This window comes from Serratia sp. PL7 (genome assembly GCF_945957435.1).
The window spans coordinates 57,672-173,014 of record NZ_CAMFLB010000017.1 but is presented as its reverse complement, the minus strand read 5'-3'; the positions used below and the strand labels follow the sequence as shown (position 1 = coordinate 173,014).

The following is a 115,343-nucleotide window of genomic DNA, read 5'->3' as shown; positions in this document are numbered from 1 at the left end:
TTTGGTAAAAAACCCGCGATAAGAAAAGCTTAGCGTCTGTTGTAACGTGATATCACGAACTAGTTTTGTGATATCACAACCACCCAATCAAACCTCTGCTTTTCTATAGCCATGTACAACTAGCAACCATTCAGGAGTGCTAACACATGGCAAGTAATCTTATTCGTTTACCAAAAGTGATGGAGAAAACCGGCTTTAGCGAGCCGTGGATTTATCGCCTCATGTCTCAGGGCCGTTTTCCGCGTCCCACTAAGTTAGGCCTTCGTGCCGTTGCGTGGGTAGAAAGTGAAGTTGATGCGTGGATTGATGCACGCATTGCCGAACGCGACCAAACAACAGCATGATGGGGCCTGAAAACATGAAACTGAAAAACACGGCCATCACTGGCCAGGGGCGAACTCACCCTAAAGAAAGCTACGGCGATATTTCAGAAATAATTCCTTTCACGCTGGGCATTATCGGCGGTAAAGAAATACCGACCATTAACGCCAGAAATCTACACGCATTCCTGGGCAACAAAGAGCTATTTGCTACCTGGATAAAAAAACGTATCGCTCAGTATGGTTTTATTAAGGGTAATGACTACGAGACTTTTTTGGAAAGCACCAAAAAAGGCCGCCCTCGCGAGGAATACCTGATCAGCTCTGATATGGCTAAAGAGCTTTCAATGGTCGAACGTAACGATCAAGGAAAACTTGCACGGCAATACTTCATTGACTGCGAAGAACGTCTATACCGCGTAGCTCCACAAGAGCTAGTGGCCGCACGGGATAACTGGCGCAAGAAGCGCGTTACAGCATGCGAAGAGCACAAGGTAATGGCCGATGCTATGAAAAGCTATATCCAGCGCACTGGTGATACGCAGCGCGGGCACGCCTATAGCAATGAGTGCACCTTCCTCGCACGCTTGGTGCTGGGCATGCACCCGCCTGTATGGGCGAAGAAAAACGGCATTACTGGAAAGGTACGCGACCACATGAGCACCCACCAACTCGCATTACTGGCCTATCTGGAAAGCCGTGATTGCGCCCTGCTGGATATGGACATGAGTACAGCCGAACGCAAAGAGCGCCTTACTACATTGGCCGCACGTTGGTTGGATGAGCACCCGGGGGCTGACCATGCATAACCATGCTTCCGGCCAGAAAAAAGCCCTTCCACTGGCTGGCATCCGTTGCCGTGCAGCTGGAGGATCGGCCCCAATAAAAAAAGGCGAGGATTGCGCCCCCGCCCTTTGGTATCACCTGAACAAAACTCAACTTTCTGGCGTTTCCTGCTTTGCTTTGCGGCGCTGTAGTTCTTCACGCGCCACGCTGACCAGTCGGTTTATTTCCTCGCTGGCAGTAACGCCGATCGCTTCGACTTGTTCCAGCGCATCGAGCGACGAAAGCAGAGGGTTATCTCCACTCCCTTCCGTCTGGCGGCGGGCTATTTCCCCGCGCATGGCTGCGACGATAAAGTTTGCTGTTGATTCAGCCTCAAGTTTTACAGCTTCCATTTCTTCAATAACTTCATGGGGTACTCGGGCCGCAATAGCCTGTGACTTAGCGTTTTTTGCACCTGTTGCCATCATAACTCTCCGAAAAAATTGGTGTACAACAGTATACATGAAAGGTGTAAACATAAAAGCCTTGACGTGTTCACCACCTTTGGTTATTTTTGTTTACACTACATCTTTTGGAAGTGTAAAAACGGCGAAGCCCGCAGGTGCTACCAACACCAACGGGCCTCTAACCACAACGATAGAATCAGTATCGAGGTAGCTATGTCGAATATTACCACAGCGCCGCAGCGCTTCACCTTCCTGTTTTTGGCCGTAGTTCGAGCCAATCCACAGGCCCTTCCTCACCGCGAGCAGGTAACGGCCACCAGCGAGCGCGAAGCCCGTTCTTTTCTGGCTGGTCGCTTTGTCCTTGTGTTCGCCGGAAGATTGCCGGTGCGGGAGGTGCGCCATGCGTGACCATTTTGATAGTTCAGCCGCCGCAGCCATTATGACGTTAATGAATGCACTTATTGAAGTCGGCACGATCGCTAAAGAGGCAGATAAACACGCCACCTGCGAAACGGAATACTCTGGAGCAATTACCCCGCAGGCATTCGCATTTATTGAGTTGCGAGCCATTGAGGCAATCAAGCAGGCCAGCGCCATGCTGGAGGCTGACATTCGGTCAATTGAGGTGGCAGAAATGCTTACCTCAACGCCGATGCTGAACGCTGGCCCTCCCGTCATTCCTAAATTATCCGATATCCCGGTGGAGTCTCTACTGGCCTTGAGTATTTTCCCCACCACTACCGGCAAGTTCAAACTCACTGTTGAGAATGGTGTTATACGGGGGAGCGTCCCTATTCCGGAAGATCACTTGGATTGCTCCCTTGATACGTTTATTGAGTTAGCCAAACGTTGCGGTGACGGATTTCAGAAAATAACGGTTCCTACGAAATTTTCCGGGGAAATTCTTGTGACTGCCGAGAACGGCGAAGTGGTCCACCAGCAAGAATTATCGTCAAACCACGTTGTGACGACGCTTGGCGATATTGCCGAAGTGGCGCAACAAGTCGGTATTATCACGAAAAAACCAGACACCAGGCAGTAAGGGAAAATCATGAATAAAAAATTAACCGGCCACCTGCCGGGGGCCAGACTCAGCCCAAAAATAGAGAGCGCGGATATTCCTTATTCCGGCCAACGCTGGAAAGACAATCGCGGCAATGGGGTAACGGTGACCGGGGCCAGTATTTACCGAGTGAAGTTTATTCGTGATGGGTATGAGTTTCCTTGCGAAATGCCTACATCACGTTTCCTGAACGATTTCACGTTAACGGGGGGATCTCACCATGAAAATTAACTCGTCCAATCTGAGCACATCCACTATTGCCGTTACCGTGGATCTGAATATCAAAGCCGGTTTTACCGGCATGATGATTGTGCAAATGGAAAACGGTGTAGAGAAGGCGCAATTCCCGTTAAGACGTGGTGAGTTTTTCGGCTCACTTGAAGATTTTCTGAATACTGCCCGCATGGTGGGCTATCAGATTATTCCACCAGCGGCACAGGTGAAAGCATGAAATCCGCACCGAACGTTAAGGTACTCCCGAAGGATAAAAACACCGAGGCGATTATTTTCGCCGGGTCCGATGCCTACGCCCACGCCCAGCACTGGAGTGAAAGCGAGGGCCACAGGCATGGTGACGATGTACCGCCGATCTATCTGGGTAAAAGGCAACTGGCGGAGCTGCATAACCTACGCCTTATCGACAAAGGGCGGCAGTCTGCCCGCGTGTATCTGGCCGGTGATATTGAACCCATTCAGATTAATACCATTGCTGAAAAATTGGCGCTGGCGGGTGTACAAGAGGCGAAACTTTACAAGGGTATTCCCGACCGGGAGCCGGAGAACTGGCGGGAGTATCTGGCCCGGCTGCGTGATGATGCCAAGCGCGGGGAAAGCCTGGTTGAAGATATGCGCAAGGCAAGCGGGAAACGTGCGCCGGCGGATGAACTGGCTCCGGGGGTAGAGTCTCGTTCTGGTGGCCTGTATTGGGTCACGCCAAAAATAGATAGACAGTCTGGTGAAGTGATCCGTCCCGGTGAATGGCTCAGCGACCAGATGCAGACTGTCGGGATCGGTAACGATGGTGGGGAAGCCTACCTGATTATTGAAATGGTGCCCGAGGGGGCCGATAAAATCATCCATGAGGCCATGCCACGTAATGAGATTGGGATGCCTGCTGGCTGGTCACGTCTGCGCGGTCGTGGCGTTGCCATCACAACCAGCGCCCACTTGCTCAATAAGCTGGCCGAGTACCTCCAGCGGCAGGGTGAGCGCACTGTATGGGAAGTTACGTCTACCGCTGGGTGGCACTGCGGGGCGTATGTTATGCCTGATGGTGAAGTTATCGGCAATCCAGAACGCCCAGTAGCATTTTGCGGAGGTTCGGCAGCAATCCGAGGTTATGTTGTGCGCGGAACGGCGGAAGAATGGCGGGACAATGTAGCCTCTCTGATGCGCGGCAATCACTCGATGATGCTGGGTGCGCTCGTTGGGCTGGCGGCACCGTTAAATTCCCTGGCTGGTGGTAGCTGCTTTGGCATTCACCTTTTTGCTCAGTCGTCAGCAGGTAAAACCACAACCGTAGAGGCGGCTACCAGCCTCTACGGCGATCCGGAAATGCTCAAACTGTCATGGGATGCAACCCGTCATGGATTGACGGTCGAAGCGGCAGCGCGAAATGATGGTTTTATCCCCATTGATGAGATTGGGCAAGGTGGAAAGGTCAATGATATTGCTCTGTCTGCTTACAGCCTGTTTAACGGGGTGGGACGCATTCAGGGGCGCAAGGAGGGTGGCAACCGTGCGGTAATGCGCTGGAAAATTGCCGCACTGAGCACCGGAGAAGAGGATTTTGAAACCTTCCTGCTCAAAGGGGGCATAACCCCGAAGGCGGGCCAACTGGTGCGCCTGCTAAGTGTGCCATTTATCGATACCATCGATTTCAATGGTTATGACGATGGTAACGAACATGCGCGGGCAATGAAGCGTCTTTCGTCCGGTTACTGCGGCGCTGCCGGGCGGAAATGGATCCGCTGGCTGGCCGAAAACAAAGATACTGCCATTAACACCGTTGCCGAAAAAGAAAGCACCTGGTTAACACACCTGCCGGAAGGCGCTTCCTCTCAGGTGCAGCGTGTGGCGTCTCGTTTTGCCATGCTGGACGCTGCCGGGGCGCTGTCCGGCATAGTCACGGGCTGGACGGCGGAAGAATGCCAGTCTGCCACACAACAGGCGTTTGACGATTGGCTACAGGATTTCGGCCTGGAGAATCGCGAAAAATACCAGGTGGTCAGCCGTGCGCGAGATTTTATTCAGCGTCACGCCCTGAGCCGCTTCCAGCCGTATAGCTTTGGCAAAAGCAATGGCGATATGGATGGGCATTATGCCGCCCGTATCAATAATCTTGCTGGTTATCTGGTAAGTGGTCGCCGTGATGATGGTCAGCCGGAATATCACATCATCCCTACGGTGTTCGATGAAGAAATCCTATGTGGCATTAGTCGTAACTTTGGCTGTAAAGCGCTGGAAGATGCCGGGATGCTGGTTTGTACGGAGTCCGGGCGGTGGATGTCAAAAACGGTCAAGGTCAACGGTACACAGCAGCGCTTTATCGTACTGACTGACCAGCCAGAGGAATAAAAAAAACTTACGCGTAGCAGAGGGTCAAAAACTGCGGGATTTGCGGGATATCGGGATATGTAAAATATATTTGTTAATAATCAATATATTAAATCCCTATTGCATATCCCGGCATATCCCGCCGTATCCCGGTATTGCGGTTAACAATTGGTGGTAAATTGCTCGCCATTGCTGGCGGTGGGAGATATCCCGCGAACGTACCCCGGATTACTTTATTGATTTATATGATAAAAATATACTCACCGGGATACGGCGGGATTTCAGATTTCATTTAATGCATTGAAATTATTGTATATTTTTACAGATATCCCGATATCCCGGTAAAAATCGATTTTTTACGCCTATATAGAGAGTTGAAAAAATGATGAAAACAAAGAAGCAAAGGTGTGTTTTGAAACGGATGGTGATAGCACTTAACCGAATAGCTGACAGAGAGAGGTAACAGAAATGCACATACCTGCAAATGCGGACCACGGTGCACAGCCCGGCTGGTGGCTTGAAACCAAAGGCGATGATGGGGTGAGTACCTATGAGGCTGTTGTTGCCTGGCAGCGTGTTGATAATGGTTCAAATTTGGCCGGGGGTGCCCTATTCCCAGTAACGGCCTGTGGGACGGTGTGCTTTGCGCGATTCATGGACGGAATGGAGATTGTTTGCATCCCTGTGGAAAGAATGGAATGGGTGAGAGGAACCGACTACCGATTGAAGAAGGTCAAAAAATGACAGCACAAATAGCAGCCTACGGGCGATTGGTGGCCGATGTGCAGACCAAAACCACCAGCAACGGTAACACGATGGCATTTGCACGGCTGGTGGTATCGCTGCCGTGCCAGAAAGCGGAGAACGGCGAGGCTCCTTTCTGGCTGGCTGTAGTGGCATTCGGTAAGCAGGCTGACGCGCTTGCCCGTCACGCCAAGGGCGATATGGTGAGCGTATCCGGCAACATGCAGATCACACAGTGGACGACGCAGGAAGGCCGCACCGCAACCGGCTATCAGGTGGTGGCTGATTCTGTGGTCAGCGCCAGAACGGCGCGACCAAGCAGCGGGCCAGCCAGTCAGAAAAACGCCTCAAATCGGGGCGGAAAAACGGAAGTGCAGCAGGCCGGGCAACAGTCAGCACCTTACCAACAGCCGGAAGATTTTGACCAAACCCCGCCATATGATGCGCCATTCTGACCGAGGACAGGCCAGTGAACACGACCCAAGAGCAGTTGCAGCAGGTTAAACAGCAGATGCGCCAGCAAACGGAGCCAGCGCCAGCGGCGACGAAGCCCGCCCAACGCCCGGCCAACACGGCAAAAATTGCACCACGCCCCACAGGCGCAGAGAAACCGGCGAAAAAATCCCAGCCTGGTGCGGGTGGTTGGAAATCCCCGTATATTCAGCGTGCACAGAGTCATTACCCGCAGGTATTCAACCGCCGAAAGACCAGGCCTATGAAGGTCGGGATCCGTGCCGATATGTTGGCCGATGCCGCCGCACGCTGCTTGCCTTTGACACCAAAACAAATAAGTCGGGCTGTGGCCGGGCTGACCAAAACCCCGATTTATCTGCGTGCGATAGTGGCCGGTGGTCCTCGGTATGACCTGAACGGCCAGCCTTGCGGCGAAGTGACGACAGAACAGCAGGAAAACGCACGGAGGCTATTGGTTACTCTGAAAGCAAGCGGCAAGAAAAAGCGTTCTACCGGCCAGTAAGGGATTTTCATCACACCTCGTAATTCCATTTATTGCAATGTTGTTGTTGATCGTTGCTATTTATGAAATACAATAAACCTGTATAAACATACAGAGAGGTGTCAAATGGCCTATAACCCCAACTTCAAACCCGTGTTGCTGACCAAAGAACAAATGCAGGCAGTAAAACGTATCCAGGACAGCGAACGGGCGAAATCCCCGTATCAGATAGCTCCTACCCTTAACGCGATCGCTCGCGGACTCATGGATAAAGCACTTAAGCAGGAAGGGTGCTTTTGAAACCTAATATTCAGGCTGTTGACATCATCTTTCCCTTTTGGGCTGAGATGATGTCAACGCATGGAGTACAGCATGACTGATATTGCATCGATCTCCCTGCGCGTCGATACCGGCGATTTGCAGCGGGGCAACCAAGAGCTGGATAAATTCCAGCAAAAAGCCGCCGGTGCGGCCGGTGCCGCTGATGGTTTCAATGCATCCGGCAAAAATACGGCCAAGGTATCGAAGGAAATCGCGCAAGAGATTGCCGACACCCATCAACGCGTTGCTGAATATGCTGCATCGTTGAATAAGTCGCAGACAGAAGCGAAAAACCATTCGCAGGCGACGGCGCAGCAACGGCAAGAATTGCGCGATTTACTGACGCAAATTAACCCGGTTACAGCGGCGTTCGAACGACTCGATAACATGGAAAGCCAGTTATCGAAATTCAACGCAAAAGGGATAATTGATCCGGAATCCTTTGCCGAGGCTTCTCGTACCATCCAGCAGACCCGCATTCAGTTGGAACGGGCAGCAACAGCCAGAACGGAGGAAGGAAAAGCCGCCGCAACTGCTGCGCAACAGGAACGGGGTGCCACCGCCGCCAAAGAGGCATTTCTTTCAAAACTCCAAGCACAGAACGAGCTTTATAAGGCGTCATCCTCAGATGCTGCTGCATACCGAGCAGCCCAGTTAGGTATAAGCCAGGAGGCAGCACCGCTGATTGCTGCAATGCGCCAGCAGGAGGAGGCGGTAAGGCGCGAAGCCGATCAGAAACGGGCCGCAGCGATCGCTTCCAGGGGATTGAAAGAGGCGCTCAAAGAACAGGAGGCCGCAGAACGATCAGCCGCAGCGGAAACCAAGCGTGCTGAGTCCACGCGCAAATCATTCGTCGATTCGCTACAGGATCAGGTAAACGGTATTGGTAAAACGCGCATTCAACTACTGGAGCTAAAAGCGGCCAGTCTGGGGGTGTCGACCGAGTCCGCACCACTGATTGCCAAGTTACGGGAGCAAGACCAGGAATGGCGGAAAGGAACGATTTCAGCAGGGCAGTACAGACAAGCCATGCGCCAGTTACCCGCTCAATTCACCGATATTTTCACCTCTATTGCGGGCGGAATGCCGCTGTGGCTCATATTTACTCAGCAGGGCGGACAGATTGCCGATTCATTCGGTGGGTGGAGTGCCCTGCTTGATGTGATTAAGCGTGAGGTATTGGGCTTCTCTGATGCGACGGATGATTCGAGTGATTCCCTGTCTGACAATGCCAACGGGTTGGCAGAGAACGCCGATCACTTAAAACAATTCGCTACCCTTTTGACCCCAACCAGGCTGGCGATCGGCGGTGTTACTGCCGTGGTTGGGTTGCTTGGTTACGCATACTACCAAGGGGCAAAAGAGCAGGATGCTTTTAATCAGTCACTGGTTTTAACGGGTAATATCGTTGGTAAGACGTCGGGTCAGTTGGCCGATATGGCACAGTGGCTGGCCGAGAGCGCTGGCTCTACTGTTCAGATGTCGTCTGATGTGCTGAACCAATTAGTCGCTGGTGGCAAAGTGGCCACTGCGTCGCTATCGTCAGCCTCAAAGGCGATTATCAAGCTTAACGATGCAGCCGGTATTTCTACGGCGCAGCTAGTGTCTGATTTTAACGCGATCGCTGAAAACCCAGTCGAAGCCATCAAGAAGTTGACCGATCAGTATCACTTCCTCGATTTGGCGACGTACAACCAGATCAGAGCGCTACAAGAGCAGGGTAATCAGCAGGAGGCGGCCAGGATTGCATCAGATGCATACAGCGCTGCAATCAGTCAAAAAGCCGATGAAATAAAATCAAGGCTAGGCCTGTTGCAGACAGCATGGAATAACTTGGGCGATGCGGCAAAGGGCGCATGGGACAGGATGCTGGATATCGGACGGGAAACGTCGCTTGAGGAAAAGATAGCCCAAAAGCAGGCCGATCTAGGCAAGTGGACAAAGGACACAAACACCAGAAGGCAAATTCAGAGCGAATTAAACGCCCTCATACTGCAAAAGCAGATGCAGGATGATCTGAATGGTGCTCGAGCTATTGGGCAAAAAAACAACGAAAAAGCTATTCATGCGCAGGAGTATGTAAATTCGCTTACTCAGCGAACCTGGTCCAATGCCCAGAAAAGAACAAGAGAACAAGAAAAGCTCACGAAGGCCATCAAGGATGGCGCGAAGATCAGCAAGGAGGAGGAAGAAAGGCTCCGCAAAAATATCAATGATCAGTTAAAAGATCCAAAAACCCCAAAACAAAAAGCCTATCACGATGATCAGTCAATCAGCATGCTTAAGCAGGAGCAACAGCGCCTTGCTGCGTTGTTGGCTGAAAATAGCGCTCTTACCATTCAAGACGGGAAAATTATTGGACTGACGGAAGGGGGTAAGCGTCTGGCCGCACTGGATGAGCGCATTAACATTCTTCGCGGGCAAAGCCGACTCTCTTTACAGGACCAGTCCGTTCTCAGGGATAACGAGGCACTGAGATCGGCGATCCGTAATACCGAGCAGCAGGAGAAATTAAACCAGGAGAAACGCCGAGGCCTCGATCTTCAAATCCAGATGGAACAATACACTAAGTCCATTGAGAGCCGCTCGGCACAGGAACTTGGCAAGTATGGTTTAAGCAGCCGGGAGCAATCCCGCCGTGATGAACGTATTCAACTGGAAAATACCTACACCAAAAAAGGCGGAAAGGTTGATGCAGAGGGTAAGGCTATCGGGGGTGATGCCGCTGCTGCCGCATACAACAAGGCCATTGCCGCTCAAGACAAATTCTATGCCGATGATGACAAGATGCGCGGTAACTGGCAGCTCGGCATTCAAGCGGGGTTGAGTGAATACCTGGATTCGGCGACCAATGTTTACGCCTCTATGTCCAACGTCGCAAACGCTGCGCTTTCCGGCATGTCTGACATGATGACCAGCATGGTGACCACCGGCAAAGCATCATTCCGCGACTTCACGACGTCAATCCTCAAGATGATTATTGATATCATCAACAAGCTCTTGGTGGCATACGCGGTCAAGATCATGTTAGGGGAAGGCGAAGGTGGTAGCTCGATTTCTTCGGCTTTAGGTAAAATTTTTAGCTTTGATACGGGTGGCTATACCGGCGATGGTGGGAAGTACGAACCTGCTGGCGTTGTGCATCGCGGTGAGTTTGTGATGACCAAAGAGGCCACGGATCGCATTGGTGTTGATAATCTGTATGCCATGATGCGCGGTTATGCCACTGGCGGGCTAGTTGGCAATACGGTCACAGGAACGGCTCCTATGCACGGTTTGCGCGGCGGAGGAATAAACGTTGATGTTGGCGGTATAAATATCATCAACCAAAACCAGCAGCAACCAGAAGGAAAATCCTCTGGCGTTGATGTTGATGGGGCGAATAGGCAGCTAAAAGCGGCAATAGTTACTACGGTAATGGAACAGTCACAAAGATCCGGATCACCGCTGTGGGGTCTATTTAACAACCGGAAATAAAAAAGAGATTTGCGGTTGAAGATTTTATCCGCACCAGGGCGCCGGCCATTAAGGCGGTTGCTATGTCCACCACAAGCCAACAGTGATGGCGGCAGTAATCCACCAGCCATCGCTGTGAAGCGTTCGCCCTCCGAACAGGCCATTTTCTGGGGGTGAGCCAAACACCAGGAAAAAACCATGCTGATGAGCAAAGCCGCCTACGCCAAACATCGCGGCGTCAGTCGCCAGACCGTCTACGACTGGATAGCCAGGGGCGACGTTGTGATGTCCGGTACCAAGATTGACGTTGAGGCCACCGAACGGCAACGGCAAGGCGGTTATGATCCAGGGCCGGAAGTCACCACTACTGAACAACGGGAAAGCAGAACGCTCGAAATGACATGGGGGGAATTCTGGATCGCGATACAGACTGGCGACAATAAGACACCGCCACCAGCCACCAATGAAGAAATACAGCAACGCGTGAGGCTTGCCGCCGGGGAGCTTAATTGGTCGGTAGAGTTTCTGGAGGATGATGGTATTTATCTGGATGATGGCGACTCGGAACACTACGTTGTTCGGTATGACTTAAAAACCAACGCAGGAGTTGCCATAGGACTAATCAGGCAGGAATTATGCCACAGTGCCGGCTTATGCCCTGATGATATGGCCGAATGGAGCCAAGAGGGATTGACGGCGTTGTCCAAGTGGGCTGAAGGGTGATCGTCAGCAACCTGGCAGGAAAAGTGTCAAGTGGGCACCAAAAACGAAACGGATAGGTTTACACTTTTGCGACGGTTGCGGAAAAAGTGTAAACCCGATGTACAGAAAAGCTAAGGTTAAATCGCAAGTTTTCCCGGAAAGTGTCAAGTTGCCCCGCGAATTCAGTGTTCGGTATACAGTTTTATATATGCCAGCTACCGGGATCCCCCGTTTTTTTGCGCAAAAGCGTCAAGTTCACGGCCATGCTTGACACTTTTCATGGTCGGACTTTACACATTGCTTCAAACCCGCGCCAGTAATAGGCTTAGCCAGTATTGAAGGGCGTTTTTTTCACGTTAGATGTATAGAAATGTTAAGGTTTTTCATGCCTGGTGCGTAAAAGTGTAAAGCAGCCATGTACCGTAATGTACCGTCTTTCGTGGTTTTTCATGAAAAGTGTCAACCTAACCTCACGGTCTATAACGGTTGGGCGGGAATTACCGATTTTTACGGTGGTAGGGCGATGGGCGCATTGTGGCAACGCTGCCGGGCGATCATTACGTTACCGTGGAGCTGGCAACCACCAGCCCGAAATATGGCGGTGTTCGCTGGTGGTATGTATGCCCGGTATGCAAAACCCGCAAGGCTGCGCTGTATCTTTCCGGACCGTCTTTGCAGTGCCGCCAGTGTGGCGGTATTCATTACGCCAGTCAGGGTAAAAAACCATCGCGCAATCCTTGAGGTAACAACCATGAAACCAAAGCACCTGGCAGAAATAGCTGCGGCGAGTATTCGGGTTAACGGCGGTTCGGTATCGTCGTTTGAGTGCCGGGAGCTGGCGCGGCTGATTATCCGCAGCGCGGAAAACCGTGAGCGGTTTATTCAAAAAATCAGAGCGCCGGCGTATGAGTGGAAAAAGCCTGCACCGCGCAGAAGGGCTGCAAAATGAAAAAATCGAACCAACAATCAAGATCAGGCTGGGGTGGAAAACGTGCAGGTGCGGGAGCCCCATTGGGCAACACGAACGCGGTGAAGCATGGGGAGCGAAGCAGGCGGGCATTCTTTCCACTGCGCGGCGTTGGGCAATTACCGCCGCTGGTATCACTGCGAGCCCGTAACCTGATGGTCGCCGAGCGGGTGGGGGAGCTGTCGCGCCTGATGCCGGATGCTGCCCTTGGCTCAGAAGCCTACCGCGAACGGATGTTGCTTGATGGTATCATGTGGCAACACACCAAACGCATAGCACGCACTGAGCTGGATAACGCCAAGGCGGCGCTTGCTCTGGCAAGCCTAGGGCAGGCTCAGGCAAAGGCAGCGTTACGCCTTGCTAAAGAAGTGTCTGCAGCTTTATCGAAACCTAATAAATCCTAACATTCAGCCACTTTTCAAAGCGCACCAAGTAGCGACAAATATAGACACTTGAGCGGGCCGGATGGTAACAAATGGTAACGTTGCGAGAGGTTCACGGTAGCCCGCTATGATACCCCGCCACCAACGAGACCTTAACAAATCATAACGTTTGGTCATTCCCCAGTGCGGCCGGATGATAAGTTTTGATAAGGTTCGGAGAGTTCCCGCCATTGCGACAAATAGCGACGTTCGAACCACTACCACAGCACAACCCGCCAGCCAAGAAAAGGCTTCTACCCTGGCTGGCATCAATACAGGATCAGCAGCAATGACCAGAGCGGAACGGCGTCACCATTCACAGCGATTGAAGTTAAAGCGGGGCAGTTATCACACCGCTGGCGACGGAGAGCACAGGTACGCAGGGAAGGCGTATCGCACCCCTTGCCTTTGCTCATGCTGGATGTGCGGCCACCAGCGATACCACCACGGCCATAACATGCAGGAGCAACGCGCCCGCAGTCTTTACACCGGTGAGCCGGGGATCTAGTGGTGGCGCATCACGCCAAGCTGAACAGCAGCACAATATAGAATTTTATCCTGTAAAATGCCGATCCTTACAGCGAGCGGATAACGTGAAATTCTACAGGTGGGCAACGATGCGAAAGAATCGACGGAAAAAGACCACGCAGCACACGGCAACGATCAGCGGCACAATCACCAAGGCACCCAGGCGCATACAGACCAGAACCGGCCGAGTTATGGCAGCGGCCACAGTGCTGGTGGAGTCAGATAAGCGTAGCCCGTACCCCGATGCAGGTAATCGGCTTTGACCTGCTGGCATTGGAATTGATGATCCACCAGCGGGGAGAGCGGTTAACGGTGACTGGCGCGGCCGGTTATCACAATGGCTACCAGATAACAGCGCGTGAGGTGGTTTCCGAGTTTGGCAGCCTTATGAAGCGTCACAGCGGCACCGTTGAGGCTTTGAGTAATAGGTGAACTAGATTGCACCAGTGGAGTGGCAATATTCAACGGCAGAGCTGTACGGCTTTACTCTGGATGGCGGGTTATTGCCACCGGTAACACTCCACCGGCACCGATCTCCATATGGCTAAAAATCACACTAAATCGTGGCAAGCAAAAACAAATGTGTATAGGAATGTGTGTAGTTTCATTTTTATAAAGTCAGTAAATGCCTATTTAACTGGCTTTAGGTTCTGGCGTTCTACTCCCTTCACCCGCTCCAATCTCAAGTCTCCCCCGAACTCCAGCAAAATCAACAACTCTCTGATTTAACAGCGTTTTTATCATTTTTCATATCAACTTGGTTTAACCCGCATTTCCCCAATCAACCCAGTATCTTGTACAGAAATGCCTGTAGTTGCACCTATGCAGTTTGAAACGACACAAATTGCGTGATTTCAGAGGTGGAAACTATACTCATGCCATCTTGGAAGAGCACCTCTGCGTAGATCTGACAAGCCGCCTTACAATTAGAGGGGATAAGGCATGGTTCGGTTGGTAATGATTTTACTTGGGGTTGATTATTTGCGTAACCGCTGGCGAGGATTGATGATTGCCGGTTGGTTAGGCGTGTTAGCGGGTTTAATCGTTTTCATCGATGCGTTGGATGACGCGATTTATTTCCCTTTGCATCCCTTCGCTTTCCTGTTGTTGGTAGAGGGACTGGCAACGTTGATGGTCGCACATACCGGCATCGGCGGGCAACGTACCTTGCGTTACGTAAAAGGAGGTGCATTTTCACTGGCCGCAATATTGATATTGAGTGGGCAACACCATGGCCATTTTATTTTATCGATGATTTTTGGCACTTTGTTTTTGGCCGATGGGCTACTGCAAATCGTCTCCGCTGGGGTCGTGCGCTATAAAAACTGGAAGTTGGTGGTGGCTGGCGGTGTATTGGAAGTTATGTTAGCTATTTTCTTCTTTCAACCCTATCCGACCCATTATGTCGGCACCGTACCTTATTGTTTAGGACTGGGGTTGATGTTTGGTGGGTGGAATATGGTTATGCTGGCGATGCGCGTCAAAAAGCTGGAGGTCAACCCCGCAGTTTTGGGTAATAAGGCCGCAGAGGAAGCCAGTAGCGCAATAACCACGCCTTTGGTAACTGAATGGGAAGGTCCTCCGGATGATGATGAACCTGCATTGACCATACATGTCTGGACTCCTGTGGGATCCTCGAAGAGTGCAACGGTACCTCATCCTGTTATTGATCGTTATATTGCTGCGGTGGATAAAGATGGGGTGATTTCTACTGGTCATGCTGCACTAGAATCTCCGGAAGGCATTTATATCAGTCTGTATCCCGCAGTCGATATTGACCGGTCGCCAGATCAATTTACCCGCTTGCTGCGGGCAACCGCAGACAATAATGTTAAAGGGAAATTCCAACCGGATTATGTGACTGAGTCAGGTGCATGGTGTCCTTCAACCCAGCGTGTGCGGATCAGGAACTACGATGCTGAACGTCTGAAACGGTTCTGGGAAGTTTATCGTGAAGACAATACTTATAATCTCACCTATCGTAACTGCTCAAGCAGTGTGGCACGGGGTCTTGAAGCGGCGCTGGAAGGCGTAGTGAGTAAAATATGGGGGCAACGTGGCCACTGGTGGGTGTTGAGTAAAATTCTCACGACGCCGGAATTATGGGTGGCGGTACAAATACGTAAACGTGCAAAAACGATGGCCTGGACACCAGGGCTGGTGCTTGACTATGCACGTGCATTAAGCATGTTGGCGGATCCCCGGCCGGCCGGTTGGATAACTACCATACGACGTGCCCTAGAGAAAATGTTTTCTTTGCGCAAGCAATGGCGCGATGAAAAAGCACAGGGCACGATAGCGTCAGGCGTTCGCAGTGAGCCCTCAAATGACAAAGGCAACTAGCGATTATGGCAATGTTTCCCCCTTTATACGCAGGGCTTTATTATTGGCATCAATAGCATGACGAACACTCTGCTGATTGGTATCAAAAATATCGTCAATAAACCACTGCCCATTCTCAGCCACTAAATCAAACTCGGTGGTTGTCGTGAGGTTGCTATCTCTAAAAGCGCGAAAGGTGACTGTGGCATGCGATTTTTTATTATCGTTAGAGAGAATATTGATATCCGTCACCACCAGGTTCTGATAATCCTGACACTGGCAGATCGGGTCGGCGTCAAGATAGCCCATATCGCCAGGTAAGGTTAGCGCCTGATCCTCTGCCAACACAGCGATGAATTTCTTTGAGGCAATCCGCTTCGGGCCTGTTTCGCCGATGAATGCGGCTGTAACCTCATCATGGCTATAGGTGGCATAAATCCGTGCTAAAAAGGCACTGGGATTTTCAATGGCCGAGGCGGGCTGTGGGAGTGCAGCAAACGAAAGGAGAGAAAAACAAAGCAAAGCCAAAAAACGCATGGTTACCACCCCTTAAAAGTTCTCTATCCTTTAAATCAGCTGGTCCATACTACGGAGCGCTCACGTTGATGGCAACGCCTGATGGCTCTTAATCAGCTCTGTACGCAACTAAAGTATACGCTGGAAAGCTATTCCTAAAGAAAGGGATGCGATCAAAGATCACCACGGTGAACGCGATGATTAATATCATAACCAAAAACAAAATCACCAGAGACATCGCAAACCAGAAGCCACTTATTTCAATCGTTGTAAGCCCTATAGATGCACCATACAAGGCCCCGCATATAAGGATAAGTGACGTAGTGATCCCAACGAAGTTTGCCAGCCTTCTTCGAAGGCTTTTCTTCTGAAACTGAAACGTCGAGGGGTTAACACTGAAGTCATAGAAAACCTCCTCAGAAATCACCAGCTCAGGCCGTTGCAGCGAGGCAATCTGCATCAGTATTGCACGTGTAATGTCCCAGTGATGCTTGAATTTCTTTATTTCATGCACCGGGACTAAATTTTCTTTCGTTTCACCGGATTGGTTTACGGTGTAGATAACCAGGTTTTTAGTGTTGTTTTTATAGCCCGTATTACGAAAGCCAATCGTGGCCTTGGTGCCGTCCTCTAACGAGCCAGTGACTTCTGGCCATAGTAGCTGATAATGACTTACACCGCCTGACAGATCGTTGTATCGCGTATAAAAAACACCTTGAGAGGTGACGTTAAAGTATACCTCTCCATGCTTTAATTTTAAGTTGTCGCTAATTCTTTTAAAGAATAAATAATTCAGGGGGAGAAGGATTAATAAAAATAAAACACCAAGTAGAAAGGTGTCACCCTCGATAAAAAATAGGGTTGGCGTAGCCAGAGATGCAATGAAAACAAGTGTGAAAACGGGAGAAAGCAATAAGTAGAGCGTCTTTGTCGCTATTCTACGCTCGATGGCTGACACATCATCACATCGCTTGGAGGGGCTGGCGAAAAACGCGGTATGTTCGGCAATCATACTTTTATATCCCTATAATCAATCACATAATCCTGAATTAGTGTCTTGCTGTACCCTAGCTAGTTAGCCGGAAGGCTTAAAACCAAGGAACTCAAGCCTGGTAGATTACCAGACTCAGGGACTATTTTCTGCTTATGATACACGGCTCACTGCAAGGGAAATCTCCGCTTCTGGGGGCATGTGCCCGATATTCAGTAGCTTTGGTCAGTTTGCTTTCCTGTTTATGACAATCAAGCTTTGCATCGCAGGTGTAAGCATAGAAAGAATAAATATATATCCATTAATAACCCCGGCGGTTCGCCAGGGTTATTGCCATAATAGGTTATTTAAAGGCTGACTTTCCTGCAAACTGTGCTGACGAACCCAACTCATCCTCAATTCGCATGAGCTGGTTGTATTTTTCGATACGCTCACCCCGGCACGGGGCTCCTGTTTTGAGATGACCTGCACGCATAGCCACTGTCATATCGGCGATAAAGCTGTCGATCGTCTCTCCGCTGCGGTGTGAGATAAAGGCACCCCAGTTGTTGTCATGGCAGAGCTGAACCGCATCAAAGGTTTCACTCAGGGAGCCAATCTGATTGAGTTTAATCAATGCAGCATTCGCAAGATTTTCATCAATCCCGCGCTGTATATACTTCACATTGGTCACAAACAGATCGTCACCAACCAGTTCAATCTGATCTCCCAATCGATCATGCAGAATTTTCCATCCTGCCCAGTCATCTTCCGCGAGGCCATCTTCAATAAGGACAATCGGGAAGGTTTTAACCAGCATCTGGTAGTAGTCCGCCATCTCCTGCGAGGTCAGCTCGGCATTCTCCGTACGCAGATGATATTTTCCGTTTCGATAAAACTCACTGGAGGCTGGGTCCATACAGATAACGATATCTTCATTAGGGCGGAACCCAGCTCTCTCTATGGCAAGGACAATCAGTTCCAGCGGTTCACGATTTGAAGAAACTGCCGGAGCAAAACCTCCTTCATCGCCCACACCGGTTGACAGGCCCATTTCAAGAAGAACCTGACGAAGCGACTGGTATACTTCACTACCCCAACGCATGGCCTCCCTGAACGTTGGTGCGCCGTAAGGCGCAATCATATATTCCTGAAAGTCAGCCCCCTGACCGCGGGCATGAACGCCCCCATTGATGATATTCATGCAAGGCACCGGCAGCAGATTTGCCCCAATCCCACCAAGATAGCGGTACAAAGGCGTATGAGATAGTTGAGCGGCGAGCCGTGATACGGCCAATGAAACGCCCAAAATAGCATTTGCCCCCAGGCGCGCTTTATTATCCGTCCCATCCAGGGCAATCATAATGTTATCGATGCCGCGCTGATCGCGTACATCATGCCCTTTAAGGCTGTTATGAATCTCAGTGTTAACGCTTTTGATCGCATTGAGGACACCTTTCCCGCCGAAGCGCGTTTTATCACCATCGCGGCGCTCTATAGCCTCTCGCGAACCGGTACTTGCTCCGGAGGGGACGGAGGCTCTTGCAACAGTACCGCATTGGGTTGAAACATCGACTTCCAGGGTTGGGTTACCCCGAGAGTCCAGGATTTCACGGGCATGGATTGTTTCAATAATAAAGCTCATATAAACCTCTAATATCAGTTGGTTGCAATATGCTTAATCAACACGTCAACGGTCAGATGGTTGACGAATTCAATTGAATGGGAAGAGAGCATCCCGAAAAGTCTGTTTTTATGTCCCATAATGACCAGATCTACACCCGCATCGGCGACGTAGGCCTCTAGGTCTTTAAAGCGGCTGATCGTCACTATCTCTTTCACATCCACGGGAAAATTGACTGTCTTCACTAACCGACTAAGCATTGCTTTTGCCGCAATAATTTCAGCAGACTGCCGGTCTTTCGTTAAAGAGTCTGAGGTAATGTCTAACTCTTGAAGATTTGAAGTGAGGTGTCCAAGGGTGATCGCCGTCCCTTGTTCATGAAAACTCCTGGCGACACTTTGAAGCAGAAACTGGCCGTCGGTTTCATCGCTGAGCATTAACAGAGCATGTTTATACATTTGCATTGACTACCTCGAGGAGGTTGAGAAAGTATCCGTCAGCCACGGCAGTATCTCTTTTTTCCTGCTTATAATGCCTGGAAGAGACAGACACGTTAGATTGAGCGCATTATTTTCTGAGAAATATATCGTTGTGTTTTTCTTAAAGATGTCCGTGACAGCCAACATCGCAATGTCAAAATCGCCGGACTGACACTCTTTTGTTAATGCGATAAGTAGGTCAGCGAGCATTGCATCTACTGCTGACATGCTGGCGACTTCGATTTGAGAAAGCAGCACCGACTGGGCGTTAATCCGGTAGCGCTTGGCGTCTTTCTTAAGAAGTGAGTCTGGTGTTTGCCCCCCAATATCTGTTTTCGCGATCAGCAACTCTTTCACGAAAGAGTCATAATTGAGTTGGCTTATGGAGAATAATGACTGCACGGCAGCGATGTCATGAGCTGTAGTGGTAGGTGATGTGAGCGCAACAGTATCACTCAGTATCGCTCCTAACATCAGGATGGCTTGAGATGAAGAGATCGGCTGAGGATTTTCAAGGGTAAGGATTTGCCAGATCACCGTGGCACAGCAGCCGTAGGAACGTATCCAAACATCCGGAGGATCCTGTGTCATAACCGTGCCCAGCCGGTGATGGTCTATGATGCCAACAATGTTGCCGTCGGCAAGTGAGGAAGGGCCCTGTTCCAGATCGGTAAAGTCGACCAGCCATACCTGTTTGCCACTGAGGTCTCCGTCGAGCAAGGGGGGAGGGGCTACTCCGGCCTGCTGCAGAATAAACGCCGTTTCAGGTGTAATGTCACCGAGCCTAAAAGGAGTCGCGCGCTTGCCGAGATTTGTCAGCCAGTCTGCTGTAATGAGCGCGCTGCAGATGCTGTCGCTGTCGGGATTCTGATGGCCAAAGACATAGATCATTTCAGCGTCTCCTCTGAGGTATCAGACGCAAGAAAGATCAAAGGTAAAAGATGATTTTTTTTCATAAGTGTACCTGACATACGTGCCTAAGGATAAAAGCAAAAATGTATATCAGGCGTCATCATCCGAACTGGACAGTCCGGCGGTTGGGAAAGGTGGAACACCATCACCTTGAAAAAAAGCATAGGGCAAAATTATAATCTGTGCAACAAAAATGCCGCCTACTTTGATCGTGATCATTTTTTCCTGACATTCAGAAAATCGTTTAAAGCTTCACTACTTTGAATTCTAGGTGAATTTTATTATTCTGAATTACGTTTCACGACTACATTGAAGTACTCTACAACCGGACCCGGCGCCACCGTTATCACAGCGGCATCTGTCAAGAGGCCTTCGAAAAGGCCTCATCGTGAGGACAGAAGCAGTCTGTAGAATTGGGAGTGCTCCAGTGATGGAATAATATCCGATTAATCACTAAAAGCCATATCCTATATCAAACGTCCCTATGTTTGCATTGTAATTGTGCATTTTCATCCGTTGATAAGATAAGCCGATATTCCAATTTTGCTCATCACCAAAATAATATTTCCACCCAACGGCGCCATAAAGGCCAAGTCCGTTTTTACTCTCAATAGTATTATCTTCATGATAAAGGTTAGTGCCTGCTCGAATATAGAGTGAATGATGCCCCAAAGGCAGCGTGGCTTGCAAGGCGAGCGGAATTGTATGATAGGTTATATTTTCAGGATGAGCGTAACCATCTGAAATAATTAGGGCTGTATCGCCAGCTAGGCTAGCATGTCCATAGGCATAGCCAGTATAAATGCCCAGGTTTTTTGTAAAACCATATTGATACCCTATTTGTATATGACCACCTGCATCATTACCTTCTATATAAGTAACTCCAGAATTTAAAGATAACTCTTGCCCTGCAAGTGCAGATAGTGGAGCAATGAGGAAAAGCAAAGCATAGCATGTTTTTTTAATTTTCAAAATACACTCCTTAGATATAACTAAACGTTCTATGGTGGGAAATGTTTTTTGTTGATATCACCATGATGTAATGCCTAATGGTAATATTAACAAACTAAACAATGGTTTCGTCTATTTGTTGATACTCTAAAAGATAATCTACCTAGTCTTTTAATTGCGGTTTTTGTATGGGTGGGATGATGGTTTGACACTCCTCTCATAGAAGCGCTCACCATATTGTTAACTAAAAGAATGGTACCTATTAAAAATAGGGTTTTTAAAAATTTATTCATGATGGCAATGTCCAAAATATGCGTATTTTTATAACTCACTGTTTTAAAAAACATTTTATGATGTTTTTTATTGCTAATTACAGATCGTGAGGAATAGGAGAGGTAATAAATACAGGGTAAAACAAAGGCAAGGATGGATTTAGAGGGTTTATTCTCTACGTGTACCAAGTAATAATAGGTTTTTGTTGATTTTTTCATGACGATACCTGACAAGTTAGCCTATTTGAATAAGCGAAAATATATCAGGCGCCATTATCCACTTTATAGGTTAATTATAAGTGGCGGTTCGGAGAAGGTAGAGCACCATTACCTTTGCGTCAATTATCATTCAACAAAACAGGGAAATCAAGAAAAAAATAAAAATGGAAGCCAAGATGTTCAATATACCTAAGTAATGATAAATGGCGCCCCACTAACATATTGTATTATATTTATTTTATTTTTAGAGGTTACACACTGGTATCATTATCATGCACATCTCACTTACTAATTAGCTACATTACTTACTATAGTTTAACTTAGAATCAATGCGGCAACGCCACAAATGCAGTTTAAAATCCATGATGATTGTTTACTTTAAATTAAAAGTGATTTTAATAATTCTTTCTATGTAAATAATTTTGATGAGGGTTTAGTGATTTTCTAGGCATGGTCTAATGTTGGGTCATGTTTAATGGCATATGATTTTATGCTATGATTGAGGTTGATTAACTATCAGTGAGAGATTGATTCAATGAAGTTAGATGCAATACTTTGGGATTATGATGGAACACTGGTTAATACCGTTCCCAAAAATATTTCCATCACTAAGGAGATTCTATCCATTGTCGCGCCGCATTTGACAAAAGAAAATTTACCCAAATGCTTACAGAGTGAAGAGTTATACCATATTGCTAATCATAGAGCTAAAAATTGGCAAGAGCTATATATTGATTACTATGGGTTGTCACATGAAGAAATGTTAATTGCCGGAAGCCTGTGGGCAGAGTTTCAAGATAAAAATAAAACCAAAGTTGTGCTTTTTGATGGTGTTAAAGATGTTTTAATTAAATCAAAAAATATCCCTCATGGTATTTGCTCACAAAACTCAAAGGGAAATATCCGTAGAGTGTTTGAAATAAATGGGGTGTCTGAATTTTTTAAAGCTATTGTTGGTTATGATGATGTTCCAAATCATTACCAAAAACCACATCCATTTGGTGGTGTTAAATGTTTAAAGTCAATTTTTGGCCGTGCTAAAAATCATTCAATTATGTATATAGGTGACCATGAGTCTGATACGCAATTTGCTCGTAACATACAATCCGAACTCGGAATTAATGTTATCTCAGTCGCTGCGGCATATAGTCTTTCTGAACCTAAACACTGGAAAGTTAAGCCAGATTATATTGCATATACTACAAAGGAGCTTTTATCTATTATTGATATTCACATGTAAATATATTAAACAGGGTTTTAACTCAGGCGTTCTTGCAGGCGAAACGTTGCAATGCCCTGGTCATATCACACATCAACACTACGTTTAGTTTGTCATTCTTTCAGTCCAGAGCTACTTATAGCGCCTTCTTAACTAATATGACATGTACGAGCAGCCTCTTCGGGCTGCGCATTCTCGTCTTCAAGTTACTTCAACCGTTCAACGTCGGGCTGTACTGGCCCACGGATGGCAGACCATACGTTGTAATATTACCAGTAATGATAATGACTTTATTCAGATAATATATCCCATTATCACTTCAATAATGATAATTATTATTGAACTCTATTTTTGTGTTTTGGCCTGATTTCCCATTAAAATTATCTTTCATTTTTTGAATGATGATAATTATTTTGTATAACGGAATTGGTAAGGGGATATATCAAAGTGTAAATCAAAAAAATATATTTATGTAAGGCTATTTTTATTTATGAAACTAAAGATTTCAACAGATTTTTTTACTCACTATAAATGGCAATTAAAACAAGGGATTGTTGTGTTTTATATCCAATCTGTAACATAGATAAAAACGATCGATTGAGGTTTTTTCATTGGTAATAACGTGTTTTACTGTAGGTGTTATTGATTTAGTCTTTTGCGAAAATTCTTAATTAATATTTAAGAGGTTGTAATGAAATGTCATTTTTTTAAAGCAAGAAGCTTGTGCTTTTTACTTGGTGCGGCCATTTCCGTCGTGGCTAATGCTAGTGTAAATAGCAGCTCTATTTCTGGTGAAATTTCAGTTTCCTTGAATGTATTACCCGGCTGCGTTGTTAAATCTGCCCAACAACCCAATGACTTATCGACTGTCGCTGATGGTCAGCAATGGATGACGTTAGCTTTTCCTGATACTGGCGCAACCGCAGGCTCTCAACTAAACGCACAAGATAAAATGAATGTTCAATGTACGGCGGGAGCACAGCCTTCATTGACATTAGACGCAGGGAAACAGGGTGATAAAGACATGTACAATATGTTGAATGAAGATAGTACAACGAAAATGCCCTATACCCTTTCCAGCGATCAGGAAGGTACCAGTATTATCAAGCCGAATGAGCCAGTAAAAATCACCAGTTCTGGCGATGTCGTGCTCTATGCTAAGGCCACGGTTCCACAAAATGCTCAGGCTGGGAAGTATACTGACACCATTAAAGCCACCATAAGCTGGTAATTGAAGGTCATGGGCATCAAATTGTCTTCAACATCCTTGATACTGGTGCTGGGGTTATCCACCATGAATTCCCCTGTACAGGCTAAGGCTGGCCAGCAAGTCAGCGCGAAGTTTGATGTCACGGCCACTATTAATAACGGTTGCAGATTCATAGGGAGCAATAAACTTTCTGTGGATCTGCCTGATCTATTGATTGGTCAGTCCTCAGTTTCCAGCCAAACCTATTTTAACCTGCAGTGTACACCTGGTGCTAACGCAACCATTAGCATTGATGGTGGGCAGCATTCCTTAAGCGGGGGAAACCGGGCGCTAGCATTAGATGGAGGAAATGATCAACTGATCCCCTATCAGATTTTTGCAGTGAAAGAGGGAAAGAAGATTGAATGGGAAACGCCCATTATATTCACCCCCGATGAGTTAAATAACAAAATTGAAATTGACGTGGAAATAAATCACCCTCCATCTCCACTTATACCAGGTCATTATACAGATACAGCAACTATAACTGTCTCTTACTAAATGCAAAATAAATTGTTTGGTGGAATACCGCATGAATAAATTCCTTTTTTCTTTTGCCATGCTGGCATTTTCTACTCATTGCTTTTCCGCAGCAAATATGGAAATCTGGCCGGTCACGATTTCTTTTACTGGTAGTGCTAAGAACAGCGTTTTTTGGTTAAAAAACGTAGGTAGTGAAAGTGTCAGTCTGCAAGTCAGGGTATTGAACTGGCAACAGGCAGACTCTAAGAACTTGTATTCGGAACAAAATGAGGTTTATACGGTACCTGCTTTTACCATTATCCCGCCGCAAAAAAAGATCCCGATAAGGATATATGGTATCAAGAATCAAGGCGAAAAAGAGCATGACTTAAAGGTTATTATCGACGAGTTACCGACGCCTGATGTAAATCAAAAGAGCACACAGAACAATATAAAAATCCGCATGCAATATATTCTCCCCCTGTTTGTCTATGGGCAAGAGTTGCAACCCGCTATTCTTCCTGGTGCAGACGGTGTACCAAAAGAAGAACATCATTTAATCTGGTCTGTTAAAAAAAATACGCTATGGATAGAGAATCATGATAAGACGCACGTAAAAATCACCTCCATTGATTTTAAATGTGGAAAAAAAGCATGCTATCACCAGGATATTCCCGTCAGCTATGTTTTGCCAAATGCCAAAATGGCGTTCGTACTCCCTCATGATCATTTAATTCCAGCTGCTGCAAGCGCTTTGGAAATTCATCCATCCAGATAAGTAGCAGCAATTTTCCCTGCGCCTGGCTGAGAGCGAGAGCGAAATGATAATGAATAAGATTACGTTATCTCTGCTAATCATAATACCGACGGCGATGGTTCATGCAGCAACCTACGTTGACACTATTCCCGCCCAGAACAACGCAAGGCAGGACCATATTTTCATGGTCAATATTAGCGAAAACGGGAAACATTTGCCCTATCCTGAGCGGGTCATCATGAATGGCAGTATGATTGCTCTGTCTACAGAGACTCTGGACAGCCTACACATTCGTTATGCAGGCTATCAGGTAAAAGATCACTATGTGGACATCAGCAAAATCAGCGGTGTCACCGCCATTTATAATGCCAAAACGCTGGAGTTGGCGATTGATATCCCTCCAGATTGGATACCATTACAGCTCGTTAAAATCCCTGATCGCTGGAATTCCCCCTATTACGCTGAGAATGTAACACCAGGCTTTGTTTTTGATTACGATATTTATGATGAGCACCCTCGTAACAGTAGTTATTTCTCTTCCTGGATGAACGGGCGCTACTTTAATCACTTTGGCTACGTGAATCTTTCCGGGCAGTATATCGATCTCCATCAAGGAGGGCACGGCTATTCCCGATTCAAGCGGCTGAATACCAGTTGGGTTTTCAATAATCGCAACAGTGCACAAAAACTGATACTTGGTGATATTCAAACCGATTCTGGCAATGGTTTTGGTGGTGTCTACATGGGGGGAATTCAGCTCCGTCGGGACTACACGCTACGCCCCGATATTGTCACTTATCCCTCTCTGCGTCTGAGAGGCACTGCTTCGACGCCCTCTTCGCTAGACTTTTTTGTGAATGGCTATCGTTCGGCCAGTTCTCATGTCGATCCTGGCGCTTATGTTATCAACAATATCCCTTTTATTAATGGTGATGGAACTATGACGGTAGTGACCACCGATGCGAATGGTCGGCAGGTCTCTAGCCGTATTCCTTACAGTATCCAGACTGACATGCTGCGTCCTGGATTAAGCGACTTCAATTTTTCAGTTGGAGCGCTGCGCTACAATTATGGTTGGCAGGATGATCAATACAAGAATATCGCCCTCAGTGGTACTTATCGCTATGGTATGACCGACCGCCTCACCGCACTTTCCCATATTGAGGGCGCGGACGGGTTGAAGATGATGGGGGGCGGAGTCCAGTTCAATATGAATAGCTGGGGCCGTCTTGATGCCACGGTTACCATGAGTGATGCGCAATACTCGCGGCGAGGTGCCAGAGAATACCTTGGTTACAGCAAACAATTCCAGCGCGCCAATATTAACATCAGTCACATCCGCTCAAGCGGCGGCTACCGGGATTTGGACAGTTTTGATTCTGATTACGGTAGTGCATTAGCCTCGGATCAGATCTTTGCTTCTTATGCACTTGGCGCTTCGGCTGGCGTCCTGGGGGCTGGGCTTATATATCAGCGCGATGATATTGGCATTACGCATAAAATAGCCAATCTGTCTTACAGTACCCTTGTCGCCAACCTTTTCAGTCTGTCGATTTCCTACAGTAAAGCCTTCTCTGAGGACCGGGCGGATAACTTTATGCTAGGGATATCACTTCCTTTCGGCAGTAATACCCGAATCGGTGTACAAAATATGCAGAGCAACAGTAACGCCAGTACGAATGTCGTTTCACTGACGCATAACTCCGGTTCAGAGCTAGGGGTTGATTGGGATCTGAATTATAGCCGCGAGAGAAATGCCGACATGGGCTATCGCGATATGTCTGCCACTTGGAAAACGCCAGCGTTCAGCGCCAGTGGTGGGGCATATGGTTACAGGGATCTGACGCCATGGGCTGGGCTGCAGGGGAGTGTGGTGTTTATGGATAAAAGCGTCTTTTTCACCAAAACGGTGGGAAATGCGTTTGTCAAAGTGGACACCTATGGCGTAGAGGGGGTCCCGTATTACCTGGATGGAGCCTTGAAAGGCAAAACGAATAATCAGGGGATTGGTTTTATCAGTGACGTCGTCCCCTATGAAAAAAATCTGGTCACGATCGATCCTTCCTATTTGCCTGAAGATGTCAATGTCACTGACGTGAGAAAGAGTTTCTTTGTGCCGGAAAACTCGGGTTACAGCGCGAAGTTTTCCCTACAAAACTTGAATGACCAAGTATTGCTGCGCCTTGTTCCGCCACGTGGAGTGACTTTCACATCAGGAAGCGAGATCCAGGATCAACATCACCATACCGTCGCGCTGTTGGGTAATGGTGACTTGGTTTCAATGAAAAGGCCGCGGGTGACCGAGACTTACACGCTGGTTTCGGACGGACAAAAACGGTGTTCCTTCCAGCTTTTCCCCCAAAATAAACACGGCATTGAGGTAGCGACATGCGCACGATAACCCTGCATTTTCTTTTGCTGGTGCTTAGCCTGACTTTTGTGCCTTCGACTTGGGCTGCTACCCTAAACTGGTCTAGGATCTGTGATATTAGCTGGACGGATGAGGTAGTCGATTTCACTGCGGGTGGGGCAGTTTCTCCGTTGGATCTGGCCGATACCCCGCAGGATTACAGCCAAGCGGTTCATGTCTGGTGCTATGAAGCGCCCGATATAACCAGCGGAGATGCTCAGCATATGGGGTTAGTGGTAGAGCAGCAGCATAATAGCGCGACTTCTTTTCTGGCCATGTCGGCAAATCAGGCGAACCAAAGTTTATTGCCCTTTGTCTTTTGCCTTGGTAATCATGGGTCCAATCTGCTTTGCGTCGATACGGTGAATAAAAAATTAACCTACAATTGGGGAACGGATGCATCTGTTCCTTCTCTGATGCCGCAGATTTTTCAGAAAGTCACCGATGGAGAAATGCCTGATGATTGTGCAATAAAGGGAACGTGCGGTAACGGTCGTGTATTCCCTATCCCCAAAGGGCCATATGTTTACGTTGCGCATGTGCATATCACCACCGATCCGAAAAAGATTTCCTTATCGCCTCCTATACCAGGAGCTTACTCTGATAAAATTACTCTTCGTCTCGACGGGCAGGTGGCCTCTGGCCGCTGGTGGAGTCCTGATATTAACATTGGTGGTAATAACAACCCGACGGTTACCTTGGCGGCAACGCTGAAAGACGACTGCCGCATTATCAATACCCCAGATGTGCATTTTGATGGTGCCTTTTCATCGGAGCTGACGCAAACGCAAGATATTACCCTGCGTTGTACTAACACGACCCCCTATACCATTAGCTTTCAGGGGGAGAACGACAGCATTGGTTGGCACCAGATGAAATCACAGACCTCGGATACTTTTTTACGTTACCAGATGTATAAAGATGAATTACATACTCAGGTATGGGATGCAAATCAAGCCGCGGGGGAGGGTAATGGCAAAGAGCAAAAATTGAGAGTCTTCTATGCTACCGATCCATCACAACAGAATGTGCCGGCGGGGAGCTATAAAGATACCGTTACGATGACGTTATCCTATTGATTATTAGTACGTTGAACCTGGAATTCAGGAAAGGTTAATCTGGATGAGCAGAGAGCGTTTACTGGCATCCACCACTTACGGGGACATGTACCCTAGAAGATTATTTCAGGATGAAAGGCAACAGGAATGGCTCAGTAGATTGCTCTAGTAGAGTGATAAGTTCGGGGTCCATATATTGGTAGTCATCAGGTATATCGAGAACATGCAGCGGTTTATGTTCCAACAGGCGGCGATACTCGGCCACCAGCCGGTTTTTGTGTTTTTGCTCCATGACAAAAATCATATCTGCCCAGTGCAATAACTCCGGTGTCACCGTTTTTATGGCATGACGGCTGGTCCCGGCCGACCTTGCGGTCAGGCCGGGAGTCCGCTGCCAGATGCGTTCTGCGGTAGGGCTGCGCCATTGATTACGGCTACAGACAAACAGCACATTCATGGTTATTCGATCTCATCGAGTGCGTTACGCCGGGCTACGGCGCGGGATATCTGCGGATACTCTATGCCTAATTGACTCGCTCGCGTTATTTTATGTGAGCGGGTGTAGAGCATTTTCCACCGCTTCTCTTTGGTGAACTTGGGTTGAAAATCCCCCATCTCACGGTGTTTGTTGCGTTTGTTATTAACCAGGCGCCAGGCCCGGCCACGTATGTCAGTCATGTTAATGCCTCATCGGTGTTATCGGGGTTCAGCAGCCGCGATAATACGAGAGGTAGTGCAGCAGCATCATATGCCGCCCGGTAATGCTAACATTTCGGCTATAAACAATAAATCGTCTTGATCCCCCAGATTGAAGTCGAGCGTACTGATTTTGCTTGGCTCCCTCGGCCATTGTGCTGATAGAGTGAGGAGCTGGAAAAGCGACAAGGAGGTTTCCCAATGAATAGGCCAACCTGGGAAGAGTTCAGTTCGCTCTTTGAGGATCCTAAGCAAACCAAAGTGAGCCAGGTGCAAGCATCGCTTATTGCGCGTCACCCGGACATTCTCAGTGGTTGTGGTCCTGAGGATGATTATCTTGATGTTTTCAGCAGCGTGTTTGACATCGCGCTGGATTGGACGGAGGGTATGGGCGTATTTCTCGAATACTTGGCGGAGTATTTGGGGCCTGACGTTTTGACCGTCGAGATTGACGATGATTATGAAGTTGCAACCGTTTGCTTTGCGGGGCGAGAGCACCTGTTTAACTGTTCCGAAGTGGGCAGTGAAATGTTTGACGCCGATTTGGAAAGATTGCAAAGGCTGATGAGAAGCCGCTATGTGTTCCGGTTATTCTTTCAAGGTGCGATCGACGATACGCTGAGATTCCTGGTGATCCCGGCTAATCTGTGGGAGCGGGCAGAAAAAGATTACGGCATGCAACGAACCTCGGCTTGCCTCATACCTTATGGCAGCTTGGTATCCCTTGAGGGCTATGATGCAACGCGTCGGTGGAAGGTGCCCTACAGCAAACTTAAGCTGTTCCAGTTTGCCATTCCTGTGTTGATGGTGCTCGGTGCCGGGATTGTGAGCTTCTATAATCCCCCCTCTGCGAATACATCAAGTGAGTTACCCACCTGTGAGAGTATGCAGAAAGTATTCGGTAAGCTGTCAAAATCGCAAGCAGAAGCGTTGATCGATGACATGCGGCGAAAAAATACCTGCAAGCCTTAACTTAAGCGATTTCAGCCAATCCAGATGATCAAGCAGAAACAGCGATCCTGGCGGTCTTAATTGTTTCACCCTCACACATTTTGCGACTATTCCGGATCCATCGCTATAGGTATCGGTGGTACAGTGGCGCGATTTTCATTCATTTGATGTTTTTTTGGCTGTTGAACGCCGAGGTGTGAGTATGAGTAAGTTTATTGCAGCGGGCCTGCTGGCCGTTTTACTGTCCGGGTGTGCTACCGAGTCGCCTTGCGTACCGGTCTATGATGACCAAGGCCGTCTGGTTCATACCAATACCTGTATGAAAGGCACCACCCAGGATAACTGGGAAACCGCAGGGGCGATTGCAGGCGGGGCGGCAGCGGTGGCTGGCCTGACATTGGGCATTATCGCGTTAACCAAATAGTGATTTTTTAGTCGGGGCGCAGCGTCGGCGCCCCGATCCTATTACTGCTGTTGAGCCAGTTTTTTGCTGTCACAGCCGGTACTCTTGCATTCCCGCTCTACGCTTTTCAGAAAATCGATACGGCTTTGCATGGTCTTGTTTGAGCAAGCGACATTGATCATGGAGTCGTCGCTACATTGACTGTCCCGATTTTTCAGCCATTCGATCTGCGACTGCTTCAGCGTCTGCTTTTGCGGCTGAGTCAGTAGCCCCATCACCTTTTTGTATTGCACATTGATCTCTTGATCCAACTGCACCATCTCCAATGCCGCGCAGTAGGTCACGTCATAAGGGGTACGCGGGCTGTCACAACCCCCGGCCAACGCTGTGGCAGAGACCAACAGCAGCGAACATCCCAAGATTGTTTCTTTAATCACTTTGCACTTCTCCGTGTTTGGTTTTGAACTGGCTACACAGTAAACCAATGCCCGCGTTTGCAATAGCCCGATCGAATACAAATATTCAACCGGGCTTATGCAGTGCCCTTACTTAAGTCTTAGCTCTCGGTTTGCGGTGTGACCTTTTGCTTATCGGAGTTCATACAGCTGTAGATCACCGGCAGCACCAACAACGTCAGCACGGTAGCGAAGCCCAGGCCGAACATGATCACCACCGCCATGCTCTGGAAGAAAGCATCGCTAAGCAGTGGGGCCAGGCCGAGTACGGTGGTAAAGGCCGTCAGCAGGATAGGGCGCAAACGCGAGGTAGAAGCGTCAATGATGGCCTCCAGGATCGGTTTTTCCTGTCGCTGTAACCCGATCTCCTCTACCAATACAATGCCGTTACGGATCAACATGCCGCTTAAACTCAACAGGCCAATCAGCGCCATAAAGCCAAACGGAATACCGGTTAGCAGGAAGCCTACGGTTACCCCAATCAAGGCCAGTGGAATGGTCAACCAGATGGCGACGGCATTTTTTAGTGAGCTGAACATCAGCACGGTGATGATGAACATGATCACAAAGGCCACCGGCAGGCTGGTGAACAACCCTGCCTGGGCTTCCTTGGTACTTTCATAGTCGCCGCCCCAATTCAGTTCATAGCCGCGCGGTAATGGGATGGCATCAATATCCGGTTTGATGCGTTGCAACAGTTCGGCAGAGGTTTCACCGCTCTGGGAGCTCGGATCGGCCTGAACCGTCAGGGTGCGTTTGCGATCCCGGCGCATGATCAGCGGATCTTCCCACTCGGTTGTAAAGCCGTTAACCACGTTGTCGATAGGAATAAACGCCTGCCGTGCCTGGCTCCAGATCATCACGTCGTTCAACCGTTCGGCATTCAACCGCTCCGAGTCCGGCGTTCTTAACACAATCGGCATTAACCGTGTGCCATCACGATATAGGCCAACGGCGATCCCGCCAAAACTCATGCGCAGTGCACTGTCGATTTCGCGTTTATCCACCCCTAATTCACGGCCAAGATAATCCGAGAACTGCGGACGAATGACCTTGCTGCGCTGTTGCCAGTCGTGCATAACGCCGTCGGCATTGGGGTCCGCGCTGGCGATGGTTTCTGCCTTGGCCGCCAGAGTTCGCAGGACGTTGGGATCCGGGCCGATAAAGCGCGCCTCAATGGAACTGTTATTCGATGGCCCGAACATGATGCGTTTGGCCTGGGCGTTCACCTGGGGGAAATTGTTGCGTACGTAGCCCTCTATTTGGCCGATCATACCCGGGATCTGGTTGAGCTGTTTGGCTCGTACCATTATCTGTGCATAGTTGGAATATTGCCGCTGCGCGTTGTAGGTGAGCATAAAGCGCATTGCCCCCTGGCCGATGGTGACCATGGTATCGCTGACGCCGTCTTGCGCCTGGATATGCTGCTCGATCTGGGCTGCAATCTTTTCGGTGTAGGCGATATCGGTGCCGTAGGGCAGCCAGAGATCGACGAAGAAGATCGGCGTATTGGACGGCGGGAAGAAGCTTTGGCGCACGTTGCCAAAGCCGATCACCGAGACGACCATCAACGCAGCCAGCACCCCCAACGTAATGGTGCGCTGGCGCAGCAGTTTGCCCAACAGATTGCGATAGACACGGAACAGCCAACCATCATAAGGGGATTTGACCGGCTCATCGGGTTTTGGCTCGGCCATTTTCTGTTTTTCAAACGCCCATTTGGTGAATACCGGCGTCAGGGTCAAGGCGGTGAACCAGCTCAGCATCAGGGAAATCAGCAGTACCTGGAACAGTGACTTACAGTATTCCCCGGTGGCATCGTTGGATAAGCCGATCGGTGCAAACGCCAGAATGGCAATCACCGTCGCCCCCAGTAGCGGGAACATGGTGCGTTTGACCACGTTATTAATGGCCTGCAGGGTCTTCTCACCCTGTTGCCGCCCAACCAGCACGCCCTCGACGATCACAATGGCGTTATCCACCAACATACTTAAGGCGATCACCAGCGCCCCGAGCGAAACGCGCTGCAGCTCAATGTTGAACAGCTTCATGATCAGCAGGGTGCCAAGCACGTTCAGCGCCAGCGAAGCGGCGATCACCAGCCCGCTACGCACCCCCATAAAGATCAGCAGGGTGCCGACCACGATCAGCAGCGCCAGCAAGAAGTTCATGATAAAGCCGTTCACCGCGCCTTCTACTTCATGGGACTGATCGTAGAAAACGCTGATATCCATCCCGGCGGGGCGTTCTGCTTGCAGTTGGGCCAACCGGGCCTTGACCGCCTCGCCCACCACAATCACGTTCACATTCGGGGCAAAGGATACGCCGATGGAGAGCGCAGGCCGCCCGTTGGCACGGTAGATATTATTGGGGGAGTGGGTTACGCCCTGGCTGATAGTGGCGATATCGCGCAGGTAAACGCTGCGCGGGCTGCCTGGCTCGCTAATCAGCAGGTTCCCCAATTCTTGCACGCTGGCAAATTCCCCGGTGGGATGCAGCCTGATCGACTCGCTGCCCACCAACAGATCCCCGGCGTTGGATACCACGTTCTGTCGGCTCAACAGATCGTAAAGCCGCTGTGGGATAATATTGGCGGCAGTCATCTGGGCGCGGGAAATCTCAATCTGCACCTCTTCCGGGATCACCCCGACAATCCCTACCTTACCTACGCCCGGCACCACCACTAACTCACGGCGTAGCAGCTCGGCAAAGTTGCGCAGCTCCTGATTGCTAAAGCCATCGCCATAGAGCGAGAAGAAGAAGCCGTACACATCGCCAAAATCATCGTTCACTATCGGAGGGCTGGCACCGGGCGGTAACCGTATCGCGGCATCGCCAATGCGCCGGCGCAACACATCCCAGATTTGCGGCAGTTCAGCGGCACCGTATTCGGCACGGATATTAATGGTGATCTGCGACAGCCCCACGCTGGAGATGGAGGTAATGTTGTCGATATAAGGCAGTTGCTGAATGGCATTTTCCAGTGGCAGGGTGACTTCTTCCTCCACCTGCTGGGCCGAAGCGCCGTCATAGCGGGTGACCACCACCGCAGTCTTGATGGTAAAGGCCGGATCCTCCAGCCTGCCGATGTTGAGAAATGCCAGCACGCCGCCAATACCTAGCAGCAGGATCGCCAGCCAGATTCGGGTGCCGTTGTTGATAAAGTTCTCTGTCAGTTTCATTACAGACCTCGCTCACGGACCCAGGCGCGCACTTCCTGATTTGGGCGCAGTTCGCGAGTACCGGCGGCGACAATCCGTTCACCATCGGCCAGACCGGAGACGATCTGTATTCCGTTCGCGGTCAGTTGTCCGGTTTCAACCTGACGAGATTCCACAAACAGTTTGCCATCACGTTCCTTGATCACCCACACATGGGGCTGATTGCGTGGGCTGTTATCTGGGTTAAATATCGCTTCTACGGGCACAATGACATTGGCCTTCTGCGAAGCCCCGGCCAGATTACCGAGATTGATTTTCACGCTGCCGCTCATTCCCGAGAGTAGTGGCAGATCTTGTGGGCGCGGCATGGTCAGGGTCATTTGATAGGTCAATGAGCCCGCTGTGGTATTGGTGGTGTGTTCTTTATAGCGGGCGGTAAACTCGCGGCCTGGCAAGTTGTTCAACAGAACAATAGGTTGGTACTGTGCATTGTTTTCATCAATCACAATGAACAGATTTTCGGGGATGCTGAAGACTACATCCAGCGAATCCAGCGAGTTCAGGGTCGCTATCGGTTGGCCTGCCGGGATCACTTGATAGTTACGGGCAGTGAGCGTGGCAATCACACCGGTAAAGGGGGCACGGATTTGCATATCGCTCACTTCTTCCCTGGCCAACTTCAAGGCGGCCTGTGCCGAGTCACGCGCTGCGCGATGAACATCCAGTTCGGCACGGGGAATAACATTGCGGGCACTCAGGGTGGCGAAACGATTGAACTGAGCCTGCGCCAGATCGAATGTGGCCTGCCGATCACGTAGCCGCAGGCGTGCGTCATTGCTGTTTAGTTCGGCAATCACTTGCCCCTGGTTGACTCGTTCGCCTTCGCGCACCAGCAATTGCTGCAGTTGCCCTGGGCGCTTGAAGGCCAGGTCGGTACGGTCACCTGCGATAATCCTGGCAGGGAAGATGCGTACTCCTTGCTGGGCACTGTTGCTAACCTCAAAAATGTTCACCGGACGGACGCTTGCGGGTTCTTTCGGCGTCTCTCTGTCACAGGCAGTAAGAAAAAGTGTGCAAAGCACAACGGCAACCAGTTTTATATTCATGATGCAATCTCTTAGGATCGGATTTTAGGGGGAGCGATGAGTTAACTCGTTGACCATATGCATCACGTCTTACCGCTCGTCTAGGCCAGCTCCGGCCTTTGTTCACGCTGCTGCGAGAACTTAATCTTGCTACTGTGACCGTAGGACACAACCACTTCGGATTTCACGCACTCCCGGCGCTATTCCCCTTACCCACTAGCGGACGTGCGCAACCCATATTGTTTCCTTCAGTTTCAACCACTCGTAGACTCTTCAAGCTTAGTATGCCGTTTGCCAATGTGAGTAAATTATCTTCAGTTGATGCCGTCGGCCCGGTTTTTGGCTATGGCTAATCTATCAACGCTAATGATTTCCCGACTAAGATAATGAGTACCCGCGGTGGCAGGATGCCGATGATGGTACGGATTAAGAAGATTCCTGGTTATGATCTGAATCATTTTCCGCATTATTGTGTTGGCTATGATAAAAAGCCCATTGCCGTACACCTCGCGTTATCAACATTGCAAGTTGCTCCGCTTTCTCCTTCCGATTATTACCTCGTAATACCGTTTAGATTTTCTTTAATATCTTTCGTTCTTGATGCGGGGCTGATTTTACGCTCAGGGAATTATCCTTTATTAATTATTGTTATTTTTTACGGTATATCTAGTAGCGTATTTTTTATTGTATTCAATCTTATTGTTTAACGAGAAACATCCTGTATTAGCGGTGTTATGATTTTTTTGTAATGTGGCAATTGCCACAAAAATTATTATTGATCTGCTTTAAACGTCGGGCTATCCTTGGGTCATAACTCTTTTGAAAGAACGAAATAATTCAGTTTGACCTAATTTCTTGCGCTTTAATAAAGGTATGGTTAATCGTGCCTTTATATCAAGCGTAGGATTACTCTATCACTGATGATAGATGTTACTCGGGCTGTTTTTGTTTCACTTTTATAAAAAGGACGATACTGTGAAAAAAGTTAATACCTTAGATGCAGGTGCAATTGTTGGTGGTAAATGTAAAAGAGTCTGTGCTGTTGAGTATGTGGGTGGCGCTGGTGGTGCTTGCTATGTCGTTAGAACTTGCCTGGATAAGAATGGCCGAATTGTGAGTCAGACTAGCTCCTCTGTTGATCCTGCCAACTGCCCGGCTGGTCGACCGTAAGCTCTTCCTGAGTTTCAGGATATAAGTTTGGGCTGGTGCGATAGGATTTTTGCATCGGCCTGTTTGAAAATGGTGCTTATTGATGGACAGGGATGTAATGGCTGTTGGCTTGCCAACGGCGCTACGTGCTAAATAAAAATGGCTATCCCTCCGTTATAAGATCTCATTGGTGTGCCTTTTTTAGGATGTACGGTTTATGTTCAAAAGACCCCTGCTGCTTCTCATTTACACCTTGGCGATTATCGTTATTTCCTCGTTGATCACGACGGCCTATTTCCACTATTTTGTATTGAATCAGGGCATCGAACAGCAAGCTCTGGTTGCCGTCAGCGATGACGAGATCAAAAATAGCCCGATCAACGAGAGTAATACCATCGTCGAGATATTCTCTTACGGCTGCCACTACTGTGCCATAAACGAAGAGAATATTGCCAAGCTGGAAGCGCGTATGCCAGTAGGTACAAAACTGGTCCGCCTGCATCTCAATAATGCACAGAGCAATGGCCTAGCAAGTTTCGCCCCATTATTTGCCACCCTGACGGTGATGGGCATTGAACCGCAGCACCGTGAAAGTGCCTATAACGCCGTCATCAAACAAAAAAGCGATCTGAGTCATCCTCAACACCGTGATAGCTGGTTGGCGGAGAACGGTATCGACCTCGCGGCTTATCACGCAGCCAGTCAAACTCCGCAGGTCGCAGAGTTGCTGCGCTATATGACCACCGTGTCCGATCACTACAAAATCAACGCGACCCCAACCTTTATCGTCAGCAAGAAGTGGCTGGCCCTGCAGGATCGCGATTTCCCTGAGTTTGCCGATCACCTGCTGTCGCTGCTGCAGCATGATAAACCGCTGGAGCAATAATGCGTTTCTTTGCCGTGTGGGTTTACCTGGCATGGAGAGATGCCTTGGCAAAAGTCGCGCGGAGTTTTTTGCCGTTGCGCAGAGCACAGAACAAGACCGTTTGCTGGTTGCTGCGGCATGGTGATTATCGTTGGTTTCTTGGGCTGGCGGCGCTTAGCCGCTGGCTGCGGTTGAGTAACCGGGGGGAACGCAGGCGTGCTTTTGTGGCCGCAGCCAATAAGCAATGCCTGATTAACGATGGCCGCAAGGTGGATTTTGCCAAGATCAGTCAGCGGCGTCGCTTGCTGGATCTGGCCGCTGCCTATGCCGGTAATGCCCAGCTCCTGGCCCAGTTGGAGCACTGTCAGGTGCAGCTCAACGCGGTAGTTGAGCCCTTGCACCGAGCAGGGCAACCGGTGGTGCTTGCACCGCTGCATATGGTCTCTGACGTGCTGGCTGGCATGGTAGGGGCCGGGGTTTTTCCGGGGCAGGCAACGGTAGTGGTTTCTGCCAGTGCAGAGGTCTATCAGGAAAGAACGCGACAGCAAGCGGGAATTAACCTGTCTTACTGCTCTATCCATGACGATAACCGGGCGATTGCTGGTAATTTGACGAGCGCGATTATGGCGGCGGCCGATCATCAATGCAATATCATGATTTTCCCCGATATCTCGCCGGATTACACCGTCAATACCAATGAGGCAAAAACGGCGAAGCTCCGTTGTCGCCTGTTTGATCGCCCGGCCAACCTGCACAGCGGCGTTATTCGAATCGCCAGAGCCTTGTCTGCGCAGGTGGTCTCTTATTACCTGTATTACGACCAGGGAATAAAGATCTACATTGATCCGCCGATAGCGGCCTGCAACCTGAAAGCCAAACTGCCGGAACTGATTGAAACGTCGATAGTCAGGCACCCTGAAGATTGGCTGTTATGGCACTCACATTCGTTATTTTTTATCAATGAATAACCTGGAAATTGAAGAAGTCAGATCATGGAAAAGATAATCCCGGCGCTGGTGTTTCAAGGCGAAACGAATGAATGTGGACTGGCCTGCATCGCCATGATGGCGGAAACGCAGGGCATCAGTGCGCCATTGGAAAGCCTGCGTGAGCGCTATCCTGCCTCGCAGCATGGCACCTCGTTGGCCACACTGTGCGACATCATGGCCGAGCTGGCGATGCCCGCCTATCCCGTTGCCTTCGAGCACGGTGAACTGGCGGAAATACCGCTGCCCGCCATTTTGCATTATGGGGCGAGCCATTATGTGGTGTTGGCCTACCGTAAAGGTAATCACGTTTGCGTGATGAACCCAGGCATTGGCCAGCAACTGTTGCCTATTGATGCGCTAAAAATGGAAATCAGCGGTTATGCGTTGGTACTGGACAGTGAAGCCCAGCCTGACCCTCAGGCGTTGGCCAATGTTAAGCCCAGTAAACGCTTCAGTGCGTCCGATACCATGAGCCTGAAAGAAACCGCGCGTATCCCCGGTATTTACCGGCTGATGATACTGGCGTTTCTGATCTCTTTAACGCTGTTTATCATGCCGACGATGGTCAGCAGCGCCATCAATCAGGTTTTTTCCAGCGTAGGTGAAACCGACTTCCCTTACTTCTACTTCCTGTTGGCATTTGTCGTTTCGACCACGCTGGCCTTCGGCGTGCGTTGGATCACCGAGCGCTTTATCAAACGCTTTGTGGTGATCAACAGCGTGGCTGGATTCTCGCGCTTGCTCAGCAATTCGCTGAACTTCTTTGATAAACGCGCACCGGGCGAAGTCTTCAGCCGTTTTTCCAACTGGCAGATGGCGTCGGGGACTAAAATCGAACTGGATAACGGCCTGCGTACCGATTGGATCATCGGCGCTATCGCACTGGCGGTGATGTGCTACATGAGCCCGCTGCTGGCCATGGTGTCTGGTGTGGGGGTCACCCTGATGGGGTTGGTCAGCGTTTGGGCCATCTATCGTGACCGTTTCTACACCCAGCAGTTGCAGGTAAAAACCGCCGAGCAGAGCGACTTTATCCTGGAGAGTATTCAAGGATTCTCCACCATCAAGTCCGCCGGGTTGGACAGCCAGCGTAAAGGGATGTTCGCCAAGTTTGCTCTGGCGCTGTTTACCTGTCGCCAACAGCAGAAGATGTACGAGCAGGTCAAAAGCAGTCTGTATCAGTTGATCGGTAGCCTGGAGATGGTGTTCTTTATGTTGCTGGCGCTGCCGTTGCTGAAAAACGGCACTATCACGCTGGGTGAGTTCTTTGCCTACAGTTTTGTGCGTGAAATCTTCACCTCTTATATCACCAAGATTTTCTACTCCGTCCTGCAAAAGAACCAACTGCACGTGATCGATACCCGCGCCAGAGACTTGTTCCCGTCGCGGTCTGAACAGGATAGGGCGGAGGATGCGCTACCTGCCCCCATCCCTAAATTCACTTCGCAGTTACGTTATAAAAATATCGCCTTTGCCTATGACGCCCAGCAACCGGTATTGCACGACCTTTCCCTGTCGCTCAAACCGGGGAAAAGCATTGCCATTGTGGGTGAGTCGGGTGCGGGAAAAAGCACCTTGCTGAAGGTGATGACCGGCCTGATGACACCCCAGCAGGGGCAGGTGATTGTTGATGGCCAGCCGCTCGATTATCAGCAGGTGCACGCGTTGTTCTTCCTGCAAAGCCAGGAGGACATCTTGTTCAATGCCTCGGTGCTGCAAAATATCACCCTGTTTGATGAGAGGTTTGATGAGCGCAAACATCGGCAGGTCGAGCGCTCCCTTGCAGGGCTGAATCTGAGCTTGGTGATAGAAAAACTGCCGGGGGGGTTGAATGCCCTGATCCGCGAAAGCCATGCAGGGCTATCTCTTGGGCAACGCCAGCGTCTGCTGCTGGCGCGAGCTATGTACAGCGATCGTCCGGTGTTGGTGCTCGATGAGCCTACGGCCAACCTGGATGAGGAAACGGCGCACCAGGTGATGACCACCTTGCTGGCACATTGCCGCGAGCAGCATAAAACGTTGATCACCGTGACGCACAGCGAAAGCGTATTACCGATGTTCGATCGGGTATACCGCGTGAGTAACGGCCATGTGGTGAGCGTTGCCACGGAGCTTGAAGCGCCAGCGGCGTTAACCACGGCGATGAGTTAATGAAGTTGCAAATATTTGGCATGGATAAACGCAGGCTAGTGCCGATTGCCTTGCTGTGTCAGGTGGTGTTGATCGGCACGATCGCCTGGTTCATCGTTGGGCCTACGCAGAATAATACCGATGACATCGAAGAGATCGCCCGTGGCGATATCGAGAAAACCGTGTTGGCCACCGGTATCCTCAAACCAGCGCTGCAGGTCAGCGTCGGTGCGCAGGTTAACGGACAATTGCAAAAGCTGTATGTGAAGCAGGGCGAGCGCGTCACCCGAGGGCAACTGCTGGCGGAAATCGATCCGACCTTGCAACAGAATGAGTTGCGTAAATCGGAGGCTGCCTTGCAAAGCGCTCAGGCGCAGAAGCAGGTCACCCAGGCAACGCTCAAGCAGTATCAGCAGGAGTTGAAGCGTCAGATGAAGCTGGATCGCGATGGTTCAGGCGTGAAAAGCGATCTGGAGAAGGCGCAGGCGCAGTACCAAACCCAGCTTGCCCAGTTGAAGGTCAACGATGCGCAGATCGTTCAGGCGCAGATGGAGCAGCAAACCGCGAAAGCCAATCTGGGCTTCACCCGCATCGTCGCGCCGATCGACGGTGAAGTGCTGGGGATCGTCACTAAAGAAGGGCAGACCATCGTGTCGTCACAAACCGTCCCGACCATTCTGGTGTTGGCGGATGTGGACACCATGACGGTGCACACCCGTATTTCGGAGACCGATATCCTGAAGGTGCGCGTGGGGCAACCGCTGTGGTTCTACGTTGTTGCCGATCCAAAACAGCGCTACGACAGCGTGATGGGTTCGATCCAGGAAGCCCCGAACGAAGCCTTGCAGGAAGGCAACTCGTCAGGTTCTGCCAATCAGCAAGCCTCGGCGGTGTATTACAGCGGCGTGTTTGCCATTGCCAACAGCAAACGTCTGTTGCGCACCTCGATGACCGCCCAGGTCTTTATTATCACCGAACAGGTGAAAAATGCCCTGCGCGTGCCGGTGGCCGCCTTTGGTGAACAGCAGGGTAAAGATCGTTATCAGGTACAGGTGATGAACGGTAAACAGCTTGAATCACGCTGGATCCGCATCGGTCTGAACGACCGCCAGTTTGCCGAAGTGAAAGAGGGGCTGAAAGAGGGCGATCGCGTAGTGTTGGTGCAGCATTCAGCCGGGAGTGCTAGCAATGGTTAAGTCATCCGCTCCCTTGATCGCACTGCGCGGCATCTCCCGGCATTTTGTCTCCGGGTTGCAGACCGTGGCGGTACTGAAAAATATCACCCTCTCCATTCAGCGTGGCGAAATGGTGGCGATTATCGGCGCGTCTGGCTCGGGGAAATCCACGCTGATGAATATCATCGGCTGCCTGGACAAGCCCACACAGGGCGAGATGCAAATCAAAGGTATCTCCACCCAACTCGCCAGCAGTGAGCAGTTGGCCCAGTTACGCAGCCAGTACATCGGGTTTATTTTCCAGCGTTATCACTTGATGCCTTATCTGAGTGCTGCCGAAAACGTCGCCATTCCCGCCCTGTATACCGCGATGCCTGCGGCAGAACGCCAGACGCGGGCCGAATACCTGCTTACCCGGCTTGGGTTGCAGCACCGGATGGATTACAAACCGGCACAACTCTCCGGTGGGCAACAGCAGCGCGTCAGTATTGCGCGGGCGTTGATGAACGGGGCGGAAATTATTCTGGCCGATGAGCCGACCGGTGCGCTCGACCGTGCCAGTGGCCAGGAACTGATGGGGATCCTGCACTCGCTGCACCGTTCGGGGCATACCATCATTATCGTCACCCACGATCGGGACGTGGCCAATCAGGCGCAGCGCATCATCGAAATCAGCGACGGCGAGATCGTGGCCGACCAGCGTAATGAGGTGCTAGCCCTACAGGAAACCAAACCTGCGCTGCCGGTTGCCGCGGCTACCGGGCGCAACCCGTTTTGGCCGAGCGTGCAAGAGGCGGTCAAGATGGCCTGGCGTGCGTTGCTGGGGCACCGAGCAAGGGCCTTTTTGTCGATGTTGGGCATCATTATCGGTGTCTCTTCAGTGGTGTCGTCAATGGCGGTGGGTGAGGGCGCTCGGCAAAATATACTCAATGAAATTAGCCAATTGGGCACCAGCACGTTAGATGTTCGCCCCGGCCTGGGGTGGGATAAACCGCGTCCGGACCTCGCCCGCTCGCTGACGGTGGCTGATGTTGAGCTGTTGGAGCACCAGTCTTTTGTCGACAGCGTGTCGCCGGTGGTCAGCAATACCGTGGCCGCAGTGCGCGGTGGCAAAGAGGCGATGGCTTCGATTTCCGGTATCAGCAACGCCTATTTTCGTGTGCAGGGCCTGAATTTCCTTTCCGGCAACGGCTTTACCCGGCGCGATCTGGATGAGCGTGAGCCGGTGGTGATCATCGATCCGGAATTACGCGACACACTGTTTGAGCCGGATGAAGTGGCTGAGGGCGGGATCGTTCAGCTTGCGGGTACGCCTTACCGGGTGATCGGCGTTGCCGAACGTAAAGGCGGTAAATACAGCGGCATGATGTTGGGTGCCTGGATGCCTTATACCGCGGTGCTGGAGCGCATGTCCGGCGATATGCCGATCGAGTCGATTATGCTGCGTGTGCACGAAGGGACTTCGCTTATCGAAGCACAGGGGCGCGTCGAACGGCTGTTGGAACAGATGCACGGCCGGCGCGACTTTTTCACCCAGACCAATGACCAGATGACCAAGGCCATCCGTAAAGCCTCGGATTCCATGACGCTGCTGATCACCGCCATTGCCGGGATTTCTCTGCTGGTGGGTGGGGTTGGCGTGATGAACATCATGCTGGTGTCGGTCACCGAACGCACCCATGAGATCGGCATACGCCTTTCGGTCGGTGCGCGGCCCGCAGACATCATGCGTCAGTTCCTGATTGAGGCGATGGTGATCTGCTCGTTGGGCGGGTTGATCGGCATTATTGGCTCCGGGCTGGCCGGGGTGATTTTCTCCCTGGTGACGCAGGAGTTCACCATGATTTTTACCTGGCCGCCGCTGGTGCTGGCCTGTGGGTTCTCGGCGTTGATCGGCCTGGGTTTTGGTTTTTTCCCGGCGCGCAACGCGGCGCGTCTGCATCCCACGGAGGCGTTGGCGCGCGAATGATGAAGAGCAAACTCCCTCTACTACTGTTGCCCCTGCTGCTGAGCGGTTGTGGCTCGTTGACGAAAAGCGACTATCAGCGGCCAATGCTGTCAGTACCTGCCGAGTGGCGGATGCAGCAGACCGGGAGCGATTTTCTGCAACACACCGAGCATTGGTGGGATAACTTCGACGATCCGCAGCTCTCCGTGCTGATTGGGCGGGTGCTGACCAGCAACAACGATCTGGCCATTGCCGGGCTGCAACTCCAGCAGGCGAGGTTGGCGGCTGGGCTGAAGAATACCAACCTGACGCCAACCGCGACGGCAAACGGCGGGGTCAGTAATAGCAAGAATCTACGCCAGAATACGAACTCCACAGAGTCTTACAGCAGTGGGCTGGAGCTAAGCTATGAATTGGATTTGTGGGGCAAACTGGCGCGAACCAGGGAGCAGGCGCAGTGGCAGGCTGAGGCCAAGGAACAGGATCGGCAAAACACCGCGCTGACGCTCATCGGCAATACGGCGCAGTATTATTGGCAGATCGCCAACCTTAATCAGCAAATCAAGCAACAGCAGGCGGGGCTGGAAATTGGCCAGCAGACGCTGGCGATGGTGCAATCCCGTTATGACGCTGGTGCCGCCGGGCAACTCGACCTGCAACAGGCGCAGCAATCGCTGATTAATCGTGAGAACACTCACCGCACGCTGCAACAACAGCGGGAAGAGAACCGTAATGCGCTGGCGATCCTGTTCAACCGTTCGCCCACCGATCGTCAGGCCGAACGCCCTTCCCTGGATATCAATCAGGAAGTGCCGGTAGCGAGCGCTTTGCCGGTAGTCGTCATTGCTCGTCGGCCTGATGTGCAGGCGGCAGAAAAGAACTTGCGTGCTGCGCTGGCAGGGTCGGATGTGGAGCGCTTGAACTTCTATCCTACGCTTTCGCTGAGTGCTTCACTCAATGCGGGCAGCACGATTTTCCAGCAGTGGTTCAGTAACCCGAGCAGAAGCTTGGGGAGCAGTGTTGCTTTACCCTTCCTGAACTGGAATACCGTGCAACTGACCATCGAAATAGCCGATTTGGACGTCAAGCAGGCGGCGATCACTTTCCGCAGCCAGGTCTACAACGCGTTGGCCGACGTGGATAACGCCATGTCGCAACGGCTTAGCTATCAACAGCAAAAAATCAATCAACAACGCAACCTGCGGCTTGGTCAGCAGCGTTTGGCGCTGGCCAGCAGCCAGTATCAGGCCGGTGCGGTCTCTTTCCAGACCTTGCTGGAGGCCGAGGATGCGTTATTGACCATTGAAAGCAATTTGTCAGATCTGCAGTACAACTACCTCAATGCCACCATGAAGCTGTGGCTGGCGTTGGGCGGCGGTGTGGCAAAAGACGGTGATATAACAGGATGAGATCATGAATAAAGATGCTTTGCCACGTCGCGTGGTGGTTACAGGCTATGGTGCGGTCACGCCATTAGGGATGAATACAGAGCAAAGCTGGGCGGCGATGATGGATTACCGCTTGGGTTATCGCTATTACGATAAATCTGCCGTGGGGATCCAGTCGCATTTTTTGGGGGTGATAGACGACGAACCTGACTTGAAAGGGGTGCCTGCCGCGATCCGCCGCCGTTTGCCACGCTTTGCCCGGTTAGCCTTGGGGGCGGCCCGCGAAGCAATGGAGATGGCTTTCCATGGGGAAAGCCCGGCGGCCTATTACGATCTGCTGGAGTGCGGCACCATCATCGGCAGCGGCTGGGCGGGCCAGGATGAAATACAAAACAATCATGAGGATTTTTTGCGTGCAGGACTGGGTTCACCCTTTGGCTGTTTCCTGTCCATGCCGAATGTCGCGACGGCCGCCTGTAGCCTGTTCTGGGGCCTGCGCGGCTATCAGAATAGCCCGATTGCGGCCTGCGCCACCGGAACGATCGCCATTGGCGATGCGTTTGAGGTGATCCGCAGTGGCCGTGCCTCGATGATGCTGGCCGGGGCAGGGGAATCGTTAAGCAGCGACACTGCCGTCTGGAATATCGATGTGCTGCGTGCTTTGACGAGTGAGCAGGACGATATCAGCAAGGCCTGTTGCCCATTCAGCCTCGATCGCAACGGCTTTGTCCTTTCCGAAGGTGCTGCCGTGTTGTGCCTGGAAGAGCGCGAAGCCGCACTGGCACGTGGGGCAACCATCCTGGGGGAAATCAAGGGCTACGGCAATTACTCTGATGCCTTCGACTTTACCGCCCCGGCGGAAGACAAGATTGCCCGGGTGACAACCATCCAGCACGCCTTGCGGCAGGCCGGGGTGACGGCGGAGGAGATTGACTATATCAATGCGCACGGCACCTCTACGCCCCTCAACGATCTGAATGAAACCCAGGCGATCAAGCTGGCCTTCGGCGAGGCGGCTTATAGCACGCCGCTTTCCAGCACCAAGTCTTACTCCGGGCATCTGATTGCGGCGGCCGGCAGCTTTGAATCCATCATCTGCCTGCAAGCGTTGCAGCATCAACTGATGCCCGCCACCTGTCACCTGAAAAATGCCGATCCGGAGTGCGATCTGGACTACGTCAGCGAAGGGCACCGCCCGGCCCGGTTACAGAACATCTTGAATCTGAGCTTCGGCTTCGGCGGCGCTAACGCGGCGTTGGTTATCGGGCGGGCATGAGCATGATCTTCAACTACACCTTGGGCGATGCCGAGGAGTGGGCCGCCTTTTCCGGCGACTACAACCCGATCCACTTTGATCTGCAACACGTACGTAAAATGGGAGCCGATCAACTGAGCGTCCATGGGATGCGTGCGATGCTGGATATGAAACGTCATCTGAGTGCGGTGTTGCTTGCGACTCCGTTGGAGCATGACTTTTATGTTTTCAGCACCCGCATGCGCCGACCGGTGCTGTGCCAGACGCCGTATCACTTGCAGATAGCGGGTAACGGCAAGCAGATCACCGGTGAATTGCGGGATTGCGCCACGCAGGAAAGCTGCTTCAGCAGCAAGCTGGCCCCGGCCAGGTCACTAGACTTGGTGGCTTGCGATCACGAGCATGCGCTGACCGTTAACGAGGTGATGGCACTCTGCCAGCCGTTCCCGGGGCAGGCATCGGAGATCACCCAGGCGTGGAGTTTCTTTGACGCCCTGCTGTTCCAACTGCTGGTGAAATCCCCGGAAACCTTGGCGGCGCTGACGACGGCGCTGCCGGAGCTGCAGGCCACCACGCTGATTGAGGTGTTTGCCCTGAGCCCAGTGGTACAGACACATCATGAGACTCACTTCAGCGCCCGATTATTCAACCCAGAAACGCTTTTTGCACCCGAAGATCGGCTGTACTACTGCATTCAGCCGATGCTGATCATCGGAAACAAAAGCAGTGGATTGGTGTTACGCACGGTGATCGAGGCCAGAACGCAGTGGCATCCGCTGCTCGCGACTTCCATCACCTTGAAAACATGGCCAATGGCCGATCATTAACATAGGGATATAACCATGGAAAACTACCAACAGGTTTACGATACCGTCACGGAAATGATTTGTGATGCCAAAGATCTCGAGAGGGCCGATCTGGCACCAGAGATGCCCCTGCATCAGTTGAAGCTGGACAGCCTGGACTATGTGGAGCTGATGGTATTGGCCAAACGCGAGTTCGGGGCAACGCTCACCGCAGAAATGTTCATCAATCAGCCGACTATGACGCTGGGTGAACTCTGTCAAAACCTGGCCGATGCGCAAAAGTAATCCCATGACTAAACAATGGGTGTTGGTGACCGGTGGGAGCCGGGGGATTGGCCGCGCATTGGTGGAAGAACTGGCCAAGCAATGGAACGTGGTGTTCACCTGCCGTCACGCTCAGTCAGCCAGCACGGCGGTGATTGAAGCCTGCTCGGGTTTGCCGGGTTGGGTGGAAAGCTGCGTCTGTGACGGCAGTGACGAGCAGGCGGTGAACGTTGTGGCTCCGCCGTTGCTGGCACGCCTCGGTGCACCTTTTGCGGTGATCCATAACGCCGGGATCACGCTGGATGATTTGCATATCCAGCAAACCGGTGAGCGCTGGCGGCAGGTGATCGACACCAACCTGAACGCCATCTTCTACTGGAACCACCACCTGCTGCCCGCCATGATGGCGCAGGGGGAGGGGGCGATGGTGCTGATGTCTTCGGTGACGGGCATCAAGGGCAACACCGGGCAAACGGCCTATGGGGCCAGTAAGGCGGCGATGATCGGCATGGGGAAATCTCTGGCGCTGGAAGTGGCCCTTTTTGGTATCCGGGTAAACTGCCTGCTGCCCGGGATTATCGAAAGCGAGATGACGCAGGCCATTCCGCCGGAGGCGCTGAAGGCGCTGCGCAAGCAGATTCCTCTGCGCCGCCTGGGCAAAGCCAGCGAGGTGGCGCGTACCACCGCGTTTCTTATCGGTGATGACAGCCGTTATATGACGGGCCAGAGCCTGATCCTTGACGGAGGTTTTACCGTCTGAACGCGTTAATACCTCCTGTATTATGTTGGGGCACTGTCTATCGGTGCCCTTTTTTATTGCCGTACATTCCCGCGAATATATTCAGGTCCGTTTGATTTTCAACCCACTCATATACGTATTTTCCGATAGATATGCCTCTTTGTATAGCTTTGGCTTATGTTTATCATTTATTTTATGTGTTTTTATTTTGGGATTATTCTCTAATGGAACCGCTGTAGGAAGCCTCTCTACTCAACGTCCCATTTGGCTGTTGGAGATGGGTGTTATTCAATTTTTCATCAGGGTGTTTATATTTTGTATTTATTGCATTCATCCTGTTGTTATTATGTTGCATAATTTAACCTTGATTTTTTATTAACCTACAGCTGAACTGAACTACTGATTTTAATCTCATTGTTGGCTAAGTTGCGTTAGATCATAAGCAATTAGCATTGTTCCATGACCAGGCTGTTTCGTGATTACTTATCGGCTATACTCCACTTAGGATCCAGGATGTTATCCGAAGGTAGGGGGCTAATGCTCCTGAGCGTTGTTGTGGAAATAAAAGGGAGGAAAAATCCACATACTTTTGGTGAAAAGTCAAAGAGGTATTATGACCAGTCGTAAACATTTAACGCCTTCCGAAGTGGAAAAACTGCTAGAGGCAACGCTGAAAGGCAAGAATCCAGAACGTGACTACTGTTTGATTTATATGTGTTTTATCCATGGTTGCCGCGTGAGTGAAATCAATAGCTGGCGGCTATCAGATATCGATCTTGAAGGTGGCAATATTTATATTCATCGATTGAAAAACGGCTTCTCAACGGTTCATCCTTTGTATGTGCGCGAGCGGAAGTGTTTACAGCGTTGGATGGCCAAGAGAAAACATTATCGTGGTGCGGATAGCGAGTGGTTGTTTCTTTCTAACCGGGGATCTCGTTTATCACGTCAACGTATTTATTGGCTAATTCGTAATTACAGTGAGGCGGCCAATCTGGAGGTCAATGCACATCCCCATATGCTGCGTCATGGCTGCGGTTTTGCCTTGGCGGACCGGGGAATTGATACGCGTTTGATTCAGGATTTTCTTGGCCATAGGAATATTCAGAATACGGTGTTATATACGGCAAGTAATGCCAGAAGGTTTAAGGAAGTATGGTGATTGAAGTATGAGGAAATATGTCTAATGAGTCACTTTGAACTAAATTGCAACATACTCTAAGGATACTCAAAAATAATGTCAACACTAACTATTCAATAATCCACCTTGATTGACAAATGCATTAAATAACAACGATTTAAATAATTCCTGCCCTAAAAAAATCCCATCCAGCCTTAAGTGTTTTCTTACTTAAACACCTATAAAAAGCCAAGTGCAAAACCTGCCTGTTTTATATCCAGTTAATAATTCTTTTATTATTCAATTTGTCAGAATATTAAGCTGAGCATTATTTGTTATAAGGCCATCCTTGGCACGTTAAACCAAAGGAGTCACTTTAGTTCAAAATGAATCGTTTGGCTGGAAAGGTATTACTGCCCTATCGCTATTTGCGGAGGCGGCTTTCAGTCGATGAACTAAATAAAAAGGAATGACATAGGGTTATGTCAAAAATAAACAAATGCGCGCATTCGAAGTGCATTATTTAAAAGGAAAAGTAGTATATGAACAAGAATCTGCTCGCCGTGGCTGTACTGGCTGCCTCCGCGTTCTCTACCGCTGCGTTCGCTGCAGACGGCAAAGTAAACTTCTCTGGTGAGATCATCGATCAAGCTTGTACCGTGCATTCTGACTCAGAAAACCAGACCGTTACTTTGGGTAAAGTGTATGTCGGCGCATTCAAAGGTGGCGCTGGCGTAACTGCTGCCTCTAAGGATTTCTCCCTGATCCTGCAAAACTGCCCAGATACGGTTACAGCGGCGACAGTGCGTTTTGATGGTATCCAGGTCGCAGGTAACGATGCCGTTCTGGCGCTGACCGAAGAGCCGGGTGTGGCCACGGGTGTTGGTGTTCAGATTGCTGACAACAACAACAAAGTGATTAACCTGCACACGGATTCAAGCGTTTACCCGTTGAGCAGCACCGATGATAACGTGCTCGGGTTTGTTGCACGTTACTACGCGACTTCAGCCACCGTAACTGCTGGCAAGGCTAATGCAGTGAGCAACTTTACCATTATCTATCAGTAAGTTTTATCCGCTCGGCTGATACGGGCGGTATAAGGCTGGTCAGGGGAGCGAAAGTCACCCCCTGGCCTTTCTCTCAATGGGCGAAGTGGTGAATAAGAAATGAAAGTCTGGCGGAGCACAATAGTCGCAGCGCTGTTACTAACCTTTGGTGCGCAGGTACAGGCGGGCATTATTGTCGGCGGAACGCGCCTGGTTTATGACGGTGGTAAAAAAGAAGCCTCCCTGGGGATCAATAACCCGGATAAGGTGCCCTATCTCATCCAATCCTGGGTTGATACAAACGAAGGGGACACCTCCAAGGCGCCATTTATCATTACCCCCCCTTTATTCCGTTTGGATGGTGAGCAGAATAATATCCTACGCGTAGTGCGTGCCGGGGGGAATTTGCCGACCGATAAAGAATCTCTCTATTGGCTGAACATCAAATCTATTCCTTCAGCCAAGAAGCAGGAAAACAGTTTACAAATTGCGGTCAAGACGCGTATCAAGCTGATTTATCGCCCTCAGGGGTTACCCGGTACGTTAGAGGATGCTGCCAAGACACTGACCTGGCAGCGTAGCGGTAACGCGGTTCAGGTGACCAATGCATCGCCCTACTTTATCACTCTGTTCTCAGTCAAGGTTAATGGTAGTCCGCTGAAAAATGTCAGCATGGTTGCGCCGAAATCCAGTGCACGCTTCGAGTTACCCGACGGTAGCTCTGGTGGGGCATTGAGCTGGGAAGTTATTAACGATTACGGCGGTATTACTAAACCGTTCATCGGGAATATATAAGGCATTCACCAGATTAAATACAGCTAATCCCTGCACAGGTAGTTCAGGGAAGGGACGCGGCTTGCCGGAATTTACTGGCGCGGCTGATAAATGGAGTTAAATGGATGAAAAACCCGAAGCGTATAGGCTCGCGCGGATTTAACCGTACCCCGTTGGCGTGGTTGATCTCATGTCAGGTTGCCATGTTAATGGGAATGTCCGGTAGCGCACAGGCCCGCGATTACTTTAACCCGGCACTGCTGGAGCTTGATAATCCGTCTCAGAGAGGGGCCGATCTGACGGTTTTTGAAGATGGTCGGACTCAGGCCCCAGGTACGTACCGGGTTGATATCTATCTGAATGGGGGGATGATCGATACCCAAGATCTTGATTTCTCCCTGCAGCGGAGCCCGGCAGGTGAGGACAGCCTGCAGCCTTGCTTAAGCAGCGATATGCTGGAGGCAATGGGCGTGAAGATCGCTTCCTTCCCCGCTATTCCGGCCTCTGGGCAGTGCGTTAATCTGGCGCAGATCATTCCTCAGGCATCGGCCTCGTTCCGTTTTAATCAACAGCGGCTGGATATCAGTATTCCCCAGGCGGCATTGAACTCGACCGTGCGTGGCTATGTTTCGCCAGACCAATGGGATCAGGGAATACCGGCGCTGTTGGTTAACTATAACTTTAGCGGTGCCAACAGCTGGGCACGAAGCAGTAACAGCTCGGACAGCAATAGCTATTATCTCAACCTGCGTTCAGGGGTCAACCTCGGCGCCTGGCGTCTGCGTAACTACTCAACCTGGAATCGTGACTCTGATGGCGAAAGCCACTGGGATTCCATCAATACCTATTTACAACGCGACATCGTGGCGCTGAAGAGCCAGTTGATACTGGGTGACAGCTCCTCTCAAAGTGAGGTGTTTGACAGCGTGCCTTTTCGTGGTGGTCAGTTAGCCTCGGATGATGACATGCTGCCAGAGAGTTTGAGGGGTTATGCGCCGACGGTACGCGGTATTGCCCGCAGTAACGCTCAGGTCACCGTTCGCCAGAACGGCTATGTCATTTATCAGAGCTATGTGCCGCCAGGGGCCTTTGAAATCAGCGATCTCTACCCGACGGCGGGCAGCGGCGATCTGCAAGTGAGCATTAAAGAGAGCGATGGCAGCGAGCAAAGGCTAGTGGTGCCGTTTGCTTCCGTCCCGGTGTTACAGCGGCAAGGGCGTTTCAAATATAGCCTGACCAGCGGCCAATATCGTTCATCCAACAGTAACGTGGATGATACGCTGTTTACTCAAGGCACGGCGATCTACGGCTTGCCGAGGGGCGCCACCCTCTACGGCGGCGTGCAGGCCGCCAGCAAATATCAGGCACTGGCTTTCGGCTGGGGGCAAAACATGGGGGTTATCGGCGCGTTTTCTACCGATGTTACCCAGGCTTGGTCTAAACCTGAATTTGCTGCCAAAGAGCGTGGCCAATCGTGGCGTATGCGTTACGGCAAGAACTTTGTCGAAACGGGTACCAGCTTCACCTTGGCCAGCTATCGTTACTCGACGGCGGGGTTCTATACCCTGCAGGAAACGTTAAATACCTATACCGGCGGCAAAACTTCACAAAGTCAGAATCACAAGAAGAGTCGTGCTGAACTGTCGATGAGCCAGGCGCTATGGGAAGGTGCAGGTTCACTGTCGCTCAGTCTGTACAACGAGGATTACTGGAACGATCGGCGCCGTAACCAGTCGGTAAGCGTTGGCTATAACAATAGCTGGAACAGCATCAGCTATGGCCTGAACTATACCTTCAGCAGAGATGGTTATGACAGCAGCGGCGAACGCGTCAACTACGACGACCATATTCTCGCCTTCAATATCAGCATGCCATTGGGCGGAAGGCTGTCTGACAGCTATGCAAGTTACAACCTGAATACCAGCCGCAAAGGTAACACCAGTAACTCAGTCGGCCTTAATGGTACCGCATTACCCAGTAATAACCTGAGCTATAACGTCAGCCAGGGCTACACCAGCCAGGGAGTCGGGGCTTACGGCAATAGCAGCCTTGGCTATCGTGGCGGCTTGGGCAGAGTCAATGTGGGGTATGGCTATAACCGTTCCGATCAACGCCTCAACTACGGGGTACAGGGCGGGATCCTCTTGCACGAAGACGGCTTGACACTCTCGCAACAGATGAATGAGACGGCGGTGCTGGTGAAAGCACCGGGAGCCAAGGGTGTCAATATAGCCAACCAATCAGGGGTGACTACCGACTGGCGTGGCTATGCCGTAGTGCCTTATGCCACGGTATATCGCAAAAACAATATTGCGATAAACACCACTACTCTGCCGGATGATGTCGATATGACGATAACCAGTCAGACGGTGATCCCAACCCGTGGTGCCATAGTGCGTGCCGAGTTCAAACCTAATATCGGTCAACGGGTATTGATGACCCTGTTGAGGCAGGGCGGTGCGCCAGTACCGTTCGGTGCCACCGTAACCGATAGCAATGGGGGAGATAACGGCAGCATCGTCGGTGACGGTGGTCAGGTGTTCCTCTCAGGGATGGCTGGTAGTGGCAAGTTGCTGGTCAAATGGGGCAACGCCGCGTCGCAACAATGCCAAGTGTCTTACAGTGTGCCGGAGCAAAAAGATAGCGCCGGGATCCGTCTGATGAATGGCCAATGTTTATAAAGGCTTTAATGATGAATAAATGGAAATCGTTAGTGCATTATTCAGCAATCGGGGGAGTTATCGCCTTAGGGTTGGGGATCCTGCCGTCGGCGCAGGCAGCCATCGGGCAGTGCGAACCTGCAGGTTCGACTATGGGTTATCACTTTACCTTTAATCAGCTGTTCGACCATCCGGATAAGAACACGGCTGGCAAGACTTTTTATGAGGTGAATAAGGCCGAAAATGTGTGGCAGAACGAGGGGGACGGGTATCTGGTCAACTGCGACTGCGGTAGTGAAACTCGGATGAAAGAGTCGTTTATTATGGCTGTCCCTAGGGGGGCGCCTCTGCCGGATGGGGATGGTAGCAGGCAGTTCTATTCATTGAGCGGTAGCGATGATTTTTCTGCAGCTATGGACGTGTATATTGCCGGTGCCGTCAATAAATATTTCCCTGTGCCTTTCCCCGGCAACGGATGGAGGGGGAACGGTTTTTTTAACCGGCCTCAGGATTGTAAGGGCGTACTCTATGATAGTGGTGCACAAGGCTTGGTTCATCTCTATTTCAGACAGGCGGTCATTGGCACCTCGACAATAACCCATTCTCCCTTGTTGGATGTCTATATTAATTCGGATCCCAATGTAGGCCGGGGGAACAGGCCAACGGCGTCAGTGAGCATGAGCGGTAAGATCACCGTGCCGCAAAAATGCGAACTTAAAAACCCAATGATTACCGTGCCCTTTGGCAGCATTATGTCCACCGATTTTAAAGATAAAGGCCAAAAGCCAAGTACCGTCCAGATACATGAAGAAACCCTGTATCTGGAGTGCACCAACCTATCGACACGCGCAAAAATCAGCTTGCTGTTTGAGGGGGAGGTGAATCCTCATGATCCTACTGCCCTGAAGACCACCACCACTAATGGTTCGGTGACGTCGGATAATGATGATATTGCGATCAGAATTGAAGAAAAACGTGGCGGAAATACCCAGGTTATTTCGCCTGGGGACAAACTGTCTATGGAAATGAATGGCTTGGGTAATATCGATAGTGATAGTCAGACGACATTGAACATCTACCCTATCAGCACGACCGGCAAAGCACCGAAAGTTGGAGACTTTGAGGCAACCGCGACTATTACGGTAAAAATGGAATAATCCCGTTTGCATCGGAAAGCTCGGACTTTCTGCGAAAGTAAGTTTAATTAAAATGGAGAAGGATATTTATTATGGATATGAAAGCAATTTTTAAAACGACTGCATTGTGCCTGGCTCTCGGTGGTATGGGGATCAGTTGCTCGGCTTCGGCGGTCGATGCACGCATAAAGATTACCGGTACGGTTAAAGCTTCGCCGTGTACGGTCGATGCCGTGGGGGGCGATGTCAATGTCGATCTGGGGGAAGTTAAGGCACATACTCTGACCGCGGGGGCGGGGAGCGATTGGGAGAGTTTCAGCCTGGATCTGAGTGATTGCCCCGTTTCAACCACTGACGTTACTGCGACATTCACCGGTACGGCAGCGGATGAAAGCGCGGATTTGTATAAGAACGCCGCGGCCAATCCTGCCGGTGCTGTGCAGATTGAAATGGTTGATGGGAGTACATCAGGAGCTAATCGCCGGTTGGGCAGCGGCAGTGATATGACCGTGCTTGTCGATCACTCCACCAACAAGGCGAGCTTCCCGCTGAAGGCGCGCGCTTTTAGCACTAACGGTGGGGCAACCCCAGGCAGTATTGAGGGGGTTGTGCAGGTGGCTCTTACCTATCAGTAATCACCAGTAATACCCTCTAGCCATAAGAAAACCTGGCCCCATTTTTTTATGGCCGCTTTAGCTTTACCTGTGTCTGTTGAGTTAATTGCCTGGGGCTTATTAATTTTTGATAGCTGGCTATATTTTCAATGTGTTGTTTGATCAATAAAAATAAGAAGAGATAACCCTCATATATATGAGAGGGAATGACATTTTTGCACACCAATTTATCAAGGAAGTAAAAAAGGGTATTTAGCAGAAATGGGAGGTTCAATATGACAATGGTTCATACTTATCAGAGAGGGAGTGCGCATTCCCCCAGCCCTAATGGGTTAAAAGGGGACGGTGTGATTGTAATGGAATCTTGCCCCATCACTGCACTTGGAATGCGTAATATTTTGGCCCAGTCCTGTGGCCTGACGGACGAGGTACAACGGGTCAGTAATCTGGAGCAAATCCCTGGATTGATGCGCCACCGCCCGGCCCGGCTGTTGATTATGGAACTGTGTGGTGAAGAAGAGTCGGTTCTGGATGGTTTAAGGCTGATTGCACAGTGCCTGGAGCATTGGCCAGCCACGGCGATGATTGTGTGTACCGCTCTTGACGATCCTCGGGTGCTGCAATTGCTGACCGCGTCAGGCATCAAAGGGCTGGTGCTCAAACAGGAGCCTGGAGTTGCGCTGGCGCAATGCGTAAAGCAGGTCTTGTCGGGGTGTCGCAGCTATAGCCATAAGGTGCGGCAATTGTTGAGCAGTCAGTCTGCTATTGGCAAAGCCTTGACGTCCCGTGAACTGGATGTGCTGACACACCTGTTTTCAGGCAAAAGCGTGACCACCGCGGCGTTGATGATGCACCGTGATGTCCGCACCGTTAGCACCCACAAGCGTAATGCGATGCACAAGCTGGGCTTTCAGAATGATGGTGAACTTTATTTGCAAGGCAAGTGGATGGCAAAGACCGGCCCGGTGTTTGCCCGCTAACCTTTGATATCGCTATGCACTTATTCTCTGGATGGAATCAACGAGATATTTATACAGGAGTCGTCTATGCAACCGTTGTCACAAAAGCCGCTTGGCTTGGCATTAATGGATCGCAGCCCACTCACACTTACTGGGCTGTCTTGCTTTATTGGCACGCTTAACGTCGCCAATGAGATTATCGTGCAGGAAACCAGCATGGCTGCGGTTGCCGAAAGGTTGCTGTACCAACCTGTCGATATTCTCATCACCGAACTCAATGGCCTGAATGAAACCATCGCGCAGTGCCGTGAAGTTCTACTGAATTTGTGTGCGCAGCAGCCTGAGTTACGGGTCATTGTTTACACCCGCAGCCAGACAGGCGAGGATCTGTGCAAGCTGCTTGATGTGGCCAATATCAGCGTGGTGTCCCGTGGGGATGAATTGCCACTGGTCGGAGAGTTCTTTCACCGGGTATTTAACGGTGAGCGCGTATTGAGTCCATTGATCGGCTCTTACCTGGCGCGTAGCGATCCTGAAGATGTTTCAAGCCTGCATCATCTGACCCGCTGCGAAAATGATGTTCTGTCGTTCTTGTTCAACGGGATGAGCCTGCGGGAAATTGCTGAACTGCAACAACGCAGCATCAAGACCATCAGCGCGCACAAATGTAATGCCATGCGCAAACTACAGGTTAAAAACGACAGCGAACTGTTCTCGTTGAGAAAAAACATTAGCCAGCAGTTTGCCTGTGATTGATGGCTGGAAATCGCTTGATGCCCCGCCGTGCTGTCATCAAGTATGGCGGGGCATACCGCAGAGCTGACGGAACGGTACCTCGATCATCCAGTTACTGAGCCGCTATCCATGGATATTCTGACCGGCGATCTCCAAGCGGCCAAATCACGGCAGTATCAAGATGATCGTGCCGCCAAGCTTGGCTTATGGCAATAAAGGTCAGCCCCTGATATCCCATCGTGATCGACTATGATATATAACGTTAGAATATTGGCTGTTACACAGCTAGCTACACCCGCGAAGTAAAAAATGCGGTGCCAGTGTTAATCGGTGGCCTGCGTTGGGTTAAATATGTATTACCCGAAAGCGTTCAACATTGCTGGCAGTATAAATAACGGTGTTTTGAATGTTGCGATGGCCCAGGTAATCTTGAATGAGTCTGGTGTCTATCCCTCTATCTGCCAGGGCATAGCCGCAGGAATGGCGTAGCATATGGGGATGGACCTGGACGTCGATACCGGCTAATTCACCGTAGGACTTTATTAATCGGTAAAGCTGTTGGCGTGAAATTTGCCCACCGTGGCGAGAAAGAAACAACCAGGGGCTATCAGGTTCCAGGTAGCCCGGGCGCTTTGCCAGCCAGCGGCTCAGCGCGATACGCTCACGGATTTGAATAGGATGCTGGACCGAAAAACCGTTCTTTAGGCGGGATACGTGTAAGCGGTTGGTAGCCAGGTCAATATCCTCCAGCCGCAGTCCCCGTAGTTCGCTGACGCGTAATCCATGAATAAAGCACATCAACAGCATACAACGATCGCGGCAACCGTTGACGCCGTCCGGGACGGCGGAGATCATTCTCTCAATTTCAATATGGCTGAGATATTTGCGTTTTGTCATTCTCTTATCCCTAAGTTAAATAAAGCAAATATGACGGATGGTATATTCATTTAAACATTGAATACCCTTATCAGCAAACAAAATAGCAGTGTTACTGCGGGGTTAATCCTACAGCATTATCTTATTACTAGGGTTGAAGGGGGGTTAACGGTTATTTATTAAGAAAAAATCAACTCACTTGATCATCAGGAAGCCCTGTTGGATAGGTTTGGAAACCGTATATTTAGAAATGATTTATCTAATCTAACCGGTTAGCTGTTTATCTAAAGCGACTTGAACATCTTTGGGTTTATGCCTATTTTTGAGATTTTTATTATTGCGTTAATAATGTTTTTTAGCCCGATAAGCAGCTGCTAGCCCTCTATTTTCTTTAGTCATCGCCCCGCGTTTGGCCTGCACGGCCAGGCCAGGGGCATCATCTGCTCACCCAACAAAATGAGAATTGTTATTGATATCACGCTTTCGCCAACTACAATGCCCGCCAGTGCATGATTTTTGAATAGGGTTTCTGATGGAGTTGTTACGGGTGGTGTTCCAGCAGTATCGCTGGCCGTTTCTGGCGGTAATGGCGTTAACCATGGCCAGTGCGGCGTTGGGGATTGGCATCATTGCATTTATTAACGTGCAACTGATGGGCGCGGCGGGTAACCCGCTAGTGGTGTTGCCGCAGTTTCTCGGCCTGTTGGCCCTATTGATGGCGGTGACGCTCGGCTCTCAGTTGGCGTTGACCTCGTTGGGGCACTATTTTGTTTACCGGCTGCGTGGCCAACTGGTGAAGCGAATATTGGATACCCATATTGAACGGTTGGAGCAGTTGGGTAGTGCCTCACTGCTGGCTAGCCTGTCGAGCGATATTCGCAATATCACCATTGCTTTTGTCCGCCTACCGGAGTTGGTTCAGGGGGTGATCCTGACCTTGGGATCGGCTGCCTATCTGGGCTGGTTGTCGCCTGCCATGCTGGGCGTGACAGCGATATGGGTGACGGTCACCATTTTGGGGAGTTGGTATCTGGTCTCGCGGGTTTATAGCCACCTGAGCAGCGTGCGCGAAGCGGAAGAGCGGCTCTATCTGCATTATCAAGCGGCGATCGATGGGCGTAAAGAGTTGGCGCTGAACCGCGATCGGGCAAAAATGCTATTCCAGCAGGCTTACCAGCCCGATGCCGGTGACTACCGTTACCATATTATCCGCGCAGATACTTTCCACCTTAGCGCCGTGAACTGGTCGAATATCATGATGCTGGGCGCCATCGGCCTGGTGTTCTATATGGCAAACAGCCTGGGCTGGGCGAATACCACGGTGGCGGCGACCTATTCCCTGACCTTATTGTTCCTGCGTACCCCCTTATTACAGGCGGTTGGGGCATTCCCGACGCTGATTGCGGCCGAAGTGGCCTTCAATAAAGTGAAGACGCTCAAACTGGCGGACTATGAGCCGGCATTTCCGGCTCCAAAGGCTCGCGCGTGGCAAACGCTGGAACTGCGCGACGTTGCATTCCACTATGCGGCGGGTGAACAGCAATCAGGGTTTGCGGTTGGGCCGATCAATTTGACGTTACGGCGTGGCGAACTGGTGTTCCTGATTGGCGGCAACGGTAGCGGTAAATCGACGCTGGCCATGCTGCTCACTGGGCTGTATGTGCCCGTTAGTGGGCAGATCCTGCTGGATGGTCAACCGATTACGGTTGCCGATCGTGAAGATTATCGCCGCCTGTTCTCTGCCATCTTTACGGATTTCCACCAGTTTCACCATCTGTTGGGGCCGCAAGGAGAACAACCGGACGCCGAACTGGTGGAAACCTGGTTGCAGCGCCTGAAGATGAAAAGCAAATTGGAGTTCGACGGTACGCGCGTCACTAATCCACAACTGTCGCAAGGGCAGCGCAAGCGCCTGGCCCTGTTGTTAGCGGTGGCTGAAAAGCGGGATATTTTACTGCTGGATGAGTGGGCGGCGGATCAGGATCCTCAGTTCCGCCGTACTTTCTACCGCGAGTTACTGCCGCAACTGCGCGAAATGGGAAAAACCGTGTTTGCTATCAGCCATGACGACCATTACTTTGAACATGCTGATCGCCTGCTGCAAATGCGAGATGGGCATCTGAGCGAACTGATTGGGGATGAGCGCCACCAGGCGAGCCGGGACTCCGTTAGCCAGCTTGATTGAATTGCTGAATTTGTCGGGGCGCTAATATTCGCCCCGACATGACGAGTCGGTTGAGGAATATCTGTCGTCCCATAGGCCTAGGCTTGTGGAGTGATTGTTTATACCGATAATCAAAATCGCCGCCAATGATTTACTCTGTGTCTAGGGGAAAACGGTACATGGCATTGCGCTCGTGGTACCGATTTCAATTGGCAACAGGGTAGCCAGGGGAGCAGGAACGCGCCGATGGACAATCAATCACTCATTCCCACCACAGAGGTTCTACTAGCGGAAACGCTAAGATTTCCGCCATCCTGGCAACTCAATGAGCGGCAACAGCGCTTTATCGAGGATCTTTGGCTGGGAGAAGATCATGCCATGCCTGGTTCAGCCGATAATCTTGCGACGCCCGGCCAAGATGCCGAACAGCATCTGTAGCAGCGTTAACCCTAGCAAAATCGTCAACGGCACCGTCCAGCCTTGGGTCAAATCATGCACCAGGCCAAACAAGGTCGGCCCCAGCGCGGCCAGCAGATAGCCGATGGATTGTGCCATCCCTGACAGCACCGTTGCCTGATGATGGTGCTGGCTGCGCAAGCCAAAGAAGGACAGCGCCAGCACCAGTGAACTCCCCGCCCCCAGCCCGGCAAATATCAGCCAGATAAGCGAGTGGGCAGGCAGCAACAGCAATCCGCCGACGCCAATAAAGATCAACAGCGAACTGACCAGTGCGATCCCCCGCTGGTCGCGTGCGCGTGGCAGTGCGAACACCATCACAAAGTTGGCGGCGATCGCCACGATCTGATAAACAAACAGCTCGAACCCCGCCTGCTGCGGTGAGGTGCCGTGGCTGGCGGCAAAGGCGCTGAACCAACCGATAATGGTGTAGAAGGTGATGGATTGCAGCCCCATGAACAGGGCCACCTGCCAACCCAGGGCGCTGCTCCAGGGGGAGCGAAAGGTTTCTGCGGCCACCGGCGTGCCGGTTCGGGGAACCGGGATGGGTTTGCGCTTCAGTTGGGGTAGCCAGATCGCCAGCGCGATAAACGCCGGCAGGCTCCAGCACAGCAGTGAAAAACGCCAGCCGTTATCGTTGAATGCCGCTAACGGCACCGCCATGCCGGAGGCGATAGCGGCCACCAGTGACATCACGGCCGCATAGGTACTGATCATCACCGCAGCCCGATGAGGAAAATCGCGTTTTACCAGTGTTGGTAGCACCACGTTGGCAAAGGCGATGGCAGCGCCGATCAACACCGTTCCCAACCACAGCATGCCATCCCACGGTTGTGAACGTAGCACGATCCCGGCGACCAGCAGCATTAGCGCCAGCCCGAGTGTGCGTTCAATCCCAATGTGTTTGGCCAGCGACGGCGTTAATGGCGATAACACCGCAAACAGGATCAGCGGCAGGGAATTGAGTAACCCGGCGGCGGTGGCAGAAAGCATCAGTTGGTGCTGGATCTGTTCCAGTAACGGGCCTACGCTGGTTAAAGGGGCGCGCAGGTTAGCTGCCACCAGCATGATGCCGGCCAGCAATAAGAAACGCGTCAAACGGCTGCGTTTAACAACACAATGTGCGGATGGTTCGGGTTGGGGCATGGGATCCTCGCATCAGGCATGCAGCCAATCATTACTGCATGACGAGATGCGTTGATTGACGTTAACGCTTACGTACTGGCAGGGCTGCCAGTATCTACGCGCCAGTTTAGGAAAGATCGCCTCGCCTGACAAGAGGTTAAGGAAACCGCACTTGGCACCCTCCAGGTGGCTTTGATCAACGCGAGGGAAATTATTGCTGGCAGCATTGCCCGCCATAACGGATAGTAACGGCAGTAAACTTATTGTGAGGAATCGCTATGTCTTCTTTCTACAGCCCCCGCCGTATCGTGCTTTACACCATCGCCGTGATCGTGATTTTGGTGATTGTCGGTCTGGTGACTCACCTGGGTGTCGGTTGGCTAAACTGAACCAATTAACAGTTTTGTGAAGTTGATCACCTAAGGAAAGAAAAGCCTTTTCGCTGCTGCCCGCCAAAGCCGCTTTCACTGTGCTATTTTTCACATACTCTTAACCTGCCGCCCTATCGGCCTGCGGCAGATTTCACTTTTCTCGCGCCCGCCGAGAAAATAGTTTCATTTCATTTCGATCCGAAAGCTTTTTACCCCCATTTGCTGCTAAAACTGCCCTGTAACCCCGATCACAATTTCATTGCTTTCGCTTTGTTGTAATACCGCCGCAGTAGAGCGAAAGCCATCATCTCCCGGCCATAACCGGAAACCTGAGGACCTATTGCTCATGCCAGTGAACACCGCTAAACGACGTGAACACATTATCGATCTGCTCTGCGAGCACGGAAGCGTGCGGGTGGAACAGCTCAGCAAACAGTTTGCCGTTTCCACGGTGACGATCCGCAACGATCTGCGCTTTCTGGAACGCAAAGGCTGTGCGCTGCGTGCCTATGGTGGGGCGATGCTCAACCAGCAGTTTGCCTTCGATCGCCCATTACACGACAAGGGGCGCTTGAACCGAGATGTGAAATCACAGATTGCCTGCCGAGCGGCAAGCTACGTGCGGGACGGTGATGCGCTGATCCTGGACTCCGGTTCCACCACGGCCCAGATCGTGCCCTGGTTGAAACCGCGCCGCGATCTGGTGGTGATGACCAATGCGCTGAACATTGCCTATGAGCTTTCAGGCTACGACGGGGTGGAAGTGATGGTGTTGGGGGGAAGCGTCCGGCAGAACTCCTATTCGCTCTATGGCCCGGCTGCCGAGCAGCAATTGCGCCAGTACCGCTTCGACAAACTGTTTCTGGGCGTCGACGGTTTCGATCTGGTTGCGGGGATCACTACGCCTCATCCCGGTGAGGCACACCTCAATCGTGTGATGTGCGAGGTGGCGCGCGAAATTATCGCGGTAGCGGATGCCAGCAAGTTTGGTCGCAAGAGCTTTTGCATGATCCGCGAAGTCGGGCAAATTCATCGGCTGATCACAGATAGCCGTCTTCCACAAGATTATCAGCAGGCGCTCAGCGATTTAGGCGTAGATGTGGTGATAGCCGATCGCGAATAGGGTGCCATCATGGGGGATTCATGCAGCAGTGGTTACAACTGGTAGCGCAGCACAAGGCCGGCCAGCCGGTGGGGATATTTTCCGTTTGTTCCGCGCATCCTTGGGTATTGCAGGCCGCCTTGCGGCAAGCAAAGGCACGTGGCACGCCGGTATTGATCGAGGCGACGTCAAACCAGGTTAACCAGTTTGGCGGCTACACCGGCCAGACCGCCGCACAGTTTCGTGATGCGCTGTGGCAGATGGCGGATGACATCGGGTTGCCAAGGAGCGCTATTTGGCTGGGGGGCGATCATCTTGGCCCTAACGCCTGGCAAGAGCGCCCGGCACAAGAGGCGATGGCGCTATCCGAAACCTTGATTGACGACTATGTGCGCGCCGGATTTCGCAAAATCCATCTCGACTGCTCCATGTCCTGCTCTGACGATCCCACCCCGTTGGGAGATGAAGTGGTGGCGCAGCGTGCGGCTCGCCTGTGCGCAGTGGCGGAACGAGCCTGGCAGCAAGCGGGTGGTGAAGCTCCGGTGTATGTGATCGGAACCGAAGTGCCAGTGCCGGGCGGTGCGCAGGAAACGCTGCAAGGCATCCAGGTGACTACGCCACAGGCAGTCTCCGTCACGTTAGAGGCGCACCGTCATGCCTGGCAGCAGGCAGAACTGAGCAGCGTATGGTCACGAGTGATCGCCTTGGTGGTGCAACCCGGCGTCGAGTTCGACCATCACAGCGTCGAACATTACCAACCGCAGGCGGCGCAGGCGTTGAGCCGCTTTATCGAACGCCAACCGGGGTTGCTGTATGAGGCCCACTCGACCGACTACCAGGCACCGAAGGCTTATTCGCAGCTGGTGCGTGACCATTTCGCCATTCTCAAAGTTGGCCCTGCGCTCACTTTTGCGCTGCGTGAGGCGCTGTTTGCCCTCGATCGTATCGAACGTGAATGGTTAGGGGAGCATCGTTCGGCCCAGCTGTGCGCCACGCTTGAACAGGTGATGCGCGAACAGCCGCAGCAGTGGAGCCGCTATTATCACGGCAGCCCGCATCAACAGTATCTGGATCGGCACTACAGCCTGAGCGATCGTGTGCGCTATTACTGGCCGCAGCCACAGGTCCAGCAGGCCGTGGATGCGCTGATGGACAATCTACGGAGCAATCCAATCCCGCTGGCCTTACTCAGCCAGTATTTACCCGATCAGGCACGGGCCTTGAATGCCGGCGAGCTGAGCCAGGATCCGCAAGATTGGGTGATCCACAAAATTACCCAGGTGCTCGACGACTACCACTCAGCCTGTTACCCGGAGGTGCGCTGATATGCCCAATATTCTGATGACCCGTATCGATAATCGCCTGGTGCATGGCCAGGTAGGGGTGACCTGGACCAACACGCTGGGAGCCAATCTGGTGGTAGTGGCCAACGATGACGCCGCCGCCGATCCGGTACAGCAAAACCTGATGGACATGGTGGTGGCGGAAGGCGTGCAGACTCGGTACTTCACCCTGCAAAAAACCATCGACGTGATCCATAAGGCGGCGGATCGGCAAAAGATTTTTCTGGTGTGCAAAACGCCGCAGGACGCATTGAAACTGGTGCAGGGCGGAGTGCCCATCACTTTTGTCAACGTTGGCAATATGCACTTCGCCGCAGGGAAACGGCAAATCCACAAAACGGTCTCGGTGGATGACGATGATATTGCCGCCTTTCGTGAGCTGGCGGCGTTGGGCGTAGCCTGCGAGGTGCGCCGAGTGCCGGATGAAGCCGGTGAAGCGATAGGCAAACTGCTCGCTTGAGCGCAGGGGGAAGCATGTTAACTGACGCGTTATTGATTGCATTACTCGCGGGGCTGGCCGGGGTCGACCTGTTTGACGGCCTGACCCACTTCCACCGCCCGGTAGTGATGGGGCCGCTGGTTGGCCTGATCCTGGGGGATGTCACTACCGGCTTGCTGGTAGGCGGGACGCTGGAACTAGTGTGGATGGGCATGGTGCCACTGGCCGGTGCGCAGCCGCCTAACGTGGTTATCGGCGGGGTGGTCGGCACGGCGTTTGCCATCCTCACCAAGGCCGATCCCAAGGTGGCCATTGGCGTGGCGGTGCCGTTCGCCATTGCGGTACAGGGCTGCATCACGCTGCTGTTCACCGCATTTTCACCCATGATGCACCGCTGCGATCGCATGGTGCAGGAACTGAACTGGCGTGGCGTTGAGCGAGTGAACTACCTCGGCATCAGTATCCTGTTTGTTTTCTATTTTGTGGTGGCGTTTTTGCCGATTTACTTCGGTGCCGATGCGGCCAGCGCCATGGTGCAGAAAGCGCCGACCTGGCTGCTGGATGGGCTGGCGGTGGCGGGCGGTATGATGCCGGCGATCGGCTTCTCACTGCTGATGAAAGTGATGATGAAGAAAACCTACGTGGCGTATTTCATCCTCGGCTTTATTTCGGTGACTTTCCTTAAGCTGCCGATCTTGGCGGTGGCACTGGGGGCATTGGCGATCGCGCTGATCGATTTCTTTAACAGTCAACGGGCAGATGCGGATGTGACCAGGAAGCCTGTTCAACCGGAGGACGCTGAAGATGGCATTTAATGACTCTGACGATCTGCTGGCGCAAAAAGCAGCAAAACGCCTGGAACAGGCATTGGCCACCAGCCAGGTAGAGCAGGACGACTACGTTGATAGCCGCCCGGCAGAGGCGCTGACGCGCAGTGATATCAACCGCATGGCCTGGCGTTCGCTGTTACTGCAGGCATCATTCAACTATGAACGTATGCAGGCCGGTGGCTGGTTGTACACCTTGATCCCGGGCTTGCGCAAGATCCACCGCAATCCTCAGGATCTGGCGAATTCGATGAAGATGCATATGGAGTTTATCAACGTGCATCCCTTCGACGTTACCTTCCTATCGGGGTTGGTACTGGCGATGGAGCAAAATAAGGAGAAAGTCTCCACCATTCGAGCGGTGAAAGTGGCGCTGATGGGGCCGTTGGGAGGCATTGGTGATGCGCTGTTCTGGCTGACGCTGTTGCCGATTTGTGCGGGCATCGGGGCATCTCTGGCGCTGGAAGGCAGCCTGTTTGGGCCGATAGTGTTCCTGCTGTTGTTCAACGTGTTCCACTTCGGGTTGCGCTTTGGGCTGGCGCACTATGGCTATCAGGCGGGTACCAGTGCGCTGACGCTGTTGAAAACCCATACCAAACGAATATCCCATGCGGCGTCGATCGTGGGCATGACGGTCATCGGTGCGCTGGTGGCCTCTTATGTACATCTTTCTACGCCGCTGATCATGCATGCCGGTAAGGCCACCGTGGCGTTGCAAACGGACGTGCTCGATAAGTTGATGCCCAACCTGTTGCCGCTGTGTTTCACGTTGCTGGTGTTCTTCCTGATGAAGCGCGGTTTCTCACCGGTGAAACTGATCGGTGTGACGGTGGTGATCGGCGTAGTGGGTAAATTTATCGGTTTGCTGTGAGGAAGAGAACATGCCAGGAATTGTCATTACCGGCCACGGCGGCTTCGCCAGTGGCCTGCTGCAGGCGGTAGAACAGGTGGTAGGAGAACAGCCTGCCTGTATCGCGGTGGACTTCCCTGTCCATATGGGGACGGCGGAGCTGAAAGTGGAGTTGAGTGCCGCGCTGCAAGCGGTAGAGCAAGCGGACGGCGTGGTGTTCCTTACCGATATGTTGGGGGGATCGCCTTTCCGTAGTGCCTGCGAGTTGGCCGATGCGCATGGCAACTGTGAGGTGCTGACCGGGGTTAATATGCAGTTGGCTGCCGAAATGATGCTGGAGCGTGAAGGGCTGAGCCTGACCGAGTTCCGTGACATGGCGCTGGCCTGCGGCAAACGTGGCTTGACCAGCCTGTGGCATGAACGGCGTAAGGTGAAATGCGCCAACGCCGAGGCTGATGGGATTTAATCAGGTGCCCTCTCACTCCAACCCTTCCAAAGGGGGGAGTGAGAGGAGCTATTGAGGCTAACTCGGCATCGGCAACGGGCTAAGCGCCATCTGGGCCGGGCCATTTTCATTACGGCTGAAACGCCAGCAGGTCTGATGATATTTCGCCACGCTGTTGCGGTGTGCCACGCTGACCAGCGTGACCTCCGGCAGTTCGTCAACCAGCAGGCAATACATCAATTGCTCGGTTTCATCATCCAACGCGCTGGTGGCCTCATCCAGGAACAGTACATCCGGGCGGGTAAGGATCGCACGGGCAAACGCCAATCGCTGCTGCTCGCCCGGTGAAAGGCGATGGCTCCAGTTGGCGCTGGTATCCAGCCAGCGTTGCAGGTGTTTCAGCCGGCAGTTTTCCAGGACTTTCAACAGCTGCTCATCGCTGTAGTCTTTATCCTGATGCGGATAGCTCAGCGCTTCACGCAGCGTACCGATCGGGATATAGCTGCGCTGCGGTAGGAACAGCGTCGTGAGGTGATTATCCAGGCCGATTTCACCGGAGCCGTAAGGCCAGATCCCGGCAATGGCACGCAGCAGCGTTGATTTACCACAGCCAGAAGGGCCAACGACCAGCACGCGCTCGCCGCGTTTCAGCGTCATGGTTGCTGCACTTAACAGAGGCTGTCCATCGGGCAGCGTAAGGCCAACATCGCGCAGCATCAGCGGTGAGTGGTCTTCCTGTTGCAGGCTGATACCGCGGCTCTGGTTATGCACCTCGTCCACCGCCGCGTTAAAGCCAGCCAGACGGTTAACGCAGGCTTTCCAGGTGGCCAGATCGGTAAACGCGTCGATAAACCACGACAGCGACCCTTGCACCTGGCCGAATGCGGAGGAGATTTGCATCAGTCCGCCCATTTGGATCGCACCTGAGAAATAGCGTGGCGCCGCCACCAGCAGCGGAAAGACAATGGCAAACTGGCTGTAGAAATTACTGGCGATATTCAGCCGCCGGGTAATACGCATGATCGACCACCAGTTACTGCGGATGGCCTCAAAGCGGTTACTTAGCTGCTGTTTCTCTCGTGGTTCACCGTGATACAGCGCGATGGCATCGTTATTTTCACGAATACGGATCAGCCCGAAACGGAAGTTCGCCTCATAACGTTCCTGATTAAAGCCGAGCATAACCAGAGGCTTGCCGACCCACCAGATCAGTAAGGATCCCAGTACCGCGTACAACAGGGCAAACCACACCATATAGCCTGGGAGGGTAATGGCATGCTGGGCGATCACGAAGGTCATCGGCCCGCTGATATGCCAGAGAATGGTAATAAACGAACAGAGTGTCACCAGGCTGGAGAGCAGGCCGAGCGACAAAGATAAGGTGTACTGGGTCAGGACGTTGAGATCGTCAGAGATACGCTGATCGGGGTTATCGATAATCTGCTGTTGTTCGGTATGGTAATAGGCCTGGTGCGCCAGCCACTTGCCCATAAATTTTTCCGTCATCCAGCGCCGCCAGCGCATCTGTAGGCCCTGGGTCAGGTAGATTTTGTAGACCGCCAGCACGATGAAAGATAATGCCAGATAGGTAAAGCGCCACAGCTGGGCTTTGAACACCGGGTAGTTTTTATTCTGCAGGGCATCGTAGAACACCTGGTTCCACTGGTTGATCAGCACGCTGATATAAACCAGCCCCAGGGATAGGCCCACGATGGCGATCAGCATCGCCCAGGCGCGCCATTTTTCTTCCGAAACCCAAAAGGGTTTGATCAACTGCCAGACGGCTTGTTTTTGTGTGGTGCTCGTGTTCATAAAAATCCAGAAGGTATCGTTTTCTTCTAGCATGGGCACGAGGTTGGTAACAAACAAACCGCCACATGTAAGCAGTTTTGACGTGGCTCATTATTTGCAATACAGCAGAGATAAAACGAGCGCTAGTAACGTTGAGTAGCGTAAGGCGAAGGCGTCTTTGGCGCGGCGGCAAATCACAACACAAAATGAAATTGTTACAACTATGTTCGGGGCGAACATGTGCTCGCCCCGGCAGATTTATTTTACGGCATCTTTCAGTAATGCTTTCCAGCCTTCAACATTTCCCAAATACTCCTGCACGGGGATCTGGGATAGCCGCCCTTGATTATCCTCCAGGGCAAAGGTTGGGAAGCCATGCCCACGGACTTTGGCGAGCAGTGCGCGGCTGTCGGCGATATGCTGTGCCGTTGGCGCGCCGCTGTTCAAACGCATCTCGGCAATAAAGGCAGCAGGATCCAGGCCCAACTCTTTCGCCAGCGCTTCCAACACTGGCGCATCGGCAATACGTCGCCCTTCCCGGTAGTGGGCTTCCTGAATACGGTGCAGCATATCCAGGCCCCGTCCGGCGAGCTGTTCAGCGGCCAGGATCGCAACGATCGGTGGTTCAGAGTCCATCACCGCCGTGGTGTCTCGCAGCAGTCCGTTGAAGTAACCGTCGCCGAAAGGCTGGCCGGTTAGCCCGGCAATCCGCTTATCATGCGGCATCACGTAATTGCGCCATTCCTCGTTGATGGTTCGGCGGGCATTGCCGGTCATCATGCCACCGGCGTGCAGGGCAACGGTCAGGCCCTGAATAGCCTGCGCGGCCTTGGCCAGCGGTGCTGCACCGTAACACCAGCCACACAGCGGATCGAAAATGTAATGCAGGGTCGTCATGTTTTTGCTCCTACCGCTTTACTGCGGCCACTTCATTTCGCCTTTCAGTACCTTGGCGCTCAGTTCCAGGCTAGAACCATCTTGCAGTTTTGGATAGTGCTGCTGCATGGCCGCGATCAGTTCAGCGGAGTTCTTGGTTTTTGGCAACTCACTTTCCAGCGTGGTCAGGTAATTGTGGGTAAAGGTCACCGACTCCAGCGTTTGTGCCGCTCCTGGCAGGAAGTGCCCTGGAACTACTACCAGCGGTTTCAGCGCCTTGATGCTTTCCAGCGTTTGCTGCCAATGAGCGCGTGACTCGACGGTCTGATTATCCGCAATCCACGGATGAATATTGTCACCGGCCACCGGTACGCCACCCACCACAGCTTTCAACGACGGGATCCACACAAAGGTGCGATCCGGCGTTGGGCCATTGAGGCCTTTCACTTCGACCTGCTGGCCATCGATGCTAAAGCTGCTGCCTTGCAACGGCTGCGGCACGATCACGGTTTTCGGCGCATTCTCCTTCAGGATCGGCCCCCAATAGGCGAGTTTACCTGCCTGGGTTGCATTGATCGCTTTGATCGTTTCCGGTGAAGCAATGATATTTGCCTCCGGGAAGGCGGCTTTGATCACATCCAGGCCGAAATAGAAATCCGGATCCGAATGGCTGATATAGACCGTGGTCAGCTTTTTACCGGTAGCCTTAATCTTTTTCACCAGCTCCTGCGCGTCGTTACGCTGGAATTGGGCATCGATCAGCGCCACTTCATGTGGGCCGCTGACAATCTCGGAAGAGACCGGGAAAACGCTCTTTTCGCCTGGGTTGTACACTTCCAGGGTCAGAGTATTAGCCGCAGTGGCGAAGGTGCTGAGTGAAACGAAGCCGGTTGCGGCCAGAGTCAGTAATGATTTCTTAAACATGTGCAGGTGCCTTTTGGGTGTTTGTTATCGTTGGTCAGATGATAGGTTGCATAGAACGGGAGAAAAACCGGATAATAAGCAATTATTCATTGCGTAAATCGAGCGAATCATGGATCGCATTACCGCCGCAGAGGTTTTTGTCACTATCGTCGAACGCGGCAGCATGATTGCGGCAGCGGATACCCTGGCAATGTCGCGAGCTATGGTGACGCGCTATCTGGCGCAGATGGAACAATGGGCCGGGGCGCGGCTGCTGCACCGTACTACGCGTAGGCTCAGCCTGACCGATGCCGGAGAGCGCACCTTGGAACGTTGCCGCCAAATGCTGGCGGTAGCGAAAGATATCGATCTGGTGGAAAACGAGCAGAGTGACGATTTACGTGGCCTGCTACGAATCACCTGTTCGCAATCGCTTGGCCAAACGGCGCTGGTGGGGGCGGTGGCGCAGTACCTGAAGCGTCATCCTCAGGTGGCGGTGGATCTGCAAATGAATAACCGAGCGGTCAATCTGGTGGAAGAGCGGATCGATCTGGCACTACGCATCACCAATGAACTGGATCCCAATCTGATTGCCCGGCCACTTTCCAACTGCGCTTCGGTGATCTGTGCGTCTCCAGCCTATCTGGCCGCTCATGGTACCCCGCGTCACCCGCAAGATTTAGCCCTGCACAACTGCCTCACCTATTCCTACTTTGGTAAAAGCCTGTGGCACTTTGATGAGCAAGGCGTGAAGTCGGCGGTGGCGGTCAGTGGCAACCTCAGTGCCAACGAATCGGTGGTGCTGTTGGCAGGAACGCTGCAAGGTGCGGGGATCTCCATGCAACCTTATTATTCTGCTGCGCCACTGTTGGCAAAGGGGGAGTTGGTGGAACTGTTACCGGGGTATTTGTCACAGACGATGGGGATCTACGGCATCTACACCTCGCGCCGCCAAATGCCCGCCACGTTGCGTACCATGCTGGATTTCCTGGTGGAATGGTTTGCCACCGATCCTGGCTGGCGTGCCACGCTGCGCTAGCGTTGGATAACCGAAGCCAGGCGGGCGGGCAACTGTTGCGCCTGCTGCTGCAAGTGCTGCACAAAGGCGGTGACCAGTGCGGAAGAGGGGCGGTGCAGCGGGCGGATCAGGCTCACGGTAAACGGTACCTCGACGCTGAAGGGCCGCACATGAACACCATTATTGGCGTAATCCAACGCGGTCAGTGGGTTGACGATCGAGATGCCGACTCCAGCCTTGACCATCGCACAGACCGAAGCGGCGCTGTGGGTCTCCATCACCATCCGGCGCTCGATGCCTTGTTCATGGAACAGCGCATCCAGCAGTTGTCGATAGCTGTCGGTGTTCGACAGGCTGATAAAGTTTTCTGCGTTGAAGTCCTGCGGCGTCAGCGTGCTTTTCGCAAGCAATGGGTGCCCGGCAGGCAGCACACACACCTCATTCATCGTCATCAGCGTCATGCGCTCGGTGCCAGCGGGCGTCAGGGTATTCTCCGTCAGGCCCAGATCGTGGCGCTGTGCCGAAAGCCACTCTTCCAGCAACGGTGACTCCTGCGGGATCACGCTGAAGCTCACTTCCGGATAACGATCAACAAAAGGTTTGCACACGGCAGGCAGCAGCGATTGGGAAAACACCGGCAGACAGGCAATGGAAAGCTGCGCCTGCTGGAATTGCCGGATACCGGCGGCTGCATTCTTGATGCGATCCAGGCCGTAATAGGAGCGCTGCACTTCTTCAAACAGCCGCAAGCCTTGCACCGTCGGGTAAAGGCGGCCACGTACGCGGTCGAACAGTTGCAATTGGATTAGCTTCTCGAAGCGGGCAAGCTCGCGGCTGACGGTCGGTTGTGAGGTTTGCAGCAGCGCCGCCGCTTCGGTCAGATTGCCGGTGGTCATCACCGCGTGGAAAATCTCAATCTGGCGCAGGGTAATGGCATACATGGCGAAACTCCACGGAGAGGAAAAACCATATCATAAATGAATAGACTATGGCGAAATAGATATTTTTCACACCGTGGCCGCTGCGGCATGATGGTGGAAAATTTGATTATGGGAACCGAACCATGCCACGCTCCTTGAACGACACCTCTACCGCCCTGAACGCCGCCAATCTGCTGGCGCTGCCCCAACGCTTTGGTTGCCCGGTCTGGGCCTATGATGCGGCTATCATCAGCCAGCGTATCAGCCAGTTGCAGCACTTTGACGTGATCCGTTTTGCTCAGAAAGCCTGCTCGAATATTCATATTCTGCGCCTGATGCGCGAGCAGGGCGTCAAGGTGGATTCGGTGTCGCTGGGGGAAATCGAGCGTGCGTTAAAAGCCGGTTTTGAGCCGGGTGGCGAAGATATCGTGTTTACCGCCGATGTGCTGGATCACGCCACTCTGGCACGCGTCAGTGAATTGAAAATCCCGGTCAACGCCGGTTCTATCGATATGCTGGAGCAGCTTGGCCAGGTGTCTGCCGGGCATCCGGTATGGCTGCGGATCAATCCTGGTTTTGGCCACGGCCACAGCCAGAAAACCAATACCGGCGGTGAAAACAGCAAGCACGGTATCTGGTATGCCGATCTGCCGCAGGCGGTCGCCAAGGTGCAGCAATATGGCCTGAAACTGATCGGGCTGCATATGCACATCGGTTCCGGGGTGGATTACCAGCACCTGGAGCGCGTGTGTGATGCGATGGTGCAGCAGGTGATTGCCCTGGGGCAGGACATTACGGCTATTTCCGCCGGTGGCGGCCTTTCTATCCCTTATCAGCAAGGGGAAGAGGCGATCAATACCGAACACTATTACGGCCTGTGGAACCGGGCACGTGAGCGAGTTGCCGCACATCTGGGCCATCCGGTGAAGTTGGAAATCGAGCCGGGGCGTTTCCTGATGGCCGAAGCAGGCGTGCTGGTGGCCGAAGTGCGTTCGGTAAAACAGATGGGCAGCCGCCACTTTGTCCTGGTGGACGCTGGGTTTAACGATTTGATGCGTCCGGCGATGTATGGCAGCTATCACCATATTTCCCTACTGCCCGCCGACGGCCGCAATACTGATAACCAACCATTGCAAGACACCGTGATCGCCGGGCCACTGTGTGAGTCGGGTGATGTGTTTACCCAGCAAGCGGGGGGCGGTATTGAAACCCGTCCGTTGCCGCAGGTGCGGGTCGGTGATTATCTGGTATTCCATGACACCGGAGCCTATGGCTCGTCGATGTCCTCCAACTACAACAGCCGCCCGTTGCTGCCGGAAGTGCTGTTTGAAAACGGTGAGCCTCGGCTGATCCGTCGCCGCCAGACGATTGAAGAATTGATCGGGCTGGAGTTAATTTAAGCGTAGGGGCCAGGTACCACGGACTCACGCAGTTTTAACTCACCGACAAACGGCGTTAGCGGTTGCAGCGCTTCGCCGTTGATCAGACGCAGGGCCTGGGCGATCGCCGCTTCGATCATCGCGTCGATCGGCAGGTAGACGGTGGATAACGCCGGTTGCAGATAGGCGGCGCTTGGCTCATCGTCGAAACCAAACAGCGAAACGTCCTCAGGCAGGCGTTTGCCAGCCTGGTGCAGGGCCTTCATCGCGCCGATGGCCATATCATCGTTGCTGGCAAACAGCGCGCTGAATGCGTTGCCGCTAGCCAGCAGGGCCTTACAGCTAAGGTATCCGCCAGGTACGCTACTATCACCGTTGGTGATCAGGGCATCATTGAACGCTATCTGATGGTGTTCCAACGCCTGACGGTAACCCGCCAAGCGGGATTGGGCAGTGGGTGTATCAATTGGCCCGGTGATGCAGGCGATCTCACGGTGCCCTTGACCGATCAGATAATCCACCACGTTGAAGGCGGCCTGTTGCTGTTCGAAGAACACGCAGCGTTCACGAGCCTGCGGCAGATCGCGGTTAATGACCATCACCGGAACCGGCAGGTCTTCCAGCAACTTCATCAGGGCACTTTCGCCCATAAAGCGGGTGTACAGGATAATCGCGTCGCAACGGCGATCCGCCAGCAGCCGTACCGCCTGTAATTCATCTTCTGGCGTGTCGTGGCCGTCGGTGACGATCAGGTGCTTGCCGCTGGCTTCGATCAGTTTGGCGGCCTGGCGCAGCAAACGGCCAAAGTAGGGGCCGTCAAAATTGGATACCACCAGCCCAATGCTGTTGGAGCTTTTATTGGCCAGCGATTGGGCGAGAAAGTTTGGCCGGTAGCCCAACTCATCCATTGCCTTGAACACCGCATCACGCGTGCTCTTCTTCACCTGGCCGGTGCCATTTAAAACGCGGGAAACCGTGGCTTTGGATACCCCCGCGCGCATGGAAACATCCAACATGGTGATCATCAATGGCTACCCTCTTTCAACGTCCGCTGCGGTAAATATTGCTGAGTCTAGCATAGGGTTAGATCGCGTCGAACATGTTCGACTCCTACAAATTCAGCAACATATGTTGTTGGGGCACCCATGCATTGATTCGCGTACACTGACGGTGCTGGCGTTTAAGGCATTTTTCAGAGGGGATTAGCGTGTTTCGTATCGTGCATCTGGCGGACTATCCGCAGCATCAGCAACAGGTTATCGACTGGCAGTGGCAGGCGTTTGGCTGCGAAAACAGCCGGGAATTTTTTGCCAGCGTGGTGGCCAGCAGCCTGCGGCATGAAGGTTTGCCCATCACCTTTATTGCCCTGTTGGATGACAAGCCGGTAGGCACCGTGGGGCTGTGGCGCTGTGATTTGATCAGCCGCCAGGATTTAACGCCGTGGCTGGCCGCGCTTTACGTTGAGGAGAGCCAGCGCGGCAGCGGGCTGGGGCTGCAGCTCCAGCAATATGTGCAGGAATACAGCCGCCGGGCCGGGTTCAAGGAGCTGTATCTGTATGCTGAGTTTAGCGGTTATTACGAACGCCATGGCTGGCAGCACATCGGCGAGGCGCTGGAGTACCCGGATCGCCCCGTGCGCCTCTACCACCGCCTGCTAGATTAGTTTTGCTCGAAAGCGTTATTGATGCTGGCGACCGAATGGCGGCGTACCAGCGTCGGGCTGAACATATTGGTGATCTCCGGTAGCGGCTGGTTGTTGGCCAGCGCTAATGCCAGCTCTGCTGCTTGCGTCGCCATCGCCACCACCGGGTAGCGGATAGTGGTCAGGCGTGGGCGCAGATAGCGCGAAATCAGTACGTCATCAAAACCAATCAGCGAAATCTGGCCTGGAACGTCCACGCTGTTATCACTGAGTACCGAAAGCGCCCCGGCGGCCATCGGATCGTTATAGCAGGTGATGGCGGTAAACTGCTTACCACGGCCCAGTAACTCGGTCATGGCCTGCTCGCCGCCAATCTCATCCGGCTTGCCGTAGGCAACCAGCTTCTCATCCACCGCAATACCGTGCTCTTCCAATGCGTCCAGGTAGCCCTGCAATCGATCGGTAGCATCTGAAATCTGGTGGTTGGAGCAGATGAAGGCGATCCGCTGGTGGCCCTGCTGGATCAGATGACGGGTGGCCAGCCAGGCACCATAGCGATCGTCAAGCGCTACGCAGCGGGGCTCAAAGCCAGGCAGCGTACGGTTGATCAGCACCATGCCTGGGATCTGGCGCATCCAGACGGTTAGCTCATCGTCGGTCAGCTTCTTGGCATGCACCACCAAGGCCGCACAGCGATGACGCACCAGTTGCTCAATGGCCTGGCGCTCTTTTTCGGCATTGTGGTAACCGTTACCAATCAGCAGAAAATTATGCGTGGCGTAGGCCACCTGCTCCACGGCTTTTACCATGGCACCAAAGAAGGGATCGGAAACGTCAGAGACAATCAGGCCCAGGGTTTCGGTGGATTGCTGTGCCAGCGCACGGGCATTGGCGTTGGGGTGATACTGCAATCCTTCCATGGCGGCCAGCACGGCGGTCCGTGAACTTTCGCTGGCTTTCGGGGAATTATTTATTACGCGGGACACCGTGGCGACGGAAACACCCGCCAGCCTGGCAACATCCTTAATCGTGGCCATATCTGCAACACTTCCTGGGTAATCGCTTACATTCCTCAGTTTTGCGGAAAAAATCGCGCGCCGCAAGGGCTGGTATCGTTAACTTGTGGTGAGTGTTGCATTTATGGTTTTTAAATCCACCTTTTCGCCCAAGCGGATCCAGGGTTAACGGGCACAGCATGCAGGCTCCTGCGATCCGGAGCGGCTGAGGTTTTGCAATAGTTTCAAAACCATGTCTATCAAAGGAAAAACTACATCGCTGGTTACACTTTGCGCCTGACTGTTGCGATTGGCCGCTGGTGAGAGTTTGGCGTGGCGGGGTAAATTGAATGTCCCAGAGGTATTGATTGGTGAGCAATCGGCATACTCTGTATGTTGAAGCCATTTTCAATTGCACCAACCTACGCGGATGCGTAGGTTTTTTTTTGCCTGCCGTATAGTATTCTTCCCTCAGACAATTTTTAAGGCCATCAACCCCGAGGGAGAGTGGGATGATATATACCGTGTTACGTGCACTGTTTCGCCTGATGTTTCGTGTTCGTGTCGAAGGCGATGCCAGGCATTTTGAGCAGCAGAAACTGCTGATCACCCCGAATCACGTTTCTTTCATGGATGGCGCGCTGCTGGCGTTGTTCTTACCGATCAAACCGGTGTTTGCCGTTTACTCCAGCATTTCGGAACGTTGGTTTATGCGCTGGCTGAAGCCTTATATCGACTTTGTGCCACTGGATCCCACCAAACCGATGGCCATCAAGCATCTGGTGCGTATGGTTGAGCAGGGCAGGCCGATCGTGGTGTTCCCGGAAGGGCGCATTACGGTGACCGGCTCATTGATGAAGATCTACGACGGGGCGGCCTTTATCGCCGCCAAATCTGGTGCCACCATCGTGCCGGTACGTATCGATGGCCCGGAGTTCAGCGTGTTTGGCCGTATGGCCGGGGTGTATAAACTCCGCGCCTTCCCACAGACCACCATCAGCATTCTGCCGCCAACCACTTTACCTATGCCAGATGCGCCAAAAGCCAGTCAACGCCGGCAATTGGCCGGTGACAGGCTGCATCAGATCATGATGCAGGCGCGCATGGATACCCTCAAACCGCAAACCTTGTTCGGCGCGCTGTTGGCCGCGCAGCATCGTTATGGCCGCTTCAAGCCCTGCATCGAAGACGTGGGCTTCAAGGAAGACAGCTATCATACGCTGCTCAAAAAATCGCTGGGCGTCAGCCGCATCCTGGAACGTTTTACCGCGCCGAAAGAGCATGTTGGCCTACTGTTGCCCAATGCCACTATTACCGCTGCCGCCATCTTTGGCGCTTCATTGCGGGGCCGTATTCCGGCCATGCTCAATTACACCGCCGGCGTGAACGGGCTGAAAAGCGCGATGACCGCGGCCACCATTAAAACCATCGTCACCTCGCGCCAGTTCCTGGAAAAGGGCAAACTGACACACCTGCCAGAGCAGGTGCCGGAAGCCAACTGGGTCTATCTGGAAGATTTGAAAGATACCGTCACCCGCGACGATAAGCTGTGGGTCCTGCGTCACCTGTTCCAGCCACAAAAGGCAATGGTGCCACAGCAGCCAGAAGATGCAGCGCTGATCTTGTTTACCTCCGGCTCGGAAGGCCATCCGAAGGGCGTGGTGCATTCCCATGCCAGCCTGCTGGCCAACGTAGAGCAGATCCGAACCATTGCGGATTTCACCCCGCGCGATCGCTTTATGTCCTCGCTGCCGCTGTTCCACTCTTTCGGCCTGACTGTCGGGTTGATCACCCCGTTGATGACCGGTAGCCGGGTATTCCTTTACCCAAGCCCGCTGCATTATCGCGTGGTGCCGGAACTGGTCTATGACCGCAACTGCACCGTGCTGTTTGGTACGGCGACCTTCCTCAACAACTACGCCCGCTTCGCCCATCCTTACGATTTTGCCCGCCTGCGCTATGTGGTGGCCGGTGCCGAGAAGCTGGCCGAAAGCACCAAACAGATTTATCAGGACAAATACGGCATCCGTATTTTAGAAGGCTACGGTGTGACGGAGTGTGCTCCGGTAGTGTCGATCAACGTGCCTCTGGCGGCCAAAGTTGGCACCGTAGGCCGCATTATGCCGCAGATGGAAGCACGTTTGATCAAGATGGCCGGGATCGATAACGGTGGCCGTCTGCAATTGAAAGGCCCGAACATCATGAAGGGCTACCTGCGGGTTGAGCGCCCAGGAGAACTGGAAGCTCCGGCAGCCGAGGACGAAAACGGCGTGCTGCAAGCCGGCTGGTACGATACCGGTGATATTGTCAGCTTCGACGAACAGGGTTATTGCACTATTCGTGGCCGCGTGAAGCGCTTTGCCAAACTGGCGGGGGAAATGATCTCGCTGGAGAGCGTGGAACAGTTGGCAGTGCGCCTGTCACCGGAAGGGCTGCATGCGGCCACGGTGAAAAGCGACAGCAGCAAAGGTGAAGCGCTGGTGTTGTTCACCAACGACGCAAGCATTACCCGTGACAGCTTGCTGCGGGTGGCTCGTGAGCAGGGCACCCCGGAGCTGGCGGTGCCACGTGATATTCGCCTGGTGAAGGCGTTGCCGTTACTGGGCAGCGGCAAACCGGATTTCGTTACTTTGCGCCAAATGGCTGAACAGCCGGAGAAGGCATAATGAATGCAACTGATTCCCCATTGCTGTCACGTTCAATGATCGCGGTGATCTGTGCCCAGTTTCTCTCGGCCTTCGGCGATAACGCCTTGCTGTTTGCGACCCTGGCGCTGATCAAACAGCAAATGTACCCCGATTGGAGCCAACCGATACTGCAAATGGCCTTCGTGGCCACCTATATCATCCTGGCTCCGTTTGTGGGCCAAATCGCCGACAGCTTCTCCAAAGGCCAGGTGATGATGGTCGCCAACGGCTTGAAGCTGGCCGGTGCGCTGGTGATCTGCTTTGGGCTGAACCCGTTCCTGGGCTATACCCTGGTCGGCATCGGGGCGGCGGCTTATTCACCAGCGAAGTACGGCATCCTGGGTGAGATCACCAGCGGCGATAAGCTGGTGAAGGCCAACGGTCTGATGGAGGCTTCCACCATTGCTGCCATCCTGGTGGGGTCGGTAGCCGGTGGCCTGCTGGCAGACTGGCATATCGTGGCCGCACTGGCGGTGTGTGCCGTGGTTTACGGCGCGGCAGTCGTCGCTAACCTCTATATTCCGCGCTTGCCTGCTGCCCACAAGGTGGCCTCCTGGCACCCACGCGTCATGGGGAGCACTTTCTTCAACGCTTGCGTGGTGCTGTGGCGCGATGGCCAAACCCGTTTCTCACTGATTGGTACCAGCCTGTTCTGGGGCGCTGGTGTCACCCTGCGTTTCCTGCTGGTGTTGTGGGTACCGGTAGCGCTGGGCATTAGCGATAACGCCACGCCAACCATGCTCAACGCGATGGTGGCAATAGGTATTGTAGTCGGAGCCGGGGCGGCAGCCCGCTTTGTGACGCTGGAAACGGTTAAGCGCTGTATGCCTGCCGGGATCCTGATCGGCATCGCCGTGGCCTTCTTCGCCGTGCAAACCAGCATGCTGAATGCTTATGGCGTACTGCTGGTGATTGGTGTGCTGGGGGGCTTCTTTGTGGTGCCGCTGAATGCGCTGCTGCAAGAGCGGGGCAAACGCTCAGTTGGGGCGGGGAATGCCATCGCGGTACAGAACCTGGGTGAAAACACCGCCATGCTGCTGATGCTTGGCCTCTACTCTTTGGTGGTCAAATTAGGCGTGCCGGTGATCGGCGTCGGGATCGGTTTTGGCGTCGTGTTCGGCCTTGCCATCACCGTACTGTGGATATCTCAATTCCGCTTGAAAGCCTAACAATAGTCCCCTCACCCCAACCCTCTCCCATAGGGAGAGGGAGCTGATTCGGCGTTATGGTTGGGTATGGAGTAGGGTTGTGGCTGTTTCAACGCTCATTGCCAAAAGTGATGAGGTTGGTGCGGTGCTGAGTTTAGAGACAGAACTTGAATAGTGGCACTCTCGGTCCCCAGTGGGAGCGGGAGCTGATTCGGCGTTATGGTTGGGTATGGGGTAGGGTTGTGGCTGTTTCAACGCTCATTGCCAAAAGTGATGAGGTTGGTGCGGTGCTGAGGTTAGAGACAGAACTTGAATAGTAGTACTCTCGGTCCCCTGTGGAAGCGAGAATGGTGTCGTAATCAGGTACCGTGATCAATAAAAGAGAGCTGATTCGGTGCGGTGGTCAGGTAGATTTCTGCAACCGAAATCGAACTCGATCGGTTCCCTCTCCCTGTGGGAGAGGGTCAGGGTGAGGGGCATTTATGGCGCCGGAATGGTGAAGCGGCTGTGGATCTCCTCCAGGGCCTGCAACACCTCCTCGTTCAGCACCACGTCAAAACTGTCGATATTCATCTTCAACTGTTCCAGTGTGGTGGCACCCAGCAAGGTGCTGGCAACGAACGGCTGCTGGCGCACGAATGCCAGCGCCATCTGTGAAGGATCCAGCCCGTGCTTTTTCGCCAGCGCCACGTATTCGGCGATCGCCGCCTGGCTCTGGGCTGAAGAGTAGCGGGTAAAGCGGCTGAACAGGGTGTTGCGTGCCCCGGCTGGTTTGGCACCGTTGAGGTATTTACCCGACAGCGTACCGAAGGCCAGGCTGGAATAGGCTAACAGTTCGATGCCTTCATGTTGGCTAATCTCTGCCAAACCAATCTCAAAGCTGCGGTTTAACAGGCTGTAGGGGTTCTGGATCGACACGATACGCGGTAGTTCGTGTTTTTCTGCCAGTTGCAGATAGCGCATCACGCCCCAAGGGGTTTCGTTAGAGACGCCGATATAGCGAATTTTGCCGGCACGGACCTGCTCGGTTAGCGCTTCCAGGGTTTCCAGCAGCGGGATGGTGGCCTTCTCATCGGTGTACTGATAATTGAGCTTGCCGAAACAGTTGGTGGTGCGCTGTGGCCAGTGTAGCTGGTACAGATCCAGATAATCGGTATTTAACCGTTTCAGGCTGGCGTCCAGGGCGGCGCGGATATTTTTGCGATCCAACGCCTGCTGTGGGCGAATGCCCGCGTCATTACCCCGAATCGGCCCGGAGACCTTGCTTGCCAACACGATTTTATCGCGGTTACCGCGCGCCTTGATCCAACTGCCAATGTACTGCTCTGTCAGCCCTTGGGTTTCCGGGCGCGGCGGCACAGGATACATCTCTGCGGTATCAATCAGATTGATGCCAGCGGCTAATGCATAATCCAGCTGTGCGTGGGCATCGGCTTCGCTGTTTTGTTCGCCAAAGGTCATGGTGCCCAGTCCCAGCACGCTCACTTCTAAAGAACTGTGGGGAATACGGTGGTATTGCATTAACGGCCTTCCTTCAATGTTAGCGCTTACGGGCGTGATGCCCGGTAAAACAGAAGCCAGAGATCCAACGGCGTAACACGCCTTACTTGACTATAACCAAGCGTGGCAGATGGTGGAAGAGGATTATACCCGCCGTCTTTCAAGCTGCAGTTTGAAATCCATAGGGTATTTAACTGACGGGCTAAACCCCTGATTGATAATCCGTCAGAGGTCAGGATGATACGGGGGCTGGGATTAACGTTCGATAACCTGCGAGACCTGATCGCCGTTAATCTGGCGCTGGTTGCCTTGCTCGTCCTGATAGCTGATCAGGCCGGTATCCTTATCGATTTTAGGCTTACCCTGCGTGAGGATCATATTGCCGTCTTTGGTGGCCATCACATAGTCGCTGGAACAGCCTGCTAATCCGGCGACCATCATCAGGGCGGAAATAGCCATTACCCACTTTTTCATGCCGAATACCTTATATACAGAGAATAATAGTCTTAATAGGGTAGCAAACTCTGCCAAAGATGGCTTTCGGACGTATCCCATCTGTGTAAGGAAAAATGACAGTGAAATCAGAGGGCGGAGGGCTAATCAAAGCGTAAAGTGCCTGGCGAGCAGCGCCCGGGTGAAGTTTTTCTTCAGATAAAAGCCGCGCGGCAAGGTCAGGATTGGTTGGCCCTGTTCGCCGGTGGCTTCGGTCAGTGCCTTGTTGTTGGGCGCTTTTGGCCGCAGCTGTAGCACTTCGCCATGGCGGGCAGTGATCCGTTCAACCTGGCCGAGTACGATAAGATCCATCAGTTCCTCCCAATCCCGGCGCAGCATCTCGGTTTCTTCCTGATTGGGCTGCCACAGCAGCGGGCAACCTACGCGGCGCTGTGCCAACGGGATTTGTCGTTCGCCCTCCACTGGGATCCATAGTACGCGTGCCAGTTTGTGGCGTACGTGGCTACTTTCCCAAGTGACGCCGCTATTGCCTGTCAGTGGGGCTACGCAGACGAAAGTGGTTTCCAGTGGGTTACCGGCGGCGTCGACCGGGATGGTTTTCAACTCAATGCCCAGCTCTGGGAAATCCTGTTCAGGTTTACTGCCCGCCATGGCCCCCAGATATAGCTCCAGCAGCATGCCGACCCAACCTTTATCCCGTTTGAGATCCTTGGGGATGCTGACCTGCGCACGGGCTGCCAGTTCGCCAAGGTTAAAGCCAGCCAGCGCCTGAGCACGGGCTAATAATTGCTGTTCGTTTTCTGGTGGCAGAGGGGATAAACACGCCATAAATCAGACCTATGCATTGTGGTTAAAAAACGTACCGAATTTACTCACAGCCTTAAAAGGGAAAAGCTGGCTGGGGAAAACAACAATAGTAGCATGATTTTGCATGACTTTTTGGCTACCCAATCGCGGTAGAAAATTTTCAGTGCGGGGTTGTGCACCTGTAGCCACCGACAATAAACAGGATCTTACACCTATTTATCCACAGATTTCTGGGATAACCCAACTTTTTACCGATCACTGGTTTGATTTACAGCCTTGACGCGGGGCATTTTTTACGAATTTGGCGGTTTTATAGGTCACCGGGTATAATAATCTGTGGATAAAATCCGCATTGGTGGATCTTTCACCAGAGAAAGATCCAAAGCGTGCATAGATCACATTTTTACCCTGTTCATAACTGCTTTTTAGCTATTACTGTATTGTATTTAAAGGAATAATTAAAAATTGAAAATACGGCATATTTTAAGTTCAATCGAGTTTTCCCGGCTTATCCCTAGAGTTCTTCACACACCTATCCACAGAAAAAGTGAATAAAACCGCCCTCGAACCTCGTTACATGTTTATAACTTTGCCATTATCTGTGAGTTATCCCAATGTTATTCGAGCGACGGCGTTGCAAAGCAGTGGTTTACCGCCTGTGGCTTGTGTGAAACAATCAGGTTATCAATACGAATTTATGCTTATCGAGGTAGTCCGGTGATCGATGATGATGGCTACCGCCCGAATGTTGGTATCGTAATCTGTAATCGTCAGGGGCAGGTCCTATGGGCCCGCCGTTACGGTCAGCACTCCTGGCAGTTTCCCCAAGGGGGAATAAACCCTGGCGAAACGCCTGAGCAGGCGATGTACCGTGAGCTGTTCGAAGAAGTGGGGCTGAGTAAAAAGGATGTGCGTATCCTGGCCTCTACCCGCAACTGGTTGCGCTATAAATTGCCAAAACGTTTGGTGCGTTGGGACACAAAGCCGGTTTGTATCGGCCAAAAGCAGAAATGGTTTCTGCTGCAGTTAATGTGCAATGACGCGGATATCAACATGCAGCGCAGCAGTACGCCTGAGTTTGACGGCTGGCGCTGGGTGAGTTTCTGGTATCCGGTGCGCCAGGTGGTGTCGTTTAAACGCGACGTGTACCGCCGGGTTATGAAAGAGTTTGCCGCAACCGTCATGCCAATGCAGGAACTGGCAGCACAGCGGCAGCCTCCTGCTTATCGCCGAAAGAGAGGTTAAGTCAAACCGACTATGCTCACGCGCTTGCGAGAAATTGTTGAGAAAGTGGCCGCGGCGGCCAGTCTGACAGATGCGCTGGATCTTTTGGTCAATGAAACCTGTCTGGCGATGGACACCGAAGTCTGCTCCATCTATCTGGCAGACAACGACCGCCGCTGTTATTACCTGATGGCGACGCGCGGGTTGAAAAAGCCCCGTGGACGCACTATTGCCCTGGCCTTTGACGAAGGCATCGTCGGCCTGGTCGGGCGGCGGGCGGAGCCGATCAACCTGGCGGATGCCCAAAGCCATCCCAGCTTCAAATATATTCCGCAGGTCAAAGAGGATCGTTTCCGATCCTTCCTTGGCGTGCCGATCATTCATCGCCGCCAGCTGCTTGGCGTGTTGGTGGTGCAGCAACGTGAACTGCGCCAGTTTGATGAAAGCGAAGAATCCTTCATGGTTACCTTGGCTACCCAAATGGCCGGGATCCTCTCGTTATCACAGCTAAACGCCATTTTTGGCCAGTATCGCCAGACCCGCATTCGGGCGCTGGCTGCGGCTCCTGGCGTGGCGGTGGCGGAGGGCTGGTTAGATAGTAGCCAGCCTTCACTCGATCAGGTGTATAAAGCCTCCACGCTGGATACCGTCAGCGAGCGCGAACGCCTGACACAGGCGTTGGAAGAGGCTGGAGCAGAGTTCCGCCGCTTCAGTAAGCGTTTTAGCGCCAGCTCGCAAAAAGAGAGCGCGGCGATCTTCGATCTCTATTCCCACCTGCTCAACGATGCTCGCCTCAAACGTGAACTGTACGCGGAGATCGATGCCGGTTCGGTGGCCGAATGGGCGGTAAAACAGGTGATTGAAGCCTTCGCAGCCCAGTTTGCGACCTTGCAAGATACCTATATGCGCGAGCGTGCCAGCGATCTGCGCGCGCTTGGCCAACGCCTGCTATTCCACCTCGACGATACCACCCAAGGGGCCAGCCAATGGCCAGCCCGTTTTGTGCTGGTCGCCGATGAGCTGACGGCGACCCTATTGGCCGAAGTACCGCAGGATCGCCTGGCTGGCGTGGTAGTGCGGGACGGTGCTGCCAACTCCCATGCCGCGATCCTGGTGCGGGCCATGGGTGTGCCAACGGTGATGGGGGCAGACATCCAGCCTGCGCTGTTGGCCCAGCGAATGCTGATTGTTGATGGCTATCGCGGCGAGCTGCTGGTCGATCCGGAACCGGTGCTGGTGAAGGAATATCAACGTCTGATCAGCGAAGAGCAGGAGCTCAGCAAGCTGGCAGAAGACGACGTTGAACAGCCCGCAGAGCTGAAAAGCGGTGAGCGGATCCAGGTGATGCTGAACGCTGGCCTTAGCCCGGAACATGAACAACTGCTGGGTGCGCGCGTGGATGGCGTTGGCCTGTACCGTACCGAGATCCCGTTCATGCTGCAAAGCGGCTTCCCGTCGGAAGAGGAGCAGGTGGCGCAATATCAGGGCATGCTGCAACTCTTCTATCCGCATAAGCCGGTAACGCTGCGTACGCTGGATATCGGTGCTGATAAACAACTGCCCTACATGCCGATCAGCGAGGAAAACCCGTGCCTTGGTTGGCGGGGGATCCGCATTACGCTGGATCAGCCAGAAATCTTCCTGATCCAGGTGCGTGCCATGCTGCGTGCCAATGCGGGAACCGGCAATCTGGGGATCCTGTTGCCAATGATCACCAGCCTGGAAGAGATCGACGAGGCCAAACGCCTGATCGATCGCGCCGGGCGAGAAGTGGAAGAGATGCTGGGATACGATATTCCCAAACCGCGGATCGGCGTAATGCTGGAAGTGCCGTCGATGATCTTCCTGATCCCTTATCTGGCCGCTCGCGTCGATTTTATCTCGGTGGGAACCAACGATTTAACTCAGTACCTGCTGGCGGTGGATCGTAATAACACCCGCGTTGCCTCGCTGTATGACAGCCTGCATCCAGCCATGCTGCAGGTACTGAAATTGATCATCGAGCAGGGGACGGCGGCCGGTCTGCAGGTCAGCCTGTGCGGTGAACTGGCGGGCGACCCGATGGGCGCTCTGCTGCTGGTGGGAATGGGTTACCGCAATCTGAGCATGAACGGGCGCAGCGTCGCACGAATCAAATATCTGTTGCGCCATATCGAACTGGAAGACGCTCAAGGGCTGGCCCAGCGGGTATTGAGCGCCCAGATGACCACCGAGGTTCGTCACCAGGTAGCGGCGTTTATGGAACGGCGCGGCATGGGGGGGTTGATCCGCGGCGGCCGTTGATTGGGCGTTGCCCAGCCCGTTAAGCGTAGACCTATTTTTTTACAGAACTTTTCCCGGCCGGTGAGCCCGGACGTGGTTAAGCCTATGTTATGATGCGCCATCTCAATGCGGTGCTCCCGTTGCACGGGTTTTGCACCGCGTTTGGCACCTGCCGCCCCCGTTTGGGGATGAATAACAGACATATTGTGGTGATAGATGAGCACTAGCTATCTGGCGTTTCCAAAATTTGATCCGGTGATTTTCTCTATCGGCCCGGTCTCTTTGCACTGGTATGGTTTGATGTACCTGGTTGGCTTTGTTTTTGCCATGTGGTTGGCGGTACGCCGCGCGAACAAGCCCGGTAGCGGTTGGACCAAAGACGAAGTGGAAAACATGCTGTATGCCGGTTTCCTTGGGGTCTTTATCGGTGGCCGTGTCGGTTATGTATTGTTCTACAACCTGCCGCTGTTCCTGGATAACCCGCTCTACCTGTTCAAAGTCTGGGATGGCGGTATGTCATTCCACGGCGGCCTGATTGGCGTGATCGCGGTGATGCTGTGGTTTGCCCGTCGTACCAAGCGCAACTTCTTCCAGGTCTCTGATTTTATTGCCCCACTGATCCCGTTTGGTCTTGGCGCTGGCCGCCTGGGCAACTTTATCAACGGTGAGCTGTGGGGGCGTGTCACTACCGATACACCTTGGGCGATGCTGTTCCCAAGCTCGCGTACGGAAGATATCGCCATCGCTGCCGCCAATCCTCAACTGCTGCCGCTGCTCAATGAATATGGCGTGTTGCCACGTCATCCGTCGCAGCTGTATGAAATGGTGCTGGAAGGCATCGTGCTGTTTATCATTCTGAACCTGTTCATCCGCAAACCACGTCCGATGGGGGCCGTTTCGGGCCTGTTCCTGATTGGCTATGGCACATTCCGCATTATCGTCGAAGCGTTCCGCCAGCCGGATGCCCAGCTTGGCCTGTTTGACGGGGTGATCAGCATGGGGCAAATCCTGTCCGTGCCGATGGTGCTCGCCGGTATTATTATGATGATCTGGGCGTATCGTCGTCGTCCACAGCAACAACAGTCGTGAGGAAAAATGAAACAGTATCTGGATTTGATGAACAAAGTGCTCGCCGAGGGCACCCCTAAAGCCGACCGTACCGGCACTGGCACGTTGTCGATTTTCGGCCACCAGATGCGTTTCAACCTGCAGGAAGGCTTCCCGTTGGTGACCACCAAGAAATGCCACCTGCGGTCGATCATTCATGAGCTGCTGTGGTTCCTGAACGGCGATACCAACGTGGCGTATCTGCGCGAAAACAACGTCAGTATCTGGGACGAATGGGCCGATGAAAACGGCGACCTTGGCCCGGTCTATGGCAAGCAATGGCGTGCCTGGGGGGCGGCGGATGGTCGCCAGATTGACCAGCTAAGCACCGTGTTGCAACAGCTGAAACAGGACCCGGACTCGCGCCGTATTATCGTTTCTGCCTGGAACGTGGGTGAGCTGGATAAGATGGCTCTGGCACCGTGCCATGCCTTCTTCCAGTTCTATGTGGCGGACGGCAAACTCTCTTGCCAGCTGTATCAGCGCTCGTGCGACGTGTTCCTGGGCCTGCCGTTCAACATTGCCAGCTATGCGTTGCTAGTCCATATGATGGCGCAACAGTGCGATCTGGAAGTGGGCGATTTCGTCTGGACCGGTGGTGACACCCATCTGTATAGCAACCACATGGAGCAGACGCAGCTGCAATTAACCCGCGAACCGCGTGCGTTGCCTAAGCTGGTGATCAAACGCAAGCCAGCTTCGCTGTTTGATTACCGCTTTGAAGATTTTGAGATTGAAGGCTACGATCCGCACCCGCCGATCAAGGCTCCTGTCGCTATCTGATTTGCTGAGGGTCGTATCCGGCCCTCTTTCTTAATCCCGCTGAAAGTTGGCGCGCCACATGCTGCGCCCGTGCTGCATTGCCAAAAATGCGAAGCCGTACTCAATTTCCCCCAGCTTGTTACCTGCTAACTAAAAATTCTGCGCATCATTTGCCAGCCTGAGAAAAGGTGCCTTTCATCGTGCCTCTGGCCGATTACACTCGCCGTATGAACCGATATAAAAATAGCCCCGAACACCAGCAAGGCCTGACGCTGATCGAACTGATGATCGTGATGGTTCTGGCGGGGATGCTGACCTCTTGGGGGGTTAGCCAGTGGTATCACTATCAACAGGCGCTGCGGTTGGAGCAGACTGCCCAGCAACTGCTGGCATTTTTAACGCGCTTACAGGCCGATGCCAACTGGCATAACCGCAACGCTTTATTGTGGTTTCGGCCAGGCAAAATCTGGTGCATAGGCAGCGGCCCGCAGGTGGCATCCTGTACTGCACTGGCGGACCGGGCCTTTACCCCAGAACACCTGGATGTGGAGCTACAAGGTTATACCCAAAAGGAGATGGGATTTTATGGGGTGCGCAACAATGCCCAGGCCGGGCATATTCTGCTAGGCAATCATGCTGGCCGCATACGTCTGGTGCTCTCCGCCAAAGGGCGACTGCGTCTGTGCAGCGAAGAAACCGCCATCCGGAGCCTGCCCTTATGCGAACCTTAGAACCAGGCTTTACCCTGCCGGAGGTGCTGCTGGCGATGACTTTCGGCAGCCTGATAGCATTGGCGGCAGCGAAAACCTTACCGATACTGCGTCAGCAGACGGTTGATATGGGCCGTCATTATCGGTTGGATCTGGTGTTACGCCAGCTGGCTTTCGGGATTGAAAAGGATCTGCGCCGTAGCGGGTTTTGTGCAGGGCAGTGTCAGGGGCGTTCGCTGCGGATTAGCCAAGCGGCAGGGGAAGCGCCGGGCAGCTGTGTGATCGTGGCCTACGATCTTGACCGCAATGGCAACTGGGACAGCGGTGGCGATGCCGAGTATTTTGGTTACCGCCTGCGGGCCGGTGGGCTGGAGGGGCAAAGCGGCGTGATCCAGTGCCAAGGCAGTGGCTGGGAACGTTTGCTCGATCAGGAAGAGGTCCGGATTGAGTCTTTTTCTGTCAGCCAGATTGCAGGGCGCGATGGCAAATCCTTGATGTTGTTTGCCCTAAGTGGCCGCTCAACGGTGCGGGCAAATATAGAACGCCGCCTGGAGTGGGCGGTTAGCATGGAGGCACCCTAGAGATGGATAGGCAGCAGGGGGGCAGCACATTGGCTGCGGTGATGCTGTTGCTGGTAATGGGGCTGATGCTGCTCACCGCCCAGCAGCGGCAATTGGACAGCGCGCTATTGCTGGCTGTCGATCAGCAACGTTACCTGCGGGCCTATAACCAGGCGGCTTCGGCACTAAGCTGGGGGCTGGCGCAGTCGTGGCCACGGGAGTCTCTACAGGCGAACCATTGGTCCTGTCAGCAGATAAGCGGCGAGGCGCTGCAAGCCTGCGCTCGGCTCTCTGCCCGTACCGGTTTGGTGATGGTTCGTGGGGCTGGGGATATTGCGGGATCTGAGCCCTTGTGGCTATACCAACTGGCTACACAACAAGGCGGGGCTGGCGGCCACCTGCTGAAAGCGCAAAAAGGCGGCTGGCTGGATTTTTGCCCGGAAAAGCGGGAAAGCGATTGTGCTGAATAAACGAGCTGGCTGGCGAACTCAACGGGGGTTCAGCCTGCCTGAAGTGTTGATCGCGGCATTGTTGTTCGCCGTCTCGCTGCTAGGGCTGTTACAATATCAGCAGGTGCTGTTGCAGGCTTTTCAACGGCAGTGGCAATATCGACAGGCCTGGTCGCTGGCGCACCAACAGCTGGAAATATTCAGTGCTGGAGCTGAAATAACCCATGCCATATCGCTACCGCCTAATTGGCATTACCAAGTCGAAACCCTCCAGGCGCAAGGCTCATGCCTGAAGCGCACGGTGAAAATACAAACGCCGCTGCAGCAACAGGTTGAACTCAGCCGTTGGTATTGCGGGCTGTAGCGCGGGCCTTACATGTAGTGCCCCTATGTAGTGGGCCGGTGAGGTTTGTCAGTCGTCTTGATCGATATCCCTCTCTATATTGGTCGAGGTGTTCTCGATCGGTTCCCTCTCCCTTTGGGTTAGGGTGAGGGGACGTTGAGTCAGTAGTTGGTAATGCCCTTTTACGCTTCCAAGGAGCCTCATGTTTACGGTTTATCATTCCAATCAGTTGGACTTGCTGAAAACGCTGACCAGCGCGCTGATAGCCAGAGAACCTTTGGCCGATCCGTTTCAACAGGAAGTGGTGCTGGTGCAAAGCCCCGGTATGGCGCAGTGGTTGCAGATGCAGCTGGCCGAGCAGTTTGGCATTGCCGCGAATATCGTTTTCCCGCTCCCGGCGACCTTTATCTGGGACATGTTTACCAAGGTATTGCCCGGTATTCCCAAAGAGAGCGCCTTTAGCAAAGATGCCATGACTTGGAAGCTGATGTGGCTGCTACCAGGCATGCTGACCCGGCCCGAGTTTGCTCCCCTACAGCATTACCTGACCGATGACGCCGACAAGCGCAAGATCCACCAGCTCGCCGGGCGCGTTGCCGATCTGTTTGACCAATATCTGGTTTATCGCCCGCAGTGGCTGGAGAGTTGGCAGCGTGGGGAGGTGGTCGAAGGGCTGGCAGAGGCGCAAAGCTGGCAAGCTCCTCTGTGGCATCGGTTGGTGGAATATACCCACGAGCTGGGCCAGCCCGAATGGCACCGCGCCAACTTGTATCGCCGGTTTATCAGCGCGCTGGAGAATGCCACTCAATGCCCTGCGGGGTTGCCGCCACGGGTATTTATCTGCGGGATTTCTGCCTTGCCGCCAATCTATCTGGAAGCGCTGCAGGCTTTGGGTAAACATATTGATATCCATCTGATGTTTACCAACCCTTGCCGCTATTACTGGGGTGACATTCAGGACTACGCCTTCCTGGCCCGTTTGCAGAGCCGTAAACGCCGTCACTATCACCAGGCACGCGAGCAAGGCTTGTTCCGTCAGCCAGAACAGGCCGCCCAACTATTTGATGCCGAGGGTGAGCAACAGCTGAGTAACCCGCTGTTGGCTTCCTGGGGGAAGCTGGGGCGCGATCATCTGTATTTACTGTCGCAGATGGAGGCGGTGCAGGAAGTGGATGCCTTTGTCGAGATCCCGGCAGATAGCTTGCTGCACGCTATTCAGCACGACATGCTGGAGCTGGAAGATCACGCACTGATCGGCACCACGCCAGAAACCCTGGAGCGCAGTGACAATAAGCGCCAGCTCGATCCGCAGGATCGCTCCATCAGTCTTCATGCCTGCCATAGCCCGCAGCGCGAAGTCGAGGTGCTGCACGATCGGTTGCTGGCAATGCTGGCAGAAGATCCCCACCTTACCGCGCGCGACATCATCGTGATGGTGGCGGATATCGACAGCTACACCCCGTATATTCAGGCGGTGTTTGGCAATGCGCCCGCCGGGCGCTATCTGCCGTTTGCCATTTCCGATCGTAAGGCCAGGCAGGCGCATCCCGCGCTACAAGCCTTTATTTCCTTGCTTGATCTGCCGCAAAGCCGTTTTACCTCAGAGCAGGTATTGGCGCTGTTGGACGTGCCCGCGTTAGCGGCGCGTTTCTCGATTCAGGAAGAGGGGTTAAGCCTGTTACGCCACTGGACTGGCGAATCCGGGGTACGTTGGGGGTTGGATGATGACAACGTGCGTGAGCTGGATCTGCCCGCAACCGGGCAGCATACCTGGCGGTTTGGCCTGACGCGGATGCTGCTGGGCTACGCCATGGACAGTAATGCCGGAGATTGGCAGGGCGTATTACCTTACGATGAATCGAGTGGATTAGTGGCCGAACTGGCCGGGCAACTGGCCGATCTGCTGGCACAACTCAGCCGTTGGCGGCAAATCCTCAGCGAAGAGCGGCCGTTAGCCGAATGGCTGCCGCTGTGCCGCCAACTGCTCAATAGCTTCTTTGAGACGGACAGCGAAACGGAAGAGGCGTTGGCGCTGATCGAAGAGCAGTGGCAGAAAGTGGCCAGCTTTGGCCTGGCGGCACGCTATCCCGACGCCGTGCCGTTGACGCTGCTGCGCGATGAACTGGCCGCACGGCTCGATCAGCAACGCATCAGCCAGCGTTTCCTGGCCGGCCAGATCAACTTTTGTACCCTGATGCCCATGCGTTCCATTCCGTTCAAGGTGGTCTGCCTGCTGGGCATGAACGACGGTGTCTACCCTCGCACCTTGCCGCCGCTGGGGTTTGACCTGATGGCGCAGCAGATTAAGCGGGGCGATCGCAGCCGCCGTGACGATGACCGCTACCTGTTCCTGGAGGCGATCCTCTCTGCCCAGCAGCAGCTATATATCAGCTTTATTGGCCGTTCCATTCAGGACAACAGCGAGCGCTATCCTTCCGTATTGGTCACTGAACTGTTGGAATATCTGCAGCAAAGCTATTGCTTGCCCGGCGATGAAGGGCTGGATGCGGACGGCAGCGCACGCAGGGTCGGTGAGCACTTGCTTAAACGCCATGCCCGCATGCCCTTTGCTGCGGAAAACTTCCTGCCGGGGAGTGAAGATCAAAGCTATGCGGCGGAATGGTTGGCCGCTGCCGATGGTCGTGGTGCTGCACATCCGGAATTTAATCAACCGCTGGCGGTGGAAGAGAAAACCCAGGTTTCTCTTGATGAACTACTCCGTTTTTACCGCCATCCAATCCGTGCCTTCTTCCAGCTACGTCTTGGCGTTAACTTTATTCTGGAAGAGACCGAACTGCCGGAAGACGAGCCTTTTACGCTGGATAACCTCAGCCGCTATCAGTTCAACAGCCAATTGCTGAACACGCTGATCGAGGGGGAGGACGCCGGCAAGTTATACCAACGGGTACGGGCATCGGGAGGATTACCTTACGGAGCTTTCGGTGAGATTTACTGGCAAAAGCAGCAGGAAGAAATGGCGGAGCTGGCCGAACGGGTGCGTGAACAGCGCCAGGAGAATGGCAGCCTGGAGCTGGATATCGACGTGGCGGGCATGCGTATCACCGGTTGGCTGCATCAGGTACAGCAGGATGGCTTGCTACGCTGGCGGCCAGCAACGCTTTCGGCCGTAGACGGTATCTTACTTTGGCTGGAGCACCTGGTGTATTGCTGCGTTGGTGGTAGCGGCGAAAGCCGCATGTTTGGCAGCAAGAATTCCGCCTGGCGCTTCGCTGCGCTTACGAGCGAGGAGGCCCATCAGCAGTTGGCAGAGCTAGTGGCGGGCTACCGCCGTGGCCTGTCGCAGCCGCTGATGCTGCTCAATAAAAGCGGCTGGGCCTGGTTGAGCCAATGTTATCAGGCGCAAACGCAGCAGATAGACTGGGATGAAGAAGTCCAGGTCAAGGCGCGTGCCAAGCTGCTGCAAGCCTGGCAGGGCGATCAGCGGATCCCGGGCGAGGGGGCAGATCCCTATACCCAGCGCGTTTTCCGCCAAATGGATAATGTTCGCCTTGAACAAATCCTGAAAGAAACAGAGCGTTACCTGCTGCCCGTGGCCCGCAATAACCTGGGGTAACACCCCCTCGGTGATACAGGTCGCAGTGAGATGATAAAAATTTTACGCTTTTATACTCAACCATTGAGGTTAAGTCTGGTCTTACATAACGTATAGGCATATACGTTGTAGACGTGGCGTACGTTACGCCCCCAACGATGTGGGCTATAGTGAGTTGAGTGTTTAAAACCGTAATGCTTTGAGTTAGAAATTGAATTTCATTGGGCATCGCTTCCGGTTGTGTCATTTTGCACCATGCTGTCACCGTCAGGGAGTTGGCGTGACAGCCAGAGAACAGGGGTTTATTTTGGATATGCGCAGACTGTTGACCCGCATTACCGGGTTGATGTTATTGGTTATGTTTTGGGCGCCGTTAAGTTGGGCCGCACAAGGCTGGCAACCGCTGGCGGAAAAGATCAACAAAAGCGATCACGATCCGCGTGAATATCAGGCTATCAAGCTGGATAACGGCATGACCGTACTGCTGGTGTCTGACGCGCTGGCACCAAAGTCACTGGCTGCCCTGGCGCTGCCGGTAGGCTCGCTGGAAGATCCCAACAGCCAACTTGGCCTGGCTCACTACCTGGAACATATGGTACTGATGGGCTCCAAGCGCTATCCAGAACCCGAGAACCTCTCCGAGTTTTTGAAAAAGCACGGTGGTAGCCACAATGCCAGCACCGCGTCTTATCGCACCGCATACTATCTGGAAGTGGAAAACGACGCTTTAGAACCCGCTGTCGACCGCATGGCCGATGCCATTGCCGAACCTATTCTCGATCCCGGCAACGCGGACCGTGAACGCAACGCGGTGAATGCCGAGTTAACGATGGCGCGCTCCCGTGACGGTATGCGCATGGCGCAGGTTGGGGCAGAAACCCTCAATCCGGCTCACCCTAGCGCACGTTTTTCTGGCGGCAACCTCGAGACTTTGCAGGACAAGCCAGGCAGCAAGCTGCATGAAGAACTCGTTGGTTTTTATCAGCGTTACTATTCTGCCAACCTGATGAAGGGCGTGCTGTATAGCAACCAATCCCTGCCTGAACTGAGAGCGCTGGCGGTTAAAACCTTCGGCCGCATTCCTAATCATGATGCGAAAGTGCCACCGATCACCGTTCCGGCGGTTACCTCGGAGCAGCAGGGCATCATTATTCATTATGTACCGGCGCAGCCGCGCAAGCAGCTGAAGGTCGAATTCCGTATCGATAACAACAGCGCCGAGTTCCGCAGCAAAACCGATACCTATATCAGCTACCTGATTGGCAATCGCAGCACCAATACGCTTTCCGACTGGCTACAGAAGCAGGGGCTGGCAGATGCCATCAATGCGGGTGCCGACCCGATGGTCGATCGCAACGGCGGCGTATTCTCAATCAGCGTTTCCTTGACCGACAAGGGGCTGGCAGAGCGTGACAAGGTGGTGGCAGCGATCTTCAGCTATCTGAAAATGCTGCAGGGCGAAGGGATCAAACAAAGTTATTTTGACGAGATCGCCCATGTGCTGAATCTGGATTTCCGCTACCCGTCGATTACCCGCGACATGAATTATATCGAATGGCTGGTGGACACCATGCTGCGCGTACCGGTAGAGAATACGCTGGATGCGCCGTACCTGGCCGATCGCTACGATCCTAAAGCCATTGCTGAACGCCTGAGCCAGATGACGCCACAAAATGCGCGTATCTGGTTTGTCAGCCCGAATGAGCCGCACAACAAAACGGCATACTTTGTTGATGCACCTTATCAGGTTGAGAAAATCAGCGCGGAACGCTTCGCGAAATGGCAGCAGTTGGGTAAAGATATCGCGCTTTCTCTGCCGGGGTTGAACCCTTATATTCCGGATGAGTTTACCCTGAACAAGCCCTCACATGAGTTTACCAAACCGGAAATGGTGGTGAACCAGCCAGGGCTGCGGGTGCTGTATATGCCAAGCCGCTATTTTGCCGATGAACCCAAGGCCGATGTGACGGTAGCTTTGCGTAACGCCAAAACCATGGATTCGGCGCGTAATCAGGTGCTGTTCTCGTTGATGGATTATCTGGCGGGGATCTCGCTCGATGAGTTGAGCTATCAGGCTTCGGTGGGCGGGATTAGCTTCTCTACCGCGCCCAATAATGGCCTGATGTTTAGCGCCAATGGTTTCACCCAACGCTTGCCACAGCTGTTGACCTCATTGATTGAAGGCTACTCCAGCTTTACCCCAACGCAAGAGCAGTTGGAACAGGCGAAATCCTGGTATCTGGAACAGTTGGATTCCGCCGAGAAGGGCAAAGCCTTTGAGCTGGCGATCCAGCCAGTACAGATGCTGTCCCGCGTGCCTTACTCCGAGCGCAGTGAACGCCGTGAAGTGCTGAAAACCATAACGTTGCAAGACGTGCTGGCTTACCGCGACAGCCTGATGGCCGGGGCCACGCCGGAGTTGCTGGTAGTGGGTAATATGAGCAAGCAACAGGTGGACACGCTGGCCTCTTCACTGAAGCACAGCCTGGGTTGTACCGGTGTGGAATGGTGGCACGGCGAAAACGTCGTGATTGATAAAAACCAGTTTGCCAATCTGCAACGTCCTGGCAGCAGCACCGATTCTGCGCTGGCGGCAGTGTATGTCCCAACGGGGTATGACGAAGTGACCAGCATGGCGTATAGCTCATTGCTGGGGCAGATCATCCAACCTTGGTTCTACAGCCAATTGCGTACCCAAGAGCAGCTCGGCTATGCGGTGTTTTCCTTTGCGATGCCGGTTGGCCGCCAGTGGGGCATCGGTTTCCTGCTGCAAAGCAACAGTAAGCAGCCAGCCTATCTCTATCAGCGCTACCAAGACTTCTATCCGAAGACGGAAAAGCGCCTGCGTGAGTTGAGCGATGCCGATTTTGCCCAATACAAACAGGCCATGATCAATGAGCTGCAACAGCGTCCACAGACCTTGGGTGAAGAAGCGGGCCGTTTCAGTAGCGATTTCGATCGCGGTAATTTCGCCTTCGATACCCGTGAAAAGCTGATCGCCCAGGTGCAGACTTTAACGCCTGCCAAACTGGCAGATTACTTCCATCAGGCGGTGATTAAGCCACAGGGTCTGGCACTGTTGTCTCAGGTGAGTGGCAGCAGCCAGCAGAAAGCCGACTTTGCTGCGCCGGGTGAGGCTTGGGTAACCTATCCTAACGCCTCGTCACTGCAAAAAACGCTGCCTCGTAAAGTGGCGACACCATGACGAAAGGCGTTCCTCAGCGGCTTGATCCACTGACGTTGCCGCTGTTTGGTGAACGGCTGATCGAAGCCTCGGCAGGGACAGGGAAGACCTTCACTATCGGCGCTTTGTATCTGCGCTTGCTGCTTGGCTTAGGCCAGGCAGCGGCGTTTCCACGGCCGCTCACGGTAGAAGAGATCCTGGTGGTTACCTTTACCGAAGCGGCGACAGAGGAACTCCGGGGCCGCATTCGCAGCAATATCCACGCATTACGCATTGCCTGCGTACGTGGGCATAGCTCCGACCCGCTGTTTGCCGCGCTGATGGCGGAGATTGGCGATCTGCCAGAGGCCGCAGCGCAATTGCTGGCTGCCGAGCGCCAGATGGACGAAGCGGCGATCTACACTATCCACGGTTTTTGTCAGCGAATGCTCACTCACAACGCATTCGAGTCGGGCATTCTGTTTGAACAAACGCTGGTGCAGGACGAACTGCCGTTGCGCCGTCAGGCCTGCGCCGATTTTTGGCGGCGTCACTGCTACCCATTGCCACTGGGCGTTGCCCGGGCGGTTAGTCAGGAGTGGAGCGGCCCAGAGGCCTTGTTGAGCGATCTCTCAGGCTATCTGCATGGCGAAGCTCCCACTCTGCGTCAGCCCCCTAAAGATGAAGAAACGGTGCTGATGCGCCATGAACAGATAGTTGCGCGGATCGATGCCCTCAAGGCGCAATGGCAGGCATCGGCGGCCGATCTGGAAGCGCTTATCAGTCAGTCTGGCGTCGACAAACGCAGCTACAGCAGCAAACATTTACCCAACTGGCTGAATAAGGTCGGGGAATGGGCGGGCCAGGAAACCGAAGATTACCAGTTACCTAAAGAGTTGGAGAAGTTCCGCCAATCGGTGCTGCTGGAGAAAACCAAAAAAGGTGAAGCCCCGAGGCATCCGCTGTTTGTGGCGGTTGATGAGCTATTTGCCGAACCCTTGACCCTGCGTGACCTGATCATGGCACGGGCGCTGAGTGAAATACGCCTTTCTATTCAACAGGAAAAACGCCAGCGTGCCGAACTGGGTTTTGACGATCTGCTCAGTAGGCTGGATGCGGCACTGCAAAGCGCCGGTGGTGAACAATTGGCGTTGGCGATCCGTCAGCGTTATCCGGTGGCGATGATCGATGAGTTTCAGGATACCGACCCACAGCAGTACCGGATCTTCCAGAAACTGTATGTTGGCCGGGAAGAGTGTGGTCTGCTGCTGATTGGGGATCCAAAACAAGCGATTTACGCCTTCCGTGGGGCAGACATTTTTACCTATATGAAGGCTCGCTCGGAGGTAAGTGCCCACTACACCTTAGAGACCAACTGGCGCTCATTACCGGCTATGGTTGGCAGCGTTAACCGCCTGTTTGCTCAGGTGGAAAAGCCGTTCCTGTTTGGCCAAATCCCGTTTATCGAGGTGGCTGCCGCAGCGAAGAATCAGGAACTGGTCTTCGAGTGGCAGAATAAACCGCAACCGGCCATGCAATTCTGGTTGCAACCCGGGGATGGGGCCGGAGTAAGTGATTACCAACAATTAATGGCGCGCTTGTGCGCAGCCCAGATCCGCGATTGGCTGAGTGCCGGGCAGGCCGGAGAAGCCTGGCTGGTCAAAGGAGAGCAACGCCGTCACGTTCAGGCATCGGATATAACCATTCTGGTGCGTAGCCGCGCCGAAGCGGCGTTGGTGCGTGACGCACTCAGCGCGCTGGCCATCCCCTCGGTTTATCTTTCCAACCGTGACAGCGTGTTTGATACGCCGGAAGCCAAAGATTTACTGTGGCTGCTACAGGCGGTGCTGGCTCCCGAACAGGAGCGAACCCTGCGTTGCGCTTTGGCCACCGGGCTATTGGGGTTGGATGCCTTGACGCTGGATGGGCTAAACCATAACGAGTCCGCTTGGGATGATTTGGTCAACGAGTTTGATGAATACCGTAGCCACTGGCTTCGCCGTGGCGTGTTACCGATGCTGCGTGAGGTGATGGCCAAGCGGCATCTGGCTGAAAACCTGCTGGCCAGCCCAGGTGGCGAGCGCCGTTTGACCGATGTCATGCACCTGGGGGAGCTGTTGCAGGAAGCCACGGCGCAGTTGGATGGTGAACATGCGCTGGTACGTTGGTTGGCGCAGCAGATCGCTCAGCCGAATCGCCAGTCGGATAATCAGCAACTGCGGCTGGAAAGCGACCGTCATCTGGTGCAGGTGATCACTATCCACAAGTCGAAAGGGTTAGAGTTCGATCTGGTGTGGCTGCCTTTTGTGGGGAATTTCCGTCAACAGCAGCAGGTGCTATACCACGATCGCCAGACCTTTAAAGCCCTGCTGGATCTTAATGCCAACGAAGAAAGCGTGGCCTGGGCGGAAGAGGAGCGTTTGGCGGAGGATTTGCGCCTGCTGTATGTGGCGCTGACACGTTCGGTGTATCACTGCAGCATCGGTATTGCGCCGTTGTTCCTCGGTACGCGCAAGAAACAGGGCGATACGGATTTGCACCGCAGCGCGCTGGGATATCTGGTGCAGGCTGGGCAGGCGGGCGATGCGGCCTATCTGCAAACCTGCCTGCAGCAGTTGGCAACCCAAGGCATTGCGCTGTCGCTGGTGGATGCGCCAGGTGAACAGGGCTGGCAGCCGCAGACGGCAACCGCCGCAGAACTGGCGGCCAGGCAGTTCCCACGCAGGATGCAGGACTTCTGGCGGGTAACCAGCTATACCGGCTTGCAACAGCATGGCTCAAGCCGGATGCAGGAGCTGTTGCCGCGCCTGGACGTTGATGCCGTTGGTGAGGGCGATACGGTTACACCCCCCGCATTTACTCCCCATACTTTCCCGCGCGGTGCGGCCCCTGGAACTTTCCTCCACAGCCTGTTTGAGGAGCTGGATTTTACCCAACCGCTAGATGAGCAGTGGCTGCTGGAGCAGTTGCAACACCAAGGGCTGGAGGAGCATTGGTTGCCGGTATTATCCGGCTGGATGCACGTGCTGCTGAATGCGCCACTTAATAGCAGCGGCGTCGCGCTATCCGCCTTACCGTCGGGAGCCAGGCAGGCAGAATTACAGTTCTATCTGCCGATCGCTGGCCTGCTGCAAGCGCAGCAACTGGATGAGTTGGTAAAACGCTACGATCCCCTTTCTGCTGGCTGCCCGGCGCTGGATTTCCAACAGGTTCAGGGCATGCTGAAAGGCTTTATCGATCTGGTATTCTGCTGGCAGGGTAAATACTACCTGCTGGATTACAAATCCAACTGGCTGGGCGAAGACAGCAGCGCCTATACCCAAGAGGCGATGGCGCGGGCGATGGCGGAACACCGTTACGATTTGCAATACCAACTCTATACCTTGGCGCTGCACCGCTATCTGGGGCATCGCCTGGCGGATTACGATTACCAGCGCCATTTTGGCGGGGTGATTTATCTGTTTTTACGCGGGGTAGATGCCGAGCATGAGGGCAACGGTATTTTTGCCTGTCGTCCGGAGTATGCTCTGGTTGAAGGAATGGATCGCCTGTTTAGCGGTGAAACGGCCAACGTTGAGGATGGGCAATGATTGAGATTTTGCATCAGGCGTTGGCTCTGGGCGCCTTGCGACCGCTGGACGTGCAATTTGCCCAGGTGGTTGCCAACGATGATGAACCGGATATCCTGCTGGCCGCCGCCTGCCTGAGCTCGGAGGCCGGTGCGGGCCACGTTTGTCTGTTGCTCGAACAGCTATTGCCGGAAAATCTGTTTGATGGCCGCCAGCCTGAGTTGGCCCTGGCTGCCTGGCAGGCCTGCGGGCAACCGGACGTGGCGAGTTGGCAACAGCGTCTGGCGAGATCGCCTGCGGTTAGCGATGGCAGTACGGCAACGCCGATGGTCCAGCAACAGCAGCGGCTGTATCTGCAGCGCATGTGGCAGAGCGAAGGTGACGTCGCCACTTTTATCAGTAGCGACAGTGTGCCAGAGGAACTTGAAGAGGCGCAGCTACGCACCATTCTCGATCGGTTATTTGGCGTGGCTACGGACGAACCCGACTGGCAAAAAATTGCCGCAGCGGTAGCCGCCACGCGCCGCATCGCGATTATTTCCGGCGGCCCCGGCACCGGCAAAACGACCACCGTTGCCAAGCTGCTGGCGGCACTGGTGCAGTTGGCGGACGGGGAGCGTCTGCGCATTCAACTTGCTGCGCCTACCGGTAAAGCAGCGGCTCGTCTAACCGAATCCCTGGGAAGCGCTAGCCGTCAGTTGGATCTAACCCCGGAGCAACGAGCTCTGTTCCCTACGGAAGCGGCGACGTTACACCGCTTGCTGGGGGCCCAGCCAAACAGTCAGCGCATGCGTTATCACCGGGGGAACCCGCTGCATCTGGATGTGCTGGTAGTGGATGAAGCTTCGATGGTGGATTTGCCCATGATGGCAAGGTTGATTGCTGCCTTGCCCCCCAAGGCGCGAGTCATCTTCCTGGGCGATCGCGATCAACTGGCCTCGGTGGAGGCTGGAGCCGTGCTGGGAGATATCTGCCGGTTTGCCGAGCAGGGATATAGCGAAGCCCGTGCGGCACAGTTGGCGCGTCTGACCGGTTGCCCCGTGCAAGGGCAGCCAGCGGAGGCCGAGGCAGCGGTGCGCGATAGCCTGTGCCTACTGCGCAAGAGTTACCGGTTTGATGCCAAATCCGGCATTGGCCAGTTGGCTTTGGCGGTGAATGCTGGCGATAGCAAGCGTGCCCTGGCAGCGTTGAACGGCAGCTATGCCGACGTAGCGGGTTACCCGCTGGCAGAAACCGAAGATTATCAACGGCTACTGGATAGCTGCGTTGCCGGTTATCGCGACTATTTGCGGCTGGTGGCAGAAGGGGCGGGGGCCGTGACGATCCTGGATGCCTTTGGCCGCTTCCAGTTGCTTTGCGCACTGCGCGAAGGGCCATTTGGCGTTGCCGGGCTGAATGAGCGTATCGAAAGCGGGCTGCAGCGTGCCGGTTTGATTCGACGTAATCCTGGCCCCGCCGGGCGTTGGTATTTAGGGCGGCCGGTGATGATTGGCCGCAATGATAGCGCGCTGGGGTTGTTTAACGGCGATATTGGCATTGCCTTACCCGGTGAGGGCGGCGATCTGCGCGTGCATTTCCAATTACCGGACGGCAGCATTAAATCGGTACAGCCTAGCCGCTTACCGGCGCATGAAACCGCCTATGCGATGACGGTACATAAATCACAGGGGTCGGAGTTCGACCATACGGCACTAGTGTTGCCGAATCATTTTCTGCCGGTGCTGACCCGCGAACTGGTTTATACCGCCATTACACGTGCACGCCAGCGGCTTTCGCTGTATGCGGTAGACAAGGTGTTGGTAAGCGCTATCCGCACCCCCACGCAGCGCCGCAGTGGGTTGGCCGAACGCTTGCAGATCGGGAAGTAACAACGAGGGGGCGCAGCACGCTGCGCCCGTCATGATAACAATGGGTTAGCCAGGGTAAGTCAAAGATCGGCCAACAGGATCTTCGAGCGGCGCTGGTAGTTATATAAAGCCTGTTTCTGCATCGGCAGCACGTCGACTTCGGCCGGAGTGAAGCCGCGTTCCTGGAACCAGTGGATACTGCGCGTGGTTAACACAAACAGCTTCTGTAGCCCCATCTGGCGCGCCTGGCTTTCTACCCGCTGCAGCAGCATCTCGCCCCGCGACGAGCTGCGGTAATCCGGATGTACCGCCACGCAGGCCATCTCACCAATCTTCTCTTCCGGGAACGGGTAGAGCGCCGCGCAGGCGATGGTCAGGTTATCGCGTTCGATAATCGTGAACTTGTCGATTTCCATTTCCAACTGCTCGCGCGAACGGCGGACTAAAATCCCTTGCTGCTCCAATGGGCGGATCAGCTCAAGTATCCCACCGATATCATTGATGGTCGCCCGGCGTACCTGTTCGGCACTCTCCATGACGATTTGGGTACCAATACCGTCGCGTGAAAACAGCTCCTGTACCAGTGCACCATCCTCCTGGTAGCTGATCAGGTGGCTGCGGCGTACTCCGCTGCGGCAGGCCTTTACCGCGCCGCGCAGGAAGCGCACGGTGCCGGAATGGTAGTCACCTGCCTCTTCCAACTGCTCGATACGCTTTTGTGCATCGTTGGGGAACAGTTCGGAAAGGATATTGCCTTCCGCATCGGTCACCCCTTGTGATGAACAGAAACCGATCATTTTCTCGGCCTTCAGCTTGATTGCCAACTGGGTGGCGACTTCTTCCGAGGTCAGGTTAAAGCTTTCACCGGTCACCGATACCGCCACCGGGCCAATCAGCACGATAGCCTTACTGTCTAGTTGGCGATGAATGGCTTCTTCATCAATACGGCGGATACGGCCGCTGTGGCAATAATCGACGCCGTCATCCACGCCCAGCGGTTGAGCGATAATAAAGTTGCCGCTCACTACGTTGATGTGCGCCCCTTGCAATGGGGTGTTATTCAGGCTCATGGAAAGCCGTGCGGTAATATCCAGCTGTAACAAGCCAGCGGCCTGTTTGACCAACTCTAGCGTATGGGCGTCGGTCACCCGGGTATGCTTATGGTAAATCGGCTCGTAGTTATGCTGCGCCAGATTGTTGTCAATCTGCGGCCGCGCACCGTAGACCACCACCAGACGAATGCCCAGGCTATGTAACAGCCCGATATCGTTGACGATACTGGAAAAGTTTTCATGTTCAATAGCTTCGCCACCCAGCATGACGACAAAGGTCTTGCCACGGTGAGTATTGATATAGGGAACTGAGTGACGGAATCCTTGCACCAGCTCTGTACTACGTTCCTTCACGGCAAGACCTCATTTGCATATTTATACGGTATTTTTGTATTTTTATTCTTTTATTGCGCCAAAGGCAAGTAGGAAATGAGCACGATTTTTCTGACAAATGCGCTAACTGATTAATAAATTGAAAGATCATAAAAAGATTTTCTGATGACAGCAGTGAATGGATTGGGTAAAGTTTTTGCCATTGTTTTTTTTTGCTGTTTTTTTAATCGTTATTTTTACCGGAGCCGCATGCCTAACTCTAATCACAATCCGGGCCGCCGTCGTTTGTTGCAGGGGGTTGCCGCAACCTGGTTGCTGAGTGTGAGTCGCGTTGGTTTCGCCGCTGCTTCTCATGTGATTGCCGTCCGTGTCTGGCCTTCCTCGACCTATACCCGAGTCACGCTGGAATCTAATGTTCCACTGAAATACAAACAGTTTGCCCTGACCAATCCAGAGCGCATCGTGGTGGATGTGGAAGGGGTACAGCTAAATAGCGTGCTCAAAGGTATCGCCGGGCAGGTGCGCAAAGAAGATCCTTATCTGAAACAGGCGCGGGTCGGCCAGTTTGACAAGAATACCGTCAGGCTGGTGCTGGAACTCAAGCAAAGCGTCAGCCCAAATATGTTTACCCTGACACCCGTCTCCGAATACCGCAACCGCCTGGTGATGGATCTTTATCCTACCAAGGGGGGCAGCGGTGAAGAGTATGATCCGCTGTTGGCGTTACTGGAAGATTACAACAAGGGCGATCTGGAGCGGACGTTACCGGCAGAAGCACCTCAGGCCGGTAAGGCTGGGCGCGATCGGCCGATTGTGATTATGCTGGATCCTGGACACGGTGGTGAAGATCCGGGGGCTATTGGCAAAAACAAAACCCGTGAAAAAGACATCGTGCTGCAGATTGCCCGTCGCCTCAGTGCGTTGATCAAACGCGAACCCAACATGAAAGTGTTTATGACGCGCAATGAAGACGTGTTTATCCCATTAAAGGTGCGCGTAGCCAAAGCTCGTAAGCAGCGGGCCGATCTGTTTGTTTCGATCCATGCCGATGCCTTCAGCAACCGTGCGGCCCGCGGTTCCTCGGTGTTTGCGCTTTCGACCAAAGGGGCAACCAGCAATGCCGCCAAGTTTCTGGCGCAAACCCAGAACGCCGCAGACGACATTGGTGGAGTCAGCAAGAGTGGCGATCGCTACCTGGATCACACCATGTTCGATCTATTGCAGACCGCTACCGTCAATGACAGTTTGAAGTTCGGTAAGGAAGTGCTGCACCGGATGGGTAAAATTAACCGTCTGCACAAGAATCGTGTCGATCAGGCTGGCTTTGCCGTATTGAAGGCCCCGGATATTCCGTCGATCCTGGTGGAAACGGCATTTATCAGCAATCTGGAAGAAGAACGCAAGCTGCGCACCAGCCATTTTCAGCAGCAGGTGGCGCAATCTATTCTGGCTGGGATCAAAGCCTATTTCGCCAACGGTGGCGCATTGGCACGGCGTTAAACCAGGCGTAGCCCAAGGAGGGGCAGCGTGGTTGATTAGCAAGGCAGGGGAAATTCAGATACAAAAAAACACCCGTTAAGGTGCTTGTCTGATGTTATCAAGATTGGTTGCGGGGGCCAGATTTGAACTGACGACCTTCGGGTTATGAGCCCGACGAGCTACCGGGCTGCTCCACCCCGCGTCCGTCTTGATACTGATATTATCGAACCAACCCTTCATAGGATACTGCTATTGCCGTATCGGTTGGTTGCGGGGGCCGGATTTGAACCGACGACCTTCGGGTTATGAGCCCGACGAGCTACCAGGCTGCTCCACCCCGCGTCCGTATAATACCTTTTCTTTCATCGAATCCAACCTGTTTTTGATACCGTTATCACAGTATCGGTTGGTTGCGGAGGCCGGATTTGAACCGACGACCTTCGGGTTATGAGCCCGACGAGCTACCAGGCTGCTCCACCCCGCGTCCGATGGAAGCGCACTATACTCTCCAGGCATTTTGTTGCAAACCCTTTTTGCATATAATTCATCGAAAGCCATTTTTATGCTGAATTAGTCCACAATTTGCGTTTTTTTTCATCATAATCATCTGGCTGGGAATTTTTAGCGGTAGCGATTCCTTTATCTATAGCCGTTTGTTATCGTTCAGCCAGTTTACCCGTATCCATTGGGTATGGAACATATCAGTCTGAGAGAGTGTGCAATGAAAGGACGTTGGGGCAAATACCTGCTCGGTGGGGTAGTGATTGCGGTACTGGCCGGTTGTTCGTCAAAACCGACCGACCGGGGGCAGCAGTATAAAGATGGTCATCTGGATCAGTCGCTGGAGTTGGTGGATCGCCCCAATGCCAGAGGCGCCCCGATCAACGGCCAGGATTACTCCAATCAGCTGATGGAGATTAAATACGCTTCGCCGTCGCTGTTTAACCGCAATAACTCCACCTATCAGGCGGTGCAAAACTGGATGGCGGCGGGGGCGGATACGCGCCAACTGAACCAGTTCGGCCTCAGCGCCTATCAGATGGAAGGCGTCGATAGCTATGGCAACGTCCAGTTAACCGGTTATTACACCCCAGTGCTGCAGGCGCGTTATACCCAACAGGGCGAATTCCGCTACCCGCTGTACAGCATGCCAGCCAAAGGCAAGCGTCGCCTGCCGGATCGTGCCGGTATCTATTCAGGGGCGCTGGACAGCCGTTACATCATTGCTTACACCAACTCCCTGATGGATAACTTCATGATGGAAGTGCAGGGCAGCGGCTATGTCGATTTCGGCAACGGTCAGCCATTGGTGTTCTTTGGCTATAGCGGCAAGAATGGCCACGCCTACCGCAGTATAGGCAAGGTGCTGATCGATCGCGGTGAAGTGGCCAAGGCCGATATGTCGATGCAGGCCATTCGCCAGTGGGCGGATAACCATAGCGAAGCCGAAGTGCGCGAACTGCTGGAGCAAAACCCGTCGTTCGTGTTCTTCCATCCGGTGCCTTTCGCTCCGGTGAAAGGGGCCAGCGCGGTGCCGCTGATTGCCAAAGCCTCCGTGGCTTCCGATCGCTCCCTAATCCCTGCCGGTACTACGCTGCTGACAGAAGTCCCATTACTGGACAACAAGGGCAAGTTCACGGGAAAATATGAAATGCGCCTGATGGTTGCCCTCGACGTGGGTGGTGCCATCAAGGGTCAGCACTTTGACATGTACCAGGGGATTGGACCAGAAGCCGGTCACTCGGCAGGGTTCTATAATCACTATGGCCGGGTCTGGGTATTGAAAGGCGGCAACGCTGGGGCACAGCTGTTTAGCGCCAATCAACCATTGACCGCCTCGAGTGGTTCCCAGTTGGTGATTCGCTGAGAAAGACGGTATATAGCTTGACGCGCAGGGCCGGATCTTCCGGCCCTGACTATTTGCAACCAAGGTAAGTAAAGCGAAATGAGTACAGCCTATTCAGAGGCCTATCTACAGCGTTTTGGCGGCACGGCGCGCCTGTACGGCCAGCCGGCATTGGCCCTGTTTGCCCAGGCACACGTTTGTGTGATCGGCATTGGCGGTGTCGGTTCATGGGCGGCAGAAGCGCTGGCACGAACCGGCATTGGTGCGATCACGCTGATCGACATGGATGACGTATGCGTCACCAACACCAACCGGCAGATCCATGCTTTGCGCCAGCACGTTGGCCAGTCGAAAACCGAAGTGATGGCGGAACGGATCCTGGCGATCAACCCGGAATGCCGGGTGACCTGCGTGGATGATTTTATTACCCCGGACAACGTCGCCGAGCTGTTGAACCATAATTTCAGCTATGTGATTGATGCTATTGACAGCGTGCGACCCAAAGCGGCGTTGTTAGCCTATTGCCGCCGCTTCAAGATCCCGGTGGTGACTACCGGCGGTGCCGGTGGGCAGATCGATCCTACGCAGATCGCCGTGGCCGATCTGGCCAAAACCATCCAGGATCCGCTGGCAGCCAAGCTGCGTGAAAGGTTGAAGAACGATTTTAACGTAGTGAAAAACAGCAAAGGCAAGCTGGGGATCGACTGCGTCTTCTCCACTGAGCCGCTGGTGTATCCGCAGCCGGATGGTTCAGTATGTGCCTCACGCAGTACCGCAGAGGGGCCGAAGAGAATGGATTGCAGCGCGGGTTTTGGCGCAGCGACCATGGTCACCGCGACCTTTGGTTTTATTGCCGTCTCCCACGCGTTGAAGAAGATGGTGGCAAAGGCGGCACGTCAGGCATAGCCGGCAGCGATGGCGTGAATCCTGGCTGCCAATGCAGCCAGGCCGCTAGCTCGGGTGGCGCTGAGCTGGGCACGCAGCGCCAAGCTATCAAACAAGGCCAGGGGATCGGTAGCTAATACCTGCTGCGGCGTTTTACCTTCGACTGTGGTTAGCAGGATCGCCAGCAAGCCACGCACAATGCGTCCTTCGCTGTCGCCATAAAAATGCAGTGTTCCATCAGCCAACAACTGGTGCCCCAACCAGACCCGGTTCTCGCAACCGCTCAGTTCCATCTCCGTTTGCCGCAGGTCGTCCGCCAGCGATGGTAAGCGTTTCGCCAGCATGATCAGTTGGCGGTAACGGTCTTCCCACTGTTTTAGCGCGCTGAAGGTTGCTATCAGCGTCTCGGCGGTGATTTCACGGCCAAAAGGGTGAGGGGCAAGCATCGGTTCTCCGTTTTGCATCTTATTCCGCCAGTAATTCGATGGCGTTAGTTAACGCCAGCACCAGAGCATCGACGTCTTGCGGCGTATTATAAGGCGCAAATGACGCACGTAACGTTCCGCTGACCCCTAATGCGGCGATCAAGGGTTGGGCGCAGTGCTGGCCCGCGCGGACCGCGATGTTCTGTTCGGCTAACAGGGTGACGATATCGCTGTGGTGGATCCCGGCGATATCAAAGGCCAGCAGGCTGGAGCCGGAACTGCGGAAGCTGCGAAATCCGGGTAACTGCTGCAAACGCTGTTCGGCATTTTGCGCCAGAGCGCGGCTGTATTGCTCGGCGGCGGCCATATCCTGCGTTTCCAGCCAGCTCAACGCGGCACCCAGCCCCAGCACTCCGGCAATATTTGGCGTACCGGCTTCAAAACAGTGCGGCGGTTTTTGTGGCGTAAAGCCGCTGAAAGAAGCCTGCGTCAGCATTTTCCCCCCGCCTTGCCATGGCCCCATTTGGGCCAGCAACGCGGTTTTGCCATACAACGCACCAATGCCAGTTGGGCCATAGAGTTTATGCACTGAGAAGGCGTAGAAATCGATATCGAGCCGCTGAACGTCGGCAGGGCAATGCACAATGCCCTGTGCGCCGTCGATCATCACTACCGCGTTCACCGCATGAGCCAACTCGATAGCCAGCGCGATATCCGGGCAGCCTCCCGTGACGTTGGACATTTGCCCCAAGGCCAGAATGCGGGTTTTCTCGCACAATAGGGTAGGGAGCAGCGTCAAATCTGGCAGGCGATCGGGGCCAAGCGGCAGCTTCACCACTTCGGCACCGGTCTGTTCTGCCACCATCAACCACGGGATCAGGTTGGCATGATGCTCCGCCTCGCTAACCAGGATCTGATCCCCAGGTTGCAGGCGTGGGCGAGCATAGCTCTGCGCGACCAGATTGATGGCTTCCGTGGTGCCACGGGTCCAAACGATATCGTCCGCGCTGGGGGCATTAATCAAGGTGGCAACCTGCTGGCGTGCCTGCTCAAAGCGCTGGGTCAAATCCTGCGCCGCACGATGTTGGCTGCGGTGTACGGTGGCGGCATCTGCGCTATAAAACTGCTGCGTGGCGTCGATCACCGCCTGCGGTTTTAGCGCGGTAGCGGCACTGTCCAGATAAATTCCTGCCTGTTGAAGGGCCGGGAACTGGCTGCGGAACAAGGTAGGCTCAAAAGGCTTCATCGGCTGATTATCAGTGGCTTTGTCAGCCATTGATCCTGTCCTATTTTAGTGTCAGAGACAAGTTATCCCGATCAATTGTCGCCGTTTCCTGGAAATCTGACGAAAGTTTGTTATGCTGAATATTGGCGCGCTAATGAGTTCCTTAAATAACAGAAGTGAGTTTTACAGCATTTTTATCTACAAGGAGTCACAAATGAACAAGACAGCCGCAGTTATCTCTGCCCTGATGCTCACGTTTACCCTGGCAGCCTGCTCAAGCAACTACGTCATGCATACCAGCGATGGACGCACCATTGTTGCCGATGGCAAACCCAAGGTGGATGACGATACCGGGATGATCAGTTACAAAGACGCCAACGGCGTTCAGCAGCAGATTAACCGTGCCGACGTGAAGGAAATGGTTGAAGGTAATCAGTAATTTTCAGATAAAACAGTAAGTTTCAGGCAAAAAAAAGCACCGCGAAGTTGGCGGTGCTGCATAAAATCACTATGGACAGACAGGGTAAATGTACAGGAAGTGAAAAACAGTAGCCTAGCTACCATGTCCGAATTGGCGGACAAATTGCAAACACAACATCACAACCACAAGCCAAAAGTTCATCGGCGTCCTCGACACCCAATCCCTTTTCGTTCCGGCCCAGGAAGTGTCGCCACTATAGGTATTTACTGGCGCATGCTCAACGGACAATTTATAATGGCTCGGATTAAAAAAACTAATGGCAATAGTCCATGCGGATGGGCTAGTGGCGTTATGTATCGTGCAGCCTGATCTCGTTTGCGAAACCCGGCGGCCATTTGTTACATAAATGTAACTAAAGCCGATGAATTGCAGATTGGCCGCTTAGGCGTATCCTTGCGCTCGCGGCATTTGAACATCCCTGTTCGGCACAGCCAGGCGGCGGTAAAGGCGCATTCAGCCGACAACGCCGCAGTTTGCAATACAAAAGGGTTAATTCATGTCTAAACGTCTCCCTCCTCTTAATGCTCTGCGGGTTTTTGACGCGGCAGCCCGCCATTTGAGCTTTACCAAGGCGGCAGAGGAGCTGTTTGTTACCCAGGCCGCAGTCAGCCATCAGATCAAGTCTCTGGAGGATTTCCTGGGGCTGAAACTGTTTCGACGGCGTAACCGTTCGCTGCTGCTGACGGAAGAGGGGCAGAGTTATTACCTGGATATCAAAGAGATCTTCTCTTCGATCAATGAGGCAACACGCAAGCTTCAGGCACGCAGTGCCAAGGGGGCTTTAACCGTCAGCCTGCCGCCCAGTTTCGCCATTCAGTGGCTGGTACCCCGTCTTTCCAGTTTTAACTCAGCTTATCCGGGGATCGATGTGCGTATCCAGGCTATTGACCGCGAAGAAGAAAAGTTGGCGGATGACGTTGATGTGGCGATCTTTTATGGCCGTGGCAACTGGCCGGGAGTACGCACCGAGCGTTTGTATGCGGAATATCTGCTGCCGGTTTGCTCTCCCAGCCTGTTAATGGGCGATCATGCACTGAAAGTGCCGGGCGATCTGGCTTATCATACGCTTCTGCATGATACTTCACGCCGCGACTGGCTGGCATACACCCGCCAACTGGGGTTACAGAATATCAACGTGCAGCAAGGGCCAATCTTTAGCCATAGCGCCATGGTGGTTCAGGCGGCCGTTCACGGCCAGGGGATTGCGCTGGTGAATAACGTGATGGCGCAAACCGAGATTGAAGCCGGTCGGTTGGTCTGCCCGTTTAACGATGTGCTGGTAAGTAAAAACGCTTTTTATCTGGTATGTCATGACAGCCAGGCAGAACTGGGTAAAATAGCCGCCTTTCGCCAATGGATCTTGGCGCGTGCGGCCAGCGAACAGGAGAAGTTCCGCTTTCGCTATGAACAATAGGGCCAGTTGCGGTGACGTTGTGGCTGGTTAATCTCGATTAAGGTGAATAATGATGAGTAGCCGTTCTATGCTGATTTTTGCTGCTATCAGTGGTTTTGTCTACGTTGCTCTGGGCGCGTTTGGTGCGCACGTATTGAGTAGTGCGCTTGGGGTCAATGAAATGGCCTGGATCCGCACCGGGCTTGATTACCAGGGGTTCCATACTCTGGCCATCCTGGGGCTGGCCGTCGCCATGCAGCGTCGGGTCAGCCTGTGGTTTTACTGGAGCGGAGCGCTGTTGGCGCTCGGCACCGTGTTGTTCAGCGGCAGCCTGTACTGTCTGGCGCTGTCTCACCAAAAGGTTTGGGTTTATGTCACGCCAGTGGGCGGGACCTGCTTCCTGATCGGTTGGGCATTGATGTTGATTGGCGCTTTGCGTCTGAGGAAAAAGGCCGAGCGCCATGAATAAGATCGCGTTGTACTGCCGCCAAGGCTTTGAGAAAGAGTGTGCGGCGGAAATCACCGACAAGGCCGCCCAGTTGGAAGTGTTCGGCTTTGCCAGGGTTAAAGACAACAGCGGCTATGTGCTGTTTGAATGCTATCAGCCGGACGATGCCGATCGTCTGGCGAAAGAAATTCCGTTCCGTGAGCTGATCTTTGCCCGCCAGATGTTGGTGGTGGGAGAACTGCTGCGTGATTTGCCGCCGGAAGATCGGGTTTCACCGATTGTCGGCATGCTGATGGGCGTGGTCGATCGCGGCGGTGAATTACGGGTAGAAGTGCCGGATACCAACGAAAGCAAAGAGCTGCTGAAGTTCTGCCGCAAGCTGACTGTGCCGCTGCGCGGCGCATTGCGTGAGCAGAAAGTGCTGATGGCGCGTGAGAATCCCTCTCGTCCAGTGGTTCACGTGTTCTTTATCGCGCCGGGCTGTTGCTACGTGGGGTATTCCTACAGCAACAACAACTCCCCGTTCTATATGGGGATCCCACGGCTGAAGTTCCCGTCCGATGCACCAAGCCGTTCTACGCTGAAACTGGAAGAGGCTTTCCACGTTTTCATTCCGGCAGACGAATGGGACGAGCGTTTAGGTAGCGGGATGTTTGCGGTCGATCTGGGGGCTTGCCCTGGCGGCTGGACCTATCAGTTGGTCAAACGCAGCATGATGGTGCATTCGGTGGACAACGGCCCGATGGCCCAGAGCCTGATGGATACCGGGCAGGTGACCCATCATCGTGTCGACGGCTTCCGCTTTGAACCGACCACCAGCAAAAACTACTGGGTGGTGTGCGATATGGTGGAGAAACCGGCAAAAGTGACCAGCTTGATGATCCAATGGTTGCTCAAAGGCTGGTGCCGTGAGGCGATCTTTAACCTGAAGCTGCCGATGAAGAAGCGCTACGAAGAGGTGGCGCAGAACCTGCAAAGTATCCACGAAGCCTTGGCCAACGAGGGGATTAGCGCAGAGATCCACGCCAAGCAGCTGTACCACGATCGTGAAGAGATCACCGTACACGTGCGCCGCATGTGGTCGGCTATTCCCGGCCGCCGCGACGAGCGCGAGTAAGGCATATGGGCGTTGCTACTGGCAGCGCCCTTACTTTGTTGGCAAACGTAACTGTTGCAGATTGCCATCCAGCGTCAGATCGGTACGTAGGGTGGCGACCTGCTTGCTGATATAGGCCAGCTCGCGGTGCTCTAACAGCTTGCCCTGCCACTTCTCCGGCACCTGCTCCAGGTGTTGATACAGACCATCCAGGCTGCCCATCTGTTGTAGCAGCAATACTGCCGTTTTTGGCCCGATACCGGCAACGCCTGGGATCTTGCTGCTACCAATCCCTGCCAACCCCCAATAATCTGTGAGCTGTTGCGGTAACACGCCAAACTCTTGCTGCACAAACGGCATATCCAACCAGCGTTTCTGGAAGTAGTCACGGATCTGTACGCTGGGTGCCAGTAGTTGGCAGTAGCCTTTGTCGGTGGAGACAATCGTCACTTGGTGGCCGCCAGCGGCAATTTTGGCCGTCAGAGTCGCAGCCAGATCGTCCGCCTCATTGCCTGCGGAATGCCAACTGGCCACCCCAAGCTCGGCAAACGCTTCGCGCAGCTGCGGCATTTCCTGATGCAGGTTTTCCGGCATTGGCGAGCGTCCGGCTTTGTAATCGGGCAGAATTTGATGGCGCCAGCTCTCGCTACGGTCGTCTTCGTCGAACACCGCCACGGCATGGGTGGGCTGGCTGTGTTGAATCAACTGCTGAAGCGCATGCTTGCAAGCGTTGACGCAAGGGGAGCCCTGCACTGCATGAATGCGGCGGATTAGGTTCAGAGCATCGACAATCAGTAAATGTATAGGCATAGGCAAGGCAACAACGTCAGAAAAGAAGGGCGGCTATGACGCCACCCAGAGGTGATGATCAGGCTACAATCTCGTAGCAAGGTACGTAGGCGGTTCCCGGCAGTTTCATACGGTGCTGGGCGACAAAACCTTGCAACAGGCTGTCCATCTGCTTCATCATCAACGGATCGCCATGCAGCTTGTAAGGGCCGAACTGTTCGATGGCATGAATGCCGTTCTCCTTCACGTTACCCGCCACGATCCCTGAGAACGCACGGCGCAGAGCCGCAGCCAACTGTTCCGCCGGTTGATTAGGGTACAGGTTGAGATTGGCCATGTTTTCATGGCTTGGCTCGAAGGGGAGCTGCAGGTCCGGTGCAATACGGATCGACCAGTTAAAGCTGTAGGCATCCCCGGTATTACGGCGGTTTTCTTTCACCAGTGGCATGGCCTTTTTCATCTGACGGGCCACTTCGGCCGGATTGTCGATGATGATGGTGTAGTGACGACGGGCTTTCTCGCCCAGCGTTTTCATGATGAATTCGTCCAGCACGCGGAAATAATCTGCGCTTTCTTTCGGCCCGGTGAGGATCAGCGGCAATACCTGTTCGCTGTTTTCCGGGTTCATCAGAATGCCCAACAGATACAGTAGTTCTTCCGCAGTGCCGACCCCGCCAGGGAAAATGATGATGCCGTGCGCGATACGCACAAAGGCTTCCAGACGTTTTTCGATATCTGGCATGATCACCAGTTCGTTAACCAGCGGATTCGGCGGCTCGGCGGCAATGATGGAGGGCTCGGTCATACCGATAAAGCGGCTGTTGTGGTAACGCTGCTGCGCATGACCGACGGCGGCCCCTTTCATTGGAGCTTCCATTGCCCCTGGCCCACAGCCGGTACAGATATTCAGCTCGCGCAGACCCAGCTGGCTACCGACCTTACGGGCATACAGATATTCGTTTTCATTGATCGAGTGACCACCCCAGCACACCACCAGGTTCGGATCTTCGTCGAGGTGTAGCGTACGTGCATTACG

The 115,343-nt window shown here is 53.2% G+C and carries 103 protein-coding genes, 3 tRNA genes and 1 riboswitch (2 of these 107 cut by a window edge); of the genes, 75 read left to right on the top strand and 31 right to left on the bottom strand.

Annotation, left to right across the window (positions count from 1 at the left end):
• The 3 genes from N6G83_RS39095 to N6G83_RS39085 all read left to right on the top strand — a co-directional run.
• Positions 1–33, top strand: the final stretch of a protein-coding gene (locus tag N6G83_RS39095; RefSeq protein ID WP_260524139.1) for a hypothetical protein. The gene continues 840 nt to the left of window position 1, outside the view; 33 of the gene's 873 nt are visible here — the last part of the coding sequence; its start codon lies off the left edge, out of view; its stop codon occupies positions 31–33.
• Between the two features lie 113 nt (positions 34–146).
• The gene (locus N6G83_RS39090; protein ID WP_260524138.1) at positions 147–344 is read left to right on the top strand and encodes an AlpA family transcriptional regulator; all 198 of its coding nucleotides are present in this window, start codon (positions 147–149) and stop codon (positions 342–344) included.
• 14 nt (positions 345–358) lie between these two features.
• Entirely contained in the window at positions 359–1,129 is a 771-nt protein-coding gene (locus N6G83_RS39085; protein ID WP_260524137.1) for an antA/AntB antirepressor family protein, read from the top strand.
• A 126-nt stretch (positions 1,130–1,255) separates the two neighbouring features.
• Here the strand turns inward: N6G83_RS39085 and N6G83_RS39080 are convergent, their stop codons facing one another.
• On the bottom strand, positions 1,256–1,570 hold the full coding sequence (locus N6G83_RS39080; protein ID WP_260524143.1) for a YlcI/YnfO family protein: 315 nt from the start codon (positions 1,568–1,570) through the stop codon (positions 1,256–1,258).
• Between the two features lie 195 nt (positions 1,571–1,765).
• On the opposite strand from N6G83_RS39080, the gene N6G83_RS39075 reads away from it, so the two are divergent.
• The 14 genes from N6G83_RS39075 (at position 1,766) to N6G83_RS39010 (ending at position 15,609) form a co-directional block, all read left to right on the top strand.
• Positions 1,766–1,960: a host cell division inhibitor Icd-like protein gene (locus N6G83_RS39075; protein WP_260524136.1), complete on the top strand. Its 195-nt coding sequence runs from the start codon at positions 1,766–1,768 to the stop codon at positions 1,958–1,960.
• Positions 1,953–2,594: a hypothetical protein gene (locus N6G83_RS39070; RefSeq protein ID WP_260524135.1), complete on the top strand. Its 642-nt coding sequence runs from the start codon at positions 1,953–1,955 to the stop codon at positions 2,592–2,594. The genes N6G83_RS39075 and N6G83_RS39070 overlap by 8 nt, the downstream gene beginning before the upstream one ends.
• A gap of 9 nt (positions 2,595–2,603) precedes the next feature.
• On the top strand, positions 2,604–2,846 hold the full coding sequence (locus tag N6G83_RS39065; protein WP_260524134.1) for a DUF4222 domain-containing protein: 243 nt from the start codon (positions 2,604–2,606) through the stop codon (positions 2,844–2,846).
• Entirely contained in the window at positions 2,836–3,066 is a 231-nt protein-coding gene (locus tag N6G83_RS39060; RefSeq protein ID WP_260524133.1) for a hypothetical protein, read from the top strand. The genes N6G83_RS39065 and N6G83_RS39060 overlap by 11 nt, the downstream gene beginning before the upstream one ends.
• The gene (locus N6G83_RS39055) at positions 3,063–5,192 is read left to right on the top strand and encodes a DUF927 domain-containing protein (protein ID WP_260524132.1); all 2,130 of its coding nucleotides are present in this window, start codon (positions 3,063–3,065) and stop codon (positions 5,190–5,192) included. Before N6G83_RS39060 ends, N6G83_RS39055 begins: the two co-directional genes overlap by 4 nt.
• Positions 5,193–5,639: 447 nt before the next feature.
• A complete protein-coding gene (locus tag N6G83_RS39050; RefSeq protein ID WP_260524131.1) occupies positions 5,640–5,915 on the top strand; it encodes a hypothetical protein in 276 nt (91 codons plus the stop codon).
• Positions 5,912–6,370 carry a single-stranded DNA-binding protein gene (locus N6G83_RS39045; protein WP_260524130.1) on the top strand — a complete coding sequence of 153 codons (459 nt, stop codon included), beginning with the start codon at positions 5,912–5,914 and terminating at the stop codon, positions 6,368–6,370. The genes N6G83_RS39050 and N6G83_RS39045 overlap by 4 nt, the downstream gene beginning before the upstream one ends.
• Positions 6,371–6,384: 14 nt before the next feature.
• Complete coding sequence (locus N6G83_RS39040) at positions 6,385–6,891, top strand: ProQ/FinO family protein (RefSeq protein ID WP_260524129.1); 507 nt, start codon at positions 6,385–6,387, stop codon at positions 6,889–6,891.
• Positions 6,892–6,996: 105 nt separating this feature from the next.
• Complete coding sequence (locus tag N6G83_RS39035) at positions 6,997–7,170, top strand: hypothetical protein (protein WP_260524128.1); 174 nt, start codon at positions 6,997–6,999, stop codon at positions 7,168–7,170.
• 72 nt (positions 7,171–7,242) lie between these two features.
• Complete coding sequence (locus tag N6G83_RS39030; protein WP_260524127.1) at positions 7,243–10,668, top strand: phage tail tape measure protein; 3,426 nt, start codon at positions 7,243–7,245, stop codon at positions 10,666–10,668.
• Between the two features lie 177 nt (positions 10,669–10,845).
• The gene (locus N6G83_RS39025; RefSeq protein ID WP_260524126.1) at positions 10,846–11,370 is read left to right on the top strand and encodes a hypothetical protein; all 525 of its coding nucleotides are present in this window, start codon (positions 10,846–10,848) and stop codon (positions 11,368–11,370) included.
• A 394-nt stretch (positions 11,371–11,764) separates the two neighbouring features.
• Entirely contained in the window at positions 11,765–12,298 is a 534-nt protein-coding gene (locus N6G83_RS39020; RefSeq protein ID WP_260524125.1) for a hypothetical protein, read from the top strand.
• Entirely contained in the window at positions 12,295–12,720 is a 426-nt protein-coding gene (locus tag N6G83_RS39015; protein WP_260524124.1) for a hypothetical protein, read from the top strand. Before N6G83_RS39020 ends, N6G83_RS39015 begins: the two co-directional genes overlap by 4 nt.
• A gap of 1,488 nt (positions 12,721–14,208) precedes the next feature.
• Positions 14,209–15,609, top strand: coding sequence for an HdeD family acid-resistance protein (locus N6G83_RS39010; protein WP_211135948.1), 1,401 nt, complete (start codon positions 14,209–14,211; stop codon positions 15,607–15,609).
• A gap of 3 nt (positions 15,610–15,612) precedes the next feature.
• On the opposite strand, the gene N6G83_RS39005 is transcribed toward N6G83_RS39010, so the two are convergent.
• From N6G83_RS39005 to N6G83_RS38980, 6 genes are all read right to left on the bottom strand, one after another.
• Entirely contained in the window at positions 15,613–16,125 is a 513-nt protein-coding gene (locus N6G83_RS39005; protein ID WP_074029729.1) for a DUF3828 domain-containing protein, read from the bottom strand.
• Positions 16,126–16,213: 88 nt separating this feature from the next.
• Positions 16,214–17,116 carry a hypothetical protein gene (locus N6G83_RS39000; RefSeq protein WP_211135947.1) on the bottom strand — a complete coding sequence of 301 codons (903 nt, stop codon included), beginning with the start codon at positions 17,114–17,116 and terminating at the stop codon, positions 16,214–16,216.
• A 322-nt stretch (positions 17,117–17,438) separates the two neighbouring features.
• The gene (eno, locus tag N6G83_RS38995) at positions 17,439–18,719 is read right to left on the bottom strand and encodes a phosphopyruvate hydratase (protein ID WP_074029731.1); all 1,281 of its coding nucleotides are present in this window, start codon (positions 18,717–18,719) and stop codon (positions 17,439–17,441) included.
• A gap of 14 nt (positions 18,720–18,733) precedes the next feature.
• Positions 18,734–19,162 carry a universal stress protein gene (locus N6G83_RS38990; protein ID WP_199063823.1) on the bottom strand — a complete coding sequence of 143 codons (429 nt, stop codon included), beginning with the start codon at positions 19,160–19,162 and terminating at the stop codon, positions 18,734–18,736.
• Positions 19,163–19,165: 3 nt separating this feature from the next.
• Positions 19,166–20,068: a manganese-dependent inorganic pyrophosphatase gene (locus N6G83_RS38985; protein WP_211135946.1), complete on the bottom strand. Its 903-nt coding sequence runs from the start codon at positions 20,066–20,068 to the stop codon at positions 19,166–19,168.
• A gap of 105 nt (positions 20,069–20,173) precedes the next feature.
• Positions 20,174–20,248, bottom strand: a riboswitch (Fluoride riboswitch).
• A gap of 294 nt (positions 20,249–20,542) precedes the next feature.
• Complete coding sequence (locus tag N6G83_RS38980) at positions 20,543–21,061, bottom strand: outer membrane beta-barrel protein (protein WP_211135945.1); 519 nt, start codon at positions 21,059–21,061, stop codon at positions 20,543–20,545.
• Positions 21,062–22,066: 1,005 nt separating this feature from the next.
• On the opposite strand from N6G83_RS38980, the gene N6G83_RS38975 reads away from it, so the two are divergent.
• From N6G83_RS38975 to N6G83_RS38950, 6 genes are all read left to right on the top strand, one after another.
• A complete protein-coding gene (locus tag N6G83_RS38975; RefSeq protein WP_211136951.1) occupies positions 22,067–22,771 on the top strand; it encodes an HAD family hydrolase in 705 nt (234 codons plus the stop codon).
• Between the two features lie 670 nt (positions 22,772–23,441).
• Positions 23,442–23,981, top strand: coding sequence for a spore coat U domain-containing protein (locus tag N6G83_RS38970; RefSeq protein ID WP_024531036.1), 540 nt, complete (start codon positions 23,442–23,444; stop codon positions 23,979–23,981).
• Positions 23,982–23,990: 9 nt separating this feature from the next.
• Positions 23,991–24,500 carry a spore coat U domain-containing protein gene (locus N6G83_RS38965; protein WP_074029747.1) on the top strand — a complete coding sequence of 170 codons (510 nt, stop codon included), beginning with the start codon at positions 23,991–23,993 and terminating at the stop codon, positions 24,498–24,500.
• A 31-nt stretch (positions 24,501–24,531) separates the two neighbouring features.
• Positions 24,532–25,239, top strand: coding sequence for a molecular chaperone (locus N6G83_RS38960; RefSeq protein ID WP_211136029.1), 708 nt, complete (start codon positions 24,532–24,534; stop codon positions 25,237–25,239).
• A 49-nt stretch (positions 25,240–25,288) separates the two neighbouring features.
• Positions 25,289–27,619 (top strand): fimbria/pilus outer membrane usher protein, encoded by a 2,331-nt coding sequence (locus N6G83_RS38955; RefSeq protein ID WP_211136030.1) that lies wholly within the window; start codon positions 25,289–25,291, stop codon positions 27,617–27,619.
• Positions 27,607–28,707, top strand: a complete 1,101-nt coding sequence (locus N6G83_RS38950) for a spore coat U domain-containing protein (protein ID WP_074029753.1) — start codon at positions 27,607–27,609, stop codon at positions 28,705–28,707. Before N6G83_RS38955 ends, N6G83_RS38950 begins: the two co-directional genes overlap by 13 nt.
• A 100-nt stretch (positions 28,708–28,807) precedes the next feature.
• On the opposite strand, the gene N6G83_RS38945 is transcribed toward N6G83_RS38950, so the two are convergent.
• Positions 28,808–29,143 carry a low molecular weight protein tyrosine phosphatase family protein gene (locus N6G83_RS38945; RefSeq protein ID WP_065684463.1) on the bottom strand — a complete coding sequence of 112 codons (336 nt, stop codon included), beginning with the start codon at positions 29,141–29,143 and terminating at the stop codon, positions 28,808–28,810.
• 2 nt (positions 29,144–29,145) lie between these two features.
• Positions 29,146–29,364, bottom strand: coding sequence for a hypothetical protein (locus N6G83_RS38940; RefSeq protein WP_024531042.1), 219 nt, complete (start codon positions 29,362–29,364; stop codon positions 29,146–29,148).
• 219 nt (positions 29,365–29,583) lie between these two features.
• Between N6G83_RS38940 and N6G83_RS38935 the strand changes: the two genes are divergently transcribed.
• Both N6G83_RS38935 and N6G83_RS38930 read left to right on the top strand, forming a co-directional pair.
• Positions 29,584–30,354 (top strand): hypothetical protein, encoded by a 771-nt coding sequence (locus tag N6G83_RS38935; protein WP_211136031.1) that lies wholly within the window; start codon positions 29,584–29,586, stop codon positions 30,352–30,354.
• Between the two features lie 181 nt (positions 30,355–30,535).
• Complete coding sequence (locus tag N6G83_RS38930; protein ID WP_021179822.1) at positions 30,536–30,757, top strand: hypothetical protein; 222 nt, start codon at positions 30,536–30,538, stop codon at positions 30,755–30,757.
• A 41-nt stretch (positions 30,758–30,798) separates the two neighbouring features.
• On the opposite strand, the gene N6G83_RS38925 is transcribed toward N6G83_RS38930, so the two are convergent.
• The 3 genes from N6G83_RS38925 to N6G83_RS38915 form a co-directional block, all read right to left on the bottom strand.
• Complete coding sequence (locus N6G83_RS38925; RefSeq protein WP_024484999.1) at positions 30,799–31,173, bottom strand: lysozyme inhibitor LprI family protein; 375 nt, start codon at positions 31,171–31,173, stop codon at positions 30,799–30,801.
• Between the two features lie 119 nt (positions 31,174–31,292).
• On the bottom strand, positions 31,293–34,373 hold the full coding sequence (locus N6G83_RS38920) for an efflux RND transporter permease subunit (RefSeq protein WP_211136032.1): 3,081 nt from the start codon (positions 34,371–34,373) through the stop codon (positions 31,293–31,295).
• Positions 34,373–35,458 (bottom strand): efflux RND transporter periplasmic adaptor subunit, encoded by a 1,086-nt coding sequence (locus N6G83_RS38915; protein ID WP_211136033.1) that lies wholly within the window; start codon positions 35,456–35,458, stop codon positions 34,373–34,375. Before N6G83_RS38915 ends, N6G83_RS38920 begins: the two co-directional genes overlap by 1 nt.
• A 392-nt stretch (positions 35,459–35,850) precedes the next feature.
• Here N6G83_RS38915 and N6G83_RS38910 point away from each other — a divergent pair, with 392 nt between their 5' ends.
• From N6G83_RS38910 to N6G83_RS38820, 19 genes are all read left to right on the top strand, one after another.
• Positions 35,851–36,144 carry a hypothetical protein gene (locus tag N6G83_RS38910; protein ID WP_211136034.1) on the top strand — a complete coding sequence of 98 codons (294 nt, stop codon included), beginning with the start codon at positions 35,851–35,853 and terminating at the stop codon, positions 36,142–36,144.
• A gap of 659 nt (positions 36,145–36,803) precedes the next feature.
• Positions 36,804–37,472, top strand: coding sequence for a DsbA family protein (locus tag N6G83_RS38905; protein WP_024531047.1), 669 nt, complete (start codon positions 36,804–36,806; stop codon positions 37,470–37,472).
• On the top strand, positions 37,472–38,419 hold the full coding sequence (locus tag N6G83_RS38900) for an ABC transporter (RefSeq protein WP_211136035.1): 948 nt from the start codon (positions 37,472–37,474) through the stop codon (positions 38,417–38,419). Before N6G83_RS38905 ends, N6G83_RS38900 begins: the two co-directional genes overlap by 1 nt.
• A 24-nt stretch (positions 38,420–38,443) precedes the next feature.
• Positions 38,444–40,591, top strand: a complete 2,148-nt coding sequence (locus N6G83_RS38895) for a peptidase domain-containing ABC transporter (protein WP_211136036.1) — start codon at positions 38,444–38,446, stop codon at positions 40,589–40,591.
• Positions 40,591–41,766, top strand: coding sequence for an efflux RND transporter periplasmic adaptor subunit (locus tag N6G83_RS38890; protein WP_211136037.1), 1,176 nt, complete (start codon positions 40,591–40,593; stop codon positions 41,764–41,766). The genes N6G83_RS38895 and N6G83_RS38890 overlap by 1 nt, the downstream gene beginning before the upstream one ends.
• The gene (locus tag N6G83_RS38885) at positions 41,759–43,714 is read left to right on the top strand and encodes an ABC transporter permease (RefSeq protein ID WP_211136038.1); all 1,956 of its coding nucleotides are present in this window, start codon (positions 41,759–41,761) and stop codon (positions 43,712–43,714) included. The genes N6G83_RS38890 and N6G83_RS38885 overlap by 8 nt, the downstream gene beginning before the upstream one ends.
• On the top strand, positions 43,711–45,102 hold the full coding sequence (locus N6G83_RS38880; RefSeq protein ID WP_409529734.1) for an efflux transporter outer membrane subunit: 1,392 nt from the start codon (positions 43,711–43,713) through the stop codon (positions 45,100–45,102). The genes N6G83_RS38885 and N6G83_RS38880 overlap by 4 nt, the downstream gene beginning before the upstream one ends.
• Positions 45,103–45,106: 4 nt before the next feature.
• Complete coding sequence (locus tag N6G83_RS38875; RefSeq protein WP_024531053.1) at positions 45,107–46,357, top strand: beta-ketoacyl-[acyl-carrier-protein] synthase family protein; 1,251 nt, start codon at positions 45,107–45,109, stop codon at positions 46,355–46,357.
• A complete protein-coding gene (locus N6G83_RS38870) occupies positions 46,354–47,163 on the top strand; it encodes a MaoC/PaaZ C-terminal domain-containing protein (RefSeq protein WP_211136039.1) in 810 nt (269 codons plus the stop codon). The genes N6G83_RS38875 and N6G83_RS38870 overlap by 4 nt, the downstream gene beginning before the upstream one ends.
• A gap of 15 nt (positions 47,164–47,178) precedes the next feature.
• Positions 47,179–47,427 (top strand): acyl carrier protein, encoded by a 249-nt coding sequence (locus N6G83_RS38865; protein WP_199061473.1) that lies wholly within the window; start codon positions 47,179–47,181, stop codon positions 47,425–47,427.
• A gap of 4 nt (positions 47,428–47,431) precedes the next feature.
• Positions 47,432–48,166 (top strand): SDR family oxidoreductase, encoded by a 735-nt coding sequence (locus tag N6G83_RS38860; RefSeq protein ID WP_260524123.1) that lies wholly within the window; start codon positions 47,432–47,434, stop codon positions 48,164–48,166.
• Positions 48,167–48,758: 592 nt separating this feature from the next.
• Positions 48,759–49,307: a tyrosine-type DNA invertase gene (locus N6G83_RS38855; RefSeq protein ID WP_021179836.1), complete on the top strand. Its 549-nt coding sequence runs from the start codon at positions 48,759–48,761 to the stop codon at positions 49,305–49,307.
• Positions 49,308–49,807: 500 nt separating this feature from the next.
• On the top strand, positions 49,808–50,332 hold the full coding sequence (locus N6G83_RS38850; protein ID WP_074031379.1) for a fimbrial protein: 525 nt from the start codon (positions 49,808–49,810) through the stop codon (positions 50,330–50,332).
• A gap of 99 nt (positions 50,333–50,431) precedes the next feature.
• Positions 50,432–51,106, top strand: a complete 675-nt coding sequence (locus N6G83_RS38845) for a molecular chaperone (protein ID WP_199061468.1) — start codon at positions 50,432–50,434, stop codon at positions 51,104–51,106.
• A gap of 104 nt (positions 51,107–51,210) precedes the next feature.
• Entirely contained in the window at positions 51,211–53,766 is a 2,556-nt protein-coding gene (locus tag N6G83_RS38840) for a fimbria/pilus outer membrane usher protein (RefSeq protein ID WP_199061466.1), read from the top strand.
• Positions 53,757–54,902, top strand: coding sequence for a fimbrial protein (locus tag N6G83_RS38835; protein ID WP_024529448.1), 1,146 nt, complete (start codon positions 53,757–53,759; stop codon positions 54,900–54,902). Before N6G83_RS38840 ends, N6G83_RS38835 begins: the two co-directional genes overlap by 10 nt.
• A gap of 71 nt (positions 54,903–54,973) precedes the next feature.
• Positions 54,974–55,516, top strand: a complete 543-nt coding sequence (locus N6G83_RS38830; RefSeq protein WP_051372386.1) for a fimbrial protein — start codon at positions 54,974–54,976, stop codon at positions 55,514–55,516.
• Positions 55,517–55,881: 365 nt separating this feature from the next.
• Positions 55,882–56,475 carry a response regulator transcription factor gene (locus tag N6G83_RS38825; RefSeq protein ID WP_233169409.1) on the top strand — a complete coding sequence of 198 codons (594 nt, stop codon included), beginning with the start codon at positions 55,882–55,884 and terminating at the stop codon, positions 56,473–56,475.
• Positions 56,476–56,541: 66 nt separating this feature from the next.
• The gene (locus tag N6G83_RS38820; RefSeq protein ID WP_074031376.1) at positions 56,542–57,210 is read left to right on the top strand and encodes a response regulator transcription factor; all 669 of its coding nucleotides are present in this window, start codon (positions 56,542–56,544) and stop codon (positions 57,208–57,210) included.
• A gap of 324 nt (positions 57,211–57,534) precedes the next feature.
• On the opposite strand, the gene N6G83_RS38815 is transcribed toward N6G83_RS38820, so the two are convergent.
• Entirely contained in the window at positions 57,535–58,086 is a 552-nt protein-coding gene (locus N6G83_RS38815) for a tyrosine-type DNA invertase (RefSeq protein WP_024529452.1), read from the bottom strand.
• A gap of 511 nt (positions 58,087–58,597) precedes the next feature.
• Between N6G83_RS38815 and N6G83_RS38810 the strand changes: the two genes are divergently transcribed.
• Positions 58,598–60,250 (top strand): multidrug ABC transporter permease/ATP-binding protein, encoded by a 1,653-nt coding sequence (locus N6G83_RS38810; RefSeq protein ID WP_211134349.1) that lies wholly within the window; start codon positions 58,598–58,600, stop codon positions 60,248–60,250.
• Between the two features lie 366 nt (positions 60,251–60,616).
• On the opposite strand, the gene N6G83_RS38805 is transcribed toward N6G83_RS38810, so the two are convergent.
• On the bottom strand, positions 60,617–61,831 hold the full coding sequence (locus N6G83_RS38805) for an MFS transporter (RefSeq protein ID WP_260524122.1): 1,215 nt from the start codon (positions 61,829–61,831) through the stop codon (positions 60,617–60,619).
• A 696-nt stretch (positions 61,832–62,527) separates the two neighbouring features.
• Between N6G83_RS38805 and agaR the strand changes: the two genes are divergently transcribed.
• The 6 genes from agaR to agaF are packed head-to-tail and all read left to right on the top strand — an operon-like array spanning position 62,528 to position 67,208.
• The gene (agaR, locus tag N6G83_RS38800; RefSeq protein ID WP_037375671.1) at positions 62,528–63,304 is read left to right on the top strand and encodes a transcriptional repressor AgaR; all 777 of its coding nucleotides are present in this window, start codon (positions 62,528–62,530) and stop codon (positions 63,302–63,304) included.
• 20 nt (positions 63,305–63,324) lie between these two features.
• The gene (locus N6G83_RS38795) at positions 63,325–64,608 is read left to right on the top strand and encodes a D-tagatose-bisphosphate aldolase, class II, non-catalytic subunit (protein WP_211134351.1); all 1,284 of its coding nucleotides are present in this window, start codon (positions 63,325–63,327) and stop codon (positions 64,606–64,608) included.
• A gap of 1 nt (position 64,609) precedes the next feature.
• Positions 64,610–65,086 (top strand): PTS N-acetylgalactosamine transporter subunit IIB, encoded by a 477-nt coding sequence (gene agaV / locus N6G83_RS38790; protein ID WP_211134352.1) that lies wholly within the window; start codon positions 64,610–64,612, stop codon positions 65,084–65,086.
• Positions 65,087–65,100: 14 nt separating this feature from the next.
• Positions 65,101–65,880 (top strand): PTS N-acetylgalactosamine transporter subunit IIC, encoded by a 780-nt coding sequence (gene agaW / locus N6G83_RS38785; RefSeq protein WP_021179850.1) that lies wholly within the window; start codon positions 65,101–65,103, stop codon positions 65,878–65,880.
• Positions 65,870–66,763, top strand: a complete 894-nt coding sequence (locus N6G83_RS38780) for a PTS system mannose/fructose/sorbose family transporter subunit IID (RefSeq protein ID WP_065684136.1) — start codon at positions 65,870–65,872, stop codon at positions 66,761–66,763. Before agaW ends, N6G83_RS38780 begins: the two co-directional genes overlap by 11 nt.
• Before the next feature lie 10 nt (positions 66,764–66,773).
• On the top strand, positions 66,774–67,208 hold the full coding sequence (gene agaF / locus N6G83_RS38775) for a PTS galactosamine/N-acetylgalactosamine transporter subunit IIA (protein ID WP_024529459.1): 435 nt from the start codon (positions 66,774–66,776) through the stop codon (positions 67,206–67,208).
• A 57-nt stretch (positions 67,209–67,265) separates the two neighbouring features.
• On the opposite strand, the gene N6G83_RS38770 is transcribed toward agaF, so the two are convergent.
• From N6G83_RS38770 to N6G83_RS38760, 3 genes are all read right to left on the bottom strand, one after another.
• On the bottom strand, positions 67,266–68,999 hold the full coding sequence (locus N6G83_RS38770) for an ABC transporter ATP-binding protein/permease (protein ID WP_074031384.1): 1,734 nt from the start codon (positions 68,997–68,999) through the stop codon (positions 67,266–67,268).
• Between the two features lie 237 nt (positions 69,000–69,236).
• Positions 69,237–69,875 (bottom strand): DsbA family protein, encoded by a 639-nt coding sequence (locus tag N6G83_RS38765; RefSeq protein WP_211134353.1) that lies wholly within the window; start codon positions 69,873–69,875, stop codon positions 69,237–69,239.
• An 18-nt stretch (positions 69,876–69,893) separates the two neighbouring features.
• The gene (locus N6G83_RS38760; RefSeq protein WP_024529462.1) at positions 69,894–70,778 is read right to left on the bottom strand and encodes an MBL fold metallo-hydrolase; all 885 of its coding nucleotides are present in this window, start codon (positions 70,776–70,778) and stop codon (positions 69,894–69,896) included.
• Positions 70,779–70,887: 109 nt separating this feature from the next.
• Between N6G83_RS38760 and N6G83_RS38755 the strand changes: the two genes are divergently transcribed.
• Complete coding sequence (locus tag N6G83_RS38755) at positions 70,888–71,796, top strand: LysR family transcriptional regulator (RefSeq protein WP_024529463.1); 909 nt, start codon at positions 70,888–70,890, stop codon at positions 71,794–71,796.
• Here the strand turns inward: N6G83_RS38755 and N6G83_RS38750 are convergent.
• Entirely contained in the window at positions 71,793–72,716 is a 924-nt protein-coding gene (locus N6G83_RS38750; RefSeq protein WP_024529464.1) for a LysR family transcriptional regulator, read from the bottom strand. The two genes, N6G83_RS38755 and N6G83_RS38750, sit on opposite strands and share 4 nt — an antisense overlap.
• 122 nt (positions 72,717–72,838) lie before the next feature.
• Between N6G83_RS38750 and lysA the strand changes: the two genes are divergently transcribed.
• Entirely contained in the window at positions 72,839–74,095 is a 1,257-nt protein-coding gene (gene lysA, locus N6G83_RS38745) for a diaminopimelate decarboxylase (RefSeq protein ID WP_186529078.1), read from the top strand.
• Here lysA and N6G83_RS38740 read toward each other — a convergent pair.
• On the bottom strand, positions 74,092–75,099 hold the full coding sequence (locus N6G83_RS38740; RefSeq protein WP_199061451.1) for a LacI family DNA-binding transcriptional regulator: 1,008 nt from the start codon (positions 75,097–75,099) through the stop codon (positions 74,092–74,094). The two genes, lysA and N6G83_RS38740, sit on opposite strands and share 4 nt — an antisense overlap.
• Before the next feature lie 182 nt (positions 75,100–75,281).
• Between N6G83_RS38740 and N6G83_RS38735 the strand changes: the two genes are divergently transcribed.
• Positions 75,282–75,737 carry a GNAT family N-acetyltransferase gene (locus tag N6G83_RS38735; RefSeq protein ID WP_199061449.1) on the top strand — a complete coding sequence of 152 codons (456 nt, stop codon included), beginning with the start codon at positions 75,282–75,284 and terminating at the stop codon, positions 75,735–75,737.
• On the opposite strand, the gene galR is transcribed toward N6G83_RS38735, so the two are convergent.
• A complete protein-coding gene (galR, locus tag N6G83_RS38730; protein WP_024485039.1) occupies positions 75,734–76,753 on the bottom strand; it encodes an HTH-type transcriptional regulator GalR in 1,020 nt (339 codons plus the stop codon). The genes N6G83_RS38735 and galR overlap by 4 nt on opposite strands.
• 470 nt (positions 76,754–77,223) lie before the next feature.
• Here galR and aas point away from each other — a divergent pair, with 470 nt between their 5' ends.
• Complete coding sequence (gene aas, locus N6G83_RS38725) at positions 77,224–79,377, top strand: bifunctional acyl-ACP--phospholipid O-acyltransferase/long-chain-fatty-acid--ACP ligase (protein ID WP_211134354.1); 2,154 nt, start codon at positions 77,224–77,226, stop codon at positions 79,375–79,377.
• Entirely contained in the window at positions 79,377–80,567 is a 1,191-nt protein-coding gene (gene lplT, locus N6G83_RS38720; protein WP_211134355.1) for a lysophospholipid transporter LplT, read from the top strand. Before aas ends, lplT begins: the two co-directional genes overlap by 1 nt.
• Positions 80,568–81,026: 459 nt before the next feature.
• Here the strand turns inward: lplT and N6G83_RS38715 are convergent, their stop codons facing one another.
• The 3 genes from N6G83_RS38715 to mutH all read right to left on the bottom strand — a co-directional run bounded on the left by N6G83_RS38715 (position 81,027) and on the right by mutH (position 83,327).
• Positions 81,027–82,067, bottom strand: coding sequence for an NADP(H)-dependent aldo-keto reductase (locus N6G83_RS38715; protein WP_024529471.1), 1,041 nt, complete (start codon positions 82,065–82,067; stop codon positions 81,027–81,029).
• A gap of 234 nt (positions 82,068–82,301) precedes the next feature.
• Entirely contained in the window at positions 82,302–82,520 is a 219-nt protein-coding gene (locus N6G83_RS38710) for a YgdI/YgdR family lipoprotein (RefSeq protein WP_021179865.1), read from the bottom strand.
• Positions 82,521–82,646: 126 nt separating this feature from the next.
• On the bottom strand, positions 82,647–83,327 hold the full coding sequence (gene mutH / locus N6G83_RS38705; protein ID WP_211134356.1) for a DNA mismatch repair endonuclease MutH: 681 nt from the start codon (positions 83,325–83,327) through the stop codon (positions 82,647–82,649).
• A gap of 696 nt (positions 83,328–84,023) precedes the next feature.
• On the opposite strand from mutH, the gene rppH reads away from it, so the two are divergent.
• The 12 genes from rppH to recD all read left to right on the top strand — a co-directional run bounded on the left by rppH (position 84,024) and on the right by recD (position 102,876).
• Positions 84,024–84,551, top strand: coding sequence for an RNA pyrophosphohydrolase (gene rppH / locus N6G83_RS38700; protein ID WP_021179868.1), 528 nt, complete (start codon positions 84,024–84,026; stop codon positions 84,549–84,551).
• Between the two features lie 12 nt (positions 84,552–84,563).
• On the top strand, positions 84,564–86,813 hold the full coding sequence (gene ptsP, locus N6G83_RS38695) for a phosphoenolpyruvate--protein phosphotransferase (protein ID WP_024484280.1): 2,250 nt from the start codon (positions 84,564–84,566) through the stop codon (positions 86,811–86,813).
• Between the two features lie 195 nt (positions 86,814–87,008).
• On the top strand, positions 87,009–87,881 hold the full coding sequence (lgt, locus tag N6G83_RS38690) for a prolipoprotein diacylglyceryl transferase (protein ID WP_024529473.1): 873 nt from the start codon (positions 87,009–87,011) through the stop codon (positions 87,879–87,881).
• Between the two features lie 6 nt (positions 87,882–87,887).
• Positions 87,888–88,682 carry a thymidylate synthase gene (gene thyA, locus N6G83_RS38685; protein WP_024484282.1) on the top strand — a complete coding sequence of 265 codons (795 nt, stop codon included), beginning with the start codon at positions 87,888–87,890 and terminating at the stop codon, positions 88,680–88,682.
• Between the two features lie 206 nt (positions 88,683–88,888).
• Positions 88,889–89,392 carry a prepilin peptidase-dependent protein gene (locus N6G83_RS38680; protein WP_211134377.1) on the top strand — a complete coding sequence of 168 codons (504 nt, stop codon included), beginning with the start codon at positions 88,889–88,891 and terminating at the stop codon, positions 89,390–89,392.
• Positions 89,380–89,952, top strand: a complete 573-nt coding sequence (locus N6G83_RS38675; RefSeq protein WP_211134357.1) for a prepilin peptidase-dependent protein — start codon at positions 89,380–89,382, stop codon at positions 89,950–89,952. Before N6G83_RS38680 ends, N6G83_RS38675 begins: the two co-directional genes overlap by 13 nt.
• A 2-nt stretch (positions 89,953–89,954) precedes the next feature.
• Complete coding sequence (locus tag N6G83_RS38670; protein ID WP_211134358.1) at positions 89,955–90,401, top strand: YgdB family protein; 447 nt, start codon at positions 89,955–89,957, stop codon at positions 90,399–90,401.
• Entirely contained in the window at positions 90,388–90,744 is a 357-nt protein-coding gene (locus tag N6G83_RS38665) for a prepilin-type N-terminal cleavage/methylation domain-containing protein (protein ID WP_211134378.1), read from the top strand. The genes N6G83_RS38670 and N6G83_RS38665 overlap by 14 nt, the downstream gene beginning before the upstream one ends.
• A gap of 181 nt (positions 90,745–90,925) precedes the next feature.
• The gene (gene recC, locus N6G83_RS38660) at positions 90,926–94,297 is read left to right on the top strand and encodes an exodeoxyribonuclease V subunit gamma (protein ID WP_211134359.1); all 3,372 of its coding nucleotides are present in this window, start codon (positions 90,926–90,928) and stop codon (positions 94,295–94,297) included.
• A gap of 292 nt (positions 94,298–94,589) precedes the next feature.
• On the top strand, positions 94,590–97,481 hold the full coding sequence (gene ptrA / locus N6G83_RS38655; RefSeq protein WP_211134379.1) for a pitrilysin: 2,892 nt from the start codon (positions 94,590–94,592) through the stop codon (positions 97,479–97,481).
• On the top strand, positions 97,478–101,029 hold the full coding sequence (recB, locus tag N6G83_RS38650) for an exodeoxyribonuclease V subunit beta (protein ID WP_211134360.1): 3,552 nt from the start codon (positions 97,478–97,480) through the stop codon (positions 101,027–101,029). Before ptrA ends, recB begins: the two co-directional genes overlap by 4 nt.
• Positions 101,026–102,876 (top strand): exodeoxyribonuclease V subunit alpha, encoded by a 1,851-nt coding sequence (gene recD, locus N6G83_RS38645; RefSeq protein WP_024529480.1) that lies wholly within the window; start codon positions 101,026–101,028, stop codon positions 102,874–102,876. The genes recB and recD overlap by 4 nt, the downstream gene beginning before the upstream one ends.
• A 59-nt stretch (positions 102,877–102,935) precedes the next feature.
• Here the strand turns inward: recD and argA are convergent, their stop codons facing one another.
• A complete protein-coding gene (gene argA, locus N6G83_RS38640; RefSeq protein ID WP_024529481.1) occupies positions 102,936–104,261 on the bottom strand; it encodes an amino-acid N-acetyltransferase in 1,326 nt (441 codons plus the stop codon).
• Between the two features lie 228 nt (positions 104,262–104,489).
• On the opposite strand from argA, the gene amiC reads away from it, so the two are divergent.
• Positions 104,490–105,740, top strand: a complete 1,251-nt coding sequence (gene amiC / locus N6G83_RS38635) for an N-acetylmuramoyl-L-alanine amidase AmiC (protein ID WP_024529482.1) — start codon at positions 104,490–104,492, stop codon at positions 105,738–105,740.
• A gap of 104 nt (positions 105,741–105,844) precedes the next feature.
• On the opposite strand, the gene N6G83_RS38630 is transcribed toward amiC, so the two are convergent.
• From N6G83_RS38630 to N6G83_RS38620, 3 genes are all read right to left on the bottom strand, one after another.
• Positions 105,845–105,921 (bottom strand) — tRNA-Met (locus N6G83_RS38630).
• Positions 105,922–105,984: 63 nt separating this feature from the next.
• Positions 105,985–106,061 (bottom strand) — tRNA-Met (locus tag N6G83_RS38625).
• 65 nt (positions 106,062–106,126) lie between these two features.
• Positions 106,127–106,203 (bottom strand) — tRNA-Met (locus tag N6G83_RS38620).
• Positions 106,204–106,440: 237 nt separating this feature from the next.
• On the opposite strand from N6G83_RS38620, the gene mltA reads away from it, so the two are divergent.
• Together mltA and tcdA are read left to right on the top strand one after the other, a co-directional pair.
• Positions 106,441–107,586: a murein transglycosylase A gene (mltA, locus tag N6G83_RS38615; protein WP_211134361.1), complete on the top strand. Its 1,146-nt coding sequence runs from the start codon at positions 106,441–106,443 to the stop codon at positions 107,584–107,586.
• A 78-nt stretch (positions 107,587–107,664) separates the two neighbouring features.
• Positions 107,665–108,471 carry a tRNA cyclic N6-threonylcarbamoyladenosine(37) synthase TcdA gene (gene tcdA / locus N6G83_RS38610; RefSeq protein WP_024529484.1) on the top strand — a complete coding sequence of 269 codons (807 nt, stop codon included), beginning with the start codon at positions 107,665–107,667 and terminating at the stop codon, positions 108,469–108,471.
• Here the strand turns inward: tcdA and csdE are convergent.
• Positions 108,462–108,896 carry a cysteine desulfurase sulfur acceptor subunit CsdE gene (gene csdE / locus N6G83_RS38605; RefSeq protein ID WP_211134380.1) on the bottom strand — a complete coding sequence of 145 codons (435 nt, stop codon included), beginning with the start codon at positions 108,894–108,896 and terminating at the stop codon, positions 108,462–108,464. The genes tcdA and csdE overlap by 10 nt on opposite strands.
• 19 nt (positions 108,897–108,915) lie before the next feature.
• Positions 108,916–110,121 (bottom strand): cysteine desulfurase CsdA, encoded by a 1,206-nt coding sequence (csdA, locus tag N6G83_RS38600; protein WP_260524142.1) that lies wholly within the window; start codon positions 110,119–110,121, stop codon positions 108,916–108,918.
• A 193-nt stretch (positions 110,122–110,314) separates the two neighbouring features.
• On the opposite strand from csdA, the gene N6G83_RS38595 reads away from it, so the two are divergent.
• From N6G83_RS38595 to rlmM, 4 genes are all read left to right on the top strand, one after another.
• Entirely contained in the window at positions 110,315–110,539 is a 225-nt protein-coding gene (locus N6G83_RS38595; RefSeq protein ID WP_024529487.1) for a YgdI/YgdR family lipoprotein, read from the top strand.
• 538 nt (positions 110,540–111,077) lie between these two features.
• Positions 111,078–111,995, top strand: a complete 918-nt coding sequence (locus N6G83_RS38590) for a transcriptional regulator GcvA (RefSeq protein ID WP_211134362.1) — start codon at positions 111,078–111,080, stop codon at positions 111,993–111,995.
• 52 nt (positions 111,996–112,047) lie between these two features.
• The gene (locus N6G83_RS38585) at positions 112,048–112,443 is read left to right on the top strand and encodes a DUF423 domain-containing protein (RefSeq protein ID WP_024484299.1); all 396 of its coding nucleotides are present in this window, start codon (positions 112,048–112,050) and stop codon (positions 112,441–112,443) included.
• Entirely contained in the window at positions 112,436–113,539 is a 1,104-nt protein-coding gene (gene rlmM, locus N6G83_RS38580; protein WP_024529488.1) for a 23S rRNA (cytidine(2498)-2'-O)-methyltransferase RlmM, read from the top strand. The genes N6G83_RS38585 and rlmM overlap by 8 nt, the downstream gene beginning before the upstream one ends.
• A gap of 30 nt (positions 113,540–113,569) precedes the next feature.
• On the opposite strand, the gene xni is transcribed toward rlmM, so the two are convergent.
• On the bottom strand, positions 113,570–114,328 hold the full coding sequence (gene xni, locus N6G83_RS38575) for a flap endonuclease Xni (protein WP_199061441.1): 759 nt from the start codon (positions 114,326–114,328) through the stop codon (positions 113,570–113,572).
• Between the two features lie 58 nt (positions 114,329–114,386).
• A protein-coding gene (ppnN, locus tag N6G83_RS38570; protein ID WP_024529490.1) for a nucleotide 5'-monophosphate nucleosidase PpnN crosses the window boundary here: on the bottom strand, positions 114,387–115,343 show its 3' portion. 408 nt of this gene lie beyond the right edge of the window; the window shows 957 of its 1,365 coding nt (coding positions 409–1,365); its start codon lies beyond the right edge, outside the window — the gene reads right to left on this strand; it ends in the stop codon at positions 114,387–114,389.

Coding starts and splice junctions, on each gene's coding strand:
- csdE (WP_211134380.1), bottom strand. CDS start 108,896: ATGCTTGCCCCTCACCCTTTTGGCCGTGAAATCACCGCCGAGACGCTG.
- N6G83_RS38845 (WP_199061468.1), top strand. CDS start 50,432: ATGAAAGTCTGGCGGAGCACAATAGTCGCAGCGCTGTTACTAACCTTT.
- N6G83_RS38770 (WP_074031384.1), bottom strand. CDS start 68,999: ATGAACACGAGCACCACACAAAAACAAGCCGTCTGGCAGTTGATCAAA.
- ptsP (WP_024484280.1), top strand. CDS start 84,564: ATGCTCACGCGCTTGCGAGAAATTGTTGAGAAAGTGGCCGCGGCGGCC.
- N6G83_RS38920 (WP_211136032.1), bottom strand. CDS start 34,373: ATGAAACTGACAGAGAACTTTATCAACAACGGCACCCGAATCTGGCTG.
- N6G83_RS39030 (WP_260524127.1), top strand. CDS start 7,243: ATGACTGATATTGCATCGATCTCCCTGCGCGTCGATACCGGCGATTTG.
- N6G83_RS39000 (WP_211135947.1), bottom strand. CDS start 17,116: ATGATTGCCGAACATACCGCGTTTTTCGCCAGCCCCTCCAAGCGATGT.
- N6G83_RS38905 (WP_024531047.1), top strand. CDS start 36,804: ATGTTCAAAAGACCCCTGCTGCTTCTCATTTACACCTTGGCGATTATC.
- N6G83_RS38910 (WP_211136034.1), top strand. CDS start 35,851: ATGATGGTACGGATTAAGAAGATTCCTGGTTATGATCTGAATCATTTT.
- N6G83_RS39055 (WP_260524132.1), top strand. CDS start 3,063: ATGAAATCCGCACCGAACGTTAAGGTACTCCCGAAGGATAAAAACACC.
- recD (WP_024529480.1), top strand. CDS start 101,026: ATGATTGAGATTTTGCATCAGGCGTTGGCTCTGGGCGCCTTGCGACCG.
- N6G83_RS38970 (WP_024531036.1), top strand. CDS start 23,442: ATGAAATGTCATTTTTTTAAAGCAAGAAGCTTGTGCTTTTTACTTGGT.
- N6G83_RS38795 (WP_211134351.1), top strand. CDS start 63,325: ATGCAGCAGTGGTTACAACTGGTAGCGCAGCACAAGGCCGGCCAGCCG.
- N6G83_RS38930 (WP_021179822.1), top strand. CDS start 30,536: ATGAGTAAGTTTATTGCAGCGGGCCTGCTGGCCGTTTTACTGTCCGGG.
- agaR (WP_037375671.1), top strand. CDS start 62,528: ATGCCAGTGAACACCGCTAAACGACGTGAACACATTATCGATCTGCTC.
- recC (WP_211134359.1), top strand. CDS start 90,926: ATGTTTACGGTTTATCATTCCAATCAGTTGGACTTGCTGAAAACGCTG.
- N6G83_RS38835 (WP_024529448.1), top strand. CDS start 53,757: ATGTTTATAAAGGCTTTAATGATGAATAAATGGAAATCGTTAGTGCAT.
- ptrA (WP_211134379.1), top strand. CDS start 94,590: ATGCGCAGACTGTTGACCCGCATTACCGGGTTGATGTTATTGGTTATG.
- N6G83_RS39070 (WP_260524135.1), top strand. CDS start 1,953: ATGCGTGACCATTTTGATAGTTCAGCCGCCGCAGCCATTATGACGTTA.
- N6G83_RS39025 (WP_260524126.1), top strand. CDS start 10,846: ATGCTGATGAGCAAAGCCGCCTACGCCAAACATCGCGGCGTCAGTCGC.
- N6G83_RS38860 (WP_260524123.1), top strand. CDS start 47,432: ATGACTAAACAATGGGTGTTGGTGACCGGTGGGAGCCGGGGGATTGGC.
- N6G83_RS38765 (WP_211134353.1), bottom strand. CDS start 69,875: ATGACGACCCTGCATTACATTTTCGATCCGCTGTGTGGCTGGTGTTAC.
- N6G83_RS38950 (WP_074029753.1), top strand. CDS start 27,607: ATGCGCACGATAACCCTGCATTTTCTTTTGCTGGTGCTTAGCCTGACT.
- N6G83_RS38915 (WP_211136033.1), bottom strand. CDS start 35,458: ATGAATATAAAACTGGTTGCCGTTGTGCTTTGCACACTTTTTCTTACT.
- N6G83_RS39060 (WP_260524133.1), top strand. CDS start 2,836: ATGAAAATTAACTCGTCCAATCTGAGCACATCCACTATTGCCGTTACC.
- csdA (WP_260524142.1), bottom strand. CDS start 110,121: ATGAAGCCTTTTGAGCCTACCTTGTTCCGCAGCCAGTTCCCGGCCCTT.
- N6G83_RS39010 (WP_211135948.1), top strand. CDS start 14,209: ATGGTTCGGTTGGTAATGATTTTACTTGGGGTTGATTATTTGCGTAAC.
- rlmM (WP_024529488.1), top strand. CDS start 112,436: ATGAATAAGATCGCGTTGTACTGCCGCCAAGGCTTTGAGAAAGAGTGT.
- N6G83_RS38960 (WP_211136029.1), top strand. CDS start 24,532: ATGAATAAATTCCTTTTTTCTTTTGCCATGCTGGCATTTTCTACTCAT.
- N6G83_RS38780 (WP_065684136.1), top strand. CDS start 65,870: ATGGCATTTAATGACTCTGACGATCTGCTGGCGCAAAAAGCAGCAAAA.
- agaW (WP_021179850.1), top strand. CDS start 65,101: ATGTTAACTGACGCGTTATTGATTGCATTACTCGCGGGGCTGGCCGGG.
- mltA (WP_211134361.1), top strand. CDS start 106,441: ATGAAAGGACGTTGGGGCAAATACCTGCTCGGTGGGGTAGTGATTGCG.
- agaF (WP_024529459.1), top strand. CDS start 66,774: ATGCCAGGAATTGTCATTACCGGCCACGGCGGCTTCGCCAGTGGCCTG.
- N6G83_RS38850 (WP_074031379.1), top strand. CDS start 49,808: ATGAACAAGAATCTGCTCGCCGTGGCTGTACTGGCTGCCTCCGCGTTC.
- N6G83_RS38590 (WP_211134362.1), top strand. CDS start 111,078: ATGTCTAAACGTCTCCCTCCTCTTAATGCTCTGCGGGTTTTTGACGCG.
- N6G83_RS38985 (WP_211135946.1), bottom strand. CDS start 20,068: ATGATCTATGTCTTTGGCCATCAGAATCCCGACAGCGACAGCATCTGC.
- N6G83_RS39020 (WP_260524125.1), top strand. CDS start 11,765: ATGTACCGTAATGTACCGTCTTTCGTGGTTTTTCATGAAAAGTGTCAA.
- lysA (WP_186529078.1), top strand. CDS start 72,839: ATGCCACGCTCCTTGAACGACACCTCTACCGCCCTGAACGCCGCCAAT.
- N6G83_RS38900 (WP_211136035.1), top strand. CDS start 37,472: ATGCGTTTCTTTGCCGTGTGGGTTTACCTGGCATGGAGAGATGCCTTG.
- N6G83_RS38945 (WP_065684463.1), bottom strand. CDS start 29,143: ATGAATGTGCTGTTTGTCTGTAGCCGTAATCAATGGCGCAGCCCTACC.
- N6G83_RS38975 (WP_211136951.1), top strand. CDS start 22,067: ATGAAGTTAGATGCAATACTTTGGGATTATGATGGAACACTGGTTAAT.
- N6G83_RS38825 (WP_233169409.1), top strand. CDS start 55,882: ATGCGTAATATTTTGGCCCAGTCCTGTGGCCTGACGGACGAGGTACAA.
- N6G83_RS38875 (WP_024531053.1), top strand. CDS start 45,107: ATGAATAAAGATGCTTTGCCACGTCGCGTGGTGGTTACAGGCTATGGT.
- N6G83_RS38585 (WP_024484299.1), top strand. CDS start 112,048: ATGAGTAGCCGTTCTATGCTGATTTTTGCTGCTATCAGTGGTTTTGTC.
- N6G83_RS38815 (WP_024529452.1), bottom strand. CDS start 58,086: ATGACAAAACGCAAATATCTCAGCCATATTGAAATTGAGAGAATGATC.
- N6G83_RS39045 (WP_260524130.1), top strand. CDS start 5,912: ATGACAGCACAAATAGCAGCCTACGGGCGATTGGTGGCCGATGTGCAG.
- recB (WP_211134360.1), top strand. CDS start 97,478: ATGACGAAAGGCGTTCCTCAGCGGCTTGATCCACTGACGTTGCCGCTG.
- N6G83_RS39035 (WP_260524128.1), top strand. CDS start 6,997: ATGGCCTATAACCCCAACTTCAAACCCGTGTTGCTGACCAAAGAACAA.
- N6G83_RS38990 (WP_199063823.1), bottom strand. CDS start 19,162: ATGCAAATGTATAAACATGCTCTGTTAATGCTCAGCGATGAAACCGAC.
- N6G83_RS38760 (WP_024529462.1), bottom strand. CDS start 70,778: ATGTTTAAGAAATCATTACTGACTCTGGCCGCAACCGGCTTCGTTTCA.
- N6G83_RS38855 (WP_021179836.1), top strand. CDS start 48,759: ATGACCAGTCGTAAACATTTAACGCCTTCCGAAGTGGAAAAACTGCTA.
- agaV (WP_211134352.1), top strand. CDS start 64,610: ATGCCCAATATTCTGATGACCCGTATCGATAATCGCCTGGTGCATGGC.
- N6G83_RS38740 (WP_199061451.1), bottom strand. CDS start 75,099: ATGATCACCATGTTGGATGTTTCCATGCGCGCGGGGGTATCCAAAGCC.
- N6G83_RS38965 (WP_074029747.1), top strand. CDS start 23,991: ATGGGCATCAAATTGTCTTCAACATCCTTGATACTGGTGCTGGGGTTA.
- N6G83_RS38710 (WP_021179865.1), bottom strand. CDS start 82,520: ATGAAAAAGTGGGTAATGGCTATTTCCGCCCTGATGATGGTCGCCGGA.
- N6G83_RS38810 (WP_211134349.1), top strand. CDS start 58,598: ATGGAGTTGTTACGGGTGGTGTTCCAGCAGTATCGCTGGCCGTTTCTG.
- N6G83_RS38935 (WP_211136031.1), top strand. CDS start 29,584: ATGAATAGGCCAACCTGGGAAGAGTTCAGTTCGCTCTTTGAGGATCCT.
- N6G83_RS39015 (WP_260524124.1), top strand. CDS start 12,295: ATGAAAAAATCGAACCAACAATCAAGATCAGGCTGGGGTGGAAAACGT.
- N6G83_RS38940 (WP_024531042.1), bottom strand. CDS start 29,364: ATGACTGACATACGTGGCCGGGCCTGGCGCCTGGTTAATAACAAACGC.
- N6G83_RS38870 (WP_211136039.1), top strand. CDS start 46,354: ATGAGCATGATCTTCAACTACACCTTGGGCGATGCCGAGGAGTGGGCC.
- N6G83_RS38890 (WP_211136037.1), top strand. CDS start 40,591: ATGAAGTTGCAAATATTTGGCATGGATAAACGCAGGCTAGTGCCGATT.
- N6G83_RS38880 (WP_409529734.1), top strand. CDS start 43,711: ATGATGAAGAGCAAACTCCCTCTACTACTGTTGCCCCTGCTGCTGAGC.
- N6G83_RS39065 (WP_260524134.1), top strand. CDS start 2,604: ATGAATAAAAAATTAACCGGCCACCTGCCGGGGGCCAGACTCAGCCCA.
- N6G83_RS39075 (WP_260524136.1), top strand. CDS start 1,766: ATGTCGAATATTACCACAGCGCCGCAGCGCTTCACCTTCCTGTTTTTG.
- N6G83_RS38885 (WP_211136038.1), top strand. CDS start 41,759: ATGGTTAAGTCATCCGCTCCCTTGATCGCACTGCGCGGCATCTCCCGG.
- N6G83_RS38830 (WP_051372386.1), top strand. CDS start 54,974: ATGGATATGAAAGCAATTTTTAAAACGACTGCATTGTGCCTGGCTCTC.
- N6G83_RS39090 (WP_260524138.1), top strand. CDS start 147: ATGGCAAGTAATCTTATTCGTTTACCAAAAGTGATGGAGAAAACCGGC.
- mutH (WP_211134356.1), bottom strand. CDS start 83,327: ATGGCGTGTTTATCCCCTCTGCCACCAGAAAACGAACAGCAATTATTA.
- N6G83_RS39085 (WP_260524137.1), top strand. CDS start 359: ATGAAACTGAAAAACACGGCCATCACTGGCCAGGGGCGAACTCACCCT.
- N6G83_RS38670 (WP_211134358.1), top strand. CDS start 89,955: ATGGATAGGCAGCAGGGGGGCAGCACATTGGCTGCGGTGATGCTGTTG.
- N6G83_RS39005 (WP_074029729.1), bottom strand. CDS start 16,125: ATGCGTTTTTTGGCTTTGCTTTGTTTTTCTCTCCTTTCGTTTGCTGCA.
- N6G83_RS38840 (WP_199061466.1), top strand. CDS start 51,211: ATGAAAAACCCGAAGCGTATAGGCTCGCGCGGATTTAACCGTACCCCG.
- N6G83_RS38715 (WP_024529471.1), bottom strand. CDS start 82,067: ATGCAATACCACCGTATTCCCCACAGTTCTTTAGAAGTGAGCGTGCTG.
- N6G83_RS38675 (WP_211134357.1), top strand. CDS start 89,380: ATGCGAACCTTAGAACCAGGCTTTACCCTGCCGGAGGTGCTGCTGGCG.
- N6G83_RS38865 (WP_199061473.1), top strand. CDS start 47,179: ATGGAAAACTACCAACAGGTTTACGATACCGTCACGGAAATGATTTGT.
- aas (WP_211134354.1), top strand. CDS start 77,224: ATGATATATACCGTGTTACGTGCACTGTTTCGCCTGATGTTTCGTGTT.
- thyA (WP_024484282.1), top strand. CDS start 87,888: ATGAAACAGTATCTGGATTTGATGAACAAAGTGCTCGCCGAGGGCACC.
- N6G83_RS38955 (WP_211136030.1), top strand. CDS start 25,289: ATGAATAAGATTACGTTATCTCTGCTAATCATAATACCGACGGCGATG.
- N6G83_RS38755 (WP_024529463.1), top strand. CDS start 70,888: ATGGATCGCATTACCGCCGCAGAGGTTTTTGTCACTATCGTCGAACGC.
- eno (WP_074029731.1), bottom strand. CDS start 18,719: ATGAGCTTTATTATTGAAACAATCCATGCCCGTGAAATCCTGGACTCT.
- lgt (WP_024529473.1), top strand. CDS start 87,009: ATGAGCACTAGCTATCTGGCGTTTCCAAAATTTGATCCGGTGATTTTC.
- N6G83_RS38895 (WP_211136036.1), top strand. CDS start 38,444: ATGGAAAAGATAATCCCGGCGCTGGTGTTTCAAGGCGAAACGAATGAA.
- tcdA (WP_024529484.1), top strand. CDS start 107,665: ATGAGTACAGCCTATTCAGAGGCCTATCTACAGCGTTTTGGCGGCACG.
- galR (WP_024485039.1), bottom strand. CDS start 76,753: ATGGCCACGATTAAGGATGTTGCCAGGCTGGCGGGTGTTTCCGTCGCC.
- N6G83_RS38750 (WP_024529464.1), bottom strand. CDS start 72,716: ATGTATGCCATTACCCTGCGCCAGATTGAGATTTTCCACGCGGTGATG.
- lplT (WP_211134355.1), top strand. CDS start 79,377: ATGAATGCAACTGATTCCCCATTGCTGTCACGTTCAATGATCGCGGTG.
- amiC (WP_024529482.1), top strand. CDS start 104,490: ATGCCTAACTCTAATCACAATCCGGGCCGCCGTCGTTTGTTGCAGGGG.
- xni (WP_199061441.1), bottom strand. CDS start 114,328: ATGCCTATACATTTACTGATTGTCGATGCTCTGAACCTAATCCGCCGC.
- N6G83_RS38820 (WP_074031376.1), top strand. CDS start 56,542: ATGCAACCGTTGTCACAAAAGCCGCTTGGCTTGGCATTAATGGATCGC.
- N6G83_RS38595 (WP_024529487.1), top strand. CDS start 110,315: ATGAACAAGACAGCCGCAGTTATCTCTGCCCTGATGCTCACGTTTACC.
- N6G83_RS38680 (WP_211134377.1), top strand. CDS start 88,889: ATGAACCGATATAAAAATAGCCCCGAACACCAGCAAGGCCTGACGCTG.
- N6G83_RS39050 (WP_260524131.1), top strand. CDS start 5,640: ATGCACATACCTGCAAATGCGGACCACGGTGCACAGCCCGGCTGGTGG.
- N6G83_RS39080 (WP_260524143.1), bottom strand. CDS start 1,570: ATGGCAACAGGTGCAAAAAACGCTAAGTCACAGGCTATTGCGGCCCGA.
- N6G83_RS38805 (WP_260524122.1), bottom strand. CDS start 61,831: ATGCCCCAACCCGAACCATCCGCACATTGTGTTGTTAAACGCAGCCGT.